At 47.5% G+C, this 115,343-nt stretch carries 98 protein-coding genes and 5 tRNA genes (1 of these 103 running past the window's edge); 32 read left to right on the forward strand and 71 right to left on the reverse strand.

The window, feature by feature from the left end; all coding sequences use genetic code 11:
- Positions 1-40: 40 nt before the first annotated feature.
- The 7 genes from IEX60_RS06395 to IEX60_RS06425 all read right to left on the reverse strand — a co-directional run bounded on the left by IEX60_RS06395 (position 41) and on the right by IEX60_RS06425 (position 4,719).
- Positions 41-601, reverse strand: a complete 561-nt coding sequence (locus IEX60_RS06395) for a DUF4934 domain-containing protein (protein ID WP_188748688.1) — start codon at positions 599-601, stop codon at positions 41-43.
- A gap of 103 nt (positions 602-704) precedes the next feature.
- A complete protein-coding gene (locus IEX60_RS06400) occupies positions 705-977 on the reverse strand; it encodes a hypothetical protein (protein ID WP_188748689.1) in 273 nt (90 codons plus the stop codon).
- Between the two features lie 22 nt (positions 978-999).
- Positions 1,000-1,392: a hypothetical protein gene (locus tag IEX60_RS06405; RefSeq protein ID WP_188748692.1), complete on the reverse strand. Its 393-nt coding sequence runs from the start codon at positions 1,390-1,392 to the stop codon at positions 1,000-1,002.
- Between the two features lie 38 nt (positions 1,393-1,430).
- Positions 1,431-1,754, reverse strand: coding sequence for a hypothetical protein (locus IEX60_RS06410; RefSeq protein ID WP_188748694.1), 324 nt, complete (start codon positions 1,752-1,754; stop codon positions 1,431-1,433).
- 66 nt (positions 1,755-1,820) lie between these two features.
- Positions 1,821-3,281: a hypothetical protein gene (locus IEX60_RS06415; RefSeq protein ID WP_229717453.1), complete on the reverse strand. Its 1,461-nt coding sequence runs from the start codon at positions 3,279-3,281 to the stop codon at positions 1,821-1,823.
- Positions 3,282-3,349: 68 nt separating this feature from the next.
- A complete protein-coding gene (locus IEX60_RS06420) occupies positions 3,350-3,886 on the reverse strand; it encodes a tetratricopeptide repeat protein (protein ID WP_188748698.1) in 537 nt (178 codons plus the stop codon).
- Positions 3,887-4,023: 137 nt separating this feature from the next.
- Entirely contained in the window at positions 4,024-4,719 is a 696-nt protein-coding gene (locus IEX60_RS06425; protein WP_188748700.1) for an O-antigen ligase family protein, read from the reverse strand.
- A gap of 111 nt (positions 4,720-4,830) precedes the next feature.
- Between IEX60_RS06425 and IEX60_RS06430 the strand changes: the two genes are divergently transcribed.
- A complete protein-coding gene (locus IEX60_RS06430; RefSeq protein WP_188748701.1) occupies positions 4,831-6,903 on the forward strand; it encodes a hypothetical protein in 2,073 nt (690 codons plus the stop codon).
- 26 nt (positions 6,904-6,929) lie between these two features.
- Here IEX60_RS06430 and IEX60_RS06435 read toward each other — a convergent pair whose 3' ends face one another.
- The gene (locus tag IEX60_RS06435; protein WP_188748703.1) at positions 6,930-7,895 is read right to left on the reverse strand and encodes a hypothetical protein; all 966 of its coding nucleotides are present in this window, start codon (positions 7,893-7,895) and stop codon (positions 6,930-6,932) included.
- A 254-nt stretch (positions 7,896-8,149) separates the two neighbouring features.
- Between IEX60_RS06435 and IEX60_RS06440 the strand changes: the two genes are divergently transcribed.
- The 4 genes from IEX60_RS06440 (at position 8,150) to IEX60_RS06455 (ending at position 11,438) form a co-directional block, all read left to right on the forward strand.
- Positions 8,150-9,133 (forward strand): hypothetical protein, encoded by a 984-nt coding sequence (locus IEX60_RS06440; RefSeq protein ID WP_188748706.1) that lies wholly within the window; start codon positions 8,150-8,152, stop codon positions 9,131-9,133.
- 27 nt (positions 9,134-9,160) lie between these two features.
- Positions 9,161-10,324, forward strand: a complete 1,164-nt coding sequence (locus IEX60_RS06445) for a hypothetical protein (RefSeq protein WP_188748708.1) — start codon at positions 9,161-9,163, stop codon at positions 10,322-10,324.
- A 121-nt stretch (positions 10,325-10,445) separates the two neighbouring features.
- The gene (locus IEX60_RS06450) at positions 10,446-10,916 is read left to right on the forward strand and encodes a MauE/DoxX family redox-associated membrane protein (RefSeq protein WP_188748711.1); all 471 of its coding nucleotides are present in this window, start codon (positions 10,446-10,448) and stop codon (positions 10,914-10,916) included.
- A 147-nt stretch (positions 10,917-11,063) separates the two neighbouring features.
- On the forward strand, positions 11,064-11,438 hold the full coding sequence (locus tag IEX60_RS06455) for a hypothetical protein (RefSeq protein WP_188748713.1): 375 nt from the start codon (positions 11,064-11,066) through the stop codon (positions 11,436-11,438).
- Between the two features lie 75 nt (positions 11,439-11,513).
- On the opposite strand, the gene IEX60_RS06460 is transcribed toward IEX60_RS06455, so the two are convergent.
- From IEX60_RS06460 to IEX60_RS06470, 3 genes are read right to left on the reverse strand one after another with little or no spacing between them, the layout of a single operon-like run.
- Positions 11,514-12,893 (reverse strand): RagB/SusD family nutrient uptake outer membrane protein, encoded by a 1,380-nt coding sequence (locus IEX60_RS06460; RefSeq protein ID WP_188748715.1) that lies wholly within the window; start codon positions 12,891-12,893, stop codon positions 11,514-11,516.
- 22 nt (positions 12,894-12,915) lie between these two features.
- Positions 12,916-16,137, reverse strand: a complete 3,222-nt coding sequence (locus IEX60_RS06465) for a SusC/RagA family TonB-linked outer membrane protein (protein ID WP_188748717.1) — start codon at positions 16,135-16,137, stop codon at positions 12,916-12,918.
- Positions 16,138-16,157: 20 nt separating this feature from the next.
- Positions 16,158-17,249: a TlpA family protein disulfide reductase gene (locus IEX60_RS06470; protein WP_188748719.1), complete on the reverse strand. Its 1,092-nt coding sequence runs from the start codon at positions 17,247-17,249 to the stop codon at positions 16,158-16,160.
- 600 nt (positions 17,250-17,849) lie between these two features.
- Between IEX60_RS06470 and IEX60_RS06475 the strand changes: the two genes are divergently transcribed.
- The 4 genes from IEX60_RS06475 to IEX60_RS06490 all read left to right on the forward strand — a co-directional run bounded on the left by IEX60_RS06475 (position 17,850) and on the right by IEX60_RS06490 (position 20,056).
- Positions 17,850-18,176 (forward strand): hypothetical protein, encoded by a 327-nt coding sequence (locus IEX60_RS06475; protein WP_188748721.1) that lies wholly within the window; start codon positions 17,850-17,852, stop codon positions 18,174-18,176.
- A 479-nt stretch (positions 18,177-18,655) separates the two neighbouring features.
- Positions 18,656-19,315: a TlpA family protein disulfide reductase gene (locus IEX60_RS06480; protein ID WP_188748723.1), complete on the forward strand. Its 660-nt coding sequence runs from the start codon at positions 18,656-18,658 to the stop codon at positions 19,313-19,315.
- A gap of 239 nt (positions 19,316-19,554) precedes the next feature.
- On the forward strand, positions 19,555-19,803 hold the full coding sequence (locus IEX60_RS06485; protein WP_090607682.1) for a hypothetical protein: 249 nt from the start codon (positions 19,555-19,557) through the stop codon (positions 19,801-19,803).
- Positions 19,793-20,056 carry a type II toxin-antitoxin system RelE/ParE family toxin gene (locus IEX60_RS06490; protein WP_188748725.1) on the forward strand — a complete coding sequence of 88 codons (264 nt, stop codon included), beginning with the start codon at positions 19,793-19,795 and terminating at the stop codon, positions 20,054-20,056. Before IEX60_RS06485 ends, IEX60_RS06490 begins: the two co-directional genes overlap by 11 nt.
- A 307-nt stretch (positions 20,057-20,363) precedes the next feature.
- Here IEX60_RS06490 and IEX60_RS06495 read toward each other — a convergent pair whose 3' ends face one another.
- On the reverse strand, positions 20,364-21,407 hold the full coding sequence (locus IEX60_RS06495; RefSeq protein WP_188748728.1) for a BF3164 family lipoprotein: 1,044 nt from the start codon (positions 21,405-21,407) through the stop codon (positions 20,364-20,366).
- Between the two features lie 438 nt (positions 21,408-21,845).
- On the opposite strand from IEX60_RS06495, the gene IEX60_RS06505 reads away from it, so the two are divergent.
- Both IEX60_RS06505 and IEX60_RS06510 read left to right on the forward strand, forming a co-directional pair.
- Positions 21,846-23,228 (forward strand): sensor histidine kinase, encoded by a 1,383-nt coding sequence (locus tag IEX60_RS06505; protein WP_188748732.1) that lies wholly within the window; start codon positions 21,846-21,848, stop codon positions 23,226-23,228.
- Entirely contained in the window at positions 23,218-23,886 is a 669-nt protein-coding gene (locus IEX60_RS06510) for a response regulator transcription factor (RefSeq protein ID WP_188748733.1), read from the forward strand. The genes IEX60_RS06505 and IEX60_RS06510 overlap by 11 nt, the downstream gene beginning before the upstream one ends.
- On the opposite strand, the gene IEX60_RS06515 is transcribed toward IEX60_RS06510, so the two are convergent.
- A complete protein-coding gene (locus IEX60_RS06515; protein WP_188748735.1) occupies positions 23,875-26,094 on the reverse strand; it encodes a helix-turn-helix domain-containing protein in 2,220 nt (739 codons plus the stop codon). The genes IEX60_RS06510 and IEX60_RS06515 overlap by 12 nt on opposite strands.
- A 140-nt stretch (positions 26,095-26,234) precedes the next feature.
- On the opposite strand from IEX60_RS06515, the gene IEX60_RS06520 reads away from it, so the two are divergent.
- From IEX60_RS06520 to IEX60_RS06535, 4 genes are read left to right on the forward strand one after another with little or no spacing between them, the layout of a single operon-like run.
- Complete coding sequence (locus tag IEX60_RS06520; RefSeq protein ID WP_188748737.1) at positions 26,235-26,477, forward strand: FeoA family protein; 243 nt, start codon at positions 26,235-26,237, stop codon at positions 26,475-26,477.
- A gap of 3 nt (positions 26,478-26,480) precedes the next feature.
- Positions 26,481-28,565 (forward strand): ferrous iron transport protein B, encoded by a 2,085-nt coding sequence (feoB, locus tag IEX60_RS06525; protein WP_188748739.1) that lies wholly within the window; start codon positions 26,481-26,483, stop codon positions 28,563-28,565.
- 2 nt (positions 28,566-28,567) lie between these two features.
- Entirely contained in the window at positions 28,568-28,741 is a 174-nt protein-coding gene (locus IEX60_RS25120; protein ID WP_188748741.1) for a FeoB-associated Cys-rich membrane protein, read from the forward strand.
- 20 nt (positions 28,742-28,761) lie between these two features.
- A complete protein-coding gene (locus IEX60_RS06535) occupies positions 28,762-29,262 on the forward strand; it encodes a cupin domain-containing protein (protein ID WP_188748743.1) in 501 nt (166 codons plus the stop codon).
- On the opposite strand, the gene IEX60_RS06540 is transcribed toward IEX60_RS06535, so the two are convergent.
- The 9 genes from IEX60_RS06540 to IEX60_RS06580 all read right to left on the reverse strand — a co-directional run bounded on the left by IEX60_RS06540 (position 29,259) and on the right by IEX60_RS06580 (position 41,906).
- Positions 29,259-30,467: a glycoside hydrolase family 76 protein gene (locus IEX60_RS06540; protein WP_188748745.1), complete on the reverse strand. Its 1,209-nt coding sequence runs from the start codon at positions 30,465-30,467 to the stop codon at positions 29,259-29,261. The two genes, IEX60_RS06535 and IEX60_RS06540, sit on opposite strands and share 4 nt — an antisense overlap.
- Before the next feature lie 26 nt (positions 30,468-30,493).
- Entirely contained in the window at positions 30,494-32,209 is a 1,716-nt protein-coding gene (locus tag IEX60_RS06545; protein ID WP_188748747.1) for a GMC oxidoreductase, read from the reverse strand.
- Between the two features lie 44 nt (positions 32,210-32,253).
- Positions 32,254-32,769 (reverse strand): gluconate 2-dehydrogenase subunit 3 family protein, encoded by a 516-nt coding sequence (locus IEX60_RS06550; protein ID WP_188748749.1) that lies wholly within the window; start codon positions 32,767-32,769, stop codon positions 32,254-32,256.
- 87 nt (positions 32,770-32,856) lie between these two features.
- Complete coding sequence (locus IEX60_RS06555; protein WP_188748752.1) at positions 32,857-34,500, reverse strand: FAD-dependent oxidoreductase; 1,644 nt, start codon at positions 34,498-34,500, stop codon at positions 32,857-32,859.
- Between the two features lie 18 nt (positions 34,501-34,518).
- Complete coding sequence (locus IEX60_RS06560; RefSeq protein WP_188748754.1) at positions 34,519-35,988, reverse strand: RagB/SusD family nutrient uptake outer membrane protein; 1,470 nt, start codon at positions 35,986-35,988, stop codon at positions 34,519-34,521.
- 111 nt (positions 35,989-36,099) lie between these two features.
- Positions 36,100-39,417, reverse strand: coding sequence for a TonB-dependent receptor (locus IEX60_RS06565; RefSeq protein WP_229717454.1), 3,318 nt, complete (start codon positions 39,415-39,417; stop codon positions 36,100-36,102).
- Between the two features lie 234 nt (positions 39,418-39,651).
- Entirely contained in the window at positions 39,652-40,827 is a 1,176-nt protein-coding gene (locus IEX60_RS06570; protein WP_188748758.1) for a FecR family protein, read from the reverse strand.
- 81 nt (positions 40,828-40,908) lie between these two features.
- Complete coding sequence (locus IEX60_RS06575) at positions 40,909-41,499, reverse strand: RNA polymerase sigma factor (protein ID WP_188748761.1); 591 nt, start codon at positions 41,497-41,499, stop codon at positions 40,909-40,911.
- 215 nt (positions 41,500-41,714) lie between these two features.
- The gene (locus IEX60_RS06580; RefSeq protein ID WP_090627439.1) at positions 41,715-41,906 is read right to left on the reverse strand and encodes a cold-shock protein; all 192 of its coding nucleotides are present in this window, start codon (positions 41,904-41,906) and stop codon (positions 41,715-41,717) included.
- A 262-nt stretch (positions 41,907-42,168) separates the two neighbouring features.
- Here IEX60_RS06580 and IEX60_RS06585 point away from each other — a divergent pair, with 262 nt between their 5' ends.
- Positions 42,169-48,210: an alpha-2-macroglobulin family protein gene (locus IEX60_RS06585; RefSeq protein ID WP_188748763.1), complete on the forward strand. Its 6,042-nt coding sequence runs from the start codon at positions 42,169-42,171 to the stop codon at positions 48,208-48,210.
- A gap of 22 nt (positions 48,211-48,232) precedes the next feature.
- Positions 48,233-49,207, forward strand: coding sequence for a helix-turn-helix transcriptional regulator (locus IEX60_RS06590; protein ID WP_188748766.1), 975 nt, complete (start codon positions 48,233-48,235; stop codon positions 49,205-49,207).
- Between the two features lie 22 nt (positions 49,208-49,229).
- Here IEX60_RS06590 and IEX60_RS06595 read toward each other — a convergent pair whose 3' ends face one another.
- Positions 49,230-49,703 carry a DinB family protein gene (locus IEX60_RS06595; RefSeq protein ID WP_188748767.1) on the reverse strand — a complete coding sequence of 158 codons (474 nt, stop codon included), beginning with the start codon at positions 49,701-49,703 and terminating at the stop codon, positions 49,230-49,232.
- 192 nt (positions 49,704-49,895) lie between these two features.
- Here IEX60_RS06595 and IEX60_RS06600 point away from each other — a divergent pair, with 192 nt between their 5' ends.
- Positions 49,896-51,761 (forward strand): DNA topoisomerase IV subunit B, encoded by a 1,866-nt coding sequence (locus IEX60_RS06600; RefSeq protein ID WP_188748769.1) that lies wholly within the window; start codon positions 49,896-49,898, stop codon positions 51,759-51,761.
- A gap of 7 nt (positions 51,762-51,768) precedes the next feature.
- The gene (purU, locus tag IEX60_RS06605; protein WP_188748771.1) at positions 51,769-52,611 is read left to right on the forward strand and encodes a formyltetrahydrofolate deformylase; all 843 of its coding nucleotides are present in this window, start codon (positions 51,769-51,771) and stop codon (positions 52,609-52,611) included.
- Here the strand turns inward: purU and IEX60_RS06610 are convergent.
- From IEX60_RS06610 to IEX60_RS06625, 4 genes are all read right to left on the reverse strand, one after another.
- The gene (locus tag IEX60_RS06610) at positions 52,580-53,500 is read right to left on the reverse strand and encodes a class I SAM-dependent methyltransferase (RefSeq protein ID WP_188749330.1); all 921 of its coding nucleotides are present in this window, start codon (positions 53,498-53,500) and stop codon (positions 52,580-52,582) included. The genes purU and IEX60_RS06610 overlap by 32 nt on opposite strands.
- Positions 53,501-53,585: 85 nt before the next feature.
- Positions 53,586-54,071: a hypothetical protein gene (locus tag IEX60_RS06615; protein ID WP_188748773.1), complete on the reverse strand. Its 486-nt coding sequence runs from the start codon at positions 54,069-54,071 to the stop codon at positions 53,586-53,588.
- Between the two features lie 18 nt (positions 54,072-54,089).
- Positions 54,090-54,842: an ABC transporter ATP-binding protein gene (locus IEX60_RS06620; protein WP_188748775.1), complete on the reverse strand. Its 753-nt coding sequence runs from the start codon at positions 54,840-54,842 to the stop codon at positions 54,090-54,092.
- Positions 54,843-54,863: 21 nt separating this feature from the next.
- Positions 54,864-55,598, reverse strand: coding sequence for an MlaE family ABC transporter permease (locus IEX60_RS06625; RefSeq protein WP_188748777.1), 735 nt, complete (start codon positions 55,596-55,598; stop codon positions 54,864-54,866).
- 147 nt (positions 55,599-55,745) lie between these two features.
- Here IEX60_RS06625 and IEX60_RS06630 point away from each other — a divergent pair, with 147 nt between their 5' ends.
- From IEX60_RS06630 to ispG, 5 genes are all read left to right on the forward strand, one after another.
- The gene (locus tag IEX60_RS06630; RefSeq protein ID WP_188748779.1) at positions 55,746-56,465 is read left to right on the forward strand and encodes an SDR family NAD(P)-dependent oxidoreductase; all 720 of its coding nucleotides are present in this window, start codon (positions 55,746-55,748) and stop codon (positions 56,463-56,465) included.
- Positions 56,466-56,478: 13 nt separating this feature from the next.
- On the forward strand, positions 56,479-57,042 hold the full coding sequence (locus tag IEX60_RS06635; RefSeq protein WP_188748781.1) for a PspC domain-containing protein: 564 nt from the start codon (positions 56,479-56,481) through the stop codon (positions 57,040-57,042).
- A 9-nt stretch (positions 57,043-57,051) separates the two neighbouring features.
- A complete protein-coding gene (locus IEX60_RS06640; protein WP_188748783.1) occupies positions 57,052-57,999 on the forward strand; it encodes a toast rack family protein in 948 nt (315 codons plus the stop codon).
- Positions 57,999-58,613, forward strand: a complete 615-nt coding sequence (locus IEX60_RS06645; RefSeq protein WP_188748785.1) for an RDD family protein — start codon at positions 57,999-58,001, stop codon at positions 58,611-58,613. The genes IEX60_RS06640 and IEX60_RS06645 overlap by 1 nt, the downstream gene beginning before the upstream one ends.
- Before the next feature lie 342 nt (positions 58,614-58,955).
- Entirely contained in the window at positions 58,956-60,962 is a 2,007-nt protein-coding gene (gene ispG, locus IEX60_RS06650) for a (E)-4-hydroxy-3-methylbut-2-enyl-diphosphate synthase (protein WP_188748787.1), read from the forward strand.
- Positions 60,963-60,973: 11 nt separating this feature from the next.
- On the opposite strand, the gene IEX60_RS06655 is transcribed toward ispG, so the two are convergent.
- The 3 genes from IEX60_RS06655 to IEX60_RS06665 all read right to left on the reverse strand — a co-directional run bounded on the left by IEX60_RS06655 (position 60,974) and on the right by IEX60_RS06665 (position 64,120).
- Positions 60,974-61,486, reverse strand: coding sequence for a T9SS type A sorting domain-containing protein (locus tag IEX60_RS06655; protein WP_188748789.1), 513 nt, complete (start codon positions 61,484-61,486; stop codon positions 60,974-60,976).
- 210 nt (positions 61,487-61,696) lie between these two features.
- The gene (locus tag IEX60_RS06660) at positions 61,697-63,391 is read right to left on the reverse strand and encodes an amino acid permease (RefSeq protein ID WP_188748791.1); all 1,695 of its coding nucleotides are present in this window, start codon (positions 63,389-63,391) and stop codon (positions 61,697-61,699) included.
- Between the two features lie 54 nt (positions 63,392-63,445).
- Positions 63,446-64,120 carry an ACP phosphodiesterase gene (locus tag IEX60_RS06665; RefSeq protein ID WP_188748792.1) on the reverse strand — a complete coding sequence of 225 codons (675 nt, stop codon included), beginning with the start codon at positions 64,118-64,120 and terminating at the stop codon, positions 63,446-63,448.
- A gap of 110 nt (positions 64,121-64,230) precedes the next feature.
- On the opposite strand from IEX60_RS06665, the gene tyrS reads away from it, so the two are divergent.
- On the forward strand, positions 64,231-65,514 hold the full coding sequence (gene tyrS, locus IEX60_RS06670; RefSeq protein ID WP_188749332.1) for a tyrosine--tRNA ligase: 1,284 nt from the start codon (positions 64,231-64,233) through the stop codon (positions 65,512-65,514).
- An 82-nt stretch (positions 65,515-65,596) separates the two neighbouring features.
- On the opposite strand, the gene IEX60_RS06675 is transcribed toward tyrS, so the two are convergent.
- Positions 65,597-66,334 (reverse strand): DUF4397 domain-containing protein, encoded by a 738-nt coding sequence (locus tag IEX60_RS06675; protein WP_188748794.1) that lies wholly within the window; start codon positions 66,332-66,334, stop codon positions 65,597-65,599.
- Positions 66,335-66,456: 122 nt separating this feature from the next.
- On the opposite strand from IEX60_RS06675, the gene IEX60_RS06680 reads away from it, so the two are divergent.
- Complete coding sequence (locus IEX60_RS06680) at positions 66,457-69,045, forward strand: FtsK/SpoIIIE family DNA translocase (RefSeq protein WP_188748797.1); 2,589 nt, start codon at positions 66,457-66,459, stop codon at positions 69,043-69,045.
- A gap of 3 nt (positions 69,046-69,048) precedes the next feature.
- Complete coding sequence (gene lolA1 / locus IEX60_RS06685; RefSeq protein WP_188748798.1) at positions 69,049-69,708, forward strand: outer membrane lipoprotein periplasmic chaperone LolA1; 660 nt, start codon at positions 69,049-69,051, stop codon at positions 69,706-69,708.
- An 11-nt stretch (positions 69,709-69,719) separates the two neighbouring features.
- Here lolA1 and IEX60_RS06690 read toward each other — a convergent pair whose 3' ends face one another.
- Positions 69,720-70,526 (reverse strand): lytic transglycosylase domain-containing protein, encoded by an 807-nt coding sequence (locus IEX60_RS06690; protein ID WP_188748800.1) that lies wholly within the window; start codon positions 70,524-70,526, stop codon positions 69,720-69,722.
- A gap of 245 nt (positions 70,527-70,771) precedes the next feature.
- Between IEX60_RS06690 and IEX60_RS06695 the strand changes: the two genes are divergently transcribed.
- Both IEX60_RS06695 and IEX60_RS06700 read left to right on the forward strand, forming a co-directional pair.
- The gene (locus tag IEX60_RS06695) at positions 70,772-71,929 is read left to right on the forward strand and encodes a pseudouridine synthase (RefSeq protein WP_188748802.1); all 1,158 of its coding nucleotides are present in this window, start codon (positions 70,772-70,774) and stop codon (positions 71,927-71,929) included.
- Positions 71,930-71,971: 42 nt separating this feature from the next.
- Positions 71,972-72,442 carry a pyrophosphohydrolase domain-containing protein gene (locus tag IEX60_RS06700; RefSeq protein ID WP_188748804.1) on the forward strand — a complete coding sequence of 157 codons (471 nt, stop codon included), beginning with the start codon at positions 71,972-71,974 and terminating at the stop codon, positions 72,440-72,442.
- Here the strand turns inward: IEX60_RS06700 and mnmL are convergent.
- From mnmL to IEX60_RS06775, 15 genes are all read right to left on the reverse strand, one after another.
- A complete protein-coding gene (gene mnmL, locus IEX60_RS06705; RefSeq protein WP_188748806.1) occupies positions 72,429-73,379 on the reverse strand; it encodes a tRNA modification radical SAM protein MnmL/YtqA in 951 nt (316 codons plus the stop codon). The two genes, IEX60_RS06700 and mnmL, sit on opposite strands and share 14 nt — an antisense overlap.
- 110 nt (positions 73,380-73,489) lie before the next feature.
- Positions 73,490-77,770, reverse strand: coding sequence for a DNA-directed RNA polymerase subunit beta' (gene rpoC, locus IEX60_RS06710; RefSeq protein ID WP_188748807.1), 4,281 nt, complete (start codon positions 77,768-77,770; stop codon positions 73,490-73,492).
- Between the two features lie 34 nt (positions 77,771-77,804).
- Positions 77,805-81,614 carry a DNA-directed RNA polymerase subunit beta gene (rpoB, locus tag IEX60_RS06715; protein ID WP_188748809.1) on the reverse strand — a complete coding sequence of 1,270 codons (3,810 nt, stop codon included), beginning with the start codon at positions 81,612-81,614 and terminating at the stop codon, positions 77,805-77,807.
- 178 nt (positions 81,615-81,792) lie between these two features.
- Entirely contained in the window at positions 81,793-82,173 is a 381-nt protein-coding gene (gene rplL / locus IEX60_RS06720; RefSeq protein ID WP_188748812.1) for a 50S ribosomal protein L7/L12, read from the reverse strand.
- A 74-nt stretch (positions 82,174-82,247) separates the two neighbouring features.
- A complete protein-coding gene (gene rplJ, locus IEX60_RS06725) occupies positions 82,248-82,766 on the reverse strand; it encodes a 50S ribosomal protein L10 (RefSeq protein WP_188748814.1) in 519 nt (172 codons plus the stop codon).
- Between the two features lie 2 nt (positions 82,767-82,768).
- Complete coding sequence (gene rplA / locus IEX60_RS06730; protein ID WP_188748816.1) at positions 82,769-83,467, reverse strand: 50S ribosomal protein L1; 699 nt, start codon at positions 83,465-83,467, stop codon at positions 82,769-82,771.
- Positions 83,468-83,489: 22 nt separating this feature from the next.
- Entirely contained in the window at positions 83,490-83,933 is a 444-nt protein-coding gene (gene rplK / locus IEX60_RS06735; RefSeq protein WP_188748818.1) for a 50S ribosomal protein L11, read from the reverse strand.
- Positions 83,934-84,087: 154 nt separating this feature from the next.
- Entirely contained in the window at positions 84,088-84,633 is a 546-nt protein-coding gene (gene nusG, locus IEX60_RS06740) for a transcription termination/antitermination protein NusG (protein ID WP_090627530.1), read from the reverse strand.
- Between the two features lie 17 nt (positions 84,634-84,650).
- Positions 84,651-84,845: a preprotein translocase subunit SecE gene (gene secE, locus IEX60_RS06745; protein WP_188748821.1), complete on the reverse strand. Its 195-nt coding sequence runs from the start codon at positions 84,843-84,845 to the stop codon at positions 84,651-84,653.
- Positions 84,846-84,862: 17 nt separating this feature from the next.
- Positions 84,863-84,933, reverse strand: a tRNA-Trp gene (locus tag IEX60_RS06750).
- Between the two features lie 87 nt (positions 84,934-85,020).
- Positions 85,021-86,208: an elongation factor Tu gene (gene tuf, locus IEX60_RS06755; RefSeq protein WP_188748823.1), complete on the reverse strand. Its 1,188-nt coding sequence runs from the start codon at positions 86,206-86,208 to the stop codon at positions 85,021-85,023.
- Between the two features lie 64 nt (positions 86,209-86,272).
- Positions 86,273-86,344 (reverse strand) — tRNA-Thr (locus IEX60_RS06760).
- Between the two features lie 72 nt (positions 86,345-86,416).
- Positions 86,417-86,489, reverse strand: a tRNA-Gly gene (locus IEX60_RS06765).
- A gap of 121 nt (positions 86,490-86,610) precedes the next feature.
- Positions 86,611-86,691 (reverse strand) — tRNA-Tyr (locus IEX60_RS06770).
- Between the two features lie 8 nt (positions 86,692-86,699).
- A tRNA-Thr gene (locus IEX60_RS06775) sits at positions 86,700-86,772 on the reverse strand.
- Positions 86,773-86,980: 208 nt separating this feature from the next.
- On the opposite strand from IEX60_RS06775, the gene IEX60_RS06780 reads away from it, so the two are divergent.
- Positions 86,981-88,135 carry a BamA/TamA family outer membrane protein gene (locus IEX60_RS06780; RefSeq protein ID WP_188748825.1) on the forward strand — a complete coding sequence of 385 codons (1,155 nt, stop codon included), beginning with the start codon at positions 86,981-86,983 and terminating at the stop codon, positions 88,133-88,135.
- On the opposite strand, the gene IEX60_RS06785 is transcribed toward IEX60_RS06780, so the two are convergent.
- The 16 genes from IEX60_RS06785 to IEX60_RS06860 form a co-directional block, all read right to left on the reverse strand.
- A complete protein-coding gene (locus IEX60_RS06785; RefSeq protein ID WP_188748827.1) occupies positions 88,136-89,560 on the reverse strand; it encodes a hypothetical protein in 1,425 nt (474 codons plus the stop codon).
- 819 nt (positions 89,561-90,379) lie between these two features.
- The gene (locus IEX60_RS06790; RefSeq protein WP_229717455.1) at positions 90,380-93,079 is read right to left on the reverse strand and encodes a zinc-dependent metalloprotease; all 2,700 of its coding nucleotides are present in this window, start codon (positions 93,077-93,079) and stop codon (positions 90,380-90,382) included.
- A 144-nt stretch (positions 93,080-93,223) separates the two neighbouring features.
- Complete coding sequence (locus IEX60_RS06795) at positions 93,224-96,421, reverse strand: CHAT domain-containing protein (protein WP_188748830.1); 3,198 nt, start codon at positions 96,419-96,421, stop codon at positions 93,224-93,226.
- Positions 96,422-96,459: 38 nt separating this feature from the next.
- Positions 96,460-97,212, reverse strand: a complete 753-nt coding sequence (locus tag IEX60_RS06800; RefSeq protein WP_188748832.1) for a tetratricopeptide repeat protein — start codon at positions 97,210-97,212, stop codon at positions 96,460-96,462.
- Complete coding sequence (locus tag IEX60_RS06805; RefSeq protein WP_188748834.1) at positions 97,212-97,781, reverse strand: RNA polymerase sigma factor; 570 nt, start codon at positions 97,779-97,781, stop codon at positions 97,212-97,214. The genes IEX60_RS06800 and IEX60_RS06805 overlap by 1 nt, the downstream gene beginning before the upstream one ends.
- 175 nt (positions 97,782-97,956) lie before the next feature.
- Positions 97,957-99,141: a serine hydrolase domain-containing protein gene (locus IEX60_RS06810; protein ID WP_188748836.1), complete on the reverse strand. Its 1,185-nt coding sequence runs from the start codon at positions 99,139-99,141 to the stop codon at positions 97,957-97,959.
- A gap of 184 nt (positions 99,142-99,325) precedes the next feature.
- Complete coding sequence (locus IEX60_RS06815) at positions 99,326-100,024, reverse strand: hypothetical protein (RefSeq protein WP_188748838.1); 699 nt, start codon at positions 100,022-100,024, stop codon at positions 99,326-99,328.
- 16 nt (positions 100,025-100,040) lie between these two features.
- A complete protein-coding gene (locus IEX60_RS06820; protein ID WP_188748839.1) occupies positions 100,041-100,676 on the reverse strand; it encodes a porin family protein in 636 nt (211 codons plus the stop codon).
- Positions 100,677-100,907: 231 nt separating this feature from the next.
- The gene (locus IEX60_RS06825; RefSeq protein WP_188748840.1) at positions 100,908-101,348 is read right to left on the reverse strand and encodes a lipocalin-like domain-containing protein; all 441 of its coding nucleotides are present in this window, start codon (positions 101,346-101,348) and stop codon (positions 100,908-100,910) included.
- Between the two features lie 211 nt (positions 101,349-101,559).
- Positions 101,560-102,186 (reverse strand): putative outer membrane beta-barrel protein, encoded by a 627-nt coding sequence (locus IEX60_RS06830; protein WP_188748841.1) that lies wholly within the window; start codon positions 102,184-102,186, stop codon positions 101,560-101,562.
- A gap of 40 nt (positions 102,187-102,226) precedes the next feature.
- Positions 102,227-104,023 carry a serine/threonine protein kinase gene (locus tag IEX60_RS06835; protein ID WP_188748842.1) on the reverse strand — a complete coding sequence of 599 codons (1,797 nt, stop codon included), beginning with the start codon at positions 104,021-104,023 and terminating at the stop codon, positions 102,227-102,229.
- Between the two features lies 1 nt (position 104,024).
- Positions 104,025-104,909 carry a Stp1/IreP family PP2C-type Ser/Thr phosphatase gene (locus IEX60_RS06840; protein ID WP_188748843.1) on the reverse strand — a complete coding sequence of 295 codons (885 nt, stop codon included), beginning with the start codon at positions 104,907-104,909 and terminating at the stop codon, positions 104,025-104,027.
- Entirely contained in the window at positions 104,909-105,565 is a 657-nt protein-coding gene (locus IEX60_RS06845) for a hypothetical protein (RefSeq protein ID WP_188748844.1), read from the reverse strand. The genes IEX60_RS06840 and IEX60_RS06845 overlap by 1 nt, the downstream gene beginning before the upstream one ends.
- 17 nt (positions 105,566-105,582) lie before the next feature.
- Positions 105,583-107,256 (reverse strand): FHA domain-containing protein, encoded by a 1,674-nt coding sequence (locus IEX60_RS06850; protein WP_188748845.1) that lies wholly within the window; start codon positions 107,254-107,256, stop codon positions 105,583-105,585.
- A gap of 158 nt (positions 107,257-107,414) precedes the next feature.
- Positions 107,415-107,912: a hypothetical protein gene (locus tag IEX60_RS06855; RefSeq protein ID WP_188748846.1), complete on the reverse strand. Its 498-nt coding sequence runs from the start codon at positions 107,910-107,912 to the stop codon at positions 107,415-107,417.
- A 139-nt stretch (positions 107,913-108,051) separates the two neighbouring features.
- Complete coding sequence (locus IEX60_RS06860; RefSeq protein ID WP_188748847.1) at positions 108,052-109,020, reverse strand: hypothetical protein; 969 nt, start codon at positions 109,018-109,020, stop codon at positions 108,052-108,054.
- Between the two features lie 86 nt (positions 109,021-109,106).
- Here IEX60_RS06860 and IEX60_RS06865 point away from each other — a divergent pair, with 86 nt between their 5' ends.
- Positions 109,107-109,529, forward strand: a complete 423-nt coding sequence (locus tag IEX60_RS06865; protein ID WP_188748849.1) for a secondary thiamine-phosphate synthase enzyme YjbQ — start codon at positions 109,107-109,109, stop codon at positions 109,527-109,529.
- A 47-nt stretch (positions 109,530-109,576) separates the two neighbouring features.
- On the opposite strand, the gene IEX60_RS06870 is transcribed toward IEX60_RS06865, so the two are convergent.
- The 5 genes from IEX60_RS06870 to IEX60_RS06890 all read right to left on the reverse strand — a co-directional run bounded on the left by IEX60_RS06870 (position 109,577) and on the right by IEX60_RS06890 (position 113,694).
- Positions 109,577-110,266 carry a YiaD family glycine zipper/OmpA-like lipoprotein gene (locus IEX60_RS06870; RefSeq protein WP_188748851.1) on the reverse strand — a complete coding sequence of 230 codons (690 nt, stop codon included), beginning with the start codon at positions 110,264-110,266 and terminating at the stop codon, positions 109,577-109,579.
- 134 nt (positions 110,267-110,400) lie between these two features.
- Complete coding sequence (locus IEX60_RS06875; RefSeq protein WP_188748853.1) at positions 110,401-111,147, reverse strand: peptidase associated/transthyretin-like domain-containing protein; 747 nt, start codon at positions 111,145-111,147, stop codon at positions 110,401-110,403.
- Between the two features lie 85 nt (positions 111,148-111,232).
- A complete protein-coding gene (locus tag IEX60_RS06880; protein WP_188748856.1) occupies positions 111,233-111,634 on the reverse strand; it encodes a hypothetical protein in 402 nt (133 codons plus the stop codon).
- Positions 111,635-111,681: 47 nt separating this feature from the next.
- Positions 111,682-113,094 carry a 23S rRNA (uracil(1939)-C(5))-methyltransferase RlmD gene (rlmD, locus tag IEX60_RS06885; RefSeq protein ID WP_188748858.1) on the reverse strand — a complete coding sequence of 471 codons (1,413 nt, stop codon included), beginning with the start codon at positions 113,092-113,094 and terminating at the stop codon, positions 111,682-111,684.
- Between the two features lie 39 nt (positions 113,095-113,133).
- A complete protein-coding gene (locus IEX60_RS06890) occupies positions 113,134-113,694 on the reverse strand; it encodes a hypothetical protein (protein WP_188748860.1) in 561 nt (186 codons plus the stop codon).
- A 104-nt stretch (positions 113,695-113,798) separates the two neighbouring features.
- On the opposite strand from IEX60_RS06890, the gene IEX60_RS06895 reads away from it, so the two are divergent.
- Complete coding sequence (locus IEX60_RS06895; RefSeq protein WP_188748862.1) at positions 113,799-114,269, forward strand: MarR family winged helix-turn-helix transcriptional regulator; 471 nt, start codon at positions 113,799-113,801, stop codon at positions 114,267-114,269.
- Between the two features lie 2 nt (positions 114,270-114,271).
- Here the strand turns inward: IEX60_RS06895 and IEX60_RS06900 are convergent, their stop codons facing one another.
- From IEX60_RS06900 to pheS, 3 genes are all read right to left on the reverse strand, one after another.
- Positions 114,272-114,853, reverse strand: coding sequence for a TetR/AcrR family transcriptional regulator (locus IEX60_RS06900; RefSeq protein ID WP_188748864.1), 582 nt, complete (start codon positions 114,851-114,853; stop codon positions 114,272-114,274).
- Between the two features lie 3 nt (positions 114,854-114,856).
- Positions 114,857-115,156 (reverse strand): Rieske (2Fe-2S) protein, encoded by a 300-nt coding sequence (locus tag IEX60_RS06905; RefSeq protein ID WP_188748866.1) that lies wholly within the window; start codon positions 115,154-115,156, stop codon positions 114,857-114,859.
- Positions 115,157-115,267: 111 nt separating this feature from the next.
- Positions 115,268-115,343: the 3' portion of a phenylalanine--tRNA ligase subunit alpha gene (gene pheS / locus IEX60_RS06910; RefSeq protein WP_188748868.1), read on the reverse strand. 962 nt of this gene lie beyond the right edge of the window; only the last 76 of its 1,038 coding nucleotides appear in the window; its start codon lies beyond the right edge, outside the window; its stop codon occupies positions 115,268-115,270.

Raw genomic sequence — 115,343 nt, forward strand, 5'->3', positions numbered from 1 at the left:
CTAAACTTTCTTCTTGATTTCTTCATTCTCAACTGCTAATTTAAACATTTATGCAGTTGTCCAGTATTTGGGGAGTATCACATCCCTCAGATTTACTATGAAAAATGACTTTATTTCCATATCGATTCAGGTCTTCGTATAGTTCATCGTCAATTTTCTTTTCGGAGAGGAATGTTCCATTGAGGTCAAAAAACAGTAGTCTAGAATAGTCGTTGTAAATCAGTATTTGTTCAGATAATTCATCAAATGCGATATCAATGACCGATCGCGACTCTCCAGGGCCCCTTCCTACTCGGTTAATGCTTGATTGGATTTTCCCGGTTTTGGCATCGATAACAAAAACAGTACTGTTGCCACCAGAAAGCAATATGATTCTATCTTTATGTCTAATTACCTTTTTTATATCTGCTATAAGCAAATCATCACCTGTCTCGATCTGTATGACATCGGCAATTTCAAAATGATCCTTAAAGTAACCCGCTATAGACGGCTTATCCGGTGCAGTTAATATGATCTGCTTACGTTCCCTATCCGGTTGATTGGAGGTACAGGACAAAAGTAGGAATAATAAAGCGCAAAAGGGTATAAATGGTTTTATCATGGTATTTTTGAAGGGAGTAGAATAATTTAAGCGGACTAAACAGTTTAAATGAACAAGGGGGCATCATTACTTTGATGCACCCCAAGTTTAATGATTGTTGGCATTAAGCGCCGCCGCAGCCTTGGCTTGAAGGCGTGTAAACGGAGTAATTACCTGGGGTACATTCGAAATCGCCTTCACCCTCGCAGGCTCTGTTGTAGGAAACGACTTTATAGCCCACGCCATCGATACAAGCGTAGCTGCTTCCAGTTTGGGTTATCACAATCTTGCTGACGCCTTGGTCATTTTCATTCTGTGCCAGCGCTTCATCGCTCTTTTTACAGCGAAGAAAGCCTGAATAGTCCCTATATGCTAATCGAGGTTTTTGCAATAACATCGTAAATCCGTTTATACGGCATTCAAAAGTGTTGCCATCTATTTTCCGGATCGTAGGGAACCCGATTGGGTTCGATCTCTTTCCATGATTTATACTCAAAATCAACACTTTGAAATAAATAGTAAGACCATCGCCAAAAACATAATGGATTAATCCGATATAAGCGATAAACTTTTTGATTTTCAGGCGTTGGCTTCATTTCTTCTATAAAGAATTTGATAGACTGTTGACTAAGGCGAGGATTTTTAAATCCAAACGTTTCGTGAACAGTAAAAGATGCATCCGCATTAGAATATTTAAAATGGTCGTTATCTATCTTATATAGGATGTATGCATTTAGTATGGGTAAGTTGCTCAAAAGACCAATAATAAAATAGATTAGGACAAATCTTAACAAATATTTTCTCACTTTCATATCAATTACTGTTATCGTAAATCCGTTTTATACGGCATTTAAAAGTCTTGCCATCTATTTTCCGGATCGTAGGGAACCCGATTGGGTTCAATTTCTTTCCATGATTTATATTCAAAATCAACACTTGTAAATAAATAGTAAGACCACCGCCAAAAACATAATGGATTAATCCGATATAAACGATACAACGTTGAGTTTTCTTTAGAAGGCTTTTCCTCTTCAATAAACCGTTCTATTAGCTTAGGAGAAAAAAAACCGTCCTTAAAGCCAAACCCTTGAATTCTGGTATACGATGCATCTGCATTAGAATATCTAAAATGGTCCCTACCATCAAATAGAACAATAAAATCTTTATTAATCATCGGTAAGTTGGTAATCACAATTATTACACTTAGCACGATCAATATGGGTTTCCATTTCATAGCTATTTAGTTACAATTTGTACTGATAGGTGGTCTTGAAGAAACATTGGACACACCTGAGTCGCCTCCGATTCTTTTTTGATCTAAGTAACCGTACAAACCTGCAGGTGTAGTATAACCAATGTTGCTATTGGGAACATCTAGTTCTTGGCTGCCTGTTTGTGTTGAATTAAAGACCTCAAGAGCGTAATCCGTACAATTATAATCATTTAAGTCGTATAATTTACCGCTTGATGTTAACGCCTGGCTTATGGCATTATTAAATTTGGTGGCAGTTATTGTACGGGTAAGTCTAATATCGCTCCTTCTGAGAAGATTAGAATATTCTTCTCCTATTCCACTTGCTATAGGAAGTTTATTTATTGAAACCCAGGTGTCCACTTTTGGGTAAAAACCAAAACTCAAACGCTGTATATTTGACCCGTTAGATTTCTCAAGCGTGATATAAGCGTGCCCAGGGTCGTCATCGCTAAACGAATACTCCACTGCAGGAGATCCTTGAACAGCGGAATGTACGTGTATTGTTATTTTATATTGTGTAGAACTATTTGATGGAACGGAATTGAAACATTCTATTCTCGATTGAAGATTAATTGAACTTACTGGCGCAACGGCAATGTGATTGGTTGCACTTGCAGAACCACCTCCTCCGGGAGGCCAGGGATCTGGATCCGGATCTGTACCTGGTTCACCTGAGCAGTATGTTTGGCACGTTTGTCCCGTCTGTTGGGTTGAGCATTCAAGCGTAATAATGTTTTCGTCATCCAGATATGACTCACAAACATATTGCCAAATCGGTGTACAAATGTTATAACAGTCAACACTGGCCGGAGACATTGTATCTTCATCTTCCGGTTGAACAATTTCTGCGCTTGCTGACGGGACATAGCTCCTTACAACCACTCCATCCTCTATACGCAGCACACGGATCACCTCCATATCAATACTGCGATATTCCAGATATCCGCTGAAGCGGTCCTGCATTTTCCTGATTGTGTTCAGTCCCATCTCTGCTTTCCGCTCCATAAGGTATGCTTTATCCGGGATATAGGTCAATAGCCGTTCTTCCATCTTTCCAGAAGCATTCTTAAAAAAGAGTAGCCGCTGCATACTCCATTCACCCACCGACTCGTCTGGCTCATACTTTACACTATCAGCCGGAAAACGATACAACGCTATCTGCTTCCTTTTCGTCGAGGCCGGTACCTCCACATACCTTTTCCCCCGCTGTTCCGACTGGTACGCCCTAGACCATAGCAATTCCGTTAAAGTGGAGTCGAGCACCGGATTGGAACGTTTAGCTACCGATCTAGTAAGTTTGCGATAATGTGATTCGGCTACTTCAAGGCTGAGTTCTCTGGAATCATCTTCCGTTGACTCGAAGCCTATATCATTTTTCTGACACCCAACCGCTATAAGCACCGTCAGTAGCAATAATCGTGTTTGTGTGATTTTCATCTGATACATAATTTTGGTTTAATAATTAGTGTTTTCTACATACAGTTTCACCCCGATTACTACATAATTTAGAAGATTCATAACCGCTGTTCAATTTTTTCCAACTCAGTAGTCACCGAGGTACGGATTTTATCTACTTCTGGGGAAGGTATTTTGATAGGTAACCTCAAAATACCTTGTCCTTCCTCAAGCGCATCATGCCACCGTTCTGTTTGGGCATAATAAAGAAAGAGGCTTTTCCGGGTTCCAAACCGATTAGGAACCATAAATACTGCACGCTTGAAAGCATGCTCAGCATTTTCTGTATCTTGTAATGCTAGATAACTTTGACCTAAAAGCTCATAAAGTCGGTTGGACGGTTGTTGATAGATTGCTTTACATAAAACATCAACTGCCTCCTTATAGTCTTCATTTTTAATCAATTGATATGCATAAAAGGTAAGATAAGGAACATGATTACCCATTGACTCCGAAAGATCATTCAGCATCTCCAAACCTTCATTCATAAAACCGGCATGGCATAGTCTTTGGGCCTCTTTCCATTGCTCCTCAACTTTACTCATCCAGAAAAATTGATGATAATTAGCAGCAACAAATGAGCCTATTCCCAGCACGGCTAAAATTAAATATGTTGAATTCTGAGACTTATTTAGACCATCGAGACTATAATACAGTATTACAAGTATGAATATGAGTACAAGCAATTGAATGATCGACCTTTCTATGATATGGGTAAAAAGTGCAGCTACGGCTAACGCGACCAAGGTTGTAAAGGAAAATACCAGTAATCAGGCATATTTCTTCCGTATTTTTTAAACAGAAAAATAACTAACCTGATAACCACAGCTGAAATCGAAAGAAAAACTGCAATTCCGACCAATCCCTTTTCAACCATGAACTGCCAGTAGTCATTAAAAGCAAAATAAGTATTATCCGCAAGTAGCAGTTCTTTTTCCGTAAATTTACCCTTCTCGAAGTAGTCAGCCTGATATTGTAGGAAAGTAGACTTAAAGCGTCCTTCCCCTACGCCAAAAGCGTAATTATCAGAAAATATAACGGACGAAATCTTATAGACTAACATCCTTCCCGCTGAAGAATCGGTTTTAAAAAGAAATATAAGTGCTAATAACAAACAAGGGATAAATATTGAGATTCCATAAAAGACTTTTTGGAGACCCAATTTGGCGCGAAACCTCGAATATAGAAACAACAGTACCAAGCTTACGGTAAAACCAACTATAAGCGCCCTGCTTCCCACATAGACACTTCCCGTAAGGAGTATGGCATGTATAAGGATGCTTATTTGTTCTGGTTTATTTATTAGTATCTGCATAGTAAACGCGAAGCTATCAACACAAAACAAATATAGCACTATTAGTTGCAGCCCACTGCCTGATAAGAATTGAGTAAGAATTGACATGACCAACTTCAATCGTTGTTTATTCATAGTTTTATTTCTTTAAACCAAAATAGCAACAATACAGGTTGCATTAACATTGGAACTGCAGACGCTGGGTTTTTGGGCAAACTAAGTTTAATTAGGTATTAAATTTTTGACATGATAGTTGGTGATATATTTGGAAAACTGATGTGCTTCACGAGTGCCGTCTGCCTTTCTATGAGCGGATGCCACTCAAATCATACGCATCCAGCGGAGGTGATGGAGGTATTGAAATCAGCAGGAAGAAATCGTAATCAATTAAGTCAGGTATTGAATCACTACTCTAAGGATCCATCCGATAGTCTTAAATATCAAGCCGCTTGCTTTCTCATTTCCGGAATGAAGGAGAGGTATTCTTCCTATCTGTTGAATGACGTTCCTCCGATAGTCCGCAAAGCGTATGTCGCGATGGATTCAGCTGTCAGGTCCAATTACTTCAACCCTTATTGGGGAGATACAGACACTAAAATCGATTCTGTGCACCTGATTTATTCGGATTCTATTGCTACTTCACTATCGACAGGTAGCGTTTATAATTCAGGTATACAGTATGGTAATCATTTAGACCCTTTAACTATAGAATCAAAATGGCTGATAGATCATATCGAGAATTCATTTTATGTATGGAACACTTCTAAGCTTGCTAACGGGCTCGATTTTGACGAATTTAAAGAACTGATTTTGCCCTATCGATATCGTAATGAAGCGCTTGATTTAACGTCGTCAAAATACCGTGAGTTGTATTGGGATATCATCCAAGCAGATTCTTCCATAGATTTAGAATCGATTGTTAACAAGCTAAATACCTACTCGACGAAGATGAGTTGCATAGAAAAGACTGGGCCTCATATAGGTAACTTTGCATTCTACGATTTAATGCACTTTAATACGCTGGGATGCGATAGGCATTCGGAATGGATGTGCAGGGTACTGAATGCATGCGGTGTTCCGGCAGCATTGGACTTTACCCCTTCGTGGAAAAATAGAAACCGTGGGCATTTTTGGGTTTCTGTAAGAGACAAAACCGGCAATTACCATCCCTTTACGCCTATGTGGCAACCATTACACGACTCTATATATTTTTCTGAAACCTCAAAGGTATTTAGGCTAACCTATACGAAACAGTCAAATCCTGCTACCTTAAATAAGGATGGAGAAGAAATTCCTTCAGCATTCTCTAACCCTCGCATACTGGATGTCACAGAATTATATCATAAAGTTACTAATTTGACCATTCCTGTAAATCAAACCGGAAACCGCAGAGAGCTGGGATACTTGTCAATTTTTAGTCCCGATGGATGGAAACCCATAGGGTGGGGAAAGTATGTTAATAAAAACAGTGCTCTTTTCTTCGAAAAAGTTCCGGTTTCTACCATCTACGCATCTGGTTTACAAGTAGATGGTCAGATTACTCCTAACACCCACCCTTTTTATGTTCAGGAGGATGGCCAGATTGTATATATCGTTCCGGATTCAACCAAGCGGATAGATATTCATGTAAAAAGGAAATTTCATGAGAAGGGACATCTCATTGAGATGATGGAGAAAATGATTGGAACCAAAGTGCTGGCTTCAACTACTATAGATTTTTCGGATTTTGACACTTTACATATCCTAACGCGCCAGGATTTGTCTGCTATGAGTACTAAATCAATACCAATGAAGTTAAAAAAAGCATACCGTTACATTCGACTAATTCCCGAAGGTGAAAACGAACTAAATCTAACGGGTTTAAAAATATTTGCAAAATCTTCACAGGATTTCGAATCTAAAAGTATAAAATACAAGCCTTTGACAAATGACAATCGCTATGATGAGCTTCAAAACGACAATCCCGACACTTTTACTACTTTAAAAGTACTCGAAATAGATCTGATGCTACCTATGTTAATAGATGCTATTGAAATAACGCCAAGAAATTCAAATAATGGAATAGTACCTGGAGATACCTATGAGCTACTTTATTTTGACAAGCACTGGATTTCCGCGGGAATAACGCTTGCGTCAACTAATTCACTAACTTTTAAAAATATACCTGCCAATACATTGTACTGGCTTAGAAATCTAGACAGAGGAAGAGAAGAACAGGCTTTTCTTTATAATGGAGAAAGGCAAATTTTCATCAATGAAGACAACTACATCAACAATTCATGGGTACCATTTGGGGAATGCATGAAAGAACTTTATTAGTTCTCAGAAGAACCCTGTCACCTCATCTACCCACGCTCAATACCAACCCGACTAAGCACCCATCCTTTTATTTGGGTCGCATAGTCTTCCGATACTGTTACAGTCTCATCATCGGGAAATAGGGTCAATTCCAACTGTGCCCCGTGTGATACACAGCGCTTAAGCCGATGTTGTGGAATAGCCCGGTTACGGCCGACCTTACGGAAATATCCGGCAGTAACAATCTCCACTTCCTTTAGGGACCGTTGTTTTGCCGTTTCCTTATCCTTGCCTTCCCTACAGATGAATACCATGTGTGCCTTCAACACAAACTCCGAGATATCACGGTAGTCCAGCAATTCGGTTTTAAACGGTGTGACATGCTGATATTTGCCATCCAATGGACTATCGGATAATAAGTCCGTCTTTTTGTCAAGAGTTGCTTTTCTATCCGGATGCACGGGATGGTCGGCAGAGCGCTGTCTTGACAGCTTAATTAAGCGCAGCCCCTGCTGCGCTTTCCGCTGCAAACGACGGCACAACGCAATAAAATACGCACACATGTATGCGATGTTGAAAGACAGCCCGAACGACAGCACAAGCACGGCAGCCGTTTCCCTGAAATCCGGGTTGGCACCGACCAAAGGCGCAAGCTGCGGCAAAGCCAGCACCGACCGGGCCAACCCATACACAAGTAAAACAGGTACCAACCAACAACAGAACAATTGGAACACCAATCGGCTGTTCGGAAAACCCGGCCAGGGAAACCGACGGTCCAACCATATCGTAAAGACTTTTATCCAAGCCAAACCTACATAGGCAATAAAAAAGTAAATGGCCACCAACGCGAGAAAATTTGTTGTCTGAGTCTCCTCTCCAGCTCCCCTGGGATAAGCAGCTAAACCGGTTGCAACAGCCGCTATCAAAGCCGTAACAAAGCGCCACGGCTCATCTTGGTACCGGATGGCCAGTTGCCTGTTGATACGTTTGGTACGGGTAAAACGTGGTCTCATAATGGTTACCTTAGTACAAACTTACCACTGCCTTCCCGTAAATGCAACCCATCCATCTGCCGTATCTAAGGTTAACCATCGGATTCCCTGTAAAAAAAATGGTGAACATCAAGCTCAGTGTGCATATTTCCCCCTTCCCTGCCGGAAATTCCACCTTCGGTGCAAATTCATCGAATTTGCTGAATCAACATCTGTCATCGCCGGATTACCATCCGTTTTGTTGTAAGTTTATCTGAATAAAAAAAGAGATCGGTATGAAGAATGTACATCGTCCCACGGCCACCTTTTCCGCACTGTTATTGATTGGTTCAGGGCTATTTGTCTGGACTGCGGTGCTATTGGCCCGCTTCTGGTACGCTGAATTTGCAACGAGGTATACAGACAATGTCGTGTCCATCAAAATCGGACAGGCCATCGCTTCTGTTATCTTTCTCAGCATCGTATGCGCGTTACTTTTAACTTCGTTGTGGCTCGTCAGTGTGGTAAGCGGTTGGCGGCCCTCCATATCGTATCCGCCGATAGTAGGAGAAGCCTACCGGGGAGCAGATAAGCTGATTGGTCTCCGCGGTAAAGACAGCATTGGGTTTCATTTGCTGTTAGCCGGATGTCTCGGATCGTTTTGGATATTTTTCCTGCAAGATTCGCTGTGGATAACCATAAGCTGGAGCCTCTTACTCCCGGCATTAGCAGCTGTTGTACCCTATACACCCGAAAGCCGGTATTATCCAAGAATGCTACTTTGCTGCTGTGTATTGATGATGATGGCAGGCATGAAAGCCCAGGTACTGTACGGCGGTTCGCTGCTATATTTCTTTTCCGCTTTTTGGCTTTCCATGCTGATTACCCTCCCTGCTGTACTGACAATCGTCTGGATCAAAGTATCCACCACCGGCGAGCGTCACTGGCATTGGCGCCTGCTCCTCTCCCTTCCTGTGGGCTGTTTTATTGCCTTCTTCTATGCGGGGCCGATACTGGCGTTTTTCAACGTACATCTCGATCCGCAACAAACAAGCCGGGTATATCCCGCGGTGGTGACGCAGAAATGCGCCCCCCACGAAGCACCATTATTGCGTGTGGAGGTGATCTATGAAGGCAAAAAAGCCGAACACCTCATTGACTTCCGCCCGGAAGTGTTCGAAAACAGTGTGGATGGCGACACGGTCGACGTACGGATTTATAACGGCTACTTCGGCTGGCCATGGTTTAAAGCAGCACAGGACGAACCATTGCGACATTAATGACCTTTGCACTTAGCCACTTGGAGCATGGAAATCACCGAAAGCCATATCAAGGAACTCCGGCAGTTCGTTTACGGACTGGCAACAACACCATTCCATCCATTGGCCCCGCATCATCTCCATCGCCTCAACGAGTGGATAGCCAACGGCAAACAGGCGTTGATGCACACCATTGCTCATCTCGCGGCATCGCCCGTACACGAAGGCAGGGCCGATGAACAGCTCGTTGCTTGTCTCCTGGCCGTTGTCAATTTGGCCAACCGCACCTACCACACGATGCAGAATCAACAGGCAGGCCATCCCCAGCAACAGCAATTGCTCGCTTTGGTACTTTCCGGCATGCACGAACTGATCGACTACGCCGAATTTGAATGCGGAGGCCAATTCCCGAAAGCGATCCCCATACCCACGAGCCTATTCCTTTCCCGGAAAAACAACATCCAGCGCAGATCCGATGCGGCCCTCCGTGCACTGGCCGGAAAGGATGTCTCCCCCGGCCTACTGGATGTACTCACCCGCTACCTCTCGGAGTTCCCCCTGCGCACGGGTATGACCTTCGCCCAAGAAGCCTATCACCGGAAATTGTGCAACAGTATCTGTTCATGGCTTACCGACAATACAGACGAAAGCGACGAATCCATCCTCCACCGGTTGCTGTGCTATTTCAATTTCAACCGCATGGACTACTTTGACCATCTGCGTCAGCAATTTCAACAGTTGGTATTATCACCCGAAAGCTATGAAGTGCGCCTCACCGCGCTCCGGGAAGCATCCATCTTCCGGAAAACGCTGCTGCATGGCGTTAAATGGGCTTACGACCCCGGCCGTCCCGAAACCGTTTACCAGCATGCCAACACGCTGTTGGAAAATGTCATCGAGCAGGTCGAAAACGAACAGCGCACAATTGCCAAACCAACTACCGACTACCTGCAATTCACATTTGACCAGGGGGCCTGGTCGGTATTGCTGGATATATTAATGGAAAAAAAGCACTTCGGCGAGAAAACCAGTCGCCGCAAGGTAGCCTATTTCCTAGCCGGGCATTTCCGCACGGAACAAAACATGCCCCTCAACCCGGAAGTGCTCCGTCGATCCGACTACCCCCATTCCAGCAAAGATATTGCCGCCCTGGCTGCCTTTGCCGAGGAATGCCTCGATTGGCTCAAGGCCAACCACCCGCATCTCTTCTAATTTCCAGCACCTCATTTTTCCAACTTTTTTGCCAACGCATTGGAAAGGAATGCCCGCTTTTGCGGGCTATACTTGCAATGACAGGACAACAAATTATAGAAAAAAATAAAAGAGTCAGAAGATGAAAACAGAAAAAAACATACGATCCATCGCTTACGCCTTCACCGCCCTCTGGGGCTATGCAGGCACCGTCAAACTCATTAGTTGGACACAGAGTCGGGCGGAGATGCACAAACAGCCTTTCCCAGAGACGGTGGCAGACGTCTTCTTCTGGGCTATTCCGTTACTGGAACTGGGCATTGTGGTACTGCTCCTCGTTCCCAAACTGCGGCTGTGGGGCCTGCGTGCCTCACTGGCGCTGATCACGGTGTTTACCTTATACCTTGCCCTCGTACTGGGCAGGGCTTTCGGCTCCATACCCTGTGCCTGCGGAGGCATCCTCAGCGGCATGGGGCATGCGGCACATCTCGTATTCAACAGCTTTTTTGTCATCCTAGGATGCATCGCGATGGTATTGGCCCGTAAAGGCCGGCACGGGGATATCGCGAACCCCGGTGTCCGCAGGAAGGAGGGTAGGGTTTTCAGTGGATGAGCCAGCCGAGCAGGGAGCCAGCCTCCCCTGCGATCGTCAAACGGAGTATCCCGGCAGCTGTGGGCAAGAGGGGCAGCACGCCGGCAGGTCAAGTGCACGGACCTGTGTAAATCATGCACACGTAAACGTTTTTAATACTTTTCAGTTATGATAAAGTTATTTAAAAATAAGGTTGATTTCACCGGCGTAGCCGTGTTGCTGATGGCGTTTTTCGTAGCTGTAGGTTTCAAAGCTGCAGAACGTTACCAAGGGCCTGATTGGTATGCCGTTACGGTAACTGATCCGTCACAGCCCAATAGCGAGGCTTTTCAGCAAATCCAGGGGTTATATCCAGGTGGAACACCTACCACTCCTTGTGACCAACCTACCGCAGACACCGTTTGCGCGGTTCAACTCACACTCGGAGAGGATGAGAGCCTGACATTTCGCGTCACGATCCAAGCCGTGAGGGATATGATCGACGATGACAATGCAGACATCTCGATAGGTTCCAAGTTGTATAAACCAGAAGACGAGGATTAAGTTCTGTATGATTGTTTTATCGGGCTGGTACCATCGATTAGCCCCGCACTTTTTCTAAAGTTGCGGGGCTAATTTTCATCGAGCATTCTGGATAAGCCCACTTAAATCCACTTCATTGTCCGGTATGGGCCATACCCACCTAGGGTCATTGGGTGGCAATTCATAACGCTGACCATCAATGACACGGACCACCGTCCTGGCCAACCGGGGTTCTTTATTCAGGCGACGAAGGTCCTCCCACCGTGTTCCCCGCATAAACAGTTCCTTCCTCCGCTCAAGCAATATGATATCCAACGCTTCCTCAGCGTTAGAAGCGGTTAATGGTACAAATTGATTCCGGTCGTAACGATGGGCAAGAAGTTCGTTGAGATCTTCCATCGCCGCGGGCACATCTCCCGATCTCGCGCGGCATTCCGCCCGCATGAGCCACAATTCACTGCTTGTAAGTCCCGAAAAATAACCTGCGCTGCCCAGGTAAGAGCCCTTAAACAGTACACGACCATCGTCGTTGTCATAAAAATATGCGCTGCGACGCAGATCCTCCGGCGAATATGACTTTAAAAGGACGGAATCCGCATTAAATCTTCCGGTCGCAAGTAACGTCAGCGAAGTGGGGCGAGAATAAAACAGTACCTCCGGATTATTCTGACCATAATCCGCCGGAAAGGGATACCTGGCTGCGGTATCCACTTCGTTGAAATCGACCAACTCACCCCCTGATTCCAACCCGATGCTAACATAGTGTTCCACATTTTCATAACTACCCCTTTGCAGAAAAACCCTTCCCAAGAGCACGCAAGCGGCCGCTTTCGATGGTCGATGCTTGTTTGCCGCCGTATGGGGCAATAAGTTTATTGCGGTCTCCAAATCGCTAACGATTTGACGATAAGTTGCCTCAAGCGATCCCCTAGTACTCGGTGTGGAGACATCGTAGTCCAACCGCAAAGGAATTCCCAGATCGGCGTTAGCGGAAACAGGATCATAAGGCTTGCAGAAAAGCTGCACCAAATGATAAAAATTCAATGCCCGGAAAAATAAAGCACTGCCGATAACGTTGTCCCATGCTTGCCGTTCAGAGGGTTCGGGTGTGATATCCCGCACGCCAAGTGCCATGTTTGCATATAATATCCGCTGATAGGCTTGGTTCCAATCCTGTACCTCCGCGCCTTCGTAAACTTCTTTCGCCCAAACGTAGCCATTACGCTGGAAAGGTTGTGAAAGCGTAGACAGCCTGCCGTCAAGCAGGTAATACTCATCGGAGCCTATCAATGCCAGGCCCACGGAAGATGCCTCGTTCATTACCAATTGATAATCCAATATCGCCTGATAATCGGCTATTGTGGCCGGAACAACCTGTTTGGCGTCCTGTTTTATATTTAGAAAAGTCTTCCCGCATGAAAGCAGGCAGACAAGCGGCAATAAAGCCACTATGCTCCAGTTTATCGATTTCTTCATATGTAATCAGCGTTAGAAATAGCTAAATAGTCAGTTGAAGCCCCAATGCGACCGTACGCGGCGCCGGAAACTCCGCATCCGCAAAATCGGGGTCTATGCCGTCCCGGTTGGCTTTCCATAAAACACCCAGGTTACGGGCATAAGCATAAAACCTGATACGCTGAAAAGGAATGCCTAAACGCCGTGCGTCCAGCGTGTAAGAGAGACTGACATCCTGCAACCGGATGAGATCCCCGCTTGATATAAGCGCCTGTGTATACCGATAGGCATATGATCCGGCCAATGTATTTGCGCCGGCCCCAGTAGGCACGTTGGTATGTTTTTCGTCCCCCGGTTGCTGCCAGCGTTTGAAATAATCCATATGATAATCCACCGCCCCGTGGGTTTCATATTCCCTGCCCGGAAACATCGACCCCCTCCGGAAAACATACCCCGCTTTCCAGCTGATCAGTGCGCTTAATGAAATGCCCCGCCAACTGAAATCATTCCGAATGGATCCGTGATAAGGAGGAACACTTACCCCGGCTACCAGCAATTGATCCGGCGTAAATGCATCCCAATAAGCCCTGTAGTCCGTGCTTTGCTCATCACCCACGTATATTACGGGCAATCCGGAATTATGGTCAAGTCCATGCCATGGCTGTGCGTAGACGACATCCCTGCTCCGGCCGATGACCGGCGGTGTGGTGGAAGGATTAAAGTAGCTCCCGAGTTCCAGCGTCTCATTGGTATTGTAGTGCGTGATTTCATTACGCACATAGTTGGCTAAAACCGTAGTCTGCCATGAAAACGCACCCTGGACGTTAACGGACGTCAACTGGAAATCCAATCCGTGGGTCTGGAGGTTCGCATAGTTGATCAGGTTCGTGTTGCTGGCCAGTCCCCCGGTGATAATCCCTGTGCTTGGAGCCAGGTAATCGGCACCGATCAGGTCACTGGCATATTTGATGTAGTAATCAGCGCTTCCGCTGAACCGTTTATTCTTGGTCGAAAAATCCAGTCCGATATTCAGCGTATTCACCTGCTCCCAGCGGAGTGACGGATTGCCCGCGCTACTGATCCATGCATTCTGCAGACCTGTAATCCAATCGGGCCCGGCGTGGAAAATCGTAGGATATGTGCTCACCCGTTTGTTGATGTTGCCGGCGCTGCCATAGGTTACCCGCCAACGTAAATAGGGAATTAGCTCAAACCGATAAAACCCTTCTTTACTGGTCTCCCAGCTGAAACCTGCCGACCACAATGGCGTCCCTTTTTGGTTTGTCTTAACGCCGAACAGGTTACTGCCATCCCAGCGAGCCGATGCGGATAGGATATAACGTTGGCCATAACCATAACTCATGTTCGCGAAATATGACAGATAGCGATCGGTGTACCGATTCCGTGCAACCGAAGGGGGACTCACCCGCGCCCGTCCGATGGGTCTGATTTCATAATTCTGCGTATAGTTATAGTTTGCCGACCCCGTCAGGAGCTCGCTATCGTAGTTATAAATCGTATAACCAGGATACTGCTCCTGAACACGTTGCCTGGCTTCGCCTCCCAATAATGCAACCAGTTCATGTACGCCACCGAATTCACGCCGGTAATTCAACTGCCCTCTTCCGGAATGCGAAGTGGTCGGAACTTCAGAGCCGCCCACCAATATTCCCCCGTGCGGGATGACTGTCGAACCGTTCGGTTGTGTAAACCGGTTAACCAAATTTCTTACATAGTAACTCTCCGGATCGTAGTAACTTGTACTACGGCCATTGTCCTGCACATATTGGTAGCTGGCCTCAACGGAAAAACCGATCTTCGTATTGAAGCGCAATCGGCCGTTCAGCCTCAGCTGGTTGGCAAGGGAACTATGGTCGGCAAGCCGTATTTCATCCAATGGCCGGTACTGCCAATCCAACAACCCACTTGCTGACTCTGATTCGGCATATGGCAATCGGTATTCATGTATGATGGGAAGCGGTGCCCCGTTTTCATCTGCCAATCGGATATAGGGCGACAGGTAGACTGCCCCTCCTCCGCGCAGGTTACTTAGTGTAAGCCCATTATTGGTACCGGTTGATTGGGTATACCACCCCCCGACGCTTAGTTCCAGTTCTTCTATTGGCTTGAAGGTGTTTTGCAGGCTTAGGTTTAGCCTGCTGTTGCCATTTCCGATCACTTCAGACCGGTTTTTATCGTATCCGCTTGATAGGTAATAACTGTAATTTTCGCCGCCACCGCTCACATTCAATGCGTACTGTTGGTAAAGCGACTGCTGATAGAGATATCTCAGGGCTTCTTCCCTCACATCGGTATTGCGCAGGACGGTTTCCATTGAATAGAACTCTTCCTCGGATAGTTCTCCTTCATCACGCTTAATCAGGAGTTCGACGTATTCAGGAAAAGGTGATTGGTTTTCAGTCGGAAGATAATGCCCCCCTTGCTTGTACTTTTCCTCTTCAATCTGCATCACCACATCGCTGGGAAGCCTGCGCTGGGAGTAGAAAAGATCCGGTTTATCCCCCACCGTCACGTTGCTGTTGAATGAGATATGGGACCGCCGGTTGTAATGTCCTTGTTTGGTCGTGATGACAATGACCCCGTTACCAGCGCGTGCTCCCCAAATACTGGATGCGGCAGCGTCCTTAAGCACGGTCACGCTCTCGATGTCGTTCGGGTTGATGGCATTGATATCGCCTTCATAAGGGAAGTTATCCACCACGATAAGCGGTTCTTCGCTGGACTCGATGGTGGCCAACCCGCGCACACGGATATCTGAGGGAGACGTGCCGTTTGCCTGCGTAAACTGCACGCCGGAGGCAATGCCTTCCAAGCGTTGCAGAATGTTGCCGCCCACGGAACGGTTCAACACGCTGTTATCCACATGGGTGAAACTGCCCGTAACACGTTCCCTGGGCACCCGGTAGAATCCGGTATTGACTTCCACTTCCTCCAGGGTGTTTTCAACGCGTTCCAGGATTATCAGAAGCGGCTGTGGCATACCCGGGGTGACGGGGATGCGCGTTTCCCGGAAGGACATATGTGTGATGATCAGGGTATCGTTGGCCGATGGCAGGGCGATGCGGAAATATCCATTGGCATCCGACACGGTCGTTCTCGCTGCTTTCTCCAGCCGGACCCCGGCCCCTTGGAGCATTTCTCCCGACTGAGCTCGGATCTCCCCTTCGAGCACCGTCTGTGCCGAAAGGGGCAGCCAGCATACTGAGAATAGTATGATACAAAAGATGATTCTTAGGCTTTTCATATTTTGGAAAAGGTTTAGCATTAATTTTCTTCGACGGTTTCGGCTTCTTGATATCGTTTATCGAAATAGGTAAGCAGGTCATTCATCTCGATACCCAGGGGCCTGTTGGTGATTGCTTTCGCGACCAGCGCCCGGTCCACATCTTTGCTTTTAGGGATAGCAATGAGCTTTCCGTCCTTGATCCAGACCTGCCCGAAACTTTTGTATGCATAAAACAATCTATTGATGGTGGTATCTGCCCGGTTACCCAGCGCTATCGGAAACTGCCAGCCCTTTCGCTGTGCGAACGGCAGCGCACTCGGATTGTCGCCATACAGGTGAACCGCGATGACGGCCACTTCCCTCGGAAATACCTTCTGCAACGTATCCCATTTATCAAGTGATATGATACAGGCTGTACAGGCCGTGTTCCAAAAATCCAGCACCAAAAGCTGGTTTTTAAAGGATTCCATTTTTATGGTAGGACTGCCCCAGGGATGGTTTGCCACCCGGAGTTCCAAATTCCAGAATGCTTCCGGCAGGCTATCGCCGATTACAACACCCCCTTCTGGTATGGAAAGACGGACTGCGGACTGCTCAACACGGGCTTTGAGAATCGAATCCCGGCGAGCCTCTTTGCCGTGCGAATCGCCCTGCGCCCGCAGATGATTACCACAAAACAGAATTAATAACATGACCATTCCCAAAGCGAGGCCCAGCCCACTACGGGCTGGAGCCTTCGCATGGGTCCAAACACATGTTTCTTCAAAATTTCTTCGACAGGTGTTCGACTGCTGTTCGAGACTTGTTCGACAATCCTTCGAGAGCGCTTCGACAAATGTTCGACCTTCTCCCGACTTTCTCCTGACCTTGTTCTCCCATCTCGCATGCTGTGCGCGGGGCGTATGCGTGCTGTACCTGTGGTTTTCCCACATACGGGCCGCATACACCCCGATAGATTCACGGGATATGTCAGGAGAAAGGCAGAAAAAAGCACGAAGAAAGGCGGGACACGTTTGCGAGTTTCCTGCATAAGTATTCCGCTTATCCGGTACATATTGTGGGTGTATACGGTTAATAAGTTTTGTTTGCTTGAGGCAATACAGGCCCCCTAAGCGTAAATTTTGCTTCATTTTTATGCGATTTGTTAAGATTTGGGTTTGCAAATCCGTTTTGGCATTTAGCCAACCGAAAGGTAGGGAGTGACGTTAGATGGGGTTGCGTGGTTTCAGTGGGAATAACCGCTCAAAGGCCGTAAGCGATGCCTTGCCATATTTCGGTAAAGGGTAGGTGTACTGCATATCTTTTTATCAGTTGGTTAAACTCTTTGATTGCAGCGAGAGGAGGAATAAAAAAGCGGGCCTCTGCTCACTACTCCTCCCAGACATGTTTGGACATAGTGAGTGAGTGCCCGCACAAATTTACACTTATACAAGCGTAAATTCAAAATATGCGGGCTTCACTCATCTTTCTCGTGTCGCTAATTTGTCTGGGAGGAACGAGAAATGTGTTGTAAGCCTAATACGTTTTTCTTCTACTTTTCTTCATCACTCAACAAAACTCTACTTTTTCGTTTCCGAGAATTAAACAAATTTATACATAAATGTTGAATATTTCAAAATTTTTGTAGAATATTTTAAATTTTATTGTATTCACTTCTAACTACCTTAGACAAAGTTGTTAACGATACGATTGTGCATAGAGGTGAATTTTTAGACATTGTGGTTCGAAGGATGAATCTGAACAAAACGAAATTGGCTGAAAAAGCTGGTTATGACAGAACGACTTACTATTTCCATATAAAGCAACCAAATCTCGATTTTCGTATTCTAAAGGCCTATGGAGATAAAATGCCATACAATTTTGCAAAGGATTTCCCGGAAATGCTGAATGAATTTCCCGAGACCTACTTTCCCATTGATACATTCGAGGGCATGCGAAAAGACCGTGATTTTTGGCGCGATGAATATGGCCGGGTATTGAAAGAGAATAAGGTTCTCAGGGAAGAAATCGAAGTACTAAAAGCTGAAATTAAATCGCTATCCAGCAAAAGAAAGTAACGAATACCTCACCTTCTTTAATTCCAATAGTTTTTGTATTATTTCCAAAGGCCTGGGTAGCGGATGAGAATGTGAGGAAGAAAGAGAAACAAGAAAGGAGATCAACATGTGTTATGCCTTTTTTTAAATGCTTACCGCATAGACACCTCTTGTAAGAAGTCCGCTCTTGGATAAGAATTGAGTAAGATTTGACAAGACCAACCGTAACCGTTGTTTCTTTAAAGTTTTATTTCTTTGAACCCAATAAGCTACAATACCAGCAGTATTGGCTTGGAGCCATAAATGTAGGGTATTTAGTCATGGTAGGTTAATCAGGTAACTTTAATATTTTGATAGTGATGAATTGAACAGGCTGTATTTTTACGTGCTGCTACCAAATAATTTCGTAACGTCGATTTTTATTTTACAAAAGGAAATTCCATTTAGTACTGACAACTATCTCCAGCGTATTAAAAAACTTTTACTTTAAACTTTCAATAATGATCAGATTGATACTTGTACTTTCGGTGTTGTCTCTGGTTTCCTGCAAAGCGACCATGATGAACATGGCTTTGAAGACTTTCAAGAAAGATGCCGGAAAGACATTCCCCCAAGTGTGGTTGGAAGATACGGTGGGTAACAGGGCACCCACCGACAGTATTTTCACCACTGAGGTCGCGTTTTTAAATATGTGGGGCACATGGTGCAGCCCGTGTTTAAACGAAATCGATGACTTAAACGTACTGATGGATCGAATGGCGCACAACCAGGATGTTTCTTTCATTAATATCTGTGCGAGGAGTACTCGGGAAGATTGGCTTAGGGTAGTGAACGAGAAGAAGCTGCAGGGAAAAAATTACTTTATTAGTGATGCTGAATTTGAAAGAATGTCGCAGCAGATTGACTCGCCGCTGGAAGGCTTTCCGATGCATTTAGTCGTCTCGGGCAACTGTGAGATTTTGGGGAGTAATCTTGGTGTTTCGTCGGTCGAACAGCCCATTACCGTTTATGTACTGTTGCAAGGGCAGAAAGGAATGCACGCATATCAGGCGGCAAAAGAGTTTCTTGCCATGGCAAGCCCCCTTAACACCAGTCAGAAATTTGACGATTCCAATCCGCTCATAAACATTATGAAGACGTACTTTCCGGATAGCTTCTAAAAATATATATGGTCGGGTATTAAAAGAAAACAAGAAGCTGAGAGAAGAAAACGAAACATTGAAATCGGAAATCCAATCGCTATCAAGCAAACGCAACTAACGACGCAGCCTAAACCGCATTATATATCCGATACTTTTCTTATTTTTGTAAGAAGCTAATACAACACTCCGAATCATTGGTGATAGAGGGGAATGTGAGGAAGATTAAGGGGAAATAAAAACGGAATAGGAATAGGATTATGACAACGTTAACTGTAAATGTCGATAATGAAAAGGACTTGCCGGTATTGAAAGAAATCCTTAATCGGTTTGGTTTGAAATATAAAGTAGACAAACAAGCGGAATTGAACGAAGAAGGCGAAGTTCTCTATAAACGATTTAAGAAGACATTTAAGGAGATAAAAGATTGGGAAGCGGGAAAAGTGAAATTACAACCTGCAAAAGAGGCATTAGCCGAAATCGAAGCCGAATTGAACAATGGGGTTTGAGGTATTTTTTTCTTCCACTTTTAAAAGAGAGCTAAAGCGAATTGCAAAAAAACACCGGCAAATCCTTAAAGATATCAACCAACTAATTGACGACCTTGCCGAAGACCCGGCCCTGGGCACAGATCTAGGTCAAAATGTCTATAAAATTCGCCTTGCTATTTCCGGCACATCAAAAGGAAAATCTGGTGGTGCAAGGGTTATAACCTACATTAGATTTACCAATGAATCCGTTGTACTGCGGAAATATACCTAAAAAACGAGCATGACACCGTGGACGTGGACACGGTCATTGATCGGTTGAAAAATGAAGGTTTATTGTAATAGCCTCATGCGAAGGCAAAGAATAATTATGAAACAGACATCAGTTATTTCAACTGAAACTGTCATTTACCATGGCCATACTTTGATTTAATTACTTCTCAGTTAGTCTAACCATCCGCCTTCCTGATAACTTAGTAGGGAAAATGATGGAAGTACCGACCTTTGAACTAGAGACGCCGGCGGAAAAGCCAGCTGTGGTGATGGCCCAGGAAATGATAACCAAAACAACAAAATCGACGCTAAGGTAAATACGTGTATTCGACAAGGGGTTGATCCGCATTCACATCTAACCCGATAATTTTCTTGTTTTCTTCGTCGATGTGGAACCCAGTGATATACCTATCCAACACATATTGCCTTACGGGGTTACCCTGCAAGTCAAACACATGGATGTAGCGACCGCCTTCCCTGATCTCTTTTTGTTGCTTAATATCATCAAACGAACGCCCCCAAAATATAGCGTAGATGTGCTTTTTGCCGATGTGGACATCGCTGTATCCCATAATGCCTGTAGGCACCGCGTAATCTCCCCGCGTCACGAACTGCGGTTCCATACCCGTTGGTTTGACGATGTTGAGGGTACGCTCATTACGGATATCATAAATTTCCAGCACTTGCCCCAATTGCGTGACCATAGCTAAAATCCCATGATCGGCGTTGTAATGTAAGAACGATCGCCATGCCTGCGCAAGTGGAAAATCAGCATCACGAGTGTTGTTATGGGAAGCTGCAGGAATGTTGAATAAGCTGCGGACAACCCTGCCATCTCGGTTCACAAATAACAATCGATGCAATCCGGTATAATCCGGAACAACAAACGTCGAATCGTTTAACAGATCAAAATCCAATGTCCGGATGAGTCCTTCATCCAACGGTATGGCCTCCTCCGGAGCGGACACATCGGCCTCGCCAAAACGAGCTATTTTTTTCCGGTTGGCATCCAAGACCCAAAAACGTCCCTGATTGTCTAAGCGAATATTCTCCGCATCCAGAAACTCATTGGGAGCTTCCCCCCGCTTTACAAAACTGCGTTTATGCTCCATAGAGGGGTATGCAAACTCATGGCAATAGTAGTCAATGGGATGTATGTCCATAATGTACAGCGAGGTGCCATGGAGCCGCACCCGGAATGGATACTTGAGGTAAACATCGGGTATCGTCCTTTCTTTACCTATCAGTGAGATGGTTTCCGGAAATTTAACATCACTGAAACTCTCAGATTTACCGCAGGAGTTAACTATTGATAATACGAAGAGTCCGAGTGTAGGTATGACGATATTCATCAATTCTACCGTATATATAAAACCTTTATAGCGGAATGGGGACAATCAACACTACCCAATAAAAAACATTTCGTATCGGAATCCTCCCCACTAGCTAAAGCTTCGATATTGTTCAATGTGACACCCATCATACCCGCTTTTCCCCCATCAAATTTCAGATTAACATTTAGGCCAATACTTGTCGATGCAACTATCGCAATTGATGTTAAATATTTCTTCATGATTTAGTAAACTGGAGTTTTAAATTTCACGCTAAGCTACGGCAATGCCTTTCCATCTGATGCTATTTTTCGCCACTCAATCCTTATGCAATTCTTTCACAAGCTTAAAAGAATTAAGAAACGAACTGCTGCAATCGAAAATATGTTAGGATTAGATTCTGAAAAATTCTTATGTTTATACGCAATAAAACCTTGTCTTGAAATTTTTGAAACAAACATGAAACTGGAATCTAAGCAGATCAGCATATGCATTGCAGTTATATTGTCCGCTGTCGTCATTGGTCAGGGAATCTGGATTTACAATATGTACAACATATATCATTACCAGCTTTCTCAAGCAAAAGAGACCGCTATAGAAGCCGCTATATTAAAAGAGTACAACGTTAGATACGAGCGATTAGGAGGCACAATTGTACAGGCTCCTGTAAGCCACAATTTGGATACAGCCAGATATGTTACCAAAACCGTACAATCCCGAGATACATCCTTTGAAGTTACATTTGATCGCTTCGATCCTTATGCAGATACAAAGCTCAGCCAATTTATGCTAAAGCATCTTCAACCGGTCGACATAGATATGTTAAGCCAATTTTTCAAAGAAGAGCTCGCTACAAGAGGGTTTCTAAATGTGGATACATACGTCGAGTACATAGATGTTAAAAATAACCTCGTAATTGAGCAGTCAGACCCCAATCCTGCTTACGACGACTATGAAGCGTCTGAATTGAAAGTAATCGATATTTTCGATACCATCGGCATCAGAGCATATGTACACATTTCCGCATTTGCCATTGTCAAAAAAATGACTTTTCAGCTCATCCTATCCGTTATCTTAATTGCCATCTGCATATTCCTGCTATTTACGGTCATCCGGACGTTTTTCTGGCGGGAACGCATCGAACAAATGCGACAGGATTCGGTCAACGCCATGACGCATGAATTTAAACGCCCGATTTCCAGTGCCGTGGCGCAGGCGGCATTGATTCCTTATTACCTGCAAAAAGACCAAACGGAAAAAGTGCAGCAATATGCAGGTAATGTGCTGTTGGAACTAAATAAGCTGACCGCCTACACCGAAAGAATACAGAAGCTGAGCAACAACGACAAAAATCGCGTTGTGCTGAACAAAGAAAATATCGAAATAAAGGATTTTTTTGAGGGCATTGTGAAAAAATACCGGAATGTTGAGGAGAAACGTGTGGATATATCCCTCTCGTTACCAACCGCTTTGAAATATATTCAGGCCGATCACATCCATTTTTCCAACATCATTGAAAATCTCATCGAAAATGCGATCAAGTATTCGGACCAGGCAGTATCCATTGCGGTCACGGTATCAGAACCCGGCACCGCTGGCAGCGTAAAGATCAGCATAGCCGATAATGGCTTCGGTATACCAGATACTGATATCCCCCGTATCTTTGATAAATTTTACCGGAGTTCCGATAAAACGGTTCAGCAACGGGTAGGTTTCGGCCTTGGGCTTACGTATGTCAAAGCGATCATAGAAGCCCACGGAGGAGAAATAAAGGTAAAAAGTAAATTTGGTGAAGGGTCTGAATTCATTGTATTGATTCCAGTGAAAAGCGATGCGCAATAATATTCTGCTCATAGAGGATGATCTGGGGTTGGCCATACCGCTAAAAGACTTCTTTGAAGACCGTGGCCTGAACGTCTTGCTTGCTACAACCGGCGAGGAGGGGTTGCTGCAATATAAAGAACATTCTCCCGACCTGATTGTGCTGGACATCATTTTACCCCAGAAAAACGGATTTGAAGTGATCTCTGAAATCAGGAATACCGACCTCAGAACACCGATTATCCTCATGACCGGCACGGAGGTGGGGCCCGAGAGCCAGATAAAAGGGTATCAATTGGGGGCAATTAACTACATGCAAAAGCCGATATTGCCGCAGGCGTTACTGTCTCTGATTCAAAATATCCTTTCACTTCCCGTAGATCTCAAGCAATATCATTTGGGTAGGTACTGCATCCGCATACATTCCCAGTCCATAGAGATAAACACCGACACCCATACGGTGAGGGATAAAGATGCGCTTTTGTTGGAGTTTTTATTGGAAAGGAAAAATCAAATTGTTTCCCGATCGACCATGCTCAAACAAATCTGGCGGGATGACCATCCTGACATGAACAACCTGTTGGACGGAGCCATATATAGAATCCGGCAGCTGGTTGCGCGTTATCCTGGTATCCAAATAAAGACAGTTTATGGTGAGGGGTACACGTTAAGTGGCTAATGACGCCTGTGCAATCCGTATTTCAATGTATTCCACGTCATTGCCCAGCATCGCCTTGATGACGGATGATGGTTTTCCCGGATGTTGCTGCAGCACCTTGCGGACAGTTTCCAATTTACCCGCATCCATTAACTGATGGGCTTCCACCCCCCGGCCTACAAAATCGATGAGGTGCCCAAGGATGGTGTTTCTGGTCAGGCTACGTTCCGCAGCAATGTCATCAACGGTTTTACCCGATTGGAACAAATCAAAACTGATGCGTTTGGTTTCTCCTTTGACGGCCTTCGGCTTACTGGTATTTCCCGGAAGCTCTTCGGGTTTTATTTCAATGGCATTTAACCGCTCGGCTTTGCTCATCACCTCCGGTAAGGCATCGCCTTTGGCGAGTGCTTCTGCAATGATCAGACATTGGGTCAACTGTTCCTTTTTCCGCTTGAAGTCAACGTACAGTCCCTTTAATTCCTCCACATATTTTTTTGTACGTTTTTTGATTGCCCACGCAGTAATGTGAGCGTCCAGCGCAGCGATCAATTCTTCTTCAATCCGGGGCAGAAACCAAGCCACTGCCTTTTCCGTACGTTCATGAATCAGGGGATAATCACTCTCCCCGTCTTTATTCAACAGTCCATTTAACTGGTTCCGGAATTTATCCGCCACTTCCCGTTGGGCGCGACAGGCGATTGACACTGCCTGCAGAAATTGATAGGCAGCAGTTTGATCGGCAATGTTCCGGCTTTTCAGATCGGTCAGTGCAGTTTGGCTCGCCTCCACCAGCCTATCCCATTTAAAGCTCTGGAGCAGAATATGGCCCAGGTAGCTGCGTTGCGAAGCTTCCAATATCTTGGGCATATCATCTTCAGCGGGTGTAGCCTTTGAGAAGTCGGCTACCTGCCGGTCTGTGCGGATGCTGTGGGGCGGAATCCGCGAATACAGCACCAGTCCGTCCAATTTCCGCAAACGGCTCAGCGCCACGTACACCTGCCCTGCTGCAAAAGAAGCGCCGGCATCGATGATGGCTTTGTCAAAGGTAAGTCCTTGGCTTTTGTGGATGGTAATGGCCCAGGCCAAGCGCAGGGGGAATTGGGCAAAGGTACCCAGCACTTCTTCCTCAATCCTGTCCTGCACCTTATCGTAATGGTAACGAATGTTTTCCCATTCCTCCCGTTTTACCTCCACCGGATCCGTTCCGTCTTTAAACTCAACAATCAGCACATCTCCGGTGGAATCGATGTGTTTCACATAACCGATTTTACCGTTGTAATACCGCCGTTCGTCGCCACTGTCGTTGCGGATAAACATGACCTGGGCACCAACCTTTAGCACCAGCTCCAGCTCGGCTGGATACAGCGTTTCCGGAAAATCTTTCGACACTTTCGCCTCTAGCGTCATCATCTGTCCGGGCAGTGCATCCAACTCACGCCTGTTGATCGCGTCCGCCCGGTGATTGTGTGTCGTAAGGGTGATGTACGGTTCGTCTTTCGCAGGTACAAAATCCGGGTTGTAATAGCTGTTCAGCACATCCAGTTGCTCCGGGGTACAGCAATTGTTGCGGATGTCGTTCAGTATGCGGATAAACGTCTGTTCACTCTGTCGGTATATCTTCTTGAGTTCCAACAAAACGGGCGGGTGTTCACGAAGCACTTTGGCATCGAAAAAAAAAGGACTTGGGTAGTAGCGGCTCATGACTTCCCACTCGCGTTCTTTGACAACGGGTGGCAATTGGTACATATCGCCGATAAATAAGACCTGCAGACCGCCGAACGGGCGTGCATCGCGCCGTACATTTTTCAGGATGGTGTCAATCGCATCCAGGGTGTCTGCCCGGAGCATGGAAACTTCATCAATGACCAACAAATCGATTTCCTGCAACAGCGCCCGCCGTTGCTTCGTCAGCTTTACCTTACCAAACAAACGGCGGCGGTTGTAGATATGGCTGTCGTCATCATTCCAAGCCAGCTCATAATCTTCAATGTACATACCAAATGGGAGCCAAAACAGGGAGTGCAACGTGGTTCCCCCGGCATTCATGGCGGCCACCCCGGTGGGCGCAGCCACGGCCATTTTTTTATAGCTGTGCTGCTGGATGTATTTTAGAAAAGTCGTTTTCCCCGTTCCGGCTTTTCCCGTCAGAAACAGGCTGCGATTGGTGTGGTTCACAAACGAAACCGCTTGCAGGAAAGCCGTGTTTTGCACATCTAATGCTGCCATAGTGGTATTGAAGGTTTAAATTTAAATGCCAACCGGCAAGGTAAACAGCAAATATAGGATTTTTTTGTTATTCGAAATTCCGTTCATTTAGATTCATTGTAAATTAGTACTTTTGGAGTTTGATATTAATTGAGCGAACAATGTCCCAACATAAATCCATTAACCAGCTGCAAAACGGAGAAACCGCCACGATTGTGGGATACCTATCGGACGAAATACCCATCAAAATCTACGAAATGGGGCTTCTACCGGGGGTAACCCTGACCAAGAAGCAACAACTTCCGTTCAATGGCCCGGTGTATCTCCGCATCCAGGACAATCCCAATGCCATTGCGTTACGGAAATCCGAAGCAGATCTTATCTTAATCGAATCGATCCTATAAAGCATGACGGAAATCAAGATTGCCCTGGTGGGCAACCCCAACGTTGGAAAATCTACGGTATTTAACCGGTTGACCGGATTACGGCAAAAGGTAGGTAACTATCCGGGAATCACCGTGGAAAAGAAAACGGGGAGCTTCACTCATCAGCAAACCCGATATCACGTCATTGACCTGCCCGGCGCGTATGGCATCCATCCTTCGTCATTGGATGAAGAAATCGTCTATGACGTATTGGTTGACCAGACGAATCCCAATCACCCCGAATTGGTTGTGGTGATCGGGGATCCATTTAATATCAAGCGGGCAGTTTTTCTGTATCAGCAGATCCGTGAAATGGGGCTGCCTGCCATATTTGTGGTTAACATGATGGACGAAGCCGAGCGCTCAGGAACGTCCATAGATGTCAGTAAGCTGGAAAACGTGCTGTCCACGAAGGTTGTGCTCACCGACGCGCGTTCAGGTAAAGGCATCGATCAACTGAAGGATGCATTGGCTTTTAAACCCAATGGATATGCGCCTTCTTTTGTCATCCCCGAAGAATTTACTGCCGCCACCCAATACATCAGGGAACATACCGGACAACGGAATGAATACATCGCCTGGCTATATCTATCACAAAAGCAGAATAAGCACCTGAATAACAACCAGGTTGAAGAAATAACAACCGCCCGCCAAACCCACGGCCTCAACTATCATCGCCTCCAGATCCGGGAAGCCCTGGCAAGGCATGCGTCACTGGAAAACCAGTTAACCGGTGTGATTAAAGATCCGGCAAAGAAAAAACAGTATGCGACGGAGCGTGCAGACCATGTGCTGACGCATCCCGTTTGGGGATATGTCATCTTTTTCGCCTTGTTACTGCTGATTTTCCAGGCCATTTATACCTGGTCGGGCCCGTTCATGGATGCCATTGACAATGCCTTTGCCTGGCTGGCTTCCAGTGCGGGCGAATGGCTGCCGGCGGGCCCAATCAACGGACTGATAACGGACGGCATCATTGCCGGGATCGGTGGGATTGTCATTTTCATTCCGCAGATTGCTATCCTCTTTATTTTCATCTCATTGATGGAAGAATCAGGCTATATGAGTCGTGTGGTGTACCTGATGGACCGCTGGCTGCGTCCCTTTGGCCTTAGCGGCAAAAGCGCCGTTCCCCTGATGTCTGGCGCTGCCTGCGCCATCCCGGCGGTTATGTCTGCACGGACCATCGAAAACGACAAAGAGCGGCTGATTACCATTCTGGTAACCCCTTTTATGACATGCTCTGCACGCTTGCCGATTTACATCGTCATCATCGGGCTGGTCATTCCGTCCGAAAAAATCCTTGGCCTGGACCTGCAGGGACTGGTTCTATTCGGCATGTATGCGTTGGGTATCGTGGCCGCATTGGGAAGTGCCTGGGTGCTTAAACAACTGATGAAATCGAAGTACAAAAGTTACCTCATTTTGGAGCTGCCCACTTACAAATACCCGGTAGTGCGCAATGTGCTGCTGAATGTATGGGATAAAACCAAGGGTTTCGTGTGGGGTGCGGGGAAAATCATCCTCGCCATCAGTATCATCCTGTGGGTTTTGGGCTCGTTTGGTGTGGATGAGCGATTTACGAATGCGGAAGACGTGGTACGGTCGGAAAAGCCGGGGATCAGCGAAACTGATTTCGAAAACGAGGTGCAGTCCCAAAAACTCGAATATTCATTCCTTGGCACCATGGGTCGCTTTATTGAACCTGTAATTGAGCCGTTGGGTTATGACTGGAAGATGGGCATCGGGCTGATTTCGTCGTTTGCTGCCCGGGAAGTGTTCGTGAGTACCATGGCTACCGTGTATAGCCTGGGTGGTACGGACGACGAGCTGACCATCCGTGAACGCATGGCTGCAGAGATCAACCCCAATACCGGCAAACCGGCTTATAACTTTGCTTCGGGCATATCCCTGCTCCTGTTCTATGCGTTTGCCATGCAGTGCATGAGTACGATTGCCATTGTCAGGAAAGAAACAAATTCCTGGAAATGGACGTTTATCCAATTGGCATTTATGACGGGTTTTGCGTATATTGCCGCTTTAGTGGCATACCAACTTTTGAAATAACAATGGATGCATTTTTAATTCAATACATTGCCATAGGTGCATTATTTTTAGTGGCAGTCGTATTTTTGATCAGGCGGACACGCCGGTCTTTCAGGAACAAGGGAGGCTGTTCCAAGGGTTGTGGGTGTGAATTCTCTGAAACCAGCATGGAGAAACCAAAAAAAGCAATATATTAGCCGCTTCAAAAGATAAGCCAATGACTTACCAAGCAAAGGAAGAACTTTTCAAGGAAATAGAGGGAATTCTTACAGACCAAGGATTTCAGGTTGTACAACAAGACCAGACACGCCCATGGGGTGGGTTTTTCGTCATCGAGGAATCACAGGCCCAACAGTTTGCCAACACGTATTTCAACGGGATCGATGTGCAGGAGCTTAAGATATCTGGCAAGCTCAGCCCGAAAATTCTCGTGGTAGCACCTGGTAAGCGTCTATCCTGGCAATACCATCACCGTCGTGCCGAAATCTGGCAGGTAGTACGTGGCATCGTGGGTGTCGTAACCAGCGATACCGATGAGGAGCACGAACTGCAAATTCTGAATCCGGGTGATGTAATCCGGCTGAATCAGGGAGAGCGTCACCGCCTGGTAGGGTTGGATGAATGGGGAGTTCTCGCTGAAATCTGGCAGCATACCGATGCGGGCAACCCATCGGATGAGGATGATATCGTCAGGGTACAGGACGACTTCGGACGTTAAAAGACGCCCGCAATCCGGGCATACATTTCGGCCATGGCCGCTTGGTCTAACAGCCATTTAAGGGGCTTGGATTTCTGTCCGGCCCCTTTCCATTCCTGGCCAAACAGCCCCTCTTGGGATCGCGCATGTTCCCACGCATAATCCAGGCTTTCGCGGAACGCCTCCAGGTAAGACCGGTTGCCGTCAATGCCGAAGAGTTCGACATAGCCCCGCAGCATCACGGCAATGAACCAATTATTACTCCGTTTTAACAGCTTACGTGATTTTCCATCCCTCCCCGTAACATCTTCGAAAAAGAATCCGTAGCCGCTTTCCGCAATCCGCTGTGCATCTACCAGGTAGCTGCGATCTTCCGTTAAGCGGTATAACAATGCCGCTGCCTGCAGCATCTGCCCGCTGTTGTAGGGATATTTGTGCTTATCAACCTTTTCTTCGAGACTCACGTTGTCCCAATACAGCCCGTCTTCCGGATCCTGCAACCACTTTTTCGTCCAGGCGTACCATTCCCTGCCTTGGTGGAAGTAAAGGCTATCGCCCGTAGCTTCAAACAAGCGCAGTGCAAAGACGGCCGCAGGTGCATTGGAACAGGCGTTCTTAGATTCCTTCTTCTGTTCACACCAGTAGACCCCACCCCCCAGCAGAGCATCCTGCCCACTCGTTACAAATGCCCAGATTTCCTCCGCTTTCGTCAGGTATTCGTGGCGTCTGCCTTGGAGGTACAACTCAGCAAAATCAATCCCCAGCCAGATATTGTCATCGTAAAAGCGGTCAGAGAGTCCTTCCGAGCGGATATAAGAGGCGTAGGCGGCCGGTTGCCGGCTATCGTCATAATAGGCCTGTAAGCCCGGCAGTATGCGGCTGTCTATCAAACGGAGATACGCTGTATCACCCGTACGCTCGAAAAGCACATTGGCCGCAGAAAGCGTTCCTGAGAACGGCCAGAGGTAAGCGTAGGCATTTGTGGTCGAATTGGGATCACTAGCCAGGTAGTCAGCCCGATACGTGCGGTCATAGGGATAGTTTTCACGAAGTAAAAAAGTATGATCTGCAGCATACTTCGCGTAAATCGTGTCCAATACAGTCTGTGCCCGATGAAGCTGCACGCGGTCGGCAGACGCGTATTCCTGACACAAACCTTGTGCCGGCTGAAAGACGGCAAGATTTCCGATCAAACAGGCCGAGTAAACAATTGAACGTATCCGCATATTCGCTAAGCTATTATTTCCGGCAGTTACAGATTTCCTTTTTTCATTTCATCTATGGCGTAATTTGCGGCCCTTGCTGTAAAAGCCATGTACGTCAGTGTCGGATTTTGTGTAGACGTAGACGTCATGCAGGCCCCGTCGGTGACGAATACATTTTGGCAGGCATGCAACTGGTGCCATTTATTCAACAATGAGGTTTTCGGATCATGCCCCATACGCACCCCACCCATTTCGTGAATGTCGTTGCCCGGTCTCCGGTTGTCGTCGCGCGTCTGAATGTTGGTAAAACCTGCTTTTTCGTACATCTCGGTCATCTGTTCGTAGTAATCCTGCCGCATCTTCCGGTCGTTTTCGTCGTAGTCTATCGAAATACGCAGCAATGGAATGCCCCATGCATCTTTTTGATCGGCATCCAGGCTCACGAAATTTTCCTCTTTCGGAATAGTTTCCGCCATCATGTGCGAATGTACCCGCCACGTACCCAATTTGGCATTCAGCATGCCTTCTTTCAACGCGCTGCCTACACCCGACGTGTCCCGTATTTCGGCACGGCCGGCACCGAAACCGGCTGCCCAACCACGCAGGAAATCCGTCTCTTGCCGATACACATTCCGAAAGCGGGGAATATATCCCCCACCAGCCGGGTTACGGCCATCGGTACGGTATTGCAGCAATCCGTCGTATTCGGCACCAATGGTGGCCGTATAGTTATGGAATGCGACATATTTGCCCATGAGGCCGTTATCATTTCCCAGCCCCTGCGGAAACCGGTTGGAAATGGAATTCAGCAAAATCAGGTTGGTATTCAAAGCCGATGCATTCACAAAAATCACCTTTGCAAAAAACTCCATTTCTTCCTTTGTATTGGCATCAATTACCTTAACACCGGTCGCTTTGCCCTTGGTTTCGTCGTAAAGGATGGAGTGCACCACCGAATGGGGCCGCAAGGTGAGGTTGCCCGTTTTCTGCGCCCAGGGGATGGTCACCGCATTGGCACTGTAGTAGCCGCCGAATGGACAGCCCCGCTGGCAGAGCACCCGGTTCTGGCACTGTACCCTACCCTGCTCAATGTGGATGGGGTTGGGTTTTGACAGGTGTGCGCACCGTGCGCTGATTACATGACGGTTTTTATAGTGTTTCGCTACTGACTTGCTGAAGTGATCTTCCACGGCATTGAGCGGGAATGCAGGTAAATGCTCACCGTCGGGCAATTCCGGAATCCCGTCGTTGTTGCCCGACACGCCGACGAATCGTTCCACATAACTGTACCAGGGTGCAATATCTTTATACCGGATGGGCCAATCGACGGAAAACCCGTCACGCGCTGGTCCTTCGAAATCAAAGTCGCTCCAACGCTGCACCTGCCTGGCCCATAAAAGAGATTTGCCACCCACCTGGTAGCCGCGTATCCAGTCAAAATCTTTCACCTGGATATACGGATGCTCATCGTCCTTTACGAAAAAATGCTTCGAATCCTCCCGGTAGTTATAACAACGGTTTGCAATGGGATTCTTTTGCTTGTCTTCATACGGCATTTCCAGCCGGTGTTCAAATTCGTAGGGATATAGGTTGGTGGTTGGGTAGTCTTTCACGTGTTCCACGTTACGCCCCCGTTCCAGCAGCAAGGTCTTTAATCCTTTTTCCGTAAACTCTTTGGCAGCCCAGCTGCCACTTGCACCGGAGCCGATCACAATGGCATCAAATGTCCGTTCCTTAATACTGTCTATTGCCAGGTTTGCCATAGAAATTCCGTTATTTGTTTAGTTTTCTGTAGTTAGATTCGTTGTTATGCCGGAGCATACCCATTGTACCGGCCCGGTACGAGTTCATATTTCACCAGATTGGTCATCACATACTGGGAGTTCAGATAACCCTGTGTGGTCCGGCGTTTCGTGATAGAGAAGAACTGTTTCAGGTCTTCGTCGGTACTTTCGCCGATTTTACCGAGCAATTCCGTGCGGCTATTCGCGTCAGCAATGGTAAATCCGGTGCCTAGCTCTTGCTTCGACCATACCGAAAATGCCGATAGTCCCTTTGTAAATTGTTTCTGTTCTTCTGGGGTATGGCAGTCATCGACCATCTTCAGGACAAAGAGATGTAATAGCAATTCCTTGCCACCGGGTGTGTCGGTAGCCGGAATCAGGGTTTCCGTCACCTCGGCGAGCAGGTGCTCATCGTCCTCACTGATCGAGAGATTCGTCAAATCAATGCTGGCTTTTCCAGATTCCCGGAAACAGGCCGGAAGTACCAAGGTACCTCCGGCAATGTATAAGAATGTGCGTAAAGCAGTTCTACGGTTCATTATGATCTCCTATAGTGTCGTCTGTTAGTTCAACCGTCAATATTACTGAAAACAATTGATCAATGCAACGGATATACCGCTATAGGCTTATTGAATTCGAAGAACCTGTCCTTGTTCGATCAGCGATTTACCCAGTTGATCATAGGGAACATCCTGAACGGCACAACGGCGATCGACTGTCAACGCCGCGGCTGTGGCAGCTGCCTGACCCAATGCCATAAACGTAAATTCAATCCGGATGGCACCGTAGGCGATGTGGCTTGAAGATGGACAGGTCGGCGCGATTAAATTGGTACATTCACTTCGCCTAGGTACCAATGCCCGATAGGAAATGCCAAATGGCTGCCACCAATCGCCCCCAAAGACAAATCCTTCATTGTAAGCATATCCATCCTTGACGATGGTCCGGACATTGTGCACGTCGGGCGGCCAGAAGGCCACGGCAACCGGATCTGCTACCGGTGTTGGATTCAGCTTATCCGCATGATGTTCTGTGATCACGTAATCGGATACCATACGGCGCGCATCCCTTACATAAAATATCCGGGGCCATCCCCCGTTGTCCTGAAATTCGTCTTTAGGCAATCCCCAGTTCGACCATGCTTTCTGCAAGTCGGGATCTAGCTGCCCTACCTCAGTATCATTGGCCAAAAAATAAAATAGTCCTTGTGTGAAATCCCGGTGATACGCCAGAATCTGTTGCCGTTGGTTCCGATCACCTGCTGGGTAACCGTAGTTCATCCCATTCAGGTTATGGGACACATCGCTACCGCCGTTGAAATCAGTTTTCCGGTTGGGAAGACCGACACGGGGCCGGTAGATTTGTCCCCCCGCTTTTAGGTACCGAATGAACAACTCATAGTGACTTCGATCGTAGTTTTCCGGTTTTGGAAGCGGAAGGCGATTTTCGGCACTATCTGTCAGGCAGACCCTGAAACAATACGCTTGAAGGCGGTGATCGGCGGTGCCCGGTGTACCCAATGATTCATCCAATACGCCATGGATTGTACCGCTTTCCGGACGACCGGGCTCCCGGTACGGATCGACTTTGACAGCAAACTGGCAATGTGTAGTGTGTTCTCTAATCCCGTTTTTTGTCTCTTCATACTCCGCATTTGCCTCACGCCCGATCACTGTGGATACGCCTACCGCAGCCAACACATCACCTTCTAGGGTTGCATCAATGAACACCTTTCCATTGATCACACCTTTTTCGGTACGGATGGAACGAATGGTCCCGTTTTCCATAATTGCAGGCGTTTCACCCTCAACGAGCGGCGCTTCCAAAAGTACGGTAATCGGCAATTCCCTAACCCAATCATTAATAACCTGTTCAGCAACGTGCGGTTCAAACCGCCACATACGCGGATTTTTTAACTTTTGTTGGACTGCACGGTCGAATGAATCACGTATACCATATGCGTCGGCTATCCGTCGATAAAATTCCAGGGCAAGTCCACCCACCGCCGGACTGTTCTGAAATTCGTGATGGTTGTCGATATCCGTTCCGCCCAATCCTTCAACGTTGATGCCGCCCAGGTGGTTGCCGGGTTCCACAAGTACCACCGATTTCCCCAACTTTGCCCCCTGAATAGCTGCGATGAATCCAGAAGATCCGCCGCCGTAAATTACAATATCGTATTCGCGCTCTTGGGTACATCCTCCGGCAATTGCCCCGAGGAGGCCCATTGCTAGGCTTAAAAGAAGTGTTCCCAACTGATGTCTTTTCATAATTAATAGCCTCCGTTATTAATAGCCTTCGTTTTGTATCAATGCTGCATTTGCATCGATCTCCCGCTGCGGAATGGGAAGATAACGATTGAAATCTTTTATATTGGCATCACGTGAAAAACTGTTTTCGGCCTTCACTGCTTCAATCAGACGGTCGCGACGCACTAAATCAAACCACCGGTTGGCTTCGAAACAAAATTCTAGCCTTCTTTCTTTTAACACAGCCTCCCTGAACCTAGTCAGGTTCAATCCATCCAATGGTTGCAATCCGGCGCGCATCCGCACGCGATTCAGCGCCGCATACGCATCGTCGGTTGGCCCACCGTTGCTTTCATTTAACGCCTCGGCATAAATCAGCAAGATATCCGAAAACCGAAGATAAGGAAAGCTTTTACCCGCCTGCCCAGACAAGGTCGCAGTCAGGTCGGCAAGCTTCCAGAAAGAAACTGCAAGTGCTGGATCGGGATTGTCGATGGATAGATTGACAACAGCACCCGTATTGGGATGAATATACGAAGTCAAAAAAGTAACCGCTTTCCGTTCATCGTTCGCTTCATAACCAGCAAAAAGACTTTTGGTAGCGCGTAAAATACCGCTTCCTGTTCCGGGCACGATCGGTGCTCCACGCGGGGCATAGCCTGTCGCCAGGTTATTGCCAGACAGATCCGTAATGTAGAGTATTTCAAACAACGATTCCTTTCCACATCGGTTTGCCATATCGTACACTTGTTCATAGTCTTCCCATAGGTCATAAAGCCCCAGATCGATAACCTCTTTTGCTTTTGCCGCGGCCTGCGCCCAATAGGGTGAAGCAGAATTGTTACCTGCGCGTGTAAGCAGCACCTTAGCAAGGAGGCCCATCGCCGCACCACGTGTGGCGCGACCGACATCGTTACCCGTATACGATGTTGGAAGCAACTGTCCAGCCGTGTTAAGATCGTCAATGATGGTTTCGAACACCTGATCAGAAGGCTGTCGTGGCACCTCAATCCCATTTAAGGAGGTTACCTCTTCCAACACCAGCGGCACATCTCCAAAGAAGCGCACCAGATTGAAATAATGAAACGCACGAAGAAAGTGAGCTTCACCGAGGTATTGGTTCTTTAACTGGTCATCCATCTCTATACTAGGTACGCGAGCCAACAGGACGTTTGATCGCTGTATACCCGAATATGCGGTGGCCCAAATGTTTCCGACGAACGTATTCTCCGGCGTCAGGTTGTAATTCCATAGGGCTACACGGTCTGCATTCCCGGTTAAAAATGGAATTGCGTCATCTGAAGCAACATTATTGGGCGTATTAATCACCTCGTCTCTGTAAAGATCTCGAAGCTGTCCGTATAATGCAATGGCTGCCGAATTTGCATCTTCGGGTGTCCTGTAGAACGTATTAACCGACTTCGAATCTACGCGTTCCAAATCAAGATCGGGTACGCAAGAGGAGTAAACGAGTGAAGTGATCGCCAAAAGTTTTATAATCGTTTTCATCTAATTATTTTTTTAATCGGTTGATGAGCGCTCGATGTAAATAATGATTGCCTTGTGTGTCAATATTATTTACTTCTCGGTTTCATATTATGTTAGTCAACGCATGATTAGCTATAAACCGATATTCAATCCTACCAAAAATGTTTTAGCTGCGGGATATCCCCCATAATCCATGCCCTGGCTAATTGATGTCGTACCGAAACGGCTCACTTCGGGGTCATATCCTTCGTATTTTGTCAAGGTCCAAACGTTCTGTGCTGCGACATAAATCCGGATAGACCGTCCATCGATCTTACGCAAAAACGACATAGGAAGCTGATAACCCAAGGAAATATTTTTCAATCGGAGGTAAGAGCCGTCTTCGATATGGAAGGTGGAAAGAATCCGCTGACCGCCCGAAGCATTCGCTCTTGGAATTGTGCTTGATGGATTTTCGGGGGTCCATCGGTTCACCACGGCTCCAGCCTGATTATTATTTCCGTTGAGGTTATATAGATCAAAGCGCCCATAGTTCAGGATCTCGTTGCCATAGCTTCCCTGTACAAAAACATTCAGATCAAATCCCCGGTAGCGGAATGTGTTGTTGAAGCCGCCAAAAAATTTCGGATAGCCATTGCCTATGACGGTTCGATCTTCATCGTTGATCGTGTTATTACCATCCAAATCTTGGTAACGGATATCCCCCGGTTTGGCATTAGGCTGGGCAGACCCTACAATTTCCGTTTCGTTCTGGAAAATGCCATCCATTACTCGTCCATAAAAATTACCTAAAGGTTCACCCACCTTCAGTTGGATGGGATTGGAAACCTGGAGGTGGCCCACTCCAGAGCCCGTTAGGTATTCAGGCCGGCCATCCAGCCGAAGCACTTCATTTTTATTAAAAGCGATGTTAATGTCCGCATCCCATTGAAAACTTTCCGCTGACCCCACATTACTTCCGAGTGCCACTTCCAACCCCGAATTCCGGATTTTCCCGATGTTCTGCAAGGACGTGCTGTAGCCTGTGGTCTGCGGAACATTTACCGAAAAGAGTAAATTGGCCGTTACTTTATTATAGTAATCGACTGTCAATCGCAGCTGATTATTCAGAAAAGACACATCGGCACCCATGTCCAATTGACGGTTGCTTTCCCAACCCAGATCGAGGTTACTGATAATTCCGGGCACTCCACCGAGGCGGAGGATAGGGTTTGCCCCACCCAGAATAGCCGTGCTCTGCGCGATCGTAGACGAGTAGGCATAGTCGGAAATTCCCTGGTTGCCGGTCAACCCATAACTGATGCGTAACTTTGCATCGCTCACCCACCTTCCGGTGGTGAAAAACGGTTCGTTGGAAATGCGCCAGGCAAACGCTCCCGATGGGAAAAATCCATATTTTTTGTTTGGGCCAAAGCGCGACGATCCGTCGCTCCGCGCGGTCAGCGTCAGCAGATACCGGCTATCGTATCCATAGTTGACCCGTGCCAGAAAAGAGATCAATGCCCAATCCGCAGCGCCGGAGGATGGCTGACGTAGCGTAGCTCCAGCACCGAGGTTGTTATACATTGCGAAGTCGTCGTTAAAGTTAACAGCGGAAGCGCCCACACTTTCATTGTGGCTGGCCTGTGCCGTATATCCCAACAAGCCGGTCACGTCGTGCTTTTCAGCAAATACGCGTTGATATGTGAGTGTATTCTCGTTCAGCCAATTGTATCCTGAATTTGATGAGACACTCGCGGAGCCGTTCGAGTTCGCCCCCAAGGAGATCAGGCGTGTTGCATAGTAATTGGATTTATTATTAGCCACATTAGCCCCGATGGTTGTCCGAAACGTAAAATAGTTCAGAAAGTAAAGTTCGGCGTACCCGTTAGCAAGGAACCGCATGCCATTGTTGATGTCTGTTACCTCTTTGGCGATGCCCAACGGATTATCTACCAGATTTCCGTTCAGTTGTCCTACCTCTCGGTAATACACACCATTCGTATCGTAAATTGGAAAAACCGGGGCATAGTTAATCGCCGCGTTGGTTACACCACCACTAGCTCCTCCCTCGGTTTCCGTCCGCGCATTGTTCGTTTTTGTATAGGCTCCTTGCATGCTTAAGCCTACTTTTATCCACGACCGCACCTCACGATCCACATTTGCCCGAAGCGTATACCGTTTAAAAGCCGAATTGATAATGATTCCTTCTTGATCGTAATAGCTTCCGGATAATGCATAATTCATTTTATCATCCCCACCATTGAATCCCAATTGGTAATTTTGGATGGGCGCATCGCGGAACACAAGATCTTGCCAATCAGTTCCGCTACCCAGCTCGGAGACATTCGGCCGATCGGGCGATGAACCATCGAAATAAGCACCGCCTCCTGCGTTGATGCGTGCCTCATTGATAAACGCTGCGTATTCGCGTGCGTCCAATAGATCAATCTTCTTGCTTACCGACTGACTTCCATAATAGCTTTCAAAATTGATGTTCGACTGTCCGCTCCTGCCGCGCTTCGTGGTAACCATCACAACACCATTGGAACCCCGGGAGCCATATATCGCCGTAGCGGAAGCGTCTTTCAACACCTCTATGGATTCAATATCCGATGGATTGATGGAGTTCAAGTCGCCTGTTGGATACCCATCAATGACATACAGGGGCTCGTTGGAAGCATTAACGGAGCCCGTTCCGCGTATGCGAACGGTTGTCTCTCCGCCAGGTCTCGCTGAATTGGTGGTCACCTGCACACCTGCCGTCCGTCCCTGCAACGCGCGGTCAAGCGCTACAATAGGAGTCGCTTTAATATCGGCCTCTTTCACGCTTGAAACCGCCCCAGTCAGATCACTTTTACGTTGTGTACCATAGCCCACGACAATCACCTCGTCCAAATCGCTAACTGCGGATTTTAAGATGACCGCTACTGCCAATTGGCCATTGAGTGGCAGTTCTTGGGTTTCAAATCCGATCGCGGAAAATATCAGCGATTTATTCGCATCCTCCACAGTTAATTGAAATTCACCGTTGGCAAGGGTGGTAGTCACGGTTGACGTACCTTTCAACGTCACCGTCACCCCTTCCAGCGGCTCCCCTTTTTCATCGTTTACCTTTCCACTGATAATCTTTTGCTGCGAATTGCTACTTCCAATGTCCGGCGGAAGCTCATTGGATTCAAGAGGCCGGATCACAATCGTATTATCCTTCATGTAATACGTTAGCGATTGCGGCACTAACAGTTTGTTCAACACTTCTTCCAGCGGCCTATTAGTAGCTTGTACCGATACTATTGCACGTGGATTCACATACCGATCATTGTACATAATATGATATCCGGTTTGTTGTTTAATGGACATCAATACTTGTGATAGGGACTGTTTCTTAACTTTTAACGTGACCGTTTGGGAAAAAGTTGCGGCACTTAGGTGCATACTCGTCCAAAAAAGCAGCAGCGATAATAGTTTCATTATGCGCATTAATTGGTCTATCTCTCCCTTGGGGCTTTCTCTTTGCCTCAATAAGGGAAATACATAATTTATCATTACGTTTGTACGTTTGGATACGTTAAATAACTGGTTTTAAATACGTGGTTTACGACTGGTTCTGTCCAGACATCGGGGAGGTGTTTGCCGCACTTCCCTTTTTGTTTTACGAACGATTGAGTGTCATATTTTCTTCATTTGGTTCCCTCCTTTCTTTCATTATTCAACAATCAATTGTTTATCGATCAGGCGTAGTTGGACATTCGGAACGTCAGAAACATTCAACAGTTCCAAAACGGTCATTAACGATAAATTCCTACTCATCGTTCCTGTAAATGTATCATTAGGTATGGCTTTGGCATAGACGACCTCTACATCATACCACCTGGATATTTGCCACATCATATCTTCAAAAGAGGTATTCTGGAAATAAAATAACCCTTCTTTCCAAGCAATATATTGCTCGATAGCTATTTTTTTGACATTCAGAATCCCATTTTTTTGCAGGGTGCTTTGTTGTCCCGGCACGAGTCTGTTTGTGGTATTTGTGCGTGAGTCCACAACCTGCACGCTCCCCTCGACCAACGTCGTCCGGGTTGCAGGCTCATCCGGATACGCCGATATGTTAAAAGTGGTACCCAATACTTCTACGGTTTGCCCTGCACTGCGCACGCGGAAGGGAACGGTTGATTTACTCACTTCAAAAAAAGCTTCGCCTTCAAGTTCCACCAAACGTTCACGCTTGCCAAATCCCGATGGATAGGTTAAGGTCGAACCGGCGTTGAGCCATACACGGGTCCCATCGGACAGCGTCAATTGGTAGGTGCCTCCCTTTGGTGCAGCCAAAACCAATTGTTGCACACCGCTGACGGGCAGATCGACAACTTCACGCAAGTCATCATGATACGCGATGCGATCGTCCTTAACAACAATACCTGATTCCGATTCGCTTAAGTCTATGATACGGCCATCGGCCAATGTCAGGGTCGCTTTGTTGGTTCCCGGGGGAACATCAGCGACAGCAACGATAGCGACACTTTGATCGCTTTGAATGGTATATCTATCCCTCACTGAATAAATAATCAAGGTGACCGCCAACACCGCAACCAATATAGCAGCAACATAAGGTAGCCAAGGACGTACCTTTTTTGATTTCAGGGTTGTGACGCTGTCTTGATAGCCAAAGATGTGGGTAAGTAGCTGCTGTTGTTTAGCTTTGCTCAGGCTGACGGGTACGTCTTCCTGGTCAAATCTTTCGGATAGAAGCTGCTTGATGGTTTGCTCAAAAGCCGGATCATTCAGATAATCTCGGAATTCTTGCTGATCCAGCGAAGATAGCTTTCCTTCCAAATGATCCGAAAATAGTTCGTGTATCCGACGATGCTTTGGGTTCATCAATGCCTTTTATTAACATTGACACATGTGAAAAAAAATACGGGGTATTCAAAAATATCTTTTTTTGTTTTTCAACGGATATTAACTGAACAGTGCCATAAAAAACGCAACATAAGAAACCGCGTAGTTCTTAAAATGTGCTCTAATTTTGCGCAAAGCTTCTTTCATATAGGCGTGCACAGTTTGCGGCGACAGGTTTAACCGTTCCGCCGCTTCTTCATACTTCAACCCCTCCTGATGACAGAGTTGATACACCCGCTTTTGTTGGGCCGGAAGAGATTCCACGGCTTCATCCAGTATCCGCTTAACGTCTTTGTAATCCAGATTTTCTACGGTGCTGTGGTCAGCCTCCTCAAAACCTACCAGATGTTCGGCCATGTGTTTAGTCTCAGAAGCCAATTTACGAAGCACGTTAAAGCAATGATTTCTGACAATCCGGTTAAGATACGCCGGGAAATGATCGACCGTATTTAAACGTTCACGGTCTAACCAAATTTTCAAAAATACATCCTGTACAATCTCTTCCGCCAGTTCTTCCGAATGTGTAATCCGACGACTAAACGCATAAACGAAAGGATGGTATCGCTCAAAAAGAAGTCTGAAAGCCAGCTGACTCCCGTACTGTATTTGCGCAAGTAATTCTTTTTCGTTCTTATCTTCGTCGGTATTCAAGGTACGTTCCGCAAATTGGTGCCGACAAAACTAAGGATAAATGGACGAATCTAAAAATTTCAAGTATTCACTTCCCGCCAACGAAAAGACACCCTATCCCTACACATTTGTACTTTCATAAGTGGCTTCAACAGGTTTGGAATTGACGTTATCCACCATAAAAAAAGCTGCCTGAAAGGGCAGCTTCAATGAAAACCAATCCAATTGACTTTCTGTTAGATGAGCTTTACGTTCACCGCATTCGGACCTTTTTTGCCTTTCGCAATTTCAAAAGACACATCGTCTTTCTCACGAATTTGGTCAATCAGACCTGATACGTGAACGAAAACATCCTCACCGCCACCAATCGGAGTGATGAAGCCGAAACCTTTGGTCTCATTGAAGAATTTTACTACGCCTTCTTGCATTGTGGTATAAAAATAAAAAATTAAATAATAGCGAAGCTACGCATTATTTATGCCAAAAACATTGGAAACTAAAAATTCTTTTTTTGCAACCCCTCCTGACGGTAAAGGCTTTAAGAATATAATCACACTTTTTTTAAAACAGCTTATGGAATTTTCCCTCCTGTAGCATCCGTGGGGGACAATGCGTCCATATCCTGTATAATGTGGCGCAATTTTAGTTAAGTTTGCGCAAGCACATCGAGGGACATTAATTTCTAACAGCATGATTCGTAGCATCTTCTCTTTTGTTTTGGTCTTTTCCATCACAACCGCCATGGCACAAAAACAAACACTCCCCGCTTCATTTGAAAAAGAATGGCAGCTGATTGATTCCCTCATTGAAAAAGGACGTCCGCAATCGGCAGCAGAAATTGCCCAAAAGATTGTAACCACAGCGCAGCAAAAGTCTGACGCCCCGAATGCCATCAAGGCACAACTCTTTTTGATGGGCGTAGACGAAACTGTACAAGATGATGCAACAGTACACAATATCCGGAAGATTGACTCACTCATCCAAACAAGCCAGGGTGCGGAAAAAGCACTTTGGCAAAGTATCAACGGCGAATTGTACTGGCAGTATTACCAACGCAACCGCTGGTCGATATTGAGCCGGACACCCCTGGCTGGAGAGCCGCCGGCCGACCTTGCAACCTGGGACGCTGCGACCCTGATTCACAAAGCAAGTGAGCTGTATCAGGCATCCATACTGGAAAGCGAACTACTGAAGAAGATACCGGTAGCGCATTATGCCCCGGTCATTGCCAAAGGCGAAAACACCCGGCATCTGCGCCCTACGCTATACGATTTCCTTGCATTCCGCGCAATTGATTTTTTTCAAAACGATGAAAAAGATGTCATAAAGCCAGCTTACCAATTCCAGATTGATGGCACCCTATGGTTTGAACCCGCAAAGCGGCTCGCTGATGTGAAGGTAAATCCTGCACATCCGGAGGCACTGCATTTCCGGGCGCTGCATACGTACCAACAGTTGCTGGATTTCCACCTTCCTGACGCACAGCCCGATGCACTCATCGATGCCGACCTCCAACGGCTTGCTTTTGTCCATCAATATTCGATACATCCCGACAAGGACAGTTTGTATCTACACGCTTTGCAGGCCTTGGAAAAACAGTACCCAAACGCACAGGCAAGTGCACAGGTTTCTTATACAATCATCCAGTTTCTGTACGACAATCGGTCAACCGATTCGCAGCAAAAAACGGATCTCCCCGCACTTAAAAATCGGCTGGAGGCCCTTATTGCACGTTTTCCAAATACCGAGGGAGCAGCAAATGCTTCGAACCTGATGCAACAACTTACCAACCCTTCCCTCTCCGCTCAGACGGAAGAAGTAGTGCTTCCCGATGAAAACAGTAAGGCATTGCTTACGTATCAGAATCTAAATAAGGTATATATCCGTCTATATAACGACCTATTGCCAATGTCCCCCCGGCAAAACCAGTTGACCGACGAGCAGCAAACCAGCTTACTCCAAACAAAACCGATCCGATCCTGGGAACACACACTTCCTGCCGCGGGTGACCATTACGAGCATCGTACGGAATTAAAAATAGATCCCCTGCCCGTGGGCGCATACGTATTGGTGATTTCCGCAACACCCGATTTTCAGCATACAAAAAATATCCTGCACGCTACATCTTTTCAAGTGTCTGCCATCAGCATGGCAACTCATCATACCGAAAACGGCACATGGCTGTTTGCCTTGCACCGTAAATCGGGGATGCCGCTGCGTGGTGCTTCAGTCACCTATTGGGAGAGCCAATGGGATGGCCGTAAAAGGGAATATAAATATACCAGGCTGAGCAAAACAAAAACGGATGAAGATGGCAAAGCATTGATTTCTCCCAAACAGGTGGCGCTTATTACAATCGCCCACCATAACGATTCCCTGCAATTGCCCGGCCATTACTATTCATTCCGCAAGGATGGCAACGAACCCAAAACCAGTGATCATCTCTTTTTCTTTACCGACCGCTCCCTCTATCGCCCCGGTCAAACGATCCACTTCAAGGGCATCTTCGTACAACAGGGCATTAAAAGCAAAACCAATAAGGTGCTGCCCAATAAACAAACAACGGTAACCTTATACGATGCCAACGGTCAGGAAGTGACTTCAACAGACCTGACTTCCAATGAATACGGCTCTTTCTCCGGTACATTCACCGCACCGGAGAGCGGCCTCACCGGCCAAATGCGCCTCGGCAATGAACTGGGTTCCGCTTATTTCTCTGTGGAAGAATACAAACGGCCGAAATTTCAGGTACAGTTTGACTCACTGAAAGCAAACATCGCGCTCGGCGAAGCCGTAACGGTAAAGGGGAAGGCCCAAGCCTACGCCGGAAACAACATCGATGGTGCAGAAGTCCGCTACCGGGTAGTAAGACATGCACGCTTCCCTTATTTCTGGGCATTTTACCGTTGGGGGCAGCCCAATTCTCCGGAAATGGAAATTGCCAATGGTACGCTGACCACCGATGCCGAAGGTACATTTGAAATCCCGTTTACCACCATACCCGATAAGCAACTCAATCCGGATACCCGGCCAATATTTACCTATACCGTGTATGCCGATGTAACGGATGTCAATGGTGAAACACAGAGCGGCAATCAAAGCGTCCACGCAGGCTATCGCTCCCTGCAGATCGTGGCGTCAATAAATGAGCACCTCAACCGTAAGCAGCCGGAAAAATTGGCCATCAGCACCGAAAACCTCAACGGTGTCCCGACACCTTCGGACGTTTCCATATCCATCCGTCCGCTGCAATTTCCGGGAAAACTTTACCGGAAACGATTGTGGGAAAAACCCGACCAGTACCTGATGTCCGAAGCGGAATTCCGGGCCGCATTCCCGGACGATGAATATGGCGATGAAGCAGATTACCTCCAATGGTCCGAAGGGGAAGCCACCTGGGACACCTCCATCCATACGGCCACAACTCATGAGGTGGTGCTACCGTCCAACGGCTGGAAACAGGAAGGTTGGCATGTAATCGAACTGCGCGCAAAGGATCCACAGGGCAACGAAATCATCGAAAAAAAATACACCTACGTACTGGATCCCGCCTCGGAAATGAGACCACAGGAACCCTTGCTCGTGTATACAAATAAAACCTCGCTGGAACCCGATGAGTCGTTGGAGATGGTGGTAAAAACAGGGCCGGACAGTACGTATGTATTGGAAACCAGCACCGACATTACCCCCGAATTTACAGCCTTCACTTCTTCGCAGCGGATCAGCCGCCTGTTAACGGAAAAAGACCGGGGTGGAGTTGATTTCTCGTGGTTGTATGTGCATAATAACCGTGTTTATCAAGGCAGGCAGCGCATCACAGTTCCCTGGTCCAATCGTGACCTCCAGTTGGAATGGGCCACTCACCGGGATAAGTTGCTACCGGGTGAGACGGAGGAATGGCGATTGACGATCAAAGGCAATAAAAAAGAGATGGTTGCAGCAGAGCTGCTGGCGGGCCTTTACGATGCATCCCTGGATGCACTGAAATACCATGGATGGCAACGACCTACATTGGCAAGAACGAATAACTTAACCGGGAATTGGAATGCCAATCCGGGATTCGGAAGTTCTACCGGAAACACCTGGCTTGATAACCTACAGGAGGTGGTTCCGATTTCCTTTGAGAAACGCTACGATGCGTTGGATGGTCTGGCCAGCCTGATTTATCCGGCTCCGCAACAGCTGATGCTCCGTGGCATTTCCGGCCGCGTGCAGGGGGCAGCCGCCCCCGAGGCAAGTGCAGGCGTTGCGGATGCGGCCCTGGAAGAAGTGGTCGTAGTAGGCTATGGAAACCAGAAAAGGAAAAGTGTTACCGGCTCCGTCGAAACGGAAGCCTCCGAGCCGGCGGACGCCTCTGCCGAACAGGCGAGAGACGAAATCGAAACAGCCCCCCCTGTACGAACCAATTTACAGGAAACGGCTTTCTTCCTTCCCCACCTTCAAACAGACGCAGATGGAAATGTAACCTTCAAATTTACCCTGCCTGAGGCCCTCACCGAATGGAAGTTCATGGCCTTTGCGCATACAACGGATTGGAAAACGGGTTACCTGCAAGGTGAAATAAAAACGCAGAAAGACTTGATGGTAATGCCCAATCTGCCACGTTTTCTACGTCAGGGCGACGATGTCCGCATCAGCAGCAAAATCAGCAACATCAGTGCGGGCGACCTACAGGGGATAGCCAACCTGCAATTATTGGATGCGGCAACTCTTGAACCCTTAACCGGTTTCAGTGAAACCCTTATTCAAAAAGAATTTACGGCCCGTGCCAGTCAAAGCACCACCGTCGACTGGGTGATTCACATCCCCGAAAATCACATCAGCCCGGTCGTGGTCCGCATTACCGCCAAAGCCGGCAACTTTACCGACGGCGAAGAAAATACACTGCCTGTCATCACCAACCGCATGTTGGTAACGGAAACGCTGCCGCTACCCGTACGGGGCAATGAAACCAAAACCTTTACGCTCGAAAAACTGACTGACCAACCCAGCAATACCTTGGTAAACCATGCCCTGACGGTGGAGTTTACCGGAAATCCCGCCTGGTATGCCATACAGGCATTGCCCTACCTGATGGAATATCCGTACGAATGTGCAGAACAGGTGTTCAACCGGTTTTATGCAAACGCACTGGCTGCGCACATCGTGGGGCAATCGCCAAAAGTTAAGGCCATCTTTGACCAGTGGGCAACCCGCGATACGGCAGCGCTACTATCCAACCTGGAGAAAAACCAGGAATTGAAATCGGCGCTGCTGGAAGAAACTCCCTGGGTGATGGAGGCCAAGAATGAAACCGAGCAAAAACACCAGATCGCCCGATTGTTTGAAAGCCATAAGCTGGCAAAGGGATTGCAACAAAACCTTTCTAAACTAGGCGAAATGCAATTGCCGGAAGGTAGCTTTCCCTGGTTCCGGGGAATGATGAGCGACCGTTACATTACGCAGTACATTGCCACGGGCATTGCCCGTCTTCGCCACCTTGGTGTTGAGGCTGCCTCTTCCAAAGCGGCAACGGAGATACTGACAAAAGCAATGGATTACCTCGATCGGCAGATTCAGGCCGACTATGACAACCTGTTGAAGAACAAAGCAAAATTGGCCGACCCCCACATCAGCTATCCTCAGGTTCAATACCTTTACCTGCGCAGCTTCATCAACAACCCGGCTATACCCAAAGAAAGCCAAATGGCATATGATTATTATGTTACGCAGGCCGTAGCATTCTGGCCCCAATTTAACCCTTACTTAAAGGGGCAGCTTGCCCTTGCCTTGCATCGTGGTAACAACTCAGAAGCCGCAGCCGAAATCATGACTTCTCTTCGTGAAACTGCCATTCACAACGACGAACTGGGTATGTATTGGAAATCCATGCCCCGTGGATACCGGTGGTATGAGGCCCCCATCGAGGCACAGGCGTTGCTGATCGAAGCCTTTGCAGAAGTGACTCAAGACACCCAAGCGGTGGATGACCTTAACGTATGGTTGATCAAGCAAAAACAAACCCAATATTGGAATACCACCAAGGCTACTTCCGATGCCATCTACGCGTTGCTTTTGCACGGTAGCGACTGGCTGGTCAATGAGCCGGTGGTAACGCTCTCGCTCGGCAAGGAAACCATTCGGTCTACCGAGATAAATACCGAAGCGGGCACGGGTTACTTCAAAAAGCGCTATGAGGGCGATGCCATCACGGCCGACATGGGCAATATTTCCGTAAAGGTGGAACAAGCCCAAAACGAAGGGGTAGCTTGGGGTGCCGTCTATTGGCAATATTTTGAAGACCTGGATAAAATCACCGGAGCGGAAACGCCGCTACGCCTGCACAAGCAGCTTTTCATCGAACGCAACAGCAGCAACGGGCCGGTATTGGAAAAAATCACTTCCGATAATCCGCTAAAAGTAGGCGATAAGGTTACCGTTCGTATCGAATTGCGGGTAGATCGCGACATGGAGTACGTCCACCTGAAAGACATGCGGGCGGCTTGCTTTGAACCCATTAACGTGTTGAGCGGCTACCGTTACCAAGGGGGGCTGGGATACTATGAGAGCACGCGCGATGTGGCAACCAACTTCTTTTTTGACTACCTGCGCAAAGGAACTTATGTGTTTGAATACCCTGTATTTGTTTCGCAAGTGGGCAATTTCTCCAATGGCATCAGCACCATCCAGTGCATGTATGCTCCGGAGTTCAGCAGCCACAGCGAGGGAATCCGGGTAACCGTACAAGAATAAAGAGAGCAAAAAAAAGACTCAGATGGCCATAGATACCGCCAAAAGGTTCGATCGGATTGTCAATATCTACATCCAGCTACAATCCAAGCGCGTAGTAAAAGCGCAGGAGCTTGCCGACCGATTCGGCGTGAGCCTGCGTACTATTTACCGGGACATCCGCAGTCTGGAGCAGGCAGGTGTCCCCATTTTCGGTGAAGCAGGCGCTGGCTACAGCATTGTGGAGGGATACCGATTGCCACCGGTGCTGTTTACGAAAGAGGAGGCACTTAGTTTTGTGGGGGCACAGAAGCTGATGGGAAAATTCATGGACCAGAAGCTGCAAGAACATTACGAAGCCGCGCTGTACAAGATCAAAGCAGTACTCCGGATCACGGAAAAGGATTGGCTATCCAATATCGAGTCGAAAATTGTGATGGCTAAGCCGAGTTACGAAATTTTCAATGCCGATGTTCCCCATGCATTAAGCACGATCTTCGAAAGCATTGCACGGCGTCTCCAGGTTACATTGTCTTATAAGGGCCTGCGCGACGAACTGCCGCAGCAACGGGTAATTGAACCCGTAGGCATGTTCCACGAAATGAACTATTGGTACATCTATGCGTATTGCCATACGCGCAAAGCGTATCGCCAGTTCCGTGCAGACCGCATTACCCAGTTGTGGTTAACGGGCGAGTCATTCACCCAGGAACATCCTCCGTTAGGTCAATTCATGGAGGAACGGGAGCAGGCCCGCAATCAAACCCCTAAAACAACGGTCCGCATCCACGTAACGAAAGATCTGGCCCCCTACCTGAAATGGCAACGTGGCCACTACGGCTTTGTAGCTGAACGCGATTGCGGACCACACCTGGAAATGGAATTTGAAACGCATGACGTCCACGATGAGTTTCCCCGCTGGCTGCTGATGTTTGGCGACGGCACACAGGTGATCGAACCGGACAGCCTGCGTCAGCGCATCGCCAAAATCCTTAAAGCCGCGGCCGCTAATTTTTGCTAAGCCGCGGCGTCTCAGCCTGGTTTTAGCGCTCCCAGAAAAACGGAGGCTGGATTCCCAGTGCACGGAGGTACACATACCCCTGCGCACGGTGGTGAATTTCGTTATCGATGAAATACAGAATGTTTTGGATGATCGGGAAATTGTACTGCCCGAAAAGATTAAACGACACGTGAAAGTCTGCCTCCGGAATCTGATCGAAAAGCGCGTCGATATGCGGTGTAGCTTCGTCCCACCGAAGCAACAATTGCGCTTTCGTTTTGATATCGGGCTGGCTTTCTTCGTAATCACTTTCGGTGCGGTCCACGATGCCCTGCAAGCCCGGAACCGCTATCGCCAACATTTCTTTAGCCAAATCTGCAAACGGCCGCATCCCCCCTACCGAAAAGGTAAACAATTGATCCCCGGGAAATGCCTCGATTACCTTACGTGTCAGTCTGCGGTGTCCTTGCCAATGATTCAATAACTCCGCTTTACTTAAAATTTGTGAAGTACCCATAATTTGATGTTTTTGATCCATGACACAAAGAAACCACCCAAGGATGACAACAGTTTGTCAGCAACCTTCAAAGAAAAAATCAACAAAATTCCGTATAATTGCGTGGCTTTTATATGGGCATAGCCATTCAACGACTCGCATGTACGGTCTGATGTCTCATGTCTGATGTCTCATGTCTAATAGCTAAAAAAAATGACTGCATACAACGAAGATAGTATCCGTTCGCTCGACTGGAAAGAACACATCCGTCTGCGCCCGGGAATGTATATTGGCAAATTGGGCGATGGTTCCGCCTATGACGACGGTATCTATGTGCTGCTCAAAGAAGTGGTAGACAATTCCATCGACGAGTTTGTCATGGGCGCTGGCAAGACCATCGAAATCACCGTAAACGAACATAAAGTGTCCGTACGCGATTATGGACGCGGCATTCCAATCGGCTCCGTGGTCGATGTGGTTTCCAAAATCAATACCGGAGGAAAGTACGACAGCAAGGCATTCCAGAAATCAGTAGGCCTTAACGGTGTGGGTACCAAAGCGGTAAATGCACTTTCCACTTCCTTTGTGGTGCAATCCTACCGCGATGGCAAGACCCGTATCGCCGAATTCAGCAAAGGCGAATTGGTTAAAGACGAAGAAAAAACCACTACCCAGCGGAACGGAACGGCGGTAACGTTCTATCCCGACGACAGCATTTTCCGTAATTACCATTACCGGTTGGAGTTTGTGGAAAACATGATCTGGAATTATGTGTTTCTCAACTCGGGCCTGACCGTCAATTTTAACGGGCAGAAATTTGTTTCCGAAAACGGCCTGAAAGATCTTCTTGAGCGTAACATTGACACTGAGTCGATGCGCTACCCCATTATCCACCTCAAAGGAGACGATATTGAAGTGGCCATCACGCACGGCCAGCAATACGGAGAGGAATATTATTCGTTCGTGAACGGGCAACATACCACGCAGGGAGGCACACATCAGGCGGCATTCCGGGAAGCGGTGGTCAAAACCGTCCGTGAATTTTATAAAAAGGATTTCGATGCTTCCGATATCCGCGCCTCGATTATCGGAGCAATCGCCATTAAGGTACAGGAGCCGGTATTCGAATCTCAGACTAAAACCAAATTAGGATCCCAAAACATCGGCCCCGAAGGGCCTACCGTACGTACTTTTATCAATGACTTCGTCAAAAAGGCGCTGGACGATTACCTGCACAAGCATTCGGATACGGCCGAAGCCCTGCAAAAACGTATCCTGCAGTCCGAGCGTGAACGCAAAGACATTGCCGGCATCAAGAAATTGGCCAACGAACGGGCTAAAAAAGCCTCGCTGCACAACCGGAAACTGCGTGACTGCAAAATCCATTACGGAGAAAATCACGAATTGGCTCAGCAAACCACGCTATTTATCACCGAGGGCGATTCTGCGAGCGGTTCCATCACCAAATCGCGCGACGTACAGACACAAGCGGTATTCAGCCTCAAAGGCAAGCCGCTGAATGCATTCGGCCTTACCAAAAAGGTGGTGTATGAAAATGAAGAATTCAACCTGTTGCAGCACGCCCTCAACATTGAAGACGGATTGGATGGATTACGCTACAACAACATCGTTATTGCTACGGACGCCGATGTCGATGGAATGCACATCCGGCTGTTATTGATGACATTCTTCCTCCAGTTTTTTCCGGACCTGGTCAAGGCAGGCCATGTGTCCATCCTGCAAACCCCCTTGTTCCGTGTACGTAATAAAAAGGAAACCATCTACTGCTACAGCGATGAAGAGCGGCAGCGCGCCATACTGAAACTGGGTGGTAAACCGGAAATTACCCGCTTTAAAGGGTTAGGAGAAATCTCACCGGAAGAATTTGGATTGTTTATCGGTAAAGACATGCGGCTGGATCCCGTCATTCTTTCGAAAGAGCAGAAAATCATCCAATTGCTGGAATATTACATGGGCAAAAATACGCCGGACAGACAAAAACACATCGTTAATAACCTACGCATCGAAGTAGACATTGCGGAAGAACAAAAAATAGCGGAAGAGGAGCTTGTAGCTTGACAATAAAATGACGAACCAAACCCTTATTCTTATTCAATGCCGCGACGCCGTTGGCTTGGTGGCCACTATATCAAATACCGTCGCAAATCATAACCTTAACATTGTCACCATGCGGGAATACGTGGATGAAGCAGCCAACCGCTTTTATGTACGTATCGTGTGTGCCGGCGAGGCGGAAGAAAGCGACCGGCTCACTGCGGACTTAACCGCTGCATTGCCCGAAGGGGCCACCGTTGTGGTAAATCCGCCGCAGCAAAAACGGCTGGCAGTCCTGGTAACCAAGGAACATCATTGCTTGGGAGACATCATTGTCAGGCACTTTTTCAATACCCTGGCGGCAGAAGTTTGCTGTGTGGTGGGCAACTATGATATATTACGCGGGTTTACCGAACGGTTTGACATCCCCTTCCACTACGTCAGCCACGAGGATAAATCAAAGGAGCAATTTGAAGCCGAGCTGGCAGAAACCATAGAGACCTATCAGCCCGACTACCTTGTTCTTGCTAAATTCATGCGCGTTCTTTCTCCTGATTTCGTGGCACACTATCCCGGGCGGATCATCAACATCCACCATTCCTTCCTCCCGGCATTTATTGGCGCCAACCCGTATAAGCAGGCGCACGCAAGAGGGGTAAAACTGATCGGTGCTACGGCCCACTTCGTGACCGACGATCTTGATCAGGGCCCCATCATCGCACAGGATATTAAGCCCGTGAATCACAGCTTTACGGTAAAAGACATGGTACGGGCGGGAAAAGAGGTAGAAAAATCCGTACTCAGCAAAGCACTTCGAATGGTCATCGAAGACCGGGTAATCATCACCGGGAACCGGACGGTGGTGTTCGAGTAGCTGTGCGGAATTTACCAAAAACCCCTAAAGGCAACTTACTACCTGCGGATGCTTGCAGGTAAAGTTCCCCCGTTTCCAGGTTTTGCGCATCCGGCATGGCTGATTTAACCAAGTTTTCCACGATTACGGAGGAAAATCCCAATGAATAGGTATTGAGGATCAGGAAATGTTCCTGGGGGTCCAGCAATTGAACGACATCCCGCATCATTTCCGCGATATGGTCTTCCAGTTTCCACTTTTCCCCCTTCGGGCCGTGCCCATACGCCGGAGGATCAAGAATGATCCCCTGATACCGGTTTCCTCGTTTGAGTTCTCGCCTTACAAATTTGAGTGCATCTTCCACGACCCACCGGATATCGGCAAGTCCCGACAGTTCCTGGTTTTCGTTCGCCCAGGTAACCACCTGCTTGATGGAATCCACATGTGTCACATCGGCCCCCGCGGCCCGCGCAATTAATGACGCCCCGCCGGTATAGGCAAAAAGATTTAACACTTTGGGTTGTCTCGCAGAGAATGACTGAAGGGTCTCCGAAATGTAATCCCAATTCACGGCCTGCTCGGGAAAAACCCCCACATGCTTAAACGAGGTCAGTCCCAGCCGGAATTGAATGGCAACTTCCGGATTTTGATACCGAATGTGCCAGCGATCGGCTAGTCTGGGATTCTTTTTTATCCAATCGCCGCTGGTTGCCGATCGCCCCCGGAAACGGATATCGTGCCGCTTGGTCCACTCCGACTCACTCAGTCCTTTCGGCCATACGGCCTGTGGTTCGGGGCGGATCAGTATGACGTTGCCAAAGCGTTCCAGCTTTTCGAAATCACCGCAATCGATTAGCTCATAGTCTTCCCAATGCTGGGGAGTAAGAAGTTGGATGCTGTTTGCCAAAATACGCGTTACTTTCAGGCAAAGGTGCTATGTTTAGAGCGTAAAAACAAGGAAGTAAGTGAAAATGGTCAATAGTAAGAAACACCTCTTAGCGTCCATATTCAGCAAGGCCACGTATACGGATGCCTCCTTGAGCCGACTTTCGGTCCGCTTCGAAGGTCTCGATACGATATGCGGTCGACCCACCCTTACGATCGAACGAAATCGCTGCCGATTTAATCACTTCCGGCCATATGATCGAGTGGGAAGGATCATTGACCAAGGTCCCGTTTACAAACACTTCCTTACTGGAACCGCGCTGGTAATTCTTAAAACGCTTGCGCAGATACCGGTCTAATGTAACCACCTTCTTAATCCTTCCGGCGGTATATATTTTGACCGCCCCAAGTTCTTTGTCAACTTCCACTCTTTCAATCTCCTTCGGGTTAAGCGAATCTACAGGGCCAAAGATTTCGCGGTCATTCAGGAAGATGCGCGGTGCAGTAGGTTTGTCGGCTTTCTGCACGGCATCTACCTGAGCAAAAACAGGCATTCCGATCCATAACGTAACCAGTAACAGAAAAAATCTTTTCATCGTCATCCGCGTTCGATCTTAAAACCGCTCCTTGGCCGCTTTCATAAAAGGGCTCGCAAAAACGAAATTATTCAACTCTTCCACATCCGTATGAGCAATTTCCTTGTTTGATCCTTCCCACCATTTTTGGCCTTTATAGAGAAAGAGAATGTAATCCCCGATACCCATTACTGAATTCATATCGTGGGTCACCACCACCGTAGTACATTGATATTCATCCGTTAGCTCCGAAATCAGTTCATCAATCAGAATGGCCGTTTCCGGATCAAGGCCTGAATTGGGCTCATCGACAAACAGATACTTAGGACTCATGCTGATCGCCCGGGCTATGCCCACACGCTTCTTCATCCCTCCGGAAAGTTCCGCCGGATACAGTTTATTGCGGCCTGCCAAATTTACCCGCTCTAAGCAGTAATTGGCCCGGTCTATCTTCTCATTCCGGCTCATGTCGCTGAACATTTCCAGCGGAAAGATAATGTTCTGCTCGACAGTCATCGAATCAAATAACGCCGAATTCTGAAACAGCATCCCGATTTCCTTCCGGATGGGAATCCGTGTTTCGAAGTCCATCCGTGTAAAATCTTCCCCGTTATACAGCACCTTACCTTGCTCGGGGGCATGCAAGCCTACCATGCACTTCAACAGGGTACTTTTGCCCGAACCCGAACCACCAATGATCAGGCTGATTTTACCCGGCTCAAAGTTGGCATCGATGCCTCTCAATACATGGTTATCGCCAAACGATTTATGGATATTTTGAACTTCTATCATATGAAGTAACGGTAAAAATGGCTAAAGCATCAACGCAGTGACAATATAGTCGGCCACCAAAATGGAAATACAGCTGATTACCACGCCGCGCGTACTGGCCTGCCCGACTTCCAATGCTCCCCCTCGTACATAAAACCCCTTGAAAGCCGAAACAGAAGTGATAATAAACCCAAACACAAACGCTTTTACCAACGCCACAGCCACCGTATAACCGATAAATCCATCTGTAATTCCGTTAATATAATCTGCAGGGGTAACAGCGCCCGAAAGTGACCCTCCGGCAAGTCCCCCCACCAGCGCAAGAAAAATCGACATAATCACCAATACGGGTATCATGGTGATGCCGGCCAGTATTTTGGGAAGAATCAGGTAACCAGGTGCGTTAATGCCCATAATTTCAAGTGCATCGATCTGCTCGGTTACGCGCATGGATCCGATTTGAGAAGATATGGACGAACCTACCTTTCCCGCCAAAACCAATGCCGTAATTGTCGGGCTCAGCTCCAGTATACTGGAATCGCGGTTGATCTGCCCAATGACCGAGGTAGGGATCAAATCTGAAACCAGCTGAAAAGCAATCTGCATGGTCATAACGGCACCGACAAACGTCGAAATAATGGCAATAAGACCCAAGGAACCTACACCGATTTCATTCATTTCGTGAATGATTTCTTTCCAATAAATATTCCACTTTTCGGGCCGCCTAAAGACTGCTTTCAGCAGTAATAAATATTGTCCGAAGTAGGTAAAAAACATAGTTACTGATGCAATGTTTACTCAAATGTATAACGCAATGGCACGGCTAAATATACATCTTTTACGGATATGAACGAAAATAAGGGAATCATTGTTTGACCATCCCGGTAATAAACTTCTTAACTTTGACATCCAAACATGATAATCATGCCACTTTTAACAAATCAAACCGCACTGATTACCGGCGCAACGAAGGGAATGGGACTCGCCATCGCCGAAAAACTTGCGGAATGCGGCTGCAATCTGTTGGTTTCGGCACGCCATGCCGAAGCGCTTGAGGCGTTGAAAATCCGACTGGAAAAAAGCTATCCGGGTATTACGGTGCAGTACTTCACCTGTGATTTTGCAGACAGCGAGCAGCTTACCCGACTGATTCACTGGATAGAACAGCAGATACTTCCGATAGACATCCTGATTAATAACGTAGGCATATTCAGACCCGTTTCCCTGTTGGATGAATCCGACGAAGACTTCGATCTGCAGATGCGCATCAATTACCATACTCCTCATCGGCTATCTCGGTCCATTGCCCGTAACATGTGCAAAAACGGTAAAGGTCACATCTTCAATATCAGCTCCATAGCCAGCAGAGAACCGGTTTCATCCGCCGGCACCTACACTGTAACAAAATATGCAGTAAGGGGTCTAACTCAGGTATTGCGGGACGAAGTAAGACCGCACGGCGTAAAGGTAACTGAAATTATACCCGGCTCTACATTGACTTCGTCATGGGAAGGCACCCCGGTTTCTGCCGACCGGTTTATAATGCCGGCAGACATCGCCATGGCGGTTGTAATGTGTTTACAGCTCAGCGCAGGTGCCCATGTCGATGAAATTGTGATAAAACCTCAGTACGGTAACAGCTAAAAATGGATGGATCATGGAAAAGAAACTTCAACGGATACCCTACGAGGGGGCAGTAGCCGGTGTCTGCGCAGGATTGGGAGCTTATTTCGGAATAGACAAAACCTGGGTACGACTGGCATTTGTACTTAGCGTTTTCTTTTCAGGTTACATGGGGATCGGATTATTGGGACCGATTATTTACATCGTTCTGTGGATCGTCCTCCCCATTAAGACCTTCTCGTTGCCTCAAGACCCTTTTGATGTTGACTACCGTGCAAAAACGGATCAGGAATTTATGGCGCATGACCGCTATACACCGCCTTCTACCAACCAACGGGTTTCAAAAGACAGGTATATCGCCGGACTTATCCTGCTGGCAGTCGGCATATTTTTCCTGTTGCATCAACTGGATGTGTTTTATTGGCGGGATTTTGCACGCTACTGGCCGGTATTGATTATCCTTATGGGATTGGCAAGCATTGTGGGGGCCTTCAACAGCCGAAATCCCTCGTTTCAGAACAAGGAAAAAAGCGGCACAGACCCTGAACCAGAACCACCGGCAGATGACAGCAATGGAGAACCGTCATACACTAAATAAGTCAAGGTCATGAACAAAGAAAAATTGAGTTGGGGACTTATCCTACTGTTTGTGGGCGGTGTCCTGTTATTGAGCAATTTGGATGTCATTAATTTCTATTGGCGATCTGTATTCAGCATGTGGCCAGTTATCTTAATTGTCGTCGGTGTAAATCTGCTCGTACCCAGGCAGGGTATTGGAAGCGCCGTGTCCATTATCGTTACGATAGCTGCCCTGGCTTTTCTTACATACCGTGGCATGTTTCCACCGCATAACGATTGGTGGGGGTTCGACAACAAAAGCTGGCATAGCGAAAAAGAACCCTCTTCAAAAGAAAGAAAGCAGCCGAACAGCCCCAGAGGTACATTTACACATGAATACGACAGTACCATTACGACTGCACACCTGACCATCAAAGGAGGAGCGGTAGCCTATGAGATTGAAGGCGCAACCGACAAACTGTTTAGTGCGGAATCTGCCAGTACCATTGGCACCCACTACCTGGAAACCACAACCAATGGCTCCGATGCGCAACTTTCCTTTCGGATGAAAGATCAGAAAAAAGGCAATTGGAACGGCGATGAAAACTGGGCTAAAATTAGCTTAAATACCAATCCGACCTGGTATATCAGTCTCGACATGGGGGCTGGCTCAGCAGAATTCGACCTGACGACATACAAAGTCGCCAGTCTGAATTTTAAAGGAGGGGCTGCCTCATTCGAAGCTAAAATGGGCATGCCTTTGGAGGAAACAGTCATCACCGCTGAATCTGGCGTAGCCAGTGTGGAAATTGAAATCCCGAAGGCTGCCGCATGCCGCGTTGTGGTCAAATCAGGTCTTTCTTCGCGGGATTTTCCCGGCTTCACGAAGCAGAGCGATGGCTCGTACACAACCGAAGGGTACGATCAGGCAAGCAATCGGTTCACCGTTAATCTTCACGGTGGGCTCAGCTCCTTCACCGTAAAACGGTACGAGTAGTGAATCCTTCGGATCGATATGAAGTAGTGGTTCAGGGGAAGCCAAAGGGGCCTTTTTCGCTGGATGAGCTCCGTACGATGAACCTTCGTCCCACAGATTTTGTCAAACCCGTAGGCTATCCGGAATTCAAAGAGCTGCGGGAAATGGAGGCATTGAGCAAGGAACTGAACGTTGCCCACCAATCCACCCTGCCACAGTACTTCGCTTCGCTGGACATGCGTCTTTTGTCCACAGCCATCGATTACTTTTTTGCGTTTTGTGGCTATGCGGTCTTAGCAGCCATTTACCTTGGCGGCACATCGAACATGGAAACACGTATTCCCACACTCCTTATCGGTTTGGTACTTGTTCCTATTTTAAAGTTCCTAACAAGCGTGATCCTGGAAGGATCCAAGAAACAGGCTTCCATTGGCAAAATGTTGATCGGTGTAAAGGTAACAGACGAACAAGGTAAGCCTATCGGCTATGGCAGGTCAATCGCACGTAATCTTGCCAAACTGATCGGCATTGTAACGCTGGGAATCGGTTTCCTATCGGGCTTCTTTGACCGGAGACAGCAATGTCTGCATGATAAAATTGCAGGTACGTTGGTAATTAAGGATAGACTGATTTGATGGGGACGAACGACCGTTCCGTGCGTCTATCAGCTGCGTCTATCCGCACCGACCCACCGTATCGCTTTTTATGCCACATGGGAGATCCTGCGGGACGCAGTGGGATGCACTACCAACCGTAGCAGGATCTCCAAGTGGCGAGGTTATTCACGCTTGTGTTTTTGTTTTCATCGGTATTCATGAACTCACTTCGTTCGGTTTGCCAACTTTTGCGGTCAAAAGTGGGATGCCTGTCCGGCATAGAGGACAAGAAAGCCCCACGCGCTAACGCCAAAAAGCTCTTGCGGCAACTGAGCAAAAAAAAGCCTCTGCAAATATTTAATCCTTATCTTTGTACCGGATATGGACACAAAAATCGGAAACATCCTACCGGGAGGGTATTGTAATTCGCTGACGGAATATTCCAGATGGCTTACCCGCGAAGTGGCCATCGGCGATGTGCCCTTGGGTGGCACCAACCCCATCCGTATTCAGAGCATGACCACGGTAGATACGATGGATACCATTGGCTCTGTGGAACAAACCATCCGCATGGTAGATGCGGGCTGCGAATATGTACGTATCACCGCGCCCAGCATCAAGGAAGCCTACAACTTGGCAGAAATCAAAAAAGAACTGCGAAAACGCGGTTACAACGTGCCGTTGGTTGCTGACATCCACTTTACCCCAAATGCAGCGGAGGTGGCTGCACGCATTGTAGAAAAGGTACGCATCAATCCCGGCAACTACGCCGACAAAAAGAAATTCGATCAACTGCACTACACGGAAGCAGCATATAAAGCCGAGTTGGAACGGATTTACACCAAATTTGCTCCACTCGTTAAAATTTGCAAAGAGTACGGAACGGCCATGCGAATCGGCACCAACCATGGTTCCCTTTCAGACCGCATCATGAGCCACTATGGCGATACTCCGGAAGGCATGGTTGAATCCGCCATGGAATTTATCCGCATTTGCGAAGATCTCAAGTATTACGACCTCGTCATTTCCATGAAATCCAGCAACCCGCAAGTAATGGTACGTGCATACCGCCTCTTGGTTGAAAAAATGGTAGACGAAGGCATGAATTATCCCCTGCATCTCGGCGTGACCGAAGCAGGAGATGGTGAAGATGGACGCATCAAATCGGCCGTCGGTATCGGCACATTGCTCGAAGATGGATTGGGCGACACGGTCCGCGTGTCACTGACCGAAGAACCGGAGTTCGAAGCCCCGGTAGCCATTGCAATGGTAAATAGGTACACAAAACGACAGCAGGAGGCAGCACGTCAAAAGGCAGAGAGCAACCCTATCTTGCCGGCCGCAATTCAACCCGTCATCAGACCTTATGTATCTGCCGAAACGAATGCATTCATCGGCGGTTCGTTGGTCCCCCGGGTAGTCATTGACATTTCGCGGACAACACTGAAGGATCCCACCATTCTTACGGATGTGGGGTATAAATATGACTGGATGCTTGACAAATACCACATGGGCGAGCAGTCGGTGGATTTCGTCTATTTGGCCGACAAGCTCCCGTCATTCAACATGCCTGGAAACCTCAAGCAATTGTATGATTACCCTACTTGGAAAACCCTTACAAATAAAGCCAATATTCACCCCGTATACACCCTGCATGAATTTATAGAAGCCGATCTGAAAGACTCCGGCCTCAATATGGTACGGATCAGCTATGCCGATCTGACCACCTCCGAGTTTGAAGCCCTGCCGATAGACCGGACGATCGTTTTTTTGCTGGAAACAAATGCCTTGCATGGGATGGCAGACCAGCGTCTGTTCTTTTCCACGCTATCAGAACTGGGGTTGAACAATCCGGTCATTATTTGCCGGCACTATCCGGCCGAAGAGTTTTCCGCCACACCTGGTGACCTCATGGATCCCGAAGAACCCTTATCCAAACTGCAGCTTTATGCAGCGACAGACATGGGTGCATTGCTGGTGGATGGAATGGGCAGTGGCATATGGATTGATTCGCCAGCCACACCGATCGATAAGCTGGTATCTGCTTCTTTCGGGATTCTACAGGCTACCCGCTCCCGGATTTCTAAAACGGAATACATCTCCTGCCCAAGCTGCGGCCGCACACTTTTTGACCTGCAGGAAACTACGCAGATGATACGCAGCCGTACGAACCACCTGAAAGGGCTTAAAATCGGGATTATGGGATGCATCGTCAATGGCCCTGGAGAAATGGCCGATGCTGATTACGGCTACGTGGGTGCCGGACCGGACAAAATCACGCTTTACCGTGGCAAGGAAGTCGTTAAACGAAATGTTCCCTCAGCAAATGCCCTAGATGAACTCATCGAAATCATACGGGAAGACGGTCGTTGGATTGATCCGGAATAAGAGAATATAACTTATAATACTGAAATACGCTTTACGACGGTTTCTGTACCTGCGGATACACGGATAAAATAGAATCCATTGGTCAATTTGTTGCTGGTATCGAAAACATGGCTTTGGGGGCCTGCGTCAAGCTCTTGACTCAAGAGGGTCATCACCTCATTTCCCAAAGCATCCATTACCTTAATGGATACCGGACTTTGCTTACTGAGCCGATAGGAAAGGCTAATCTGATCAACAATCGGATTAGGAAATACTTTAACACTGCTTAACAACTTCTCATTTTCCGCAGCATTATTACCAATACGGAATGGAAAGAAATTGCGGAAAGAGGAAAAGAATGACCGCTGTGCCCGTTTCTCTGAATCTGACAGGAGCGGAACATTGGACCTAACTTCCTCTTGCTTCACCACACGGGTAGTATCCATCGCAGCGGCTGTAGACCGCTGTATAGCTTCAGCATTCCCCGCAAAAACCGTGGTGCTTACTACTAGGATAACAACGATGTAGTGTAAAAACTTTCTCATATAGTATCTGGTTCGACAATGGCAAAATGACTTGGTTTAATCTAAGTTAATCATTAACCCGTCCCAACTTGTATTACAAAGGTAGAATAAAAGCGTCTAAACTGTGTAAACAAATGTATCAATTTTTTATTAATTTAACAATTTTTAACACGTTTTGACGTTAAAAAACACACAATTACCGATACGGCGCCCGCTCCAACCGTTTGTCTGCTATCCGGCGGCATTATTATTCAGTTTGGAATGCCGGTAACCATACCCGAAATATACCAACAAACCAATCAGCAACCATACGATAAAAATAAGCCAATTGCTTGCGCCAAGCTGCGACATTAAATACAGATTAATCAGAATTCCCGCAACCGGCAGCAGTGAAAACCGGTACCGATAGCCCATCACAGAAAGCGCGATCCAAACAAACCAAAACACAATGACAAGCAATTTATGCTCAATGATTTCCGCTACCGATAAGTTACGCCATTCCGAAATGGTTTCCTGGCCATAGTAGTAAACGGCATATGCAGCGATGAAGAGCCCGATGGTAATCAGATATTTCCCATTGATATAGGGAACCCGGAAGCGGGACTGCTTGGAAATACCTGTATGATCCATATAGAGAACGCCCGCACACACCAATATAAAAGCAAAAAATGTACCTACACTTGTGAGATCCACAAAAAAGTCCATTTTGAAAAATAGCGCCGGAACCGCCACTAAAACTCCCGTTACAACCGTGGCAAAGGAAGGTGTTTTATATTTCGGATGGATGGTCGCAAAACGTTTCCAAAGCAGGCCATCACGGCTCATCGTCATCCATATACGCGGTTGCGCAAGCTGGAAAACCAATAGTGCACTCGTGATGGCAACCACCGAAGTCACTGAAACGATTCCTGCCATATAATCCAGGCCCACATATTCAAACACATAGGCCAATGGGTCCTTGACGTTCATTTCGGTATAATTCACCATGCCGGTTAGCACCAGGGTAATCAACACATACAGTACCGCACAGATCAATAAACATAGAATCATGGCTTTAGGCAGATCCCGCTGCGGGTTTTTACATTCTTCGGCCGTAGTGGAGATGGAATCAAACCCGATAAAGGCAAAAAACACCGCAGCTACACCGCTCAGTACTCCCTCGATGCCATTCGGCGCAAAAGGTGTCCAATTTTCCGGTTTCACAAAAAAAGCACCGCCTAAAATGACGAATAAAATGACTCCGATCTTGATAGCCACCATGACGTTGCTTGCTGTACGCGATTCCTTTATGCCGATATAAACCAACCAAGTCACCAAAAAGGTGATAAGCCCTGCGGGCAGGTCGAATATAAGGGGAAGATCACCCAACCGGGGGGCTTGCTCATAGGCTGCTGCCGCGCTCCGTTCAATACCCGACAACGAGCCCACTCCCTGTTCCTGCAATTTCACGTAGGCTTCTACGGCATACCCCGGTGCCATGGTAAGCCATCCCGGCAGGTGGATACCGAACCCCTCAAGCATGCTGACAAAATACTGCGACCATGAAATGGCCACCACCATGTTCGACACCGCATATTCCAGAATCAGTGCCCACCCGATGATCCAAGCGAACAACTCCCCAAATGCTACATAAGCATACGTATAGGCGCTTCCCGAAACGGGTACGGTGCTGGCAAACTGTGCGTATGACAGCGCCGTAAACACACAGGCAACCGCTACAAACACAAACAGCAACGAGACTGCCGGCCCACCGTTGTAACTTGCTAACCCGATTGTGCTGAAGATTCCGGCACCGACAATAGCGGCTATTCCCAACGAGACAAGATCACGAACACCCAATACTTTCGCAAGCCCTCCGCTCCCGTCAGACAGCGATGCACGGATAATTTGATCTACGTTTTTTTTGCGGAAAAGTTTATTTGCCATACATCGGTAACTATCGGTCAAACTTAGGGAAAAATACCGAAAGCTTAGGCAGGCTTAGGAAAGTTTGGACTGCACTTCCTCAAAAATAAGCGGAAATTTACCATCCAGTTCTGCGGTATAGGCACTAATAACGGCTGTTATCTGACTGTATTGATGCTCATCCAACCGTACATCCCATAAACGACGGCAGATTCCGACCATCGCATGCGTAATCTGACCGAAATCCCGGTAGCTGGCTACATATTGCGCACGCATAAAACTATTGAAATACGTGAAGAAGAACGCTGTATCCTGAACACCGCATAGCTTCAGGAACCGGTCGGTTACTTCCCGGTCTGCCGCGGCCAGGTATTCATAAAAGTCCGACTCATGCACCCATTTATGATGAAGCAAGAGGTGGTCAAGAAGCAGTTCCAGGGTAATATGTGAGAGGAACGAAGGGCGGATCACCGTGGTTTCTACAATGGGTGCAAGCAAGATCCTCAACCCATGCGTATGGTCATAAAAAAAAGCGGAACTGTGAAAACAACGATCTACTTCCACGTGGCGCATCCAGCCCTGGTAAATGCTCTGAAGTTTAGGATTATTACCAAAGCGGTCTTCATACTTTTGGGGCAGGACATTCATATTCCTGTCGGCATTCTTAATGAGATCTGGCAATATACTTCCCAGCACCAATTCGGGATCGTGGCTGTACCGTTCGAAATAATAATGCGAAAGGAAATTCATCCGTCACTTTCCATTTGCTGTGCACTTATTGTGCCAAGTTAACGAATTTCGTCGATATTCTGTTATCTTTGCCGCCGTATTATTCAGGCATTTTAATGGCAAAAACAACCATGGGTTTTGTTGATGAGTTACGTTGGCGTGGCATGTTGCATGATATCATGCCCGGTACCGAGGAAGAGTTACAAAAAGGGAAAATAGCCGGATACATCGGCTTCGATCCTACGGGCGATTCGCTGCACGTTGGCCATCTCACACAATTAATGACGTTGATTCATTTTCAGAAAGCGGGGCACCGACCGGTAGCCCTCGTGGGGGGTGCTACAGGCATGGTGGGAGATCCATCCGGAAAATCAGCCGAACGGAACCTATTGGATGAAGACACATTAAACCATAACATCGCCTGCCTGAAAAAGCAGTTGGCCAAATTCCTTGACTTTTCAGATCCGGAACGAGGAGCCGTTATGGTAAATAACTACGATTGGTTCAAAAATTTCCACTTCCTTGATTTCATACGTGACGTTGGCAAGCACATCACCGTTAATTACATGATGGCAAAGGATTCGGTGAAAAAGCGCCTTGACGGAGAAAATGGTCTGTCCTTTACCGAGTTTTCCTACCAGCTGATACAAGGATACGACTTCTACTATCTTTGGAAGCACCAAGGATGCATACTCCAGATGGGGGGCTCCGACCAATGGGGCAACATTATCACCGGTACAGAGCTCATCCGCCGCAAAGACAGCGGTACAGCCTTTGCTCTTACAACCAAGCTGATCAAAAAGGCTGACGGCAACAAATTCGGGAAGACCGAAAGTGGTGCAGTATGGCTGGATGCCGACAAGACTTCCCCCTACCGCTACTATCAGTTTTGGCTAAACGCCAGCGATGACGACGCAAAAAACTGGATCAAGATTTTCACCTTGAAATCCAAGGAAGAAATCGAATCCCTGATCGCTGAGCACGATGCAGCCCCTCATCTGCGCATCGTTCAAAAAGCACTTGCCAAAGACATCACTATCCGCACACATTCGGAAGCGGATTATGAAACCGCCGTGAAAACCTCTGAATTCTTGTTTGGCAACGGGTCATTGGATTTTTTGGAAGGCATGTCCCATCCAGCCGTATTGGATGTATTTGATGGGATACCGCAATTCCACATTGCAAAAGACCAGTTGACGGAAGGCATCGATATACTGGATCTTTTAGCTGTTTACGCTTCGGTTTTTCCCTCCAAGGGCGAAGCCCGCAAAATGATACAAGGTGGTGGCGTATCGGTCAATAAAGTTAAAATCAGCGACGTCAATCAACGGTTCTCGCAGGAAAACCTGGTCAACGACCGGTATCTGATCGTCCAACGAGGTAAGAAAAACTATTTCCTGCTAATTACGACATAACACAAAAAAACCGCTCCCGGGGAGGGAGCGGCATCCGCCAAAAGACGGATTTCAATCAACCTAAACTTTATGGAGAAAATCGTTAGTGGACAATAATGTCATGACCGAGCTTCAACTCCGCATTGCCTTCATTTTCAAATAGCCCACGCACCCATATGGTATAAATCAGCCCTTCTTTAGGAGTAAACTCAAAAGTATGTACCAACTTACCATTGCTATGTTCTTTGAAATTGAACGTATAGGCTTCGCCGCTGTCAATGGCAACGAAATCGCTAACCTCTTTGAACTGCTGATCGGTAACCATCACCGCATCGCCTGCACCTTCGATCCCAAAATCCAGTGCCGGTGCATCGGGACTGAGATTGATAAATCGAATCTTTGCCTTTCCTTCGCCCGGCGCGGATAGATCATCTTCGGTAACCATCAATTCGACATCGTCTTCACGTCCCACCACGTATATCGAATAAAACTGACCGGGATAAAACTGTACATTTTCCTGCGCCAGCAATCCGCTGTTTGTGATGTTTCCTCCTTCAAACACCCTGACCACCCGTATCCCCGGCCATGCCCGCTTGTAAGGTAACGTATCGCGGTAAGCAAAATCTTCAATTTGCTCAGTCTGTAGATCGTAATTGAGCCAACTATCATTCAACCCGAGATCCAGTTGGTCCGATCCCGGGACCGCATTCAATGCCCTCACCGCCGAAACCTGGAATACCCCGTTATCATCATCTTTCTGGCAACTACTCAATGTAACTAATGCAAAGGCAAATGCGGCAAACAGCCATCTATTCTTCGTTACTTTTCCAAATCGTCTCATTCAATTTTGTGATGATAAAAATGCCTCTGCGCCTACTGAACAGATAACGGGTATCACAAACAGAATGCTACAACCTGCGCAAAAAATCCGTAAGTTTGTCTCAAACATAACGTATCCTTTAGATGTCGGGAAAAGGAAATTCATTCAGAAAAAACATACAGCACGATACGGAAGGCAGACCGTCCTTACGCAAAAAAAGTGAGCGTAAGCCAAGATCCTATGCACCCTCCGGCAGTGCGCTGGGAAGCAAGTTGGTGAAAATAATCGGTCTGTTTCTGCTTATTTTATCGGTATATTTTCTTATTGCATTTATTTCCTACTTGTTTACTTGGAAAGAAGACCAGAGCTACGTTTCTGCCGCCAATGGTGGATGGCATACCCTATTTAAAACCCGCGAGGAATTCGCACTGGCAGGCATAGAGCCCCCCGTTATTCAAAACTGGATGGGAAAAGTCGGTGCCCTGCTTGCCCACCAATTTATCTACAAATGGTTTGGCATTGCTTCCTTTATTTTTGTAGGTATCCTATTCGTTATTGGATATAGATTATTATTCAAAGTAAAAATTCTTTCTATTTGGAAAACGTTGGGCTACTCAGCCTTTACAATCATCTTCCTATCGTTGACACTCGGATTTATCCATGGATTTATAAGTAATTATCCGCATTTTCTCGAAGGTGAATTTGGATTTTGGTCCAATCGGTTGCTTGCCGCACAGATCGGCGTGCCTGGTGTTGGCGGACTGCTGATCTTCACCCTCTTAGCGGTTCTCATTGTCTTTTTCAATTTCGACTTCAAATTTAGCAGCAGAAGCGGGCAGTCTGCTACCTCCCAACCCCTCGGAAAAGGGCCGGCCAATCTATCGCGCGACGAAGAGCGATACTTGCACGAATCGGAGTACCGGGTTGATCCCGTCGAATTCCGACTGAATAAAAACAAGGAGCTTTCTGAAGAGGAAGCTCCGGCTACCAATCAGCTGAAAACACCCGCGAACCTAAACAACGATGCGGAAAAACTCCGGCAGAATTTAACCATACCTCCGAAATCGAAGCCGGAGGAAGTGAAAGATGGATTGGATTTTTCCATCGAAAGATCGGAAGAAAAACCGAAAAACGAATTAATCACCCCGCCGCTTACGGTGTCTCCCATAAAGGAAGAAAAGCCCAGTACTGCCGATGAATTGGTGGAAAAGGTGGGCCAATACGATCCGAAGTTGGATTTATCCAGTTACCAATACCCGACACTGGATTTACTGCGTGACTATGGTTCAGGCAAAATCACCGTCAATAACCACGAGCTGGAAGCGAACAAAGACAAAATTGTCGACACACTGGGCAATTACAACATCGAGATCGCTAAAATAAAAGCCACAATAGGGCCAACGGTCACCTTATACGAGATCATTCCCAAGCCGGGTGTCCGTATCTCCAAAATCAAAAATCTGGAAGACGATATCGCACTGAGCTTAGCCGCGCTGGGAATCCGCATCATTGCGCCGATGCCGGGTAAGGGTACCATCGGGATTGAAGTGCCCAACAGCCATCCCGAAATGGTATCGATGCGATCGGTTCTGGCAACGGAGAAATTCCAGCATACGGATATGGACCTCCCCATTGCGCTGGGTAGAACCATATCCAACGAAGTGTACATTGCCGACCTTGCCAAAATGCCCCACCTGCTGGTGGCTGGGGCTACCGGACAGGGTAAGTCAGTCGGCATCAATGCCATCCTTACGTCGCTGCTTTACAAGAAGCACCCGGCGGAACTTAAGTTTGTACTGGTAGATCCAAAAAAGGTTGAGTTATCGTTATTTAAGAAAATAGAACGCCATTTCCTGGCTAAGTTACCCGGGGAAGAGGACGCCATCATCACCGATACAAAAAAGGTAATTAACACGCTTAATTCCCTTTGTATCGAAATGGACGCGCGCTACGACTTGCTAAAAAACGCGCAGGTACGCAACCTGAAAGAGTACAATGCCAAGTTCATCAACCGGAGGCTCAATCCGGAAGAAGGCCATCGTTACCTGCCTTTCATCGTGCTCATTGTCGACGAGTTTGCCGACCTGATGATGACGGCAGGCAAAGAAGTCGAAACACCCATTGCACGGCTAGCACAGTTGGCACGTGCCGTAGGTATTCACCTGGTCATCGCTACACAGCGCCCATCGGTAAATATCATTACCGGTACCATCAAAGCGAACTTTCCGGCCCGCTTGGCATTCAGGGTACTATCAAAAGTGGACTCCCGCACCATTCTCGATTCAGGAGGTGCTGACCAGCTGATCGGACGTGGTGATATGTTGCTGGCTACCGGAAGCGACCTGATCCGGATACAATGTGCATTCGTAGATACGCCCGAAGTGGAAGAAATATCCGATTTCATCGGTGGTCAACGTGGCTATCCGTCTGCTTTGCTGTTGCCTGAATACGTGGGTGAAGACGGTGAAGGCGGTATCGAAGATTTTGACATGCGGGACCGCGACCCGATGTTTGAGGATGCGGCCCGTCTCGTGGTGCTGCACCAACAGGGTTCCACCTCGCTTATACAGCGTAAACTGAAACTCGGATACAACCGGGCCGGACGCATCATCGATCAACTGGAAGCCGCGGGCATTGTAGGACCATTCGAAGGCAGTAAAGCACGGGAAGTGCTTTTTCCCGATGAATACTCATTGGAACAGTTTTTGGATGGATTGAAGAAAGATGCATAAACGATGAAACTTGTAACGCTCGGATATTCGCTGCTTCTGTCTTTCACTGTATGTGCCACCCACGCATATGCACAGACAGACGCTGCCGCCAAGGCCACACTCAATAAAGTAACACAAACCTATGAGGGATATAAAACCCTTCAGACTGATTTTACCCTCACCGTTCAACAGCCCCAGCAAACGAGCAACTATACGGAATCGGGCACCATTTCCATGGAAGCGGCTTCCGGCAAATACCGTATCACTACCAACAGCCAAGATATCATCAGCGATGGAAAAACACAGTGGATGGTGCTTAAGGAAGAACAGGAAGTGCAAATAACCGAAGTTGACAATTCGTCGGAGACCATTTCTCCTGCAACGATCTTTTCATTTTATAACAAAGGATACAAATATGTGTCCGCACCAGATGAACGTGCAGGCACTACCCAGTTGCGGGTCGTCGAATTGGCCCCGGAAGATCCGCAAACGCCTTACTTCAAAATCAAGCTACGCATCAACAAAGCCACAAACCTGATATACGACGCAATGCTATTTGATAAAAGTGGGGTCAAATATACGTATACGATCAAAAATACCAAGGCCAATCCTTCCGTCACTGCCGATACTTTTGTGTTTAAGCAGGCCGATTATCCCGGTTTGGAAATCGTGGATCTCAGATAGGTCCGATCTGATTACAATTTGCGGGAATCCGGGGAATTATCGTCGGTGGCATCCGCCAACAACGTATTCGTGCGGTATCCATGCCGGTGCGGATGTTCAATGATTTCCTTTACCGAAATGAGCTTGTATACGTAATTGCCGGTTTCCTGATTAAGCTTCAGACGAAAATAGTTGTCCTCATTCTGACGGCTGATTGCACGCAATAGATTACCTTCACCTACGTTAAATGCAGCGGCTACCAATGTCCAGCTGTTAAACTCGCGATATAACGCCTTAATGTACTTAGCGGCCGCTACGGTCGATTTCTCCACATTCTGACGCTCGTCTACCAAGCTATCTACCCGTAAGCCGAACGCTTTTGCGGTATTGGGCATAAACTGCCAATATCCCGAAGCTCCGCGATGCGAGGTCGTGCCACTGGTGAACCCACTTTCTACTAAAGGGATATACTTGAAATCCTCGGGAATTCCGTGCTGGCGTAAAATAGCGGCTACCCTTGGTAAGGTTTTCAGCGCTTTGTGATGCAGCAGATGCGAACGTCGTTTTGCAAACGAATATTCTTTGAGATGTTTTAACATCTTTTTCTCAATTCGTTTATCACCCAATGGCAGGGTTTCATCAGCGAAATTCAGCGATGTAAAATAAGGAGTGTTGCGGATATTGGAGATATCTTCTAGCAACCATTCCCCTTGAGATAAAGAGTCGTGTAGCAGTGCGTCTGGTGCGTCTGTACTCGCTGCTACATTGTATGAATACAATTTTGAAAGCAACACCAGTAGTAAAACCGCACTGCAACAGAGCAGTTGTTTTTTTATCATTCAGTCCCTTTTCTGTAACCCACGGCCGGTAATTAAATAGGGCCTTGAATTACTTGATCCAAAAAGTCGGATGCAAATGTAAAAATTATGATGTTAATATACAAATAGTTACACGCGAACCCATGTTTTTTAACACTATTTAACGTACCGTTTTCTAAGTTATTTTTGTGTAAAAACAACCGCAATAACTAATTAAACCCATATTTTTAATTACCTTTGCGGTTCACATTTTTTTTGGTAAAAGCATGCCATTTAGTAACAAAAGGAACAGTCGTGACGACAAGTCCAAGCGCCCGGGCAAATCAACCTCAAGTTTTTCAAAACACAGCGACCGCAAGTTCAGGAGCCGCACCTCATCAGCCCATGAGGGCAGAGATTCAGAACGGAAACCGAACGATTACCGCGACAAGCGTTCCGATTCGGAGCGTCGACCGTTCAATCCCGATCGTGAAAGAACCTACGGAAAAGATACCGAAAGACGTCCGTACACCGATAAGACGGACAAGCGCCCATACGGTACCGACAAACGTCCATACAGTACCGATAAGCGTCCATACAGTACCGACAAGCGTTCTTATAAAGGAGGAAAACCTTCATTTGAGAACCGCCCTTATGACCCTACGAAAAAGAGACGCGAACGGAGCGATGAGGCAACCAAAGTATTCAAGCGCGACCCTGAGCACGATGGCTTGATACGGCTGAACAGGTACATCGCCAATGCAGGTATCTGTTCAAGGCGGAAAGCCGATGAACTGATTGAGGCCGGTGTCGTTACGGTCAATGGGGAAGTAGTAACCGAATTGGGTAGCAAGGTTGATCCTTCGAAAGATGAAGTACGGTATAATGGTGAGCGCCTGAAACGCGAAAAAATGGTATATGTACTGCTCAATAAGCCCAAAGATTACATCACCACTACAGACGACCCCCAGGAGCGCCGTACCGTTATGCATTTGGTAGCGAAAGCATCCAAAGAACGGATTTACCCGGTAGGGAGACTGGATCGCAATACAACCGGATTGCTGCTGCTTACCAACGACGGCAACCTGGCCGAAAAGCTTTCGCACCCACGGAATAATGTCGTCAAGATATACAACGTGGAATTAGACAAGAACCTTACACAGGGCGACCTGAATAAAATCGCTTTCGGACTGGAACTGGAAGATGGCCCCATTAAACCCGACGCCATAAGCTACGTACAAGGCGGCAGCAAGCGGGAAATTGGCATCCAAATCCATAGTGGCAAAAACCGGATCGTAAGACGTATTTTTGAGCACCTGGGCTATGATGTGATCCGGTTGGATCGGGTGGTTTATGCCAATCTCACCAAAAAAGACCTTCCCCGTGGCCGCTGGCGGTACCTGGAAGAAAAAGAAATCATCCAGCTCAAGCATTTCATCAAATAGTTTTTACTTTTGACTTTTAACTGTTGATTTTGACTTTGTAACATGACTGATCCGAAATCGCTCACTTCCGTTGCCAAATTTCACCAAACATTCAAGCATCCCATACTGGAAAAGCCGACAATCCCCGACGAACAACGTTGCAGGTTGCGCGTAGCCCTTATCGCGGAAGAATTAAAAGAACTTGAAGAGGCCATTGCAGATAAAGACATCGTCGAAGTAGCTGATGCGCTTTGTGACATTCAGTATGTATTGTCAGGTGCGGTACTGGAATTTGGTTTGGCCGATAAATTCAGTGCATTATTTGACGAGGTACAGCGTTCAAACATGAGCAAGGCCTGTAAATCGCAAGAAGAAGCGGAAGAAACGGTCCGGTATTATTCGGAAGAACGGGATACCCCTTGCTTTTACGAAAAACAGGATGGCATGTATTTGGTTTATCGCACCGAGGACCGCAAAACGCTTAAATCAATCCGGTATTCTCCCGCCGATTTAAAGGCAATCATCGAGCGATGAATTTAGAGCCCTGAAACGCACCTCTCCGTTCCAGTTCTTTATCAATATAGGTCTGAATTGCTGATTTTCCCTTGCCCCAATTGGGGGCAATGAGCAATTCCTGATCGGCAAGCCCAAACAGGCGCTGAATGACGATGTCGGGCCGCAATAGCGGAATGAACTCGCAAAGAAAGTCGGTATATTCCTCCAGACTAAACACGTGAAACGGTTGCCGCTTATACTGAACACCCATGATGGATCCCTCGACAATGTGGAGGTGGTGCAATTTCACAAACTTAATTTGTGGGAACCGGTTAATTTCATCGGCATACCGCAGCATCATCTCCCGGGTTTCCCAAGGAAATCCGAAGATGGTATGTACACAAATATCCAACGGACTGTTTTGCACCAGTCCGAGTGCGGTTTCCAATTCCTCGTGTGAGCATCCCCGGTTGATCCGGTTGAGTGTATCATTGTATATGGACTCCATCCCCATCTCCAAATCTACATCGTAACGATCCGTATAACTTTCAAGTAACGCTACTTTCTCAAAATCGATGCAATCAGGCCGCGTACCCACAGACAATCCCACGACATGTTCCGGTGCAACGTTCAGGGCCTCGTCGTACATCGCCTTCAGATAATGCGCCGGCGCGTATGTATTGGTATTGGGCTGAAAATAAATGACAAATTTTTCCGCCCCGTAGCCATTTACTGCCCGTTGGATGCCTTCTTCCACCTGCTCGCGTATCGTAGGCAATTTACGGGCAGAATCCGGGGTAAAGGAATCGACATTACAATAGGCACATCCCCCATATCCCTTGCTCCCATCCCGGTTCGGGCAGGTAAAATTACCATCTACGATAATTTTAAATACCCGCTTGCCATCGTATTTGGCACGCAAGTACGCACCATAATGGTTATAAGGCTTTTGTCCGATGTCAAGCAAGGTACCCATAGCGGTTGCAAAGATACAAAAAACCGCCAGGCACGTACCTGACGGTTTTTATAAATTTTCCGGTGATTACCGCGACTACTCATCACTGACCACCGGTCACTGACGACTGCTTAATCCTCCTCCTTCGAAGCCAGCAGTTGATCGTATTCTTCCTGCGAACCGACGATGATACGTTCGTAGTCGCGCAGGCCCGTTCCGGATGGAATCAAATGCCCTACGATTACGTTCTCTTTCAGGCCCAACAGGTGGTCGCGCTTTCCGGCAATCGCCGCCTCGTTGAGTACTTTCGTGGTTTCCTGGAACGATGCCGCAGAAATGAACGACTTGGTACCCAATGATGCACGGGTAATCCCCTGCAGCAATGGACTGGATGTAGCGGGAATTGCATCCCGAACTTCCACCAGCTTCAGGTCGCGGCGCTTCAGGCTGGAATTCACATCCCGCAACTTGCGCAACGAAACGATCTGCCCGGGTTTTAACTCATTGGAATCCCCGGCATCCACGACTACTTTCTTGTCATAGATGGCATCGTTTTCTTCCATGAAGTCCCATTTGTTGACCGCTTCCTTTTCCAAGAAACGGGTATCACCCGGATCTTCGATTTCCACCTTCTGCATCATTTGGTGCACAATGGTTTCGAAGTGCTTGTCATTGATCTTCACACCCTGTAAGCGATAAACTTCCTGGATACCGTTTACAAGGTACTCCTGCACAGCCGACGGACCTTTAATGGCCAGGATGTCCGCCGGAGAAATCGATCCATCCGACAACGGCATACCCGCTCTCACAAAGTCGTTATCCTGTACGAGGATGTGCTTAGATAGCGGTACCAGGTACTTCTTGATCTGCCCGTCGCGCGATTCGATGGAGATTTCGCGGTTACCGCGCTTCACTCCCCCTAGGCTCACCACACCGTCAATCTCGGTTACAACCGCTGGGTTCGACGGATTACGTGCTTCAAACAACTCCGTAACACGCGGCAGACCTCCTGTGATATCTCGGGTTTTCCCCGTAGAGCGCGGGATTTTTGCTAGGATAACCCCTTCTTTCACCGTAACGCCATCATTGACGGAAACGTGTGCTCCCACCGGAATATTGTACGTACGGATGACCGCACCTTTGCTATCCAATATCTTGATCGCGGGGTTCTTTGTTTTATCGCGTGTATCGATGATCACTTTCTCACGGTGTCCGGTTTGTTCATCGGACTCTTCGCGGAACGTGATACCTTCGATAATCGCTTCGAATTCAACTTTACCACCGAATTCAGAAATAATCACCGCATTATAGGGGTCCCACGAACAGATACGCTGTCCTTTAGTTACTTTATCACCTACGTTTACATACAGGTAAGAACCATACGGAATATTATTCGTCATCAATACCTTCCGGGATTCAGGATCGACAATCCGGACTTCACCGGAACGACCGATCACTACCTGATCCGGTCCTTCTTCTCCTTCATGCGGTACTGACCGGATGTTTTCCAATTCGATCACACCGTCAAACTTGGCCAATATCTGTGATTCGGCAGCAATGTTTGAAGCGGTACCACCCACGTGGAACGTACGGAGTGTAAGCTGCGTACCCGGCTCACCGATGGATTGGGCAGCAATCACACCGACTGCCTCTCCCTTTTGTACCCGTTTGCCGGTAGCTAAGTTACGGCCGTAGCAAAGTGCACAGACACCGCGTTTGCTTTCGCAGGTCAATACCGAACGGATTTCAAGGCCCTCAACCGAGGAAGCCTCGATTTTCGCAGCCACTTCTTCGTCGATATCCTGATCGGCAGCCACCAGCAAATCACCGGTCACCGGATCATACACATCGTGCAAGGACACACGTCCGAGAATCCGGTCATACAGCGGTTCGATAATGTCTTCGTTATCTTTCAGCGCTGTGGTATACACACCTCTTAAACCACCGCAGTCCTCGTCAACTACAATCATATCCTGCGCCACGTCGTGCAAACGGCGGGTCAGGTAACCGGCATCGGCTGTTTTCAATGCCGTATCCGCAAGACCTTTCCGAGCACCGTGCGTAGAAATGAAGTATTCCAATACCGACAATCCCTCCTTGAAGTTCGAAAGGATCGGGTTCTCAATGATTTCCCCACCGGAAGAACCCGATTTCTGTGGCTTGGCCATCAATCCCCGCATACCGCAGAGCTGACGGATCTGCTCCTTGGAACCCCGGGCACCGGAATCCAACATCATGTACACCGAATTGAACCCTTGGTTGTCGGTCGAAAGGATTTCCATCACATTCGCTGTCAACCGGTTGTTAATACGTGTCCAAATGTCGATGATTTGGTTGTACCGTTCGTTGTTGGTAATGAAACCCATGTTATAGTTATTCATTACCTCTTCTACTTCTTTCGTAGCCTGTTCGATCAAATCAGCCTTGGCATCCGGAATGTTCAGATCCTGTAGGTTGAATGACAAACCACCCTTGAACGCCATTTGGAAACCTAATTCCTTGATGTCATCCAGGAACTTGGCTGCACGCGCCATACCCGTGATTTTTACCACCTCTCCGATGATATCCCGTAGGGATTTTTTTGTCAACAGTTCATTAACGTAGCCGATTTCCTCGGGAACCACCTGATTGAACAATACCCTTCCAACAGTGGTTTCTATGATGCGCTCCTCAATTTCCCCTTCCTTGTTCCGCACCTTCGTTTTTACTTTGATGTGCGAATGGAGGTCGATACGCTTTTCGTTGTGGGCAATGATTACCTCTTCGGCAGAGTAAAACGTCATGCCCTCTCCTTTCATCACCCGCTTTTCATCGCTCTTACGGCCTTTGGTCATGTAATACAGACCCAACACCATGTCCTGCGAAGGAACGGTGATCGGCGTACCGTTTGCCGGGTTAAGGATATTGTGCGAAGCAAGCATCAGGATCTGCGCCTCCAAAATCGCGGCATTGCCCAAGGGCAGGTGCACAGCCATTTGGTCACCGTCAAAGTCGGCGTTGAATGCCGTACATACCAACGGGTGCAACTGGATAGCCTTGCCTTCCACCAACGTCGGCTGGAAAGCCTGGATACCCAAGCGGTGCAGCGTAGGTGCCCGGTTAAGCAGAACAGGGTGTCCCTTCAATACGTTTTCGAGGATATCCCATACCACCGGATCTTTACGGTCTACAATCTTTTTCGCAGATTTAACCGTTTTCACGATGCCCCGTTCAATCATCTTGCGGATGATAAACGGTTTGTATAATTCGGCGGCCATGTCTTTCGGCAGACCGCATTCATGCAGTTTCAGGTTCGGACCCACCACAATCACGGAACGTGCGGAATAGTCGACCCGTTTACCCAACAGGTTCTGACGGAAACGGCCCTGCTTTCCTTTCAGAATATCAGAAAGGGATTTCAACGCCCGGTTTCCTTCCGTTTTCACGGCATTCACCTTACGGGAATTGTCAAACAGCGAGTCCACAGCTTCCTGCAACATCCGCTTCTCGTTACGGAGGATCACCTCAGGTGCCTTGATTTCCATCAAACGTTTCAACCGGTTGTTCCGGATGATCACCCGACGATACAAATCGTTCAGATCGGAAGTCGCAAAACGGCCACCTTCCAACGGCACCAACGGACGTAGTTCCGGCGGAATGATCGGCACAATCTTAACGATCATCCATTCCGGACGGTTTTCAATGCGATCCCTCGAACCACGGAATGCTTCGACCACCTGCAGGCGTTTTAATGCTTCGTTCTTCCGTTGCTGGGAAGTTTCGTTCGCTGCCTGGTGACGCAGGTCGTACGAAAGCTGGTCGAGGTCAAGCCGTTTCAACAGCTCTTCCAATGCTTCCGCGCCCATTTTGGCAATGAACTTCTGCGGATCGGTGTCGTCGAGGAATTGATTTTCCTTAGGCAATGTGTCCAGGATGTCAAGGTACTCTTCCTCCGTGAGGAAGTCCATGTAATTAATCCCGTCCTCTTCCTTCACACCCGCCTGGATGACCACATAACGCTCGTAATAAATAATCATGTCGAGCTTCTTGGTCGGCAGTCCCAACAGGTAGCCAATTTTATTCGGCAGGGAACGGAAGTACCAAATATGCGCTACGGGAACTACCAGGCTGATGTGGCCCATGCGCTCACGGCGTACTTTTTTCTCGGTTACCTCCACACCGCAACGATCGCAGACAATCCCTTTGTAACGGATACGTTTGTATTTACCGCAATGGCATTCGTAGTCCTTCACCGGACCGAAAATGCGTTCGCAGAACAAACCGTCGCGTTCGGGCTTGTATGTCCGGTAATTGATCGTTTCCGGTTTAACCACCTCACCGCTGGAACGCTCCAGAATGGTTTCGGGAGAAGCCAAGCTAATGGTGATTGAGGTGAAGTTGCTTTTTATTTTATTATCTTTTTTGTAAGACATACTTTCGTTTCTAAAGTTAACGCGATATGCTCAATTAATCCAGCGTGATATCCAATCCTAAGCCACGCAGCTCGTGTACGAGTACGTTAAAGGATTCGGGCACCGATGGAGTCGGCAGGTTATTGCCTTTGACAATGGACTCATACGTTTTGGCCCTACCTACCACGTCGTCAGACTTGACGGTCAAGATTTCCTGCAGGATGTTCGAAGCACCGAATGCTTCCAGTGCCCACACTTCCATCTCACCGAAACGCTGTCCACCGAACTGTGCCTTACCACCGAGCGGCTGCTGTGTGATGAGTGAGTACGGTCCGATCGAACGGGCGTGCATCTTGTCGTCCACCATGTGGCCGAGTTTCAGCATGTAAATCACACCCACCGTAGTCGGTTGGTCGAAACGCTCTCCGGTCAATCCGTTGTAGAGGTAGGTACGGCCTGATTCAGGCAAACCAGCCTTGGCAACCCATCCTTCCACCTCTTCGGTTGAGGCACCGTCAAAAATCGGCGTTGCAAATTTCACTCCGAGTTTCTGTCCGGCCCAGCCCAATACCGTCTCATAAATCTGACCCAGGTTCATCCGTGAAGGTACACCCAATGGGTTCAAGACGATGTCTACCGGTGTTCCGTCTTCCAGGAACGGCATATCCTCGTCACGTACAATCCGTGCGACGATCCCTTTGTTACCGTGACGGCCGGCCATCTTATCCCCCACTTTCAGCTTGCGCTTCTTCGCGATGAATACTTTGGCCATCTGTACAATACCCGAAGGCAGCTCATCACCCACGCTGATTGCGAACTTATCCCGCTTATAAGCCCCCAGTTCTTCGTTCAACTTGATGTTGTAGAAGTGCAGGGCCTGCTTGATCAGTTCATTCTTATCGTCGTCTGTGGTCCATCCCGTCGGATTGATGTTGTTATACTCAAGGTCGGACAGAATCTTCTGCGTAAATTTCGCTCCTTTCGGAACCAGCAACTCCTTATACACATTATAGACACCCTGGGAAGTCTTACCATTTACGATGGTAAACAATTTATCTACCAGTTTATCTTTTAACGTTTTCAACGCCTTGGCATGTTGGGTATCCAACTGATCGAGTGCTTTCTTCTCTTCCTCTTTCGCCATCTTTTTCGCCCGCGAAAACAGTTTGGTATCAATCACCACACCGTTAATGGAAGGCGGTGTCTTCAGCGAGGCATCTTTTACGTCGCCCGCCTTGTCGCCAAAAATGGCACGAAGGAGCTTTTCTTCCGGCGACGGATCCGATTCACCTTTCGGGGTAATCTTACCGATCAGGATATCACCCTCACGGACTTCAGCGCCGATCCGGATGATACCATTTTCATCCAGGTCTTTGGTCGCTTCCTCCGATACGTTCGGTATATCTGCGGTCAATTCCTCTTCACCGCGTTTGGTATCGCGGACTTCCAATTCAAACTCCTCAATATGCAGGGAAGTAAAGATATCCTGACTTACCACACGTTCGGAAATCACGATCGCGTCCTCAAAGTTGAATCCTTGCCATGGCATGAATGCAACTTTCAGGTTCCGTCCCAAGGCCAGCTCGCCATTCTGGGTTGCATAACCTTCACAAAGAACCTGACCTTTTTCAACCTTCTGGCCTTTTTTCACAATCGGCTTCAGGTTAATACAGGTGCTTTGGTTCGTTTTCTTGAACTTAATGAGTTTATACGTCTTGATGTCGTCGTCAAACGATACGAGCCTGTCGTCTTCACTCCGGTCGTAACGGATTTTGATTTCGTTTGCATCGACATATTCAACCACGCCGTCGGCTTCCGCATTGATCAAGGTACGCGAATCGCGGGCTACACGCCCTTCCAGTCCAGTACCCACCACGGGTGCCTCAGGGCGCAGCAACGGCACTGCCTGGCGTTGCATGTTCGATCCCATCAGCGCACGGTTCGCATCGTCGTGTTCCAGGAATGGAATCAGCGAAGCTGCGATGGAAGTGATCTGGTTGGGCGCGATGTCCATCAAATCCAACTTTTCCGGCTCGATTACCGGGAAGTCACCCTCATACCGGGCTTTCACTCTCGGAGTAATGAAATTACCTTTATCGTCGTATTCCGCATTAGCCTGCGCAATCGTCTTGCCATCCTCATCTTCCGCAGAAAGGTAAATCACCGGCTCTTCAACGACAACCCTTCCTTCTTCTACCCTCCGGTATGGCGTCTCGATAAATCCGAGGTTGTTGATCTTAGCATGTACGCAAAGTGACGAAATCAATCCGATATTCGGTCCTTCCGGCGTTTCGATGGTACATAACCTACCATAGTGCGTATAGTGCACGTCGCGTACTTCAAAGCCTGCGCGCTCACGTGACAGACCACCCGGCCCGAGGGCAGACAACCTACGCTTGTGTGTAATTTCAGCCAGCGGGTTGGTTTGGTCCATGAACTGAGATAACTGGTTGGTGCCGAAAAACGAATTGATTACGGACGACAACGTCCGTGCATTAATCAGATCAGTCGGTGTAAACACTTCGTTATCGCGGATGTTCATACGCTCACGGATGGTACGTGCCATACGTGATAACCCTACGCCAAACTGTGAATACAGTTGCTCGCCTACGGTACGTACACGGCGATTAGACAGGTGGTCAATATCATCAACCTCCGCTTTCGAGTTGATCAGGTTGATCAAATACTTCACGATTGCGATGATATCCTCCCGGGTAAGCACCTTGGTTTCTTCCGGTGTATCCAACTGCAATTTACGGTTAATGCGGTACCGTCCGACATCCCCCAAATCATACCGCTTGTCCGAAAAGAACAGGCGTTCGATGATACCACGGGCCGTTTCCTCGTCGGGTGGTTCCGCATTGCGCAGTTGCCGATAGATGTGCTCTACCGCTTCTTTCTCCGAGTTGGACGTATCCTTCTGCAGTGTGTTGTAAATGATGGAATAATCCGCTGCATTAGCGGTATCTTCCTTCGTCAGGATGATCGATTTCACACCGGCATCGATAATGAGATCGATGTGCTCGTCTTCCAGGATCGTTTCGCGTTCCAAGATGACCTCGTTTCGGTCGATGGATACCACCTCACCCGTGTCTTCGTCTACGAAGTCCTCGATCCACTTCTTCAACACCCTTGCCGCCAGTTTGCGGCCTACATATTTCTTGAGTCCGGATTTGCTCACCTTCACTTCATCGGCCAGTTCGAACAATTCCAAAATGTCTTTGTCTGAATCGTAGCCAATTGCACGCAAAAGTGTCGTTACCGGAAACTTCTTTTTACGGTCTATATATGCATACATGACGTTATTCACGTCTGTAGCAAATTCAATCCAGGAACCTTTGAACGGGATTACCCGGGCCGAATAGAGCTTGGTGCCATTGGTGTGACGGCTTTGACCGAAAAACACACCCGGTGAACGGTGCAACTGCGATACAATCACACGCTCGGCACCGTTTATGACAAAAGTACCCTTCGGGGTCATGTAGGGAATGGTTCCCAAATACACATCCTGGACGATGGTTTCGAAATCTTCATGTTCCTCGTCGTTGCACGACAAGCGGAGTTTCGCCTTGAGTGGGACACTGTAAGTCAACCCACGCTCGATACACTCCTGAATACCATAACGCGGCGGATCAATGAAATAATCCAAAAACTCAAGCACGAAAATGTTCCGTGAATCGGAAATGGGAAAGTTTTCGGAGAAAACCTTAAACAGCCCTTCTTGGTGGCGGTTGTCTGAAGTTGTTTCAAGCTGAAAAAACTCCCTGAAAGATTCCAATTGCACATCCAGAAAATCGGGATAGTCAATCACCTTTTTACTGCTTGCAAAATTTACTCTTTCGTTTTGAATACTTTTGTTTGCCAAGGGAATAAGAATTTAGTTTAACTATTTAAACTGTTTCGTTGCTGCTTTTTTTACCGTTGTCCGGCATCCAGATACAGCGCTGGAATTATCGATTAGGTGGAAAAGTCATAAATAGGAATAGACTCTGACGAAATTCACGTCAGAGTCTAACCCATTCAGGTACGTTGTATGATCTGAATTAGTTGATCTCAACAACAGCTCCTGCTTCTTCAAGTTGCTTTTTCAAAGCTTCAGCTTCGTCTTTAGCAACACCGGTTTTCAATTCTTTCGGTGCGCCGTCAACCAAATCTTTTGCTTCTTTCAGGCCAAGACCTGTCAAATCTTTAACCAATTTAACAACAGCCAATTTCTGACCGCCAGCTTCTTTCAGGATTACGTCGAAAGAAGTTTTTTCTTCAGTAGCGGCAGGTGCATCGCCACCTGCAGCAGGACCAGCAACAGCAACTGCAGCAGCAGCAGGCTCGATGCCATACTCATCCTTCAAGATTTGAGCTAACTCGTTAACTTCTTTTACTGTCAAGTTTACCAACTGCTCAGCAAACGCTTTTAAATCTGCCATTTTATTTTAAATTATTGAATTTACTTTTTTACTATTTTGTTAACAATCCGTAGGGTATTTTGATTGAGGAACCCTTAGCCTCTTTCTTGTAAAGTTTTGACCAATCCTGCCAACGTGTTTCCGCCTGACTGAAGCGCAGAAAGCACGTTTTTGGCCGGAGACTGCAACAAGCCGATGATATCACCGATCAACTCATTCTTCGATTTGAGTTTGCTCAATGCATCCACTTGATTATCTCCGATGAACACTGCTGCATCAATATAGGCTCCCTTCAGCAGGGGCTTGTCGCCGTCTTTTCGAAGTTCCTTTATCAATTTTGCAGGTGCGTTGCCGGTTTCGGAAAAAAGCAGGGTAGAAGAACCCTTTAACACGCCTGATAACTCCTCCGAATCTACTCCAGCTTCCACAAGCGCCTTCTTGATCAAGGTATTTTTCACTACCTGCATGGCAATACCGCTGTCGAAACATTTGCGGCGGATGCCATTGATTTTAGCCACGGTCAAATCAGCAGTATCGGTAATATAAAAATTCCCGTACGATTTAATCTGTTCAGCTAAAGCTTTAACAATTTCTTGCTTTTCTTCTCTTTTCATGATTAAATTCCTGCTACTGATTTAGTTTCAACCTGAATACCCGGGCTCATGGTAGAAGAGATGTAAATACTTTTGAAATACGTTCCCTTTGCCGCTGAAGGCTTTAACTTGGAAATTGTCTGCAATACTTCCAGGGCGTTTTCGTAAATCTTATCGGGTGAAAAAGATACTTTGCCTATGGAAGTATGGATAATTCCAGTTTTGTCTACCTTGAAATCAATTTTACCTGCTTTGACGTCGGCAACCGCTTTACCCACATCGGTTGTTACCGTGCCGGTTTTTGGATTAGGCATCAAGTTACGCGGCCCAAGGATACGGCCCAATTTACCTACTTTAGCCATTACGCTGGGCATGGTAATGATGATGTCAACATCGGTCCATCCGCCTTCAATCTTGCTGATATAGTCGTCCAGTCCCACATGATCTGCTCCCGCAGCTTTCGCTTCTTCCTCCTTGTCGGGGGTACAAAGCACCAGCACGCGGACGGTTTTACCCGTACCATGTGGCAATGTCGCGATACCACGTACCATCTGATTGGCTTTACGGGGATCTACGCCCAGGCGTACATCAATATCCACCGAAGCATCAAATTTGGCAGCGGTAATATCTTTCACCAGGGCCGAAGCCTCCTGCAAAGAATATGCTTTACCAACTTCAATCTTGGATAGTGCCGCTTTCTGATTTTTCGTTAATCTTGCCACTTTCTTAAACTGATTTCGTTAATTAATTGTTCCAGGGCGCATTACCATTCACCGTAATTCCCATACTACGCGCCGTCCCAGCTACCATGCGCATGGCCGAATCCAGTGTAAATGCGTTCAAATCAGACATTTTATCCTTTGCTATGGCTTCCACTTGATCCCAAGTGACCGAACCAACCTTTTTACGGTTAGGCTCGCCAGAGCCCCCTTTCACGCCTGTTGCCTCAAGTAATTGAATAGCAACCGGAGGGGTTTTAATGATGAAATCGAATGACTTGTCGCTATACACCGTGATGACAACGGGCAATACCTTACCGGGCTTGTCTTGGGTGCGTGCATTGAACTGCTTGCAAAATTCCATGATATTCACCCCCTTGGCACCCAAAGCGGGACCTACTGGAGGCGAAGGATTTGCAGCGCCGCCCTTCACTTGTAATTTTACTAACGCACTGACTTCTTTTGCCATTTCTCGATGTAAATTTAATTAATAAATGTTTGTTAGTAAGTTGGAAGCATTTAACGTAACATTTAGATTTTGAAGCGCTTACCGCTTAATTGCACAGGCACCCCAAAATGGAGTGCAAAGGTACAAAAAAATTCTATATAAAAAGCAATACTGCTTATTCTTTTTCTACTTGAATGTAATTCAGCTCCAAAGGGGTCTTTCGGCCAAACACCTTAACCATTACCTTCAGCTTCTTCTTCTCTTCGTTTACCTCTTCAATTTCTCCTGTAAATCCATTGAAGGGACCATCGTTCACTTTGACGAGCTCTCCCACATAAAAAGGCACATTCATCAGCTCGCCTTGTTCAGACATCTCGTCTACTTTACCCAGAATCCGGTTGATTTCGGCGGGTCTTAACGGAATAGGGGTGCCGTCTTTATCGCCCAAAAAGCCGACAACGCTATTGATGTTCTTGATCACGTGCTCCAGTTCCCCATCCAACGCTGCCTCCAACAATACATATCCCGGATAGAAATTACGCTCTTTAGCCACCTTCTTTCCGTCCCGCATCTGGTAATATTTCTCCATTGGGATCAACACTTGTGGGACCAAGTGATTGATTCCCATGCGGTTTATTTCTGCCTCTATGTATTGCTTTACCTTTTTTTCTTTACCACTCACGGCCCGTACAACATACCATTTCAGTGCTTGATCTGCCATTTCTTCTTCCCCAACAATTAAGACCTAATATTATAAAACAACTCCAGCACATTGCTCGACGCCTTATCCATAGCAAAAATAACCAGCGCAATAAGAATTGACGCCACTAACACCACCACAGCCGAGCTTTGCAGTTGGGACCAAGTAGGCCAGGTGACTTTCTGGCTCATTTCTGTATAGGAGTCTTTTATAAATTCGAGTACGCTTGCCATGTTCTGTTAATCATTTGCACGGGCACCAGGATTCGAACCCAGATCAAAGGTTTTGGAGACCTCTATTCTACCATTGAACTATGCCCGTGTGTGTCTTCGTTTATTAGACACGATTAGCTAATCAGCTCAAGTACTGATTAGCTAATCGGTTGGAATATCCAATCCAGGAACTGGTTTATTTGATGATTTCAGTCACCTGTCCAGCACCCACAGTCCGGCCACCTTCACGGATAGCGAAACGAAGGCCTTTTTCCATGGCGATCGCATTGATCAACTTCACAGTGATCGTTACGTTATCACCCGGCATTACCATTTCCACTCCGTCAGGAAGTGCAATCTCTCCGGTTACGTCTGTGGTACGGAAATAGAACTGCGGACGGTATTTGTTAAAAAACGGCGTGTGACGGCCACCTTCAGCTTTTGACAACACGTAAACTTCTGCTTTGAACTCAGTATGCGGAGTTACCGAACCAGGTTTGCAGATTACCATACCACGGCGGATATCGGTTTTCTCAATACCACGCAGCAAAAGACCTACGTTATCACCCGCTTCACCGTAGTCCAGGATTTTGCGGAACATTTCCACACCTGTTACCGTTGATTTCAGGTTTTCAGCACCCATGCCCAGGATCTCAACCGGATCACCGGTATTAATCACACCACGCTCAATACGTCCAGTAGCCACGGTACCACGTCCCGTGATCGAGAATACGTCTTCGATCGGCATCAGGAAAGGAAGATCAGTCAACCGCGGAGGAATCGGAATGTAGTTATCTACAGCGTCCATTAACTCCATGATTTTGTCAACCCACTGCGGCTCACCGTTCAGTCCACCCAGTGCAGAACCACGGATTACAGGGATATCATCACCCGGGTATTCGTAGAATGACAACAACTCGCGGATTTCCATTTCTACCAAATCCAGCAATTCAGGATCGTCTACCAAATCCACTTTGTTCATGAACACAACCAATGCAGGTACACCAACCTGACGAGCCAACAGAATGTGCTCACGGGTTTGAGGCATTGGACCGTCGGTAGCAGCTACAACGATGATCGCACCGTCCATTTGGGCAGCACCTGTAACCATGTTTTTCACATAGTCGGCGTGACCCGGGCAGTCAACGTGTGCATAGTGACGGTTGGCTGTTTGATATTCAACGTGCGATGTATTGATTGTAATACCGCGTTCCTTTTCTTCAGGAGCAGAGTCGATGGAATCGAAAGAGCGAGCTTCAGAAAGGCCTTTATCTGCCAATACTTTTGTGATAGCGGCGGTAGTGGTTGTCTTACCGTGGTCAACGTGACCGATCGTACCAATGTTTAAGTGCGGCTTACTGCGGTCAAATTTCTCTTTTGCCATGTTTTATGCGAATTAGTAATTTAAAATTTTAATGTATGATGTTAACTATTATGTTACTCTTACGAGCCAATGATGGGACTTGAACCCATGACCTCTTCCTTACCAAGGAAGTGCTCTACCGCTGAGCTACATCGGCTTTTTTGTTTACAATCAAACCCTGCCAATCTACCAACCCATTGGCTTGACAGGGATCGTGTTTACATTTATGAGCGGAAGACGGGTCTCGAACCCGCAACCTATAGCTTGGAAGGCTATCGCTCTACCAATTGAGCTACTTCCGCTTTTGTGCCTTATTTCCTGTCGAGCCTTTCCGGCACGTTGGGTCTCGAACCTGCAACCTGTAGCTTGGTTCCGCCAGCTGGCGGACTACCAATTGAGCTACTTCCGCTTATTAATATTGTGTGGGGGGAGAAGGATTCGAACCTTCGAAGCCGAAGCAACGGATTTACAGTCCGTCCCATTTGACCGCTCTGGAATCCCCCCATTTTTTGAGCCCCCTGCCGGGATCGAACCAGCGACCTACTGATTACAAGTCAGTTGCTCTACCAGCTGAGCTAAGGAGGCAAAAATGTTTCAGCGACCCACTGATTACCTACCAGTTTCCGCCAATTAACAGGCGGACTAAGGAAGCAAAATCTTCAAAAAACACCCCTTTTCCGTTAGGGACTGCAAAGATATACAAACTTGCATTAATACAAAAATAATTTACAAAAATATAACCGGGGCTGTCGGTTATCTGTTTATCCGTATCTTCGCCGCAGAAAACGGTGCTATGGAAATGGTTAGACGTTACGTATTTTGCTTACTCATCGGGATTACTGCGATTCCTGCTTTGGCACAGGAAAAACAGCGTATTTGGGAACATAAACTCATCAAGCGGTTTATCTCTCCGGAGAAAGACAGTACTCGTTCAGCCGGGTTTATCGTTGTGCCCGCACTGGGTTATGCGCAGGAGACCGGATTGGAGTTTGGCTTGGCAGGGGTATATAATTTTTACCTCAACAAGACGGATACCACCATCCGGACATCCAATGTCACATTCATCGGCACATTTACCACCGAACGGCAAACCAACCTCAAATTGGAATCGGATATATGGACCACCGGTAACAAGTATCACTACACCACGGAAATCCGTTTCCGGAATTTCCCCTTCAATTTCTATGGAATCGGCAACCAGACACGGGAACAGGATGAAGATGTTCTGCTGATGCAGTTGATCCGCCTCCGCTTTGAAGGCGAACGCAGACTGGCTCCCAGCTACTATGCCGGATTGAACCTTACTTATGAGCGTTTTGCTTTTTCTGACCGCGAAAGCGGTGGAATATTCGGGCTTACCCCTCCTTACGGACGGGCGGGTGGTGGCCATTTTTTGATCGGGATTTCCCAACTTTATGATACCCGAGACGCCAATACCTATACCACACGGGGATATTACGCACGTGCCAAATATGCCTATTCGCCTGGATTCGGCGGCGGTAGCCGTTTTCAGGGAAGCACCATTGACCTTGACCTACGGGCCTTTTTTTCCTTATCCCACCAGTTGACATTAGGATTCAATGGCCACTACAAGACATCAACAGGCCCGCATATCCCCTTCTATGTATACCGTGAATTGGGAGGTGATATGATGATGCGCGGCTACTATTCCGGCAGGTATCGCGACCGGAGCCTGATAGCCGCCCAAAGCGAACTCCGATATCGCTTCCATCCCCGGGTGGGTATTGCTGCCTTTATGGGTACAGGTTCTACTTACCACGATGGCTGGCGGAATGCGCGTCTGGTGCCTTCTTATGGCGGCGGTGTCCGGTATTTCTTTGATCTAGAACACAACAGTAGCGTCCGTTTCGATTATGGCATTGGGGAGCAACGCCCCGGGGAAAAACGCCAGGGCGGATTTTATTTATCATTAAGTGAGGCTTTTTAATTAAAAGTCATGCTCAATGGTCTCATCCCAATCCGGATCGATCCCAATGGAAAAACGATCAAGATCCGCTAACAGTCGTCCACTGAATCGAAGCTGCACGTTATTCCGGATGCGTTCGCTTAAGATCACTGTATTCAGCTTCTTTCCATCCCTTCCATAAGCCGTTAGCTCGTAACTGAGGTACTGCAAATCATCCGGTATCCCTAGAAATTGATGAAACCTCAGTTGATAATCTTCTGCTGCTACGAGCTCGTCAAACGTAAGGGTATGAAGGTCCGCTATCGGCACTTCAGCCGGATTACCGTATGGCGTATACAGGTAGTTGTCATGCTGGCGGGTTACATCGATTTTCTTTACTTCCGCTAGGTCTGTCCACAAATCCGTAAAATTGAACGTAACCAGGCTAAAGCATCGTGTCAGCACTGCAGGTTCGGTTACATCGGTAGCCCCCACTTCAAAATGCTGTTTTAATAACGCGTAGGTGACAGCCTGGTAATCGTTAAAATCCTGCCCGAAGTAAAACTCATTTGCGTTGGTAAGGTCTTCCGGCAGCAGTATACTCCCATTGGATCGATAAGCCAAGAACAACACGTCATAGGTACCCGGAGATAATTTGATTTTCAAGAGTCCGCCCGCCGCTAATTTGTCCAGCGCCAGCTCCTCCTGTGCTACCACATTGCCATCAGAAGAAGAAAATACATAATAACGCAATGTACTGGGCATTGATAGATCGGTTTCCTCTTCTCCTTCACCGTTGTAAACACCGGAAAGACGGATGTTGTCAAAACGAACTGCACCACTGCTTTCCTTGTAGTCGCCCGCTCCGTCACGGCTGCCCGGCAAAAAATCGAATTTTAGCCTTACTGTCTTTACACCGATAAACTGTGGATATATACTAACATCGATGTCATAGGAATTTCGGGATTGCGGCCCCATATTTTCAAATTGATTTCCTTCTTTTAACACCTCATAACTCAGGCCTCCATCAATGGAATAAGATAGTAGAAAATCTTTAGGTCCCGTATCCGAGCTACTTATATCAAAGGCAAGATTTCCAAGCGACTCAACCCCCTCCATGGCTAATGTGATTATCAATGATTTTACTGCCGTCAAACTCATGGATTGTCCCGCATCGTATCCGTCTCCAGAAAACCCAGAAAAAAACTTGGGACCAACCGCGCTGGCCTCAAATGTAATCCCCGCCCCTTCCGCATCCACTGCGATGTCTGGCTCCAAATTTTCATCGTTAAATGACCAATAATACAGGTATTGGGGTTCAGGGCCTGGCACCAGGTTATGCAGCGCCTGTATTCGGGCATTTTTGAAGCCCATAAGGTTGTTGACATCGTGACGGGACAAAGGAGTAACTTCAGATTCGAAGCCCGATAGCCTAAATGTGACGCTGCGCATATCGTCCTTCTCCAATGGCGGTATCGGGATATCCCGTTGACAACAAGTTAGTAAGAAGAATCCTGGAAAACAAACTCGGTAAAAGGTTTTTTTAAAAGATCTCATCGTTATATTGAATTAGTGAATCCATATGAAGAGAATCCTACCTCCTTGGGTTGACCAATGTCTACAACTACATAATCCCTATTGCCAGTTTAGGAAGCCGGAATTTAAGTCTCGTGTCTAAGAATCTGTAAATCAAAAATAATCTATTTTTTTAAATCACCCTCATTACAAGCGGAATGTGAAGAAATCTTTACAACACCAGCAAGACGAATTAACCATTAAAACAATTGATCAATCCGTAGTTATCAAGCTGAATAAGAAAGAAACAATTAGCAGTATTTCAATAACTAACAAAAAGTCCTAAATTTGCTGATAATCCTATTCAGCCTCTTCCGTCATAAAATCTTTTTACGACCCATTGGTCTGGCAGTCAACATCAGACGGACACGGACAAGATCAAGCAGGTACCTTTGCCATACCTTCTTCGGGATGAGTCCACGGTGAGTCCACAGTAAGTCCACGGTGAGTCCAAGTTTTTATAGTAAAACCCGGACTCACGGTAAACCCATACCATTTTCTATTTTGTTTTACAGCGAAGAAAGTACGAATAAGGTATAGACAGGCTACCTACCTTACCTAGAGGATGGGATAGGCAGTATGTTAACAGGAAGATAGCGGGGATTCGTTTGCTGTAAAATTACAAATTAGGCGGAATATAAACAAGAAATTCGGGCATCTTGTTAGGTTAAAATCCTAAAAGATGCCCGAACTGTAAAGAAAACACCCCGGTTAAGACGCCTTATCTACTGATAAGGCTTTATCGATTAAGAACACTAGGTTCTTCCGATGCGCATCGGTTTGGATGTCAGATGAAGCTGCGCCGGCCAATTTCGATTTAATTGCAGTGAGCGTTGCCAGTGCTGCCGCCTTACTTGCATAATCATAGCCGGTTTTTGCTTCCAAAATACCACTCAATGCAGCTACGTAATCGGTTTGGAGATTCTGACGGATCAGGTTAACACTGCCGCCCAAATCCGCATCAAAAATATTCGCTGTCAGATCCTGCATTACTTCTGCCACTGAATATGTGTTACCATATAGACTGCTGTTGCTGATACGCGAGAGCGTCGTCGGATGCAAGATGTGTGAAAGCGTACTTACCTGCAACGACCGGAACGTATTCTGGGGTTTGTAATCCTCCGTGCTACTGAAAAAATTGAAGCCCCGGCGTTGGGGTTGCAGGTAGGGAAATAAGGAATAGTCTTCGGCAAAGGCATCCGGTGCATAGATGTATGTACCAAGCAATGCCATCGCTTTCTTCTGCAGTTCAAGCGGCACCGGTGTATAAGGTTGCACATCGGTGCGCTGCCCCACAAAGCTGCGGTCTACATATACCCCGCCAATGTAACGGCTGATGGCAGCCGCCATACTAAAACGTTGGTTATTAAGCTGGCCATACCGCTGCAACAGTTCCTGATAGCTTTGATTAGGTCTGCTAAACCGTTCCTTCAACTTCGGCATCATGTCATTCACCAGGAGGAAGCGTTCTTCACCATACGTCATCATGTCGTTGGAATGATCGTTGACATTCACACGGGGGTCGATGGCCTTGCCCGGGCTGCGCATGTCGTCGGCATCGTTGCCAAAAGCCAGTTGAGGGTCGGTACTGCGGCTCAGGATTTTATCCAAGCCTTTTTCCTCCTCTGCCAGAGAAAACGGCGTGTAACCATACTCAATTGCCCAGATGTCATAAGGGCCTGCTTTTGTCGTATAGTAATCCCCCTGCTTGCTGCGGTCCCGGCTTACGTTGATGGCCGGATAGTCCATCACTGACCCTTGCAGTCCGATCTTCCGCGTCAACTTGGTATCGTGCAGCTGTTCGGGACTTAACATCTGGCTGGCTTTCATGTTGTGGTTCAAACCCAATGTATGGCCCATTTCATGCATAATCAGGTAGTACAGGAATTGCTTGTGCATCTCTTTGACCGTGGCTGCCTGTTTGGCCCCACCAGCGTCCGCATCCAGGGTCTCTACCACAGCCATACCGGTCTGGAACTGCATGCTTAGCTCATTGGCAAGGTTACACATCGCCATCCGGTTCACCTGCGAATGGTGTACATATTCCGATTGTGCAGCTGCCGCCTGTTCGGGATGTTCCCAAGGCAATGAACCCAGGGCTGAAACACCACCATTGAACAAATCATCGTAAATGGGCGTTCCGGCTCCCGACTTCCATTCCACGGTAATATCCGCACCCAAGATCTGTCCGGTCAGCGGATTGAAAAAGCTCGGGCCAATGGCACCGTAACTGGGACTGCTTGATGATTTCCAACGGATTACATTATACGCGATGTCTGCAGGGTCCCAATCAGCATCATCCGGCATTTCTTTCATGACAACAGCGTTTTTAAAGCCCGCCGCTTCAAATGCTTCATTCCATTTCTCGCCTGCCTCTTTGATAATCGGCCTGTATTCAATCGGTGTCGTATTTTCTATCCAGAATACAATCGGTTCAACAGGCTCACTGATCTTCGCATTCGGATTTTTCTTCTCCAGGTGCCAACGGCTGATAAAATCCCGGTACGGCGCGGGGGAAATCGACGTCAGGTCGTCCACTTCGGCTCCAAAATATCCTACACGTGGGTCATCCCGCCTGGGTCGGTAATTGTTCTGTGGGACCTCTAAAAATGAATGCTGCATCCGGACCGTTACATACCGGGCATCTGTAATGTCCTTTCCGCCCCCATTCATCGGCATGGGATTGTCGTACGCAAGCCGCACGACGATGTCCGTGTTTTTTGGAAACGACCGTACCGTATCGTAACTTGATTTCGAGACATTCAGGTTTCCCAAATTAAATACAGCGCCCGGCGGAATTCCCGGGGGCATTGTTGGCTTTACCTGATCCAGCTTATCGCTGATGAACAGCCCATCAATCGGGATTAGATAGCCCGCACTGTCCGAAGCAGCGATCTTTTCTGAATAAAAGACGGCATCGGCTACGTCCGCATTGGCTGCCTTACTCACCGGATTATCGGGATCGTAGTAAAACGATGTATTCTTCCGTAAAAATTCAATCCGATCGTTATTCTTGCGGATGCTGAACAGCCAGGTATCACGAATCATATTCTGGTTCAGAAACAAGGCTGTGGGTCCACCCATCGAGAAGCTTTGGTAAATAAAATCTTTACCCAACTGCCCTTTTTCGAGGTAGAGCTGCAAACTTGCGGTGGCCGTGTCTCGATAGAGGGTAAAGAGTCCGTCTACCTTCTTACTTGTCTTGACTTTATCCTCAATCGAAGGCTTTTCAGGCTTCTTTTTAACGGAGTCTGCCGCCGCTTTCTTTGTACTGTCAGGCGGTGCTACTTTTGTGGTGTCCGGTTGTTTTTTGATTGATGTATCCTGCAAGGCATACATCCGTAGACTACCCGTGGCGGGCGAAGCAGAAAATAGACTGCCCGCTATAGTCAATAGCCATACATACTTCATAAGATTTAGTTAAAAAAGTGATACCATTCATGTGCGAGTAACGGTGTCAATCCTACGCATTTTAGATAAGACGCCGCTACGCTAGTTTTGTTGCGTACGAACATCGTAAATTATGACATCAATCCTTGTAACATTACTGTTTCATTAAGCAGCCTTCTGCTGTTTTCTCCGTTTGATAAATACGGTCCCGGCTACCCCAACCACCAACAGCCCTAAGCTCCAATACAGCCATGCGTAACTTTTATAAAGTGGTTCCGCATCGCCAATCAGTGCCAGTCCGGCCCAATAATAAGGATGAGATAACCGGCCTGCATGTTGATGCATCAATTTCAGTTTTGCATTCCGTAAGGCGGTGCTTTTGCTTTCGCCATTTTTCAAATTTTCATAGAATACGGTGATAATGTCTGTACTCGACTGTTCATCAATCTTCCAGAGGCTCATCACCACACTGGGACAGCCGGCATACATAAAACTATGGGCCAATGATACGACTCCTTCACCGTTGCGCCATGCCCCGGCACCCGTTTCGCAGGCAGTCAATACCGCCAACTCGGCACGTAACTGCATTGCATAGATTTCGTAGGTATACAAATAGCCATCATCCGCATCGATCCCGTCATCGGACATGGATTTTGCAAAGAACAAGCGGGATTCCAATGGTGCCAAGTTATTCACTTCGGCATGTGTACCCAAATGCAGCACATGGTATTGCGGCGCAAGACGTTTAAACGTATTTTCCTGCGCCTCCTGTTCGGCAAACAGATCGTGCTGAAAAAGTTGTCCGATGCGCTGTGCAGCCCGTAGGGCGAAAGGCTGCCGATACAGGAAGAAGTAATCCTCATTCTCGAACGTTTGGCCGGTTAGTGATTTCCGGTAGTTAGCTTTCATCTCATCGGTAAAAACCGGAGCGAAAAGTAATGCTTTGAATTTATGCTGTGCGCGGTACGCTGCTTTCAACTGCAAGGCACTTGCTGCTGAGAGCAGGTATGATATGTCGTATTTACGGATGAGATAAGGCATATCAGCGAACGACTTCTGCCCACCGTGCGTGATGAGTATTTCAAAATTAAGATAATACAGATCTGCGTCCGGTATAATCAGCAGCCTGTCAGTAGAAAAATAAGCTGCTACCGGCTGGATCAGTGCTTCATAAAGCCGGTATGCGGGCCCAACAAAGTCCTGCGCTTCTACCCTATGTAACATCCTAAGGGACGCTACATCTGCCAACACACTCCGTTCAACACGATGAACATGGAAAGATTCAGGTGTAAGCACATAAATAAATACGGACTGATCGGTCGCTGCGTACTCAAGCAGGGTTTCACCGCCTGTCAATAAGCGGGCGCGGATATCATCTAATGTGGGGGGTGCCAGCTCGGTTCTCCGCATGATCAGTTGGTCGCCTGCACTCCGCAAGCTATCCTGAAATACCCGGTAGCGTTCGGCTTCGGCGGATAGCAGCGTCAGCAGCGAATCGTTCCTCGCGCTGTTCAGGTATTGTTGGTTCAGGGCGGTGATCCGGCTCCGGAATACCCGGTCTCGTTGGGTGGAAGCTTCTTTCGCCATGCTAGAAGCGTCTACCAGCATATTATTGGCCGCAAGCCGGAGCAGGAGCGCTTTGCTACGCTCTGCATAGCCGAAACCGCGGATATTGAAAGCCTCGTCCTTTCCGTACCGGGACATTTCCCAGCATGCCTGCATTGCGTATGAATAAATCCGCTTGTTAACATCTGCCAAATCAATCAGTGCTGCCTGCGTCCGGAATGCATGAAGGTTTTCGGATACAAATGCCGAATAGTGATCTGCAAGGATAAGCAGCATTTCCAGCCATTTCGTTTGGCCGGATTGATGGAATAACTGTGTCAATACCTCCATCCGCTGTTGAATATAAACCAATGTATTGTAGCTGAAAGGTAAGCGCTGAAACCAACTACCGACACGATCGGGTAATTCATCTACCCCTACTAATTCGGCAAACACGTCATCCGATAATTCGAGTGCGTCAACAGGGCGGTGAGCCTTCAGGTAGGTTTCACACAGTCTGTGAAGGACCTGTGCAACGGCATCGTTACCTTTCGGATACAGTATCCGTATAGCGGCCAGTACCTCACGCTGCATGGCCAACGCTTCTTCAAACTGTCCCGACTCATTCAATACCTGGGCGAGATTCTGCTTAGTGAGCAAGGCAAGTTCCGTATCAGCAGCTTTTGCTTTTCGATACCGCTGCCAAGCGGTTCTATACAGAAGACCTGCCTCGTTAAACCGCTCCTGTTTGAGATACAGATCTCCAAAAAACGTTTCCACATAGGCCAGCCCTAACACATCGTCTGGCGCACGGCGTTTCTGCAATGCATAAGCTCGGTCAAAAAGCTGCTCGGCCTCATCGTACTGCCCGATCTTCAGCTTGATCACAGCCAAATCCACCCAGACTTTCACCATCCCGATACCATCCTCGCCATAGGTTTCGAGCAACAGTTTACTCCCCTTTTCCAAATAGGCCTGCGAAAGGAATGGTTCATGCATATAATTGTAAAGAGTTCCCAGGTTTTGGTAAGCCGCGGCCAGTGAAAACCGGTTTTCGGATTGGATGAAGTTTCGGTACTGTATATCCACCGCTCTTTGGCGATGATACAGCGCTTCGTCATACTGCCTAAGTGCCTCGTAAATAATAGCCAGGCTATTGTGTACAATCCCCATATTGGGATGATCCGGGGGGTAGTGCTTTTCAGTGACCTGCTGAAAAGCCTTCCCATCGGCCAAAGCCTGTTCAAAATTCTCACTGTACCGACTGATGAAAAAAAGCGTTTGCCAGATCATCGTCATATCCGCACCGTCTTCCCCTTCCAGCAATCGGTTCAGCCGATAAGCCTTTTCGGCATATTGCCTCGCTTCGCCATACCGTTCTTCAATCAGGTACATGACGGCGATGTGATTGTACAGGTGCACATAATGGCGGTTAGGCGATTCTGTTCCCCGGATTTCCGCTTCTGCCCTTTCGAAGTAGGCTGCGGCTTTCTTCAGCTCGTAAAGCTGGGTATGGAGCTGCCCCATCCGACTGAACGCCGCAATGCGCGCAACATTCCCTTTGGGCAAACGGGCCATCTCTAAAAAAGCGGTATCCATCAGTCTTACGGCGTCTTCCAATCCTTTCTGGGTCCAAACGACCAGCGCGTGTTGTGAATAGGCCAGCAACAGGCTATCCGCCTTTCCCGCCGACCGAAAACAGGCGATTGCGTGCAAGCCATATTCGTTAGCTTGGTCTAACTTATTTTCGCGGTATAATCGGAAAGCCCGGTTGTAATTATCTCCACAATCCTGCGCGGGCGCTGCATAGCTGGCCATGAAAACCAAACAACCAATTAAAAGCGCCCTGTCCATCGTCAATGCAACTGTTTCAGCAATTCCTGCGCACGTTCATCACCAGCAATACGTTCCAACAACGAAACTGCGTTTTTCCGTTGGCCGGTATGGAGGTAACAAAGAGCCAAATACCAAGTGGCCTCCTTATGATAGGAAGCATTGCGGTCACCGGCTACTTCCATCAGCTGTTCTTTTGCACGGTCCATGTCACCGAGCTCCATGTACGCGATGCCCATGTAATATTGCAAGGTATCGGTGGTTCCGGATGCCTTGGCAACCGAGTGCCACTTTTTCAACGCATCATTATACGCACCCTCTTTATAACTGATCATGCCATCATAGAACAAATAGCGCAGGGTGTCAGCACTACCCATTTCCACCGGTAATCCCACATCCGGCACAAAGTATGCATGGTACAACCGTTCGCTCGAAGGGGTCGAAAACCAAATCCACCAGATTCCGGCCAAAACCAATAACGCTACCGATGCGGCCACCCATCCTACCCGGTAAGGTATCAGTCGCCTGCCTACCGTTGCCCGTTCCTTACTTTGCCCTATCTCCGCGTGATAGGCATCTAACTGCTCTTCGAGATTTGCCTCTCGGATACCGATCAAAAGTGCCTTTACTTCTGCAACCTTAGACCGGAATCCGGGTTCTTCGCTCAGCCGCCGTTCGAATGCGTCCAATTGGTCGGGCGGCATTTCACCACTTAGGTAACTTGCGATCAGCGCAAGTTCTTCTTCCGGCAAGTTGTGTGACGGTCTTTTTTCCATTATCTCGTTTCCTCCTTTAACACCTGTTCACGCAGTTGCTTTAAACAGCGGTACTTATTGTTCTTCGCACTGGTCTCCGTCCAGTTGAATACTTCCGCAATTTCACGCAGGCTTTGCTTACGGAAATAAAACCGGCCAAGCAGTTCCCTGCAACGCGCGCCCAAATACTTATATTGTTTTTTCACGGTATTGATGTATGCATCGGTTTCATCTGCATACTCCTCCGAAACCCTATCAGATCCGGACTCCTCATCAACCGATACCTTATATTTATTTTTATTCTTCCGTAATTCATCAATCCACTTATTTTTCCCCACTCGCATAAGATAGGCGGCGAATTCCTCCTCGTCGCGGGGTGCAAACCGATCAGTTTGCACGTTTCGCCACACAGCCAAGAAGGCTTCTTGATAGATATCCTTAGCGTCATCGGAAGAACCATTGTTCCGTACAATGTATAACTCCAACGGCTTGTAATTCGTAGTATAAAGGACGTTAAGTATACGCTCCTCATCGGATTTCAGACGCTCAGTGAGTGACGGTCTTAATTGCCGGGAACCAGGCTGATTCATATGGTCTCCAAAAGTTTTCCGGCTAATTTAAATTTAATTCTTCATAATTCTATTTCTTAATTAAAACACAGGGTATAAAAAATAAAAAGCCCCTATTTCTGTGAATATATCCGTCTTGACATCTTATATCTCTTTTTGTATATATCCTTATAATCGTTAAATCTTAAAAAGGTCATCAAAATTGATCGATATCCTGCCAAGGGATCCCACCATCGAACGTTATGTAGTTAACGATTCCGATAAAACTATTCAACCCGTTTTCTGGAGTCGGCTGACGGCGTCCGTTAGCGGTTGCGGCGATACAGATGCCATTACCGTTGCGGTAGAGTATCGCAAACGTGCCGGGCAGGCTACCCCACCAAAACCATTCATCACCCTCCACCACCCATCCGCAGCCAAAATGCCATCCCCAGCCAATGCTTGCTGGGGTTGTCGATGTCATGGTCGCTATTGCATTCGCATCCAACAGATCGGGGCGCGTCGGCAAGCCATCTACCGCATTGGCAAAGCGCAATAGATCGGTGGGCGTACTGAGCCAACCCATGGCTCCATTGCCCCGGGTAAACTGTGTGTAATCGTAAACGTAGTCGGTATCTCCCCCTTGGCCGTAATACTTCACTTCGTCTGCCTGTCGGTCTGCGAGTAATGCACCCGCAATGGTCGTTTTTTCCGCTCCTACCTGATCCAACAGCTCACTTTTCACGTATTGCTCATACGAGATCCCACTGGTTTTTTCGATGATCCGGGCCAACAGCATGTAGCCGAAGTTACTATAAGCAAAGGCTGATCCCGGTGCTTTGGACAATGCCAGGTTATCCAACGTCCAGTTGATGACATCGGTTGTGTTCAGGTTCTTGTCGAAAAAAGCGGGGTCATTATCCTGGCCCCAACCACCGATGGTATGGTGCAACAAGTCGCTGAGTGTGATGGCCGTCACGTAGGTTTTGTAGGGTTGGGTACCATATTCCGTACCCAATATCCCACTCGTTCCAAAAACTTTTTGATTGATAGAAAGCTTACCATCCTGAATCAGTTTCATAACGGCGGCTGACGTGATCAGCTTGCTTACACTGGCTATGCGAAACCGTGAGTCAACAGTCACTTCCGCACCGCTTTCTTTATCGGCAAGGCCATATCCCTTCCGGTAGACCAGTTTGCCGTTTTTGCTCACGGCAAGGGAGACACCGGGGAAACCATTGTCTGAGAGGAATTTTTCCATCCGCTGATCTACTTCTGCAATCGGTGTTTGTGCGTCTTCTTTTTCCAGAGGGGGCTCGTTGTCTTTTGAACAAGATGCCAATACGAGGACTACCGCGAGGACCGATAGCCATGTGCGAAATGTTGTTGTTATTGTTGCCATGAGTTGGATGTTATTTTTATTTATACCGGTAGATTTAAAAAAAGGTCATCAAAATCGGGCAATGTTCCGGGGCGTCTTTCCGAATGTGATGTGGTCCAGGACATCTCAAGGTAACAGGGAAAAAAGAGCGCCCTTCCGGGTAGCTCATGTTTACCTTTTCGCTGTCTTTTGTTTGCATGGACCATTATCTTACCGAACTTTGCATTTGTGAAAGGCCGGTGACAGCCGCTGGGTTGATTTCCAATATTTTTGTGGTTTTAGCCGTGATATCAAGTGAGTTTACGCGTTCCGAAATCCCGTCCTCGTCATGTGTTATGCGAGCCTCTCCTTCTTTGATAAATTGTATTCCACCGTTGCTGTTGTCCACATTGATGAATGCCATTTTGAAATCTTTGATGGAAGAGCCCTCCAGGATACCCGAGTACAGGTAAGCAAATATCGCTGAATTGGTTCCGCTCGTCGAAATTTCCATCGCATATACCGTAAAATGGCTGCCTGAACCGGATATGGCAGCAATCGTACTTTCACTGTTACCGGGGCCTTGCTTGCTTGCCACTTTCAATGTAAAATCATTTTTGTTCAACGAAGAGAAGCTGTATCTCCCATCTGCAAAACGGTGTCCAACTTCATATTCACCTGCACTTGTGATGTTGGTTTTAAGCAACATAATAGGGCTTATATGATAAATGCCGGTGATGTCTGGCGGATTGATTCCTTCGTGGATGGGCATGCCCATTTCTTTGAGTACATTAAGGTAGTTGCCCGGAATAATTTCTTGGATTTTCTTTTCCTGAATTTCTTCTTTCTGAGCAGATTCGTCATCTTTTTTGCAGCCTATCATCATGAGTATGGACAGGCATAGTACAAGTTTGATTGTTTTCATGTCCGTATGGATTTAGTTATTGGATGCTATAGCTCAGACCTAAGGTAAAAAGGCGGTTATAGGCCTTTGACCCGTCTGTACCTTCTACTTTGAAAATATTGGCCAGCCCGTGGTTGTAGCGTAAATTGACGCCAAACTTGGGCAGTATCTGATAGCCAAGGCCTGCTCCCAATCCAAAATCCACTGTTTTGAACTCATCGTTGTCGGCATCGGAATAGTCAAAATATCCTTCTTCCTCATTTTCTACATCTTCTTCCCCATATGGAATGAATTTGTACTTGGCGACAAGTTTTGTCGCAACATAGGGCACGAGGCCTACTTTCAGTTTCTCTGAGATGCTGTATGCCACCATCACCGGAAGGGTAATGTAACTGGATCTGAGGCGAAATCCGTACAGATCTTCCTCGGGTGCAAACTTATACCCCAAAATGCTGTACTGCAACTCAGGGCGCAGGCTGATCTTATCTGACAGCCCGAATTCGGCAAATCCGCCAATCTGAAAGCCGATGACTGATTTGGGTTGTTCGACGTCTTCGCCGCTTACGTTTACGGCACTTAAATTGGGGCCTGCGGTCACTCCAAAATGAATGTCCTGTGCCTGTAAGGCTGTTGTTAAAACCATAAATAACATGGCGGAAGTAAATTGTTTCATTGCTTTTTGATTTATGTGAGATAGTTTGTTGAGCCATGTGCAAAATGTTGTTGTTATTGGTGCCATGAGTTAAACGTTATTTTCATTTATATCGGTAGATTTAAAAAAGGTCATCAAACGAGGATAACAGCTAAATAAGAAAAATCAAAAAAAGGGTGCCTCCCAACCCGAAGCCCCCTCATAAAACTGTTTTTTCTAGCGTTGCAGCACCACGGCGATGCTCCACAGTTTCTATTGTTTTCGATAGGTTTCCTTTACGATGTTGCCGGCGTCGTCCCGGTAAGTGACCACCAGCTCCTTACAGTTAAAACTTAAAATCGTAGACGTTCCCGTGTTCAGTATCAGTATACGGCTGTTTGTGTTTACATCCCACGTGCCCGAAGTGCTTCCATCCGGGTCACATTTTTCTCCCCCATCGGTGTAAACGAATGTTTTATCTGCTTTCAATTCGTTGATATCGTCCAACTCGCAGTCGTCATAAATTTCGTGGAGTACATCGCGATCGCCGCTCGCCTCAACGTAGCTAGCCGCGACTATTTTGTATTTTCCCGCCAGCGCTGCAACCGTGAGTTCACATTCTTCTTCGGTATCAGCTAACTCCTTTTTTTTACAGGCCGTAAACAGTGATGAGGTAATAAACAGTGCGCTTAGCACAAAAAGTAATTGTTTCATGGTCTTCGTTTTTGTTCTTGTTAAACCTTATATATACCCGGCTATCGTAAACATCTAAAAACGTCATCAATAAAAACACCGTCCTAACCAAAAAAGCCCCACCCATTCGTCAACTACCGGACAATCGATACGAGTTATTTTTTCCATTATATAAAATGCGCCCTCCCAGGCAGGAGGGCACTTCACTAAACACATAGAACGGTTGATGTAGTTAATTCAGCAGAGATTGAATGTTGCACTTTATCCCTACCGTCACCCGGAATGCCGTAATATCCGGTTCCTCACCGGTACGTTGGCCGTCGAAATATTCGCTGTTTTTCCCTTCTAGGGTGAAAAGTCCTTTTGCATATACCGCCCACATCGGATTAAAGAAATACGCAATACCACCCCCTACATGCGGTGCATGTGATTTTACCTGCACATCGGCGTATCCCATATCGTAGCTGATTTCATTCATCCCCAATACCCGGTTGCTGTAACCCGCCTGGACAAAAGGCCGCCACGCATGGATCGTTCCGAGAAAGTTGAGCCGCAAGCCAACATCTAACTGGCGCATCGACATGGATTGCGCATCTACGTCGCCCACGGCAATGGAGGAATAGGAAAAACCTAAGTAGGGCTCGATCAGTTCGGTAATACCGTAACTGGCCGTTACTCCTGCCCCGTAGCCACTGCCGGCATTTTCGGAGAGGAATTCGTAGTATTCCGAACTCCATCCCATTAAATTAGCGCCGGCTGCTACATTCAGCCCTTTGACGGAGGAGCGTTGCATAATTTGCCCGTTGGCAGCCAGGCAACCAACTGCTGTGACGAGCACTGATACTAGTAATTGTTTCATTTTCTTTGTTTTTGTTTATTTTTTGATTCCTTTCTCCTATTCACGGCACCGTAACTCCCTTTTCAAGCATCACCACAAAATCTGGAGACGCTAGCATATCCGAGCGCTTGCCGCTGAGTTCGCTTTTCGCGAAAGGAATGGTGCGTCCGCTGACACTGCTTACGTTATTGAACCGGATACTGACCTGTTTCGAACCCACCCGGCGGATCTCCGCTGTTGCCAACGCGCCTGTAGGGATAATTGTATATCCGCGGTAGGTAACAGGTTTAGTAACCGAAAACGAGAGTACTTTGCCTTTTTCCAAGTGGGTTTCTTCCAGTTTACCCCGGAGTCGCAAGTTTACGGCAATGGGTCCATCAAGTACCATGGTGGCTGGTGTGCGGTCAGACCCCGGATTTGTTTCGCTTTCGGGGTTGGAGGGCAGCCGTGTATCCGGAATTTCTTCAGGTTCCTTTTCTATTGTCGCCGGTTCTTCTACTGTTTTTATCACAGGTGCCGGTTCATTCTCCGGTTTGCTTCCGCTGGGTTGCCGGGGGCTACGCGACTCCTCAGCCGGGCTTTCGGACTCGGCTGAACTTACCGAAGGCTGCCCTCCGGTAGCGGCTAACAGCTGCTGTACATCTTGCTGCACATGGGCCTCCGCTATGGGATCCGACCCCATAGCATCCTCTCCAGAAGCCGATTGCCCAAGCGAACGCACCCCCTCGCCGGGTACATGAACGGATGATACTTGGTCTTGCTCACCAGCGGTCTGTTGGCCGCTTGGCCAAAGCAAGAACACCAATGCAATGACCGCCAACATTGCGGCGGCCGCTCCGGCTGCATACACCCCATAACGATAGCGCTGTCTCCAGTGCGGGTTATCCATCGGTTGCACAGCTAAGGGGGTACTTATCTTTGTGGGCTCCGGCACCTTCGTATGGGCTAGGTTGGCCGGCGGTATCCGTGATACCGCCGGCATTACGGTTGTCGGTACAGGAGCGGGTTTCACGCGATGCAGATTGATCGTCCAATCGTGTGGAAACGCATTGAGTAATGCGTGGCGGAACTGGTTTGTATCGCCAAAACGTGCCGTAGAATCGGCCTCCATGGCTTTTCCGATAATGCTTGCTAGTTTTCGTGGTACCGCCTTATTTAGCTTGTCCGATGGAAGTGGCTTCCCTTTGATGATGGCCTGCATCAATGCGAACTCACTTGTTCCCTTAAAGGGCAATATGCCCCCGGTAGCTAATTCGTATGCCACTACCCCTAATGCATAGCAATCCGAAGCGGGGGAAGGTTCGCCTCCCTGGATCAGTTCCGGGGCAAGGTAATCCAGCGTACCGATGACGCTTTTCACTTTAGTCAATCGGTTGGCCTGGTCTGAAATCCGGGCGATGCCAAAGTCCATGATTTTTACAGAGCCATCGGGAGTCAGCATGAGATTCGCCGGTTTGATGTCGCGGTGCAGCACCCCTTTTTGGTGTGCATATCCCAGCCCTTCCAGCAATGCAACCAATATAGGCACCAACAGTTGGGGTGATAAGGCTCCATGCCTATGCACGTAAGCATCCATGTTATCCCCCTCCACGTATTCCATAACCATGTAATGATCGCTGCCCTGTTGGACGTAATTATACAGCAATGCGATATTGGGATGTGACAGCCGGCTCAATATGCGGGCCTCATTCGTAAAGCGTTCTAGAAAAGTCGCATCGTACACCAGATTGGCATTGAGGTTTTTGATGGCCACCTTCCGGTCCAGTGCCAGATCCGTAGCCAGGTAAACTTTGCCCATACCCCCTTCGCCTAAAAGCGCATCTACCCGATAGCCCTGTATTGTTTTTCCAATCATCATCTTAGGGATTTGATGTACTGTTTTGAGGCGATTCCCGCGTTGCTTTGGCGTTGCTTTCTTGTTCACGTGGTTGCACCCGGGCCAACAGTACCGTAATGTTATCATGCCCGCCACGGCGTTTCGCCTCGTCTACCATATTCTGGGCCATTCCACTGCCCATATCTTCATCCAGGTAAGTGAGTATCTCTTCATCTGATAAGTACTCATACAGCCCGTCCGAGCAGAGGAGAAAGATGTCGCCGGGCATTAAACAGCCTTTCTTGCAGCATATTTCGGGAGTTATCGTTGCCGAAGCACCCAATGCCTGTGTTAAGATGTTTCTTTTGGGATGCTTCAATGCCTCATCGTGATTTATCTTACCCGTTTGCACGAGGTATTGCACATATGTTTGGTCGACTGTCAACTGCGTCAGTTCCCCCTGGTGCAAGCGATAGGCCCGGCTGTCGCCTACATGAGCGACATACAACGTATCGGCCACCGCAACTAAAGCCGTGCAGGTGGTTCCCATTCCCTTGTGCTCCTCCGCCTGTCCAGTCTGGTAGATTTCCGCATTGGCCGACCGAAAAGCGTCCCTGAGCCGATCCAATATCCGGCCGGTGCTACCAAAGAAAAGTTGTGCTACACGTTCTACCGCTATCTTGCTGGCTATCTCGCCACTATTGTGTCCACCCATACCGTCGGCCAGCATCAGCATGATTTCAATTTCCTCGGGTGTGCGCCCATCTTTGGGATATACAACAACTGCGCGGTCTTCGTTATTGGACCGGACGTTACCCACATCGGTAGCGATATCAATACCTAAAACGCCGGCACAACCCGTATTTTCCAGCGTGACCCATGCAGGGGGGTTACGCTTGCGCTTTCCAAACCATGGACCCCAGGCCATTAGCTGTGTGATTGCTTGCGCAGTAATACCACCCCCGCCATCGACAGCAATGCGGCTCCCAACAGGGAGTATCCGGCAGTCTTCATACCCGCATCGCCAACGGTCGTTACACGCTCCGTTGGCCGTTTGTATTGGATGGTAACATAATTGAATTCGTCTTTATCAAATTCCATCCCCGTGACATCCGCGGGCAGCGTAACCCGCATGTTTGTCTGCAATACATTGTATCCCATGTTTTGGGAAAGCGTGGCGGTGAAACTGTTTTCCGTGATCTTTATGGGTTGTGTTTCACGCAAACCCAATTCGGCCAACCAGTTGTCTTTACCGAGGTACCTCACCACACCTTTCGCTTTATAGGTCAGCCGGAAGCTACGGTCCATCTCATTGGGTTCGTATTTAAAATCGAAGAGGTACAATGAGCTCAACGACTTCTCAATATTGCGTTTCAGGTTAGAAGCGTTACCGGCTCCATAGGAATAGTTCCACCATTGCCATTGCATGGCATTAAGCTTTCCCGAAATTACGAATGTAGCATTACCCGCTGAATCGATATGTGCTTCGCTGTTGAAAATCAGCGGTTCCTTCACTGTCTGTTGGCCCATTGCCAGCAATGTAGTGACCACCACCAGGGCGATCAAGGCAACTAAATTCTTCATAATTATTATCGTTGAGTTTACAATTGTTGTTGTGTTTGTTGCTGTTGGAAAACCAATGGACCACCCAGGGCCATCCGCTGCGCCAGTTGATCCACTTTTATACGCATGAAATTGTCGTCTGTAAGTTCCATGGGATGGACTCCGCTATTGATCAGTTGCTTCACGTCGATAAGCGAGTAGCCCGGTGCTCCCTGCTGGGCTTTTTGCATGAATTCGTTGAGCTGCTTCATGCCGGTCTCAAAAGCCTGATCGGCCGTAGCAATGTAGCCCAGTCCTGCTCCCCCCACGGCGGTAGCCTCGATAGCCAGGTACTGACCATTCACCCGCACACCGGGATAGGCATGACCGGGGACAAAGAAAATCACGGGATCCAGTCCTTCACTGGCAAAAACGCTCGCATAGAGAAATGCCATCTCAATGCAAAGCCCGGTATTGCCCGTGATCACCTCACGGGGCAACCGCACTTTCTGTTGGGTGCTGACAATATCGCCTATCTCCTGCTGGGCACCGCTGGTGCCGCTATAGACCATGCCCGTACGCCGCGTAGCTTCGTACACCCCCATCATAAACCGCACCACTTCCTGTGGATTCTGACTCACACCTGCGGTTGCACCCCCGAGTACTTTTTCCTGCACCTGCTGTGTATAATATTTAACGATAGGGTCTTGGGGCGTGATGAATACGGGCGCCAGGTCGTTGTTGTCTTCCATGTCCTGCTGCCCCCTGATTTCATTGACGGGAATATTGGTATACATGTAGTCGTTGCGGCTCAGCATCTGGAAGGGATAGGTTTTTTCATATTTTTCCAGTTTCCCACTATTCATGTATGTGATGCGTATCTGCATCCGTTCGCTCGATTGTGTGGTTTTTTCCACTACCCGTTGGGGAAACTGCGGATAGATGGCCACCACGGAAGCTCCACCCGGTAGAATATACCTGATCTCATCGGCCGTAGTCCAATCAATGTAGCCGGGAACCGAATAATCCACTTTGACATCCTGCAGTTCACCGCTGCCCTTGTTGTCGACGACTACCTTGCAAAAGTAAAACCGTCCGTCAAGAGCCATGGGGTTCGCATAGACCTTGTAGGCCGCAGGCATCATCGCCTGCAAGGGGAAAATCTGAATGTCCAATTCCCCATCGCCCACCATCTTCGACACGGCCGTTTCCCTGGTGAACCCCATCCAGAGCATTGCAGCCGCCGCCAGCAGAAAAACAACGGGTATCGCAAACCACCCTATTGTTTTTGCTCTTTGCCGCCCAGCAGGCACATAGTCCATGACCTGTTGGGCATCGAATACACCGGTGGGCGATGGGATGTCGATGACCTGTGTAGGCATGGCTACAGGGACCGGACGCGGGTCGAGGTCAAAAATAAAGGTGGGGCCGTTGTTGCCCAACTGTACCTCGTCACCGGGACTCAGTTCTGTACTGCCTGTTATCCGGCGACCATTTACATACAGTCCATTCCGCGATCGGTTATCTTCGATCGTTATCCGGCCGTCCGGCTGCCGGACAATCCGTGCGTGTTGCCGACTGACCACTAGCTCGCGTTCGGGGTCAAACCGGATCTCACTCTGTGGATCACGCCCGATCCGCAATTCGGGCAACGTAAAATCAAACGTTTCCATCTGATTTGCCTTCGTGCCTCCCTTGTACTTGATCTGATACTGTTTTACTGTTCTTTCCATAACCTGAGTGGTTGTTAATTGTGTTTAATGGAGATATTCTTGAAACCTATCGGACGAGTATCCAAAAGGTCAACAAGAAAGTTGAAAATAACAGATCAAAGATGGAGGATTAGGCTACAACTGTATATACCACAATTGTAGTACGCGGAAAGGTTGGATCAATTCCTCACGAAAGAAGCAATCGAGCCATCCAGGTTGAAAAATACATCCCACGCTTCACGTGAACCGTCTATCCGGTTGGGATACCAGCGGGTAATGCCGTGATGGATAATCAAGTAGACGTGGTCTGTTGAAGATGCACCCGCTATGGACGCTGCTTTTTCGTTATAATTTGCAACCACCTTGGCGGCCGTTTGCAGGGGTACGCTGTCAAGAGCCACCAATCTTTCCAGTATGTTATCGTGTACGGAAAGCTGTACCGGTATGGGGCCGCTCCACTGACCGCCCTGATAGTTGTACGCATCGACATAATCGGGCTTCTCGGGGTGCTGTAATTTGGCCATAATGCGCCCATCGTCGTAGAAATGGATGTCGGCATACAGGTATATGGATTTGCCACTGTATTGGGGCAATTCGCGTAGTAGCCTTTCGGCACGATTAAGTGCAGCCGCATCGGTCACGAAACCGGTGATGCGTTCATCAGAACCCCTTTGCATGGCTTCTTCAGGCTTGGTATTGAATGTATCTGTGATACTTTGCGATAACTGCTGGCAGCTGATAAAAAGGAGGAATGGGCAAATCCATATGCCAGGAGCTACTATTATATGCAAACATCTTTTCATATTGGATATACTTTTAACCCTCCAGATCGGCGGCAAATACTACCTTTTGAGGTTGGTTGGCCAAGTAAAAAATAGGTATAACCGGTGTTTTGGTTATACTCATGTCCAACAAGCTGATCACTTTTTTCACGGTCGCCCGGTGCGTAATTCCCTGTACATCCTCATATTCCAACTCAAAACGAACCTGAGGCTGTTCGTTGATATAGGTCCCTGTCTGCTGAGCATCCAGCAGCCGTGCTTCTGTCCGATACCCACCATATTTCAGTGTCAACACGTCTCCGGTTCCCAAAAATAACTTCCCGATTCCTCCGCCGAAGAGCCACCCTATGCCCAGTAGCGTAAGCGGGCAGATCAGCAATGGATGGAAAAAGACAAGGAACCGCCATCCGGTGCCTCCGTGTTCATAATGGTAGCTCAATAGATAATAAGCTATCACCGCTGCTAATAGTAACAGCCACCCTAGGATGGCCAACAGCCAGCGCCCTTGGTCTTTCTGTACTTCCGAGCCATCTATCGCAAGCACAGGAAGCGTACCCAAATCCCTACTTATCCGTAGGCGTACGGATTTCCCCACATCAAACCGCCGTTGAGCCGGCCGTGTATCAACGATTGACAGGGTTTCTTGTATTGGTGTTCCGGCCAAGTTGCCGAAACGAAGGGTGACCGATAGCTGCGGATGCCCCTGTATCATTTTTCCCGTGGCCTTTGATGCAATCACCGCTGCGTCGCGTAGCATCCCCTCACGCACCAACCGCCGTGTGCGATGCTCATCCCTAAGCGGTTGCAGAACCCACTTCCGGAATATGCGAGCCAGCCAATAGGTCCATAGCAGCACCGATACCGACAAATAGGTAAGTGCCAAATATGGGCCGGACAACGAAAGGGCGGATCGTTCTCCACCTGCATAATTAATACTGTAGTAGAGAATCATTGGGAAGGGCACCGCGAAAAAAAATGCATACAGTGCCCAAAAAACAGACATGCCTTTTCTATTCACAACCGTAAATATAGCATATATTTGTTGTTTCTGGCAGTTAACGATGTAATTCGATTCATCCTTTCAGGTTTATGGAAATTTTTCAGCGACAAATAACACTGCGTGAACGGCCCCGTGGGTTTCACCTGATCACTTCGGAAATAGCGGGCTGCTTATCGGCGATCTCACATTGGAAAGCTGGTATGTGCCAAGTTTTTATTCAGCATACATCGGCCTCATTGACGGTCAACGAAAATGCGGATCCTACGGTACGGATCGACTTCGAAACGTACTTCAACAAAGCGGTTCCCGAAAATGATCCCGATTACCGGCATGATTACGAAGGATCGGACGACATGCCTGCGCATCTTAAATCATCGTTAATGGGAGCTTCTGTAAGTATTCCGATTCAGGAGGGAAAGCTTGCTTTGGGAACCTGGCAGGGCGTGTATCTGTGCGAACACCGGAATCATGGGGGGAGGCGGAGGCTTATGATTACCGCCTGGGGAGCATAAAAAATGCGGCTCTTGCTAAGCCGCATTTTAAAAAAAGCCATCACTACTTATACACCCGCTTCTTCCTTGGCCTCTTTTCTCATCTTGTCATTGGCTACAATCACAATTTCCACACGGCGGTTTTGTGCCCGCCCCGCTTCGGTATTGTTATCGGCAATGGGTTCATGGAAGCTCTTGCCTTCGGTTTTAATCCGCCGGCCGGCAAGTCCCTGAGAGACTGCATAGCTTTTTACCGATTTTGCCCGGCGTTCTGATAACCCTTGATTGTAAGCGTCTGTTCCCTTATTGTCTGTGTGTCCGATCACTAAAATATCGGTATCCGGATTATCGTTTAAATTCTCAACCAGCTTAGCAATGTTTGTTTTTGCGTCCGGCTTCAAATCGGTTTTATCAAAGTCAAACAGGATACCCGAGTCAAATTTCACAATGATGCCTTCATCTGCTTTAATCACTTCTGCACCTGCCACAGTACGTTCAATCTCAGCGGCTTGTTTATCCATTTTTTTACCGATCAGTCCACCGGCCACACCACCTAAGGCAGCTCCCGCCAGTACACCAACCGCCGTATTACCTGCTTTTTTTCCGATAATTGCACCCAAAGCACCACCTGCCACTGCGCCCGTGGCAGCTCCTTTTTGGGTATTACTCATGGACTGTATCGTACTGCAGCTTCCCAGCAACATGGCCGATGTAGCTACGGAAAGTCCAAACAGTGCTATTTTTCGATTCGTTATCATATCTCTTCCTTTTTGTTTATGTGATCAAATGCAAACCCAATGCCAAAACAGAGATACGAAACACAGATCGCACCGATTGAACAGATACACACCGATTTACAGGTTGCATTGCTGCTGTCGCCAACCGATACCGCTTAATTGGGTTCGGCTTCTAATTTGGGAAGTTTGGGAGCTGCCGGCCGGCCATCGCGGTCAAATTGTTTAAAGGATTGGACGATATAGGCTGTAATGTCATACTCACCCCAGTATTGTACTTTTTCAAAAGACGGCCGGTACCAAATCATAAAATTGGTGAGGTCGTCCCCTTCCATGCCGGTTAGTTCCTGGATTTTCCCCCGGCTGAATTTCCGATCTACGTCTGTTTCGGCAAGTTCTTTTTCCATGTAATTACCGAAACGCCTTGCATTCCGCGGTGTCCGCCCCAACAATTCATACAAGGAAGTGATGGGATTGAAGATATAAGCCAATGCAGGCGGCTTTCCATCAAAATAAACGCCCTGTTTGCGGTATCCACGCATGGCATCGCGGAGCTCGGCTTCTTTGCTCATCCGATTTACATCCACCTGTTCCAGCAGAATACTCCCCGGTGTCATATCAATCAATATATCGCTTAACGTCTTTATCTCGGTTGCCGCAGATTGATAGCCCATGCTGTTAGCCACCAGTGTATCTCCTACGGTGACCCGGATTTCGAACGTCCCCAAGCCACTGGAAACTGAACTTTGACCGGTATTCTTGTTCGTAAGGGTCACACCTCCCAGCCGTTTGGCGGTACCCGCTTCTACAACGATACCCCGGATGGTTCCTGACTCCTGCGCAAACAGCTTTACCGGAAGCAGCCAAATGGAAACAAACAGCAGTATGTTAGTTAGATGCCTCATGTATATGTTTCCTTTGACTCATTTTTATACCAAACGTTTAACCCCGGCAATTCTTATGCCCATTTGCGGTTATATGTAAGACCGGTTATCCGGTTTTATAAGGATAGAATACAAAATTGGCCCCTTCGGGAACAATGACAAAGACACACATGAAATCCTCGGGCTTTTTGTATTGTTTAATGAAATGTGTTTTCCGTTCCTCCTTGATAATGCCGCGTTCAACAAATTCTTCCAGTGTAGACGCATGAATGGACCACTCGGTTCCCAATTCGTTTTTATCCAATATCAACTCGCCCATGCTAACCTCATGCTGGTGGGCAATGAAGATGGGATAAGCGGAGAGGCCTTCGGCCATAATTTCCACCGCAATCTCTTTAATAGATTCTGCATAAAAATCCAGATCAACCTTAAGGTCCTTCAACGGGCTTTCCTTTTTGGGTTGCCCGTCATCGCCAGCCTGCGCTCCAAGTAAATCCTGCAATTCCATGGGAGGTTAAAAGTAAAAAGTTAAAATTAAAAAGTAAAAAACACGCGTTACCTTTTCAAACCGAGCAAGACGACGTTTTCAACGTGCTGTGTATGGGGGAACATATCTACCGGCCGAATCCGCTTCACCTCATATTTTTCATTCAGCAAAGCGAGGTCACGGGCCTGCGTGGCGGCATTGCAGCTTACATATACTATTTTCGGTGCTGCTATCTCCAACAGGCGCGCCACGACATCGGGATGCATCCCCGCCCGCGGCGGGTCGGTGATCACCACATCCGGCTTGCCCGCTGCTGCAACAAATTGCGGCGTCAGAACGTCTTTCATATCTCCCGCGTAGAACCGGGTATTACCAATACCGTTTATTTCTGAATTTATTTTTGCGTCTTCGATCGCCGAAGGAACGTATTCCACACCGATGACTTCGCGTACGTGCCGTGCAACAAAGTTGGCGATTGTCCCTGCTCCAGTATAAAGGTCGTACACCCGTTCGTGCCCTTCAAACGAGGCAAAGTCACGTGTAATTTTATAAAGTTCGTAGGCCTGTGCGGAGTTGGTCTGATAAAATGACTTGGCACCGATCTTAAACCGGAGCCCTTCCATCTCCTCAAAGATATGGTCGCGCCCGGCATAAACATGAACATCCTGATCGAAGATGGTGTCGTTTTTTTTCTGATTGAGGATATAAAGCAGCGAAGTGATTTCCGGAAATTCATTCCGAAGGAAAGCCATGGTCTTTTCCACTGTATCTGCATCGGCGTAGGCAAACACAACGATGACCATCAACTCGCCGGTAGAGGCAGTCCGGATAATGAGGTTGCGCAGGGCCCCTTCGTGCTGTCGTAGATCGTAGAAGGAAATCTCGTGTTCCAGCGCAAAAGCCCGCAATTTATTCCGGATTTCGTTGGATGGCGATTGCTGTAAATAACAGTGTTCGATATCCAATATCTTATCAAACCGTAGGGGCACATGGAATCCCAGTGCATTTGGCTGCGTCCTGGTCTGTTCGTCCTCCGCATCCGTGAACCACCTTTTATTGGAAAATGTGTATTCGAGTTTATTACGGTAATACTGTGTCTGTGGAGCAGCCAGGATCGTTTCCATCTCGGAGGTATCCACTTTACCCAAGCGCGACAATGCATTGTCTACGCTTTTCTGCTTGTAGATCAATTGGGCATCGTACTCCATATGCTGCCATTTGCACCCGCCGCATATACCGAAATGCTTACAAAAAGGAGTGGTCCGGTGCAACGAAGGTTGAATCATCCGGGAAATACGGGCTTCGGCAAAGTTCTTTTTTTTACGCATCAACTCCACATCCACCACATCACCCGGAATCGCTTTGTCTACGAAAAGGACGAGTTCCCCGGCTTTACCCACACCTTTGCCTTCTTCGGCGATATCGGTGATCGAGATATCGGATAGCGACCGTTGTTCAGGTGCGATTCTTCTTCTGCTCATAAGGGTGCAAAGATACGGGTTTTTTACGCATCCGTGTTCTTAAACGGAAACATATTGGTGATTGCTGGATGCAGCCGGAGGATAGAGCATCATTTGCCGGGGAATCCCAACCAACCAAATCAGGAACCAGGCAATAACTGTTGGATTTTTTATCGCCAATAAGACACCAAGGTATTGATCTCTAACCTGTTCCGATATTTGGGAACCTACCACTTTCTCCAGAAAAACGTCAAAAACCAATGTTGCAATGATCATGAAAATCAGCTGGAAAACCAAACTCAGCCACCTGTGTTTAACAAATGACTTGATCCGTACCCACTGTTCCTGGCCGCTGATTTTACGTAACCGCTCATCTCTCAGGATGCTCAGTTTAATGATGAACCACAACACTAAGAACCGTAAGCTTTCGACAAGTACCTCCAATAAGATAACGGTGGTATTGGACCAATCCGGCGAAAAAAACAGTACGATAAACCGCTCAATGGACGGAATGACTGAAAGGCCAGCGATCCATAAAAAGTGATGCAAATAAAAACGGAATGCCCAACGGGGTACGTCAACTGCTGCTTTGAAGTCTAATTGAATATTTTGGTAGCCCATATAAATTTGCTTATATTTAGCATTTATACAATCAATTTGAAATATTATATATTTAGTAAATTATATATATAATATATAATATACATACTAAAGTAAATAAAATCATGAAAACATCAAAACATAAAAGCGAATTAATCCGAGAAGTCAACGCGGCCTGCAGAGAAATGTCAACGGCAACCGTCTTATTTCATCAATCGCTCGCGCAGCACGTAGGCATATCGGGTGCGGATCATAAATACCTGGATATCTTGCTTAGAAAGGGTGCTATGTCTGCAATCCGCTTAGCGAAATACGCGGGCTTAACCGCGGGCGCCATTACGGGAATTGTTGATCGCCTGGAAAAAATGGCATTGGTAAAACGGGAAGCGGACCCCAAGGATCGAAGAAAAATCGTGATCGCCCCCCAAGTGGAACGAATCAATCAGTTATTCGGCTCGCAGCTATCCTCGCTCATTCAGGAAAATGAGACGTTTCATGATAAATATTCCTTATCCGAACTAGTGTTTATAAAGGAGTACCTTGAAAACATCACTGCCTTGGTGACCCGTAAAACGCGGGAATTAACCGGTGAATAAATTCAATTGCCGTCTACAGTGGCTTTGACGAGGTAAGGCAGAATTTCTTTTTGAAAGGAGACGAAATTTTTCCGGACATCCGCCTCGCTGACCGAGGTGAATGCAAATGAGAAGACAATATTTTTGCTGGCTTTAATAAGGAAGGTCAATCGTTCAGGTTCAACGGCTTTGCTGATTTCAGTATTGTTAATAAAGGAGCTGATCAGAAGGAATTCGAGGTCGTCTGACAAGGTACGGAGGTATTCCTGCGTATTCGTTGACTCCCGGATAAAATCCCAGCCCAGGAATTCGTTACATATCGTATAGGTGAGGCGGCTGACCCGCAGGATGGTGTTGCTCAGATAGGTTTCGAGATCTGCCTGGTTATTGTATTTTCCGAGCAAATCGTCGACACTCTCCTGAATGTAATCCATCAGGATCGCGTGCAGCACCAGCTCTTTACTGTCAAAATACTTATAAATGGTGGCTTTGGCAATTTTTGCTTTCCGCGCGATTTCATTGACACTGGTTTTTTTATAGCCGTAGCGACGGAATAGCTCCCGGGCCGCTTTTTTAATCGATTCTTTGACTTTATCGGCTTCCATTTGCTAATTTGAAACGATTATGGTTTCGCCACTTCTCCGCGCCCTGTAACGCTTCAAGGGACATTCGGCCAACTCGGCCGGTGATCCGTTGACAAGAAGATAACGTGCGCCCGAGCAAGGATCTTTTGCCACCACACCACTTTCTTCCACGACAACTGCACAGCGTTTTTCGGGATTTACGGTACTGCACCGGTCAAATGCGATGTAACCGTTTCCTGTATTCACAATGATTAATCCCGCTACTCCCCCCCGCTCCGTTACCGCGACGCCATTGGGTATATAGAGCTGCGAATATTGGACCATAGAAACTTGTTCTAATACCGGGATGCTTTCAATGACGTTACATCCTCCTTTTTTGCATGCCAAGGGAAGAAGCAGCAAAAAAAAAGAAACAATATGCAGGACTTTTAACATTTAAATCAATTCCGTTTCAAACTGACTAAGGAAACGGACGTCATTTTCAGAAAACAACCTTAAATCCTTAATCTCA

It is taken from the genome of Parapedobacter defluvii, assembly GCF_014642075.1.
GTDB classification, from domain to species: Bacteria; Bacteroidota; Bacteroidia; order Sphingobacteriales; family Sphingobacteriaceae; genus Parapedobacter; species Parapedobacter defluvii.

Excerpts from the sequence above, each read along its gene's own strand:
- IEX60_RS06395 (WP_188748688.1), bottom strand. The coding sequence starts at position 601 with ATGATAAAACCATTTATACCCTTTTGCGCTTTATTATTCCTACTTTTG.
- IEX60_RS06400 (WP_188748689.1), bottom strand. The coding sequence starts at position 977 with ATGTTATTGCAAAAACCTCGATTAGCATATAGGGACTATTCAGGCTTT.
- IEX60_RS06405 (WP_188748692.1), bottom strand. The coding sequence starts at position 1,392 with ATGAAAGTGAGAAAATATTTGTTAAGATTTGTCCTAATCTATTTTATT.
- IEX60_RS06410 (WP_188748694.1), bottom strand. The coding sequence starts at position 1,754 with ATGATTAATAAAGATTTTATTGTTCTATTTGATGGTAGGGACCATTTT.
- IEX60_RS06415 (WP_229717453.1), bottom strand. The coding sequence starts at position 3,281 with ATGTATCAGATGAAAATCACACAAACACGATTATTGCTACTGACGGTG.
- IEX60_RS06425 (WP_188748700.1), bottom strand. The coding sequence starts at position 4,719 with ATGAATAAACAACGATTGAAGTTGGTCATGTCAATTCTTACTCAATTC.
- IEX60_RS06430 (WP_188748701.1), top strand. The coding sequence starts at position 4,831 with ATGATAGTTGGTGATATATTTGGAAAACTGATGTGCTTCACGAGTGCC.
- IEX60_RS06435 (WP_188748703.1), bottom strand. The coding sequence starts at position 7,895 with ATGAGACCACGTTTTACCCGTACCAAACGTATCAACAGGCAACTGGCC.
- IEX60_RS06440 (WP_188748706.1), top strand. The coding sequence starts at position 8,150 with ATGAAGAATGTACATCGTCCCACGGCCACCTTTTCCGCACTGTTATTG.
- IEX60_RS06445 (WP_188748708.1), top strand. The coding sequence starts at position 9,161 with ATGGAAATCACCGAAAGCCATATCAAGGAACTCCGGCAGTTCGTTTAC.
- IEX60_RS06450 (WP_188748711.1), top strand. The coding sequence starts at position 10,446 with ATGAAAACAGAAAAAAACATACGATCCATCGCTTACGCCTTCACCGCC.
- IEX60_RS06455 (WP_188748713.1), top strand. The coding sequence starts at position 11,064 with ATGATAAAGTTATTTAAAAATAAGGTTGATTTCACCGGCGTAGCCGTG.
- IEX60_RS06460 (WP_188748715.1), bottom strand. The coding sequence starts at position 12,893 with ATGAAGAAATCGATAAACTGGAGCATAGTGGCTTTATTGCCGCTTGTC.
- IEX60_RS06465 (WP_188748717.1), bottom strand. The coding sequence starts at position 16,137 with ATGAAAAGCCTAAGAATCATCTTTTGTATCATACTATTCTCAGTATGC.
- IEX60_RS06470 (WP_188748719.1), bottom strand. The coding sequence starts at position 17,249 with ATGAAGCAAAATTTACGCTTAGGGGGCCTGTATTGCCTCAAGCAAACA.
- IEX60_RS06475 (WP_188748721.1), top strand. The coding sequence starts at position 17,850 with ATGAATCTGAACAAAACGAAATTGGCTGAAAAAGCTGGTTATGACAGA.
- IEX60_RS06480 (WP_188748723.1), top strand. The coding sequence starts at position 18,656 with ATGATCAGATTGATACTTGTACTTTCGGTGTTGTCTCTGGTTTCCTGC.
- IEX60_RS06485 (WP_090607682.1), top strand. The coding sequence starts at position 19,555 with ATGACAACGTTAACTGTAAATGTCGATAATGAAAAGGACTTGCCGGTA.
- IEX60_RS06490 (WP_188748725.1), top strand. The coding sequence starts at position 19,793 with ATGGGGTTTGAGGTATTTTTTTCTTCCACTTTTAAAAGAGAGCTAAAG.
- IEX60_RS06495 (WP_188748728.1), bottom strand. The coding sequence starts at position 21,407 with ATGAATATCGTCATACCTACACTCGGACTCTTCGTATTATCAATAGTT.
- IEX60_RS06505 (WP_188748732.1), top strand. The coding sequence starts at position 21,846 with ATGAAACTGGAATCTAAGCAGATCAGCATATGCATTGCAGTTATATTG.
- IEX60_RS06510 (WP_188748733.1), top strand. The coding sequence starts at position 23,218 with ATGCGCAATAATATTCTGCTCATAGAGGATGATCTGGGGTTGGCCATA.
- IEX60_RS06515 (WP_188748735.1), bottom strand. The coding sequence starts at position 26,094 with ATGGCAGCATTAGATGTGCAAAACACGGCTTTCCTGCAAGCGGTTTCG.
- IEX60_RS06520 (WP_188748737.1), top strand. The coding sequence starts at position 26,235 with ATGTCCCAACATAAATCCATTAACCAGCTGCAAAACGGAGAAACCGCC.
- feoB (WP_188748739.1), top strand. The coding sequence starts at position 26,481 with ATGACGGAAATCAAGATTGCCCTGGTGGGCAACCCCAACGTTGGAAAA.
- IEX60_RS25120 (WP_188748741.1), top strand. The coding sequence starts at position 28,568 with ATGGATGCATTTTTAATTCAATACATTGCCATAGGTGCATTATTTTTA.
- IEX60_RS06535 (WP_188748743.1), top strand. The coding sequence starts at position 28,762 with ATGACTTACCAAGCAAAGGAAGAACTTTTCAAGGAAATAGAGGGAATT.
- IEX60_RS06540 (WP_188748745.1), bottom strand. The coding sequence starts at position 30,467 with ATGCGGATACGTTCAATTGTTTACTCGGCCTGTTTGATCGGAAATCTT.
- IEX60_RS06545 (WP_188748747.1), bottom strand. The coding sequence starts at position 32,209 with ATGGCAAACCTGGCAATAGACAGTATTAAGGAACGGACATTTGATGCC.
- IEX60_RS06550 (WP_188748749.1), bottom strand. The coding sequence starts at position 32,769 with ATGAACCGTAGAACTGCTTTACGCACATTCTTATACATTGCCGGAGGT.
- IEX60_RS06555 (WP_188748752.1), bottom strand. The coding sequence starts at position 34,500 with ATGAAAAGACATCAGTTGGGAACACTTCTTTTAAGCCTAGCAATGGGC.
- IEX60_RS06560 (WP_188748754.1), bottom strand. The coding sequence starts at position 35,988 with ATGAAAACGATTATAAAACTTTTGGCGATCACTTCACTCGTTTACTCC.
- IEX60_RS06565 (WP_229717454.1), bottom strand. The coding sequence starts at position 39,417 with ATGAAACTATTATCGCTGCTGCTTTTTTGGACGAGTATGCACCTAAGT.
- IEX60_RS06570 (WP_188748758.1), bottom strand. The coding sequence starts at position 40,827 with ATGAACCCAAAGCATCGTCGGATACACGAACTATTTTCGGATCATTTG.
- IEX60_RS06580 (WP_090627439.1), bottom strand. The coding sequence starts at position 41,906 with ATGCAAGAAGGCGTAGTAAAATTCTTCAATGAGACCAAAGGTTTCGGC.
- IEX60_RS06585 (WP_188748763.1), top strand. The coding sequence starts at position 42,169 with ATGATTCGTAGCATCTTCTCTTTTGTTTTGGTCTTTTCCATCACAACC.
- IEX60_RS06590 (WP_188748766.1), top strand. The coding sequence starts at position 48,233 with ATGGCCATAGATACCGCCAAAAGGTTCGATCGGATTGTCAATATCTAC.
- IEX60_RS06595 (WP_188748767.1), bottom strand. The coding sequence starts at position 49,703 with ATGGGTACTTCACAAATTTTAAGTAAAGCGGAGTTATTGAATCATTGG.
- IEX60_RS06600 (WP_188748769.1), top strand. The coding sequence starts at position 49,896 with ATGACTGCATACAACGAAGATAGTATCCGTTCGCTCGACTGGAAAGAA.
- purU (WP_188748771.1), top strand. The coding sequence starts at position 51,769 with ATGACGAACCAAACCCTTATTCTTATTCAATGCCGCGACGCCGTTGGC.
- IEX60_RS06615 (WP_188748773.1), bottom strand. The coding sequence starts at position 54,071 with ATGAAAAGATTTTTTCTGTTACTGGTTACGTTATGGATCGGAATGCCT.
- IEX60_RS06620 (WP_188748775.1), bottom strand. The coding sequence starts at position 54,842 with ATGATAGAAGTTCAAAATATCCATAAATCGTTTGGCGATAACCATGTA.
- IEX60_RS06625 (WP_188748777.1), bottom strand. The coding sequence starts at position 55,598 with ATGTTTTTTACCTACTTCGGACAATATTTATTACTGCTGAAAGCAGTC.
- IEX60_RS06630 (WP_188748779.1), top strand. The coding sequence starts at position 55,746 with ATGCCACTTTTAACAAATCAAACCGCACTGATTACCGGCGCAACGAAG.
- IEX60_RS06635 (WP_188748781.1), top strand. The coding sequence starts at position 56,479 with ATGGAAAAGAAACTTCAACGGATACCCTACGAGGGGGCAGTAGCCGGT.
- IEX60_RS06640 (WP_188748783.1), top strand. The coding sequence starts at position 57,052 with ATGAACAAAGAAAAATTGAGTTGGGGACTTATCCTACTGTTTGTGGGC.
- ispG (WP_188748787.1), top strand. The coding sequence starts at position 58,956 with ATGGACACAAAAATCGGAAACATCCTACCGGGAGGGTATTGTAATTCG.
- IEX60_RS06655 (WP_188748789.1), bottom strand. The coding sequence starts at position 61,486 with ATGAGAAAGTTTTTACACTACATCGTTGTTATCCTAGTAGTAAGCACC.
- IEX60_RS06660 (WP_188748791.1), bottom strand. The coding sequence starts at position 63,391 with ATGGCAAATAAACTTTTCCGCAAAAAAAACGTAGATCAAATTATCCGT.
- IEX60_RS06665 (WP_188748792.1), bottom strand. The coding sequence starts at position 64,120 with ATGAATTTCCTTTCGCATTATTATTTCGAACGGTACAGCCACGATCCC.
- tyrS (WP_188749332.1), top strand. The coding sequence starts at position 64,231 with ATGGGTTTTGTTGATGAGTTACGTTGGCGTGGCATGTTGCATGATATC.
- IEX60_RS06675 (WP_188748794.1), bottom strand. The coding sequence starts at position 66,334 with ATGAGACGATTTGGAAAAGTAACGAAGAATAGATGGCTGTTTGCCGCA.
- IEX60_RS06680 (WP_188748797.1), top strand. The coding sequence starts at position 66,457 with ATGTCGGGAAAAGGAAATTCATTCAGAAAAAACATACAGCACGATACG.
- lolA1 (WP_188748798.1), top strand. The coding sequence starts at position 69,049 with ATGAAACTTGTAACGCTCGGATATTCGCTGCTTCTGTCTTTCACTGTA.
- IEX60_RS06690 (WP_188748800.1), bottom strand. The coding sequence starts at position 70,526 with ATGATAAAAAAACAACTGCTCTGTTGCAGTGCGGTTTTACTACTGGTG.
- IEX60_RS06695 (WP_188748802.1), top strand. The coding sequence starts at position 70,772 with ATGCCATTTAGTAACAAAAGGAACAGTCGTGACGACAAGTCCAAGCGC.
- IEX60_RS06700 (WP_188748804.1), top strand. The coding sequence starts at position 71,972 with ATGACTGATCCGAAATCGCTCACTTCCGTTGCCAAATTTCACCAAACA.
- mnmL (WP_188748806.1), bottom strand. The coding sequence starts at position 73,379 with ATGGGTACCTTGCTTGACATCGGACAAAAGCCTTATAACCATTATGGT.
- rpoC (WP_188748807.1), bottom strand. The coding sequence starts at position 77,770 with ATGTCTTACAAAAAAGATAATAAAATAAAAAGCAACTTCACCTCAATC.
- rplL (WP_188748812.1), bottom strand. The coding sequence starts at position 82,173 with ATGGCAGATTTAAAAGCGTTTGCTGAGCAGTTGGTAAACTTGACAGTA.
- rplJ (WP_188748814.1), bottom strand. The coding sequence starts at position 82,766 with ATGAAAAGAGAAGAAAAGCAAGAAATTGTTAAAGCTTTAGCTGAACAG.
- rplK (WP_188748818.1), bottom strand. The coding sequence starts at position 83,933 with ATGGCAAAAGAAGTCAGTGCGTTAGTAAAATTACAAGTGAAGGGCGGC.
- nusG (WP_090627530.1), bottom strand. The coding sequence starts at position 84,633 with ATGGCAGATCAAGCACTGAAATGGTATGTTGTACGGGCCGTGAGTGGT.
- secE (WP_188748821.1), bottom strand. The coding sequence starts at position 84,845 with ATGGCAAGCGTACTCGAATTTATAAAAGACTCCTATACAGAAATGAGC.
- tuf (WP_188748823.1), bottom strand. The coding sequence starts at position 86,208 with ATGGCAAAAGAGAAATTTGACCGCAGTAAGCCGCACTTAAACATTGGT.
- IEX60_RS06780 (WP_188748825.1), top strand. The coding sequence starts at position 86,981 with ATGGAAATGGTTAGACGTTACGTATTTTGCTTACTCATCGGGATTACT.
- IEX60_RS06790 (WP_229717455.1), bottom strand. The coding sequence starts at position 93,079 with ATGAAGTATGTATGGCTATTGACTATAGCGGGCAGTCTATTTTCTGCT.
- IEX60_RS06795 (WP_188748830.1), bottom strand. The coding sequence starts at position 96,421 with ATGGCCAGCTATGCAGCGCCCGCGCAGGATTGTGGAGATAATTACAAC.
- IEX60_RS06800 (WP_188748832.1), bottom strand. The coding sequence starts at position 97,212 with ATGGAAAAAAGACCGTCACACAACTTGCCGGAAGAAGAACTTGCGCTG.
- IEX60_RS06805 (WP_188748834.1), bottom strand. The coding sequence starts at position 97,781 with ATGAATCAGCCTGGTTCCCGGCAATTAAGACCGTCACTCACTGAGCGT.
- IEX60_RS06810 (WP_188748836.1), bottom strand. The coding sequence starts at position 99,141 with ATGGCAACAATAACAACAACATTTCGCACATGGCTATCGGTCCTCGCG.
- IEX60_RS06815 (WP_188748838.1), bottom strand. The coding sequence starts at position 100,024 with ATGAAAACAATCAAACTTGTACTATGCCTGTCCATACTCATGATGATA.
- IEX60_RS06820 (WP_188748839.1), bottom strand. The coding sequence starts at position 100,676 with ATGAAACAATTTACTTCCGCCATGTTATTTATGGTTTTAACAACAGCC.
- IEX60_RS06825 (WP_188748840.1), bottom strand. The coding sequence starts at position 101,348 with ATGAAACAATTACTTTTTGTGCTAAGCGCACTGTTTATTACCTCATCA.
- IEX60_RS06830 (WP_188748841.1), bottom strand. The coding sequence starts at position 102,186 with ATGAAACAATTACTAGTATCAGTGCTCGTCACAGCAGTTGGTTGCCTG.
- IEX60_RS06835 (WP_188748842.1), bottom strand. The coding sequence starts at position 104,023 with ATGATGATTGGAAAAACAATACAGGGCTATCGGGTAGATGCGCTTTTA.
- IEX60_RS06840 (WP_188748843.1), bottom strand. The coding sequence starts at position 104,909 with ATGGCCTGGGGTCCATGGTTTGGAAAGCGCAAGCGTAACCCCCCTGCA.
- IEX60_RS06845 (WP_188748844.1), bottom strand. The coding sequence starts at position 105,565 with ATGAAGAATTTAGTTGCCTTGATCGCCCTGGTGGTGGTCACTACATTG.
- IEX60_RS06850 (WP_188748845.1), bottom strand. The coding sequence starts at position 107,256 with ATGGAAAGAACAGTAAAACAGTATCAGATCAAGTACAAGGGAGGCACG.
- IEX60_RS06855 (WP_188748846.1), bottom strand. The coding sequence starts at position 107,912 with ATGCAAAGGGGTTCTGATGAACGCATCACCGGTTTCGTGACCGATGCG.
- IEX60_RS06860 (WP_188748847.1), bottom strand. The coding sequence starts at position 109,020 with ATGTCTGTTTTTTGGGCACTGTATGCATTTTTTTTCGCGGTGCCCTTC.
- IEX60_RS06865 (WP_188748849.1), top strand. The coding sequence starts at position 109,107 with ATGGAAATTTTTCAGCGACAAATAACACTGCGTGAACGGCCCCGTGGG.
- IEX60_RS06870 (WP_188748851.1), bottom strand. The coding sequence starts at position 110,266 with ATGATAACGAATCGAAAAATAGCACTGTTTGGACTTTCCGTAGCTACA.
- IEX60_RS06875 (WP_188748853.1), bottom strand. The coding sequence starts at position 111,147 with ATGAGGCATCTAACTAACATACTGCTGTTTGTTTCCATTTGGCTGCTT.
- IEX60_RS06880 (WP_188748856.1), bottom strand. The coding sequence starts at position 111,634 with ATGGAATTGCAGGATTTACTTGGAGCGCAGGCTGGCGATGACGGGCAA.
- rlmD (WP_188748858.1), bottom strand. The coding sequence starts at position 113,094 with ATGAGCAGAAGAAGAATCGCACCTGAACAACGGTCGCTATCCGATATC.
- IEX60_RS06890 (WP_188748860.1), bottom strand. The coding sequence starts at position 113,694 with ATGGGCTACCAAAATATTCAATTAGACTTCAAAGCAGCAGTTGACGTA.
- IEX60_RS06895 (WP_188748862.1), top strand. The coding sequence starts at position 113,799 with ATGAAAACATCAAAACATAAAAGCGAATTAATCCGAGAAGTCAACGCG.
- IEX60_RS06900 (WP_188748864.1), bottom strand. The coding sequence starts at position 114,853 with ATGGAAGCCGATAAAGTCAAAGAATCGATTAAAAAAGCGGCCCGGGAG.
- IEX60_RS06905 (WP_188748866.1), bottom strand. The coding sequence starts at position 115,156 with ATGGTCCAATATTCGCAGCTCTATATACCCAATGGCGTCGCGGTAACG.